The following is a 113,312-nucleotide window of genomic DNA, read 5'->3' on the forward strand; positions in this document are numbered from 1 at the left end:
CGGAGGCCGATGCCGAGGCCGAGGAGCGGGCGGCTTCCGGCGCGGGTGCGGGAGCGACGGTCCCCGCGCCGTAGACTCGCGGGATGCCCTTCATCCGTCCCTTCCGTCCCGGCGACGAAGCCGCGCTGTCCGAGATCTGCCTGAAGACGGCGGATGCCGGGGCCGACGCGACCGGGATCTTCGCCGACGACGACCTGTGGGGAGAGGTGTTCGTGTTGCCGTACGTCGCGCGCGACCCCGACCTCGCCTTCGTCGTCGAGACCGACGACGGCCGGGTTGCCGGCTATGTGGTCGGCACCGACGACACACACGCGTTCGAGGACTGGTTCCACGACGAGTGGTGGCCGCGCCACCACGACCGGTGGCCGGCGCCCGACCCCGACCTGCCCCTGGAACTGCGCACCCGACAGGACGGGACCGTGTCGTACGCCTACGGGCGCCGCGCGGGAGCCGAGCCCTTCGGCGACACCTACCCGGCGCACCTGCACATCGACCTCCTGCCCGAACTGCAGGGGCAGGGCTTCGGGCGCCGCCTCATCGACACGCTGATCGAGGCGCTGCGCGCGCGCGGCGTCACGGGCCTGCACCTCGCCGCCGACACCCGCAACGAGGGCGCGATCGCGTTCTACCCGCGCGTCGGGTTCACGCGCATCCCCTCGCACGAGGACGTCGCGGCCTTCGGCCGCGAGATCTGAGCTCGCGCTCCAGCTCCCTGCCCGCCCCTGCCGTTACGCGAGCAGGCGAGCTCGAGACACAGCCTGCTCGCCGCCCGTCTGGGCCGCCCCGCGTTCCGAAAGCCGTTACGAAAGCAGGGCAGAACCGCTCAGCGCGCCGCCACGCGTGCTCGACAGAGCGATTGACCCTGCTTTCGGAACACAACGACCCGACGACCCGACGACCCGACGACCCCACGACACAACGACTCGACGATTCGACCGACCCCACGATTCGGCCGGTCGCCCGCGGCCCGTCGGCCTCAGCCCAAGACGCGGCCGCCGGCGAGGTGCACCGTCCGGTCGACGAGGCCCTCGGGCACGGCGACGTGCGAGATGAGCAGGACAGCCTGGTCGTCGCCGACGGCGGTCAGCAGGTCGGTGAGCAGAGCGTCCGAGGCATCCGGGTCGACCCCCGCCGTCGGTTCGTCGAGCACGAGCACGGGGAAGCCGTGGAGGAGCGCCCGCGCGAGCGAGATCCGCTGCGCCTGGCCGCCCGAGACGAGCGCGCCGCGTTCGCCGACGCGTGCCGAGAGCCCGCCGCGTTCGCGGAGCCACGGGCCGAGGCCGACGCGGTCGAGGGCCGCTTCGAGCTCGGCATCCGTCGCCGTGTCGCGGGCGAAGAGGAGGTTCTGCCGGATGTCCTCGTCGAAGAGCATCGGCTGCTGCTCGCAGAGCCCCACGGTGCGGCGCACGTCGTCCGGTGCGAGGGTCGTGACGTCCGCGCCGCCGACGGCGTAGGTGCCCGCGGGGGTGTCGAGGAATCGCACGAGCACGTGCGCGAGGGTCGTCTTGCCGGCGCCGCTCGTTCCGACGACGAGCACGCGCTCGCCGGGACGCACGTCGAGGTCGACGCCGCGGAGGGCGTCATCGTCGTCGTGGGGCCAGTGCGCACGTGCGCCCCGCAGCGCGAGGCCGGCGCTCGGCCCCGAGCCGAGCGCGGGCGCGGTGCCCGTGGGCGGCGGGGTCTCCTCCGACGGGATGCCGTCCGGCACCGTATCGGGCAGGGCGGAGGCGATCCGCTCGGCCGCGGCCCGCACCTGGCGCCACGACGCCGCAGCGGCGGGGACGGTCGCGAACACCTCGAACACCGCCATCGGAACGAGCACGGCGATCGCGAACTCCGGCCCACGGAGGGCCCCCTCGCCGACCGCCGGGCCCGCGACGAGGAGCGCGAGGATCGATGCGGCGCCGGCGAGCAGCGACACGACGGCCGCGGTGCCGGCCTGCGCCCCGGCGCGGCGGACGGCGGCGCGGCGGAGCGCCGCATCGGCCGTGCGGATGCGCCGGGCGCTCTCGTCCTGTGCGCCGTACGCGACGAGGACGTCGAGGCTCGCCAGGTGGTCGAGGACGGCGTCGGCGAGGCGGGCGCGCAGCGGGGCGATCGCCCGCTCGGCGCGCGACCCCGACGCCCACCCCCACGCCGTCGCGACGATCGCGGCGACGACGAGGCAGGCGAGCAGTGTGAGGCCGGCCGGCCACCACACGATCGAGACGAGGACGACGGCGCCGAGCGCGACGGCGACCGACGAGACGAGCGGCAGCACGACGCGCAGCGGCAGGTTCTGCAGTTCGTCGACGTCGTCGACGAGGGCGGCGAGCACCGACCCGCGGCGCGTCCTGCCCAGACCGTCGGGGGCGAGGGGGATGAGCCTTCGCACGAGGTCGGTGCGGGTCACGGCGAGCTGCCGGAGGGCGGCGTCGTGCGACGCGAGCCGCTCGGTGTAGCGGAAGGTCGCGCGGCTCAGCGCGAACGCGCGCACGCCGACGACCGCGACCGAGAGGTACATGACCGCGGGCTGCTCGCTCGCGCGCACGATGAGCCACGCGCTGCAGGCGAGGAGGGCGACGGCGGATGCCTCGGACAGGAACCCCGATGCCGCGCCCGGCCAGAAGCGTCGCAGGGACGGCATCGCACGGCGGAGGATGTCGTTCGCGGTCGTCATGAGACCACCTCCGCGGTGCGGGCGGAGAGCGTCACGACGCGGTCGGCGATCTCGCGGGCGGAGCGCCGGTGCGAGACGAGGACGACGGTGGCCCCGGCATCCGCGAGAGCGCGGACATTCGCCCACAGTGCGGCCTCGGTCTCGGCATCCAGCGCCGAGCTCGGCTCGTCGAGGGCGAGCACGGGCGCGAGGCCGCGCAGGTGCCGGTGGAACGCACGGGCGACGGCGACGCGCTGCGCCTGCCCGCCGGAAAGGCCCGAGCCCTGCACGCCGAGCTCGGCGGCCGGATCGAGATCGCCCGCCTGCGCGAGCTCGAGGGCCTGGACTGTCAGCGGGTGCGGGTGAGTGCCGGCGTCGGGGTCGGGGTCACCGAGACGGACGTTCTGCCCGATCGTCCCCGCGATGAGCCCCGGGTTCTGACCCGCCCACGCCAGCCACGACGCGGGGGAGAGCGTCGCCGCCTCGACGCCGTCGACGAGTGCGTTCCCCTCGTAGTCGGCGGCGCCGCGGAGTGCGGCCAGAAGGCTCGACTTGCCCGATCCGCTCGGCCCCTCGACGAGGGTCACGGTGCCGGGCTCGGCGGCGAAGGTCACGGGGGGCAGCAGCAGGTCGCCGCGCCGCACGCGCAAGTCGCGCACCTCGAGCCGGCGCGTCACGGGGGCAGGAGAAATCGTGGAGGCAGGACCGTAACCGGCCGCACCGTCCTGTGTCGGTGATATCTCCTGCGTCGGCGACGCCGCCCCGGCGCCGGACCCCGACGCCGCCGCCTCATCGAGGACGGCGAACACGTCGTCGGTCGCGGCGACGCCCTCGGCGGCGGCGTGGAACTGCACGCCGACCTGACGCAGGGGCAGGTACGCCTCCGGCGCGAGGAGCAGGACGAACAGGCCCACGGTGAGCGTCAGCGACCCCTCGAGCAGGCGGAAGCCGATCGAGACGGCGACGATCGCCACGGAGATGGATGCCAGCAGCTCCAGCGCGAACCCGGAGAGGAACGAGACCCGCAGCACGCGCATCGTCTCGCGCCGGTAGCTACGGGTGACCCGGTCGATCGAGTCGGCGGCGCGGTGCTGGCGGCCGAAGACCTTGAGCGTCGACAGGCCCTGCACGGTGTCGGCGAAGCGCGCCGCGAGGTGGCCGAGCGTCTTCCACTGCTTCTGCTGGACGCTCCGCGTCGCGAGACCGATGAGGATCATGAAGACGGGGATGAGCGGGAGCGTGAGGAGCACGGTGAGGCCTGAGATCCAGTCCTGCCACCACATCACGGCGAGGAGGACCGGCGTCGTGATGACCGTGAGCACGAGCTGCGGCAGGTAGCGGCCGAAGTAGGCATCCAGCGCTTCGAGTCCCCGCCCCGCCGTGATCGCGAGCTGCGCCGTGTTGCGGGACGCGAGCCATGCGGGGCCGAGGGCGTCGACGGCATCCACGAGCCTTTCGCGCAGCTGCACCTGCACGCGCGCCGCCGCCCGCGCCGACAGGGCCTCGCGCGCCCAGAGCAGGAGCGCGCGAAGCACCACGACGACGGCGAGGGCGATGAGGGTCTGCTGCAGCCGCGCCCACGGGACGCCGTCGATGACGCCGGTGATCGCCTGGGTCAGGAACCACGCGAACGCGATCACGACGAGCGTCTGCGCCGCGCCGATGAGGGCGATCGCGACGAAGAAGCCGCGGGAGGCGCGCGCGTAGCGCAGCAGGCGCGGGTCGACCGGGCGCGAGCGCGCGGGAGCCGGGTCGGATGCCATGCTTCGATCCTGCCTTACGAACGCCCCGCGAGCCCCTCGGGCGACGCGTCAGTGCACCTCGGCGGCAGCCCTCTCGATCGACGAGCGGCTGACGCGCTTGCGGAACACCCAGTAGGTCCAGCCCTGGTAGAGGAGGACGAGCGGCAGGAAGATGACCGCCGCCCACGTCATGATCGTGAGCGTGTAGTCGGAGCTCGACGCGTTCTCGATCGTGAGGCTGTACGCCGGGTCGGTCGTGGAGGGCATGACGTACGGGAAGAGTGCGAGCCACAGTGTCAGCACCGCGAACACGATCGTCACGGCTCCGGCGGCGAACGCCTTTCCGTCGCGGTCGATCCAGTTGAGGTACACCGACAGCAGCAGCGCCACGGCGGCGATCACGCCGCACGCGATCACGGCCCACAGGAGCGGCGCCTCGCGCCCGGCCGCGATGACGACCGTCCAGACGACGCAGCCGGCGGCGAGCACGACCGTCGGGATCGCGAGCTTCTTCGCGAGCGCCTGCGCGTCGTGATGGACCTGCCCGTCGGTCTTCAGTCCGACGAAGTAGACGCCGTGGAGGAAGAACAGGAACAGGGTCGTGAGGCCCACCCACAGTCCGTAGGGGTTCAGGAGCGTGAGGAGCGAGCCGGTGAACTCCTTGTTCTCGTCGATCGGCACACCCTGCACGATGTTGCCGACGGCGACGCCCCACAGGAGCGCGGGGACGACCGAGCCGATGACGATCATGATGTCGTAGCGGCGACGGGCGGCCGGGTCCTCGGTGCGGTGGCGGTACTCGAACGAGACGCCGCGGAGGATGAGGGCCAGCAGGATCAGCAGCAGCGCGAGGTAGAACCCGCTGAAGAGCGTCGCATACCACTCCGGGAACGCGGCGAACAGGCACGCGCCGGCGACGATCAGCCATGTCTCATTGAGGTCCCAGACGGGCCCGATCGTGTTGATCACCTGGCGGCGTGAGACGTCGTTCTTGCCGAGGAAGGGGAGCGACATGCCGACACCGAAGTCGAAGCCGTCGAGGACGAAGTAGCCGACGAACAGCACGCCGACGATGAAGAACCAGAGGTAGGCGAGATCCATGACCGGGCTCCTTAGTAGACCGTCGCGAATTGGTCGTCGAGTTCGGATGCCGAGTCATCCGGCGGCTCGATTCCTCCGGGCCCCTTCTGGGCGGCCTTCTTGATGAGCTTGAACTCGACCACCGCCAGGGCGGCGTAGATCGCGGTGAACGCGATGAGGGAGATCAGCACGTTCCACGCCGGGACGCTCGGCGAGACGCCGTCCTCGGTGAGCATGAGACCGAACACGATCCAGGGCTGACGGCCCATCTCGGTGAAGATCCAGCCGACGAGGCTGCCGAGCATGGGAAGCGGGGCCGACCAGATCGCGACGCGCCACGCCCAGTCGGGGACCGGCTTCGTGGCGTTCTTGCGGGTGAGCCAGAGGCCGACGATCGCGATGAGCACCGCGATACCGCCGAAGCCCATCATCCAGCGGAACGACCAGTAGGTGATCCAGATCGTGGGGGCGAAGTTCAGGCCCTCCGCCCCGAGCTGCGCGGCCCAGGCAGGCCACTGCTCGGAGTACTGGGCGTTGAGATCGTTGAGGCCCTCGACGCAGCCGTCGAAGGTCTGCGTCGAAAGGAACGACAGAAGATAGGGAACGCGCAGCGACCAGACCTCGCCCGTGCCGTCGGGTGTGCCGATCGAGAAGATCGAGAACGAGGCATCCCGCCCGCACGCCGTATCCCACAGGGCCTCGGCGGCGGCCATCTTCATCGGCTGCGTCGCGACCATCTGGAGGCCCAGCTGGTCGCCGGCGATGACGACGCCGACGAACGAGGCGATCATGAACCAGAGACCGAACTTCAGCGCGGGGCGCATCGTGTCGACGTGCTGGTGGCGGCGCAGGTGCCAGGCCGCGGTCGCGATGACGACGGCCGCAGCGAACATGAACGACGCGAACATGGTGTGCGGGAAGGTCGCGAGGGCGACGCGGTTCGTGAGGACGGCGAAGAAGTCGTTGAGCTCCGCGCGGCTGCCGTCGGCGGCCATCTGGTAGCCGACCGGGTTCTGCATCCAGGCGTTGGCGGCGAGGATGATGTAGGCCGAAAGGCTCGCCCCGATCCACGCCATCCAGATCGTCGCGAGGTGGATGCGGCGGGGTAGGCGCGTCCAGCCGAAGATCCACAGGCCCAGGAACGTCGCCTCGAGGAAGAACGCGAGCAGGCCCTCGAAGGCGAGCGGCGCGCCGAAGATGTCACCGACGAAGCGGGAGTACGACGACCAGTTCATGCCGAACTGGAACTCCTGCACGATGCCGGTCACGACGCCCATCGCGAAGTTGATGAGGAACATCCCGCCGAACAAGCGCGTCAACTGGAACCATTTGACGTCGCCCGTGCGGTGCCAGACGGTCTGGAAGATCGCGACGACCAGGCCCATGCCGAGGGTGAGCGGCACGAAGATGAAGTGGTACAGCGTCGTCAGGCCGAACTGCCAGCGGGCGAGCAGCAGCGGGTCCAAGAAGTCCATCTCGGTCCTCTCTCAGGGCCGGGCGCGGCGGCCCGGTCTTCCTTGTGACTGAAGGTACACAGGTTGCGCTCAGCGGCGAAGAGACCGGGCCGTGAATAAACCTCGCGCGCCCTCCTCGCGGTCAGGGCGTCTGCGAGGCGTGCAGCAGCTGCACGATGCACTCCCGCGGATCGCACGACGAGCGCATGCCGTCGACGGAGAGCGGGCCGTCGGCGGCGCTCAGCACGCTCTGCATGATGCCGAGGTGCACGCTGCAGAGGACTTCGCGGTGGGATGCCTGGGCCGACGCGTGCGCGCAGGGCGTGAGTTCGACCGTGAGTTCGTCCTCGTCCACCAGCGGGTCGAAGCCGGCGTCGACGAGGTCTTCGACGAGAGCGTCGATCTGGTGGAGGGCGCTCTGTTCCAAATCGGGCGCGGCACCCGGGATGACGCGGCGCATGAGGTCGCCGCGTTCGGCGGCGGCGCGGACGCGGCGGTGCTGGACGGCGCTGCGGGCGACGACTCCGTCCGTCGCGCTGTAGAGGACGCGGGGTCGGCCACGCGTCGTGCGGTTCTCGGTCTTCGACACGACGTAGCCGTCGTCGATGAGCCGTTGGAGGTGTTCGCGCACCGTGTTGGGGTGGAGCTTGGTCGCCGAGACGAGTTCGGAGACGGTGCGCTCGGGGCGATCCTGCACGAGGTGGAGGATCTCGACGCGTGAGTAGTTGGAGATGGCGCTGTAGCCCGCCGGGCGACCTGTGGTCATACCACTATTATTCACGGCCTCGGCCCTCTCCGCCAGCGCCGCGCCGAATCTCTTCGGCGGAGGCACCGCGCGGGCGCGACGCGGTGCGGCGAGCGTGGCGCCGCAGATCGTTCCGCATCCGTTCACCCGGCGTGTGCCGCGCGTTCGCCCGGGCTCGGCACTCTCTCCGGGAACCCCCGCTCCGCCGCGCCGTCGGGCGCCGACCCCCCGGGAAACCACATGCTCTCCGTCGCTTCGCGCGCGCGCCTGCTCGCCGCCACCGCCCTCTCCATCGCCGTCGCCGCCGTCGCGGCCGCCGCCGTCGTCGTTCCCGCGCAGGCGGCGACCGAGACCGTCGTGATCAACGAGGTGGAAAGCAGCGGTCCGGACTGGATCGAACTCACTAACACCGGAACGGATGCCGTCGACATCTCCGGCTGGATCGTCAAGGACGACAAGGACGAGCGCACCGACGCGGTTCCCGCCGGAACGGTGCTCGCCCCGGGCGCGTACTACGTCTTCGGGGGGCCCGACATGACCTTCGGCCTTGGCAAGGCCGACGCCGCGCGCCTGTTCCGTCCAGGCGGGGGCCTCGTCGACACCTTCACGTGGACGACCGAGGCCGCGACGACCTACGGCCGCTGCGCGGACGGCGTCGGCGCATTCACGGTGACCGCCGCCCCGACGCCGGGCGCGAGCAACGCGTGCGCGACCCCGACGGCCACGCCGACCGCGACCTCGAGCCCTGCTCCGACGCCGAGCTCCTCGCCCGGGGTGCCGCTCCCGCCGGCGGGCGCGCTCGTCGTCAACGAGATCGAGTCGAACGGCGACGACACCGACTGGTTCGAGCTGTACAACACGACGGAGGCGCCGATCGACGTCTCGGGCTTCGTCGTCAAGGACGACGACGACAGTCGCACCGATCGGCTCCCGGAGGGATCGGTGGTACCTGCCCGCGGCATCCTGCTGGTCGATCAGAAGACCGCGACCCAGCCCGGGTTCGACTTCGGACTCGGCAACGCCGACCGGGTGCGCGTGTTCGCGCCCGAGGTGGCGACGCTCGTCGCCCAGGCCTCGTGGACCGAGCACGCGCCCGGGACGAGCTACGGGCTCTGCCCCGACGGCGTCGGTGAGCTCCGGATCACGAGCACGACGACGAAAGGCGCCCCCAACGACTGCTCACTGCCCGTGCGCATCAACGAGGTCGAATCGAACGGCGGCACGCCGGGCGACTGGATCGAGCTCGTCAACCGCTCGGCGTCGGAGGTCTCGGTCGCGGGCCTCGTCGTGACCGATTCGGAGGTTGCCGGTCACCGCTACACGATCCCCGCAGGTACGACGATCGCCGCGCAGGGCCGCCTCGTGCTCGACGAGTCCGCCTTCGGATTCGGCCTCGGCGGCACGGATGCCGTGCACCTCTTCGACGCGGACGGGGAGACCGAGCTCGACGCGACGTCGTGGGCGGGGCACGCCGCGACGACCTGGGGTCGGTGCCCCGACGGTACGGGAGCCTTCGCGGTCACCGCCGAGTCGACCAAGGGTGCGCCGAACCGTTGCGCCGGAGAGACGGTCGTCGAGGCGTGGCCGGGCGGCGCCGACGTCACGGTGCTCGATGAGGAGGGGACCTTCGCCGGCGATCTGTCGGGACTGGACTGGGCCGACGGGGGACTGTGGGCGGTCGAGAACGGCAACGGCATCCTGTATCGCCTCACGGGCGAACGGCTCGCGCCGTCGTCGTCCTGGACCCTCCGCTACCCCGACGGCACCGGGCGTGTCGACGCGGAGGGCGTGACCGCGGTCGGGTCCAACGTGTACGTCTCGAGTGAGCGGAACAACGCGCAGGGCTCCGTCAGCCGGCCGTCGGTGCTGCGGTACACGCCGGTCGCTTCCGGCGGTGACCCGCTCGCCGCCGATGCCGAGTGGAACCTCGCCGCCGACTTCCCGGGGCTTGGGGCGAACGCGGGGCTCGAGGGCATCACCTGGGTGCCGGATGCCTTCCTCACGGAGCAGGGGTTCCTCGACCAGCGGACGGCGACCGCGTACGACCCCGCCCGCTACCCGGGGCACGGCGACGGCCTCTTCTTCGTCGGCGTCGAGGGCACCGCGAAGGTCTACGCCTACGCGCTCCAGGAAAGCGGCGCCTTCGCGCGGGTCGCGACGGTCGACACTCCCTTCGCGCTCGTGGCCGACGTGCAGTTCGACCGCGGCCTGCTCTGGGTCGCGTGCGACGAGGCGTGCGACGGTCGCACCGCGACGTACGAGATCGGCCCCGACGGCGCCTTCGCCGCAACGCACGTGTACGCGCGGCCGGCGAACGCCCCGAACGTCGCGAACGAGGGCTTCGCGATCGGTGCCGCCTGCGCGGACGGGGTCGCGCGGACGTTCTACGCCGACGATGCCGACACCGACGGGTTCTCGCTCCGGTCGGGAACGCTCGCGTGCACGGCGGGCGCGGAGCCGGAGCCCGAGCCGACCGTTTCGCCGGAGCCGACCGTTTCGCCGGAGCCGACCGTTTCGCCGGAGCCGACCGTTTCGCCGACTCTTCCCGCGACGGGCGGTGCGCCGTCCGCAGCGGAGCTGGTCGATGATGTCCGCGGCGGGCTCGTCGGGCCGGCTTCGGTCGCGGCGGGCGGCACGGTGACCCTCACCGTCCCGCGCGCGGCACCCGGACAGGCAGTGCACGGCTGGCTGTTCTCGACGCCCACCGACCTCGGCGCCGCGACCGCATCGGACTCGGGGACGGTGGCGCTCATGATCCCCGCGTCCACTCCCGCCGGGCTGCACCGCATCGCCGTGACGGATGCCGCCGGTGCGGTGCTCGGGTGGACCGAGCTCGAGGTCACGGCACCGCACGGCGCCGCATCCACGGGTTCGGCTGGTTCGACGGGTCTCGCGGCCACGGGTGGCGACGGTCACGTGGCGGGCATCCTCGCGATCGCCGGGGTGCTGCTGCTGGCGGTGGGCGCGGGATTCGCGCGCCGAGCGCGGCGCGGCTGAGCGGTGGGGCACCGGCCGGCGGCGGCAGAGAACCGTCGTCGGGCCGGCGCGCGCCTCAGCCGGTGACGGTATAGCGGCGCTGGATGCCGGCGGTCCCGCGCCCCCAGGCGCTCGCCGCCGCGCGCTCTTGATGCGCGGCGAGAGCGTCGCGATCGCGGAATCGCTCGTTCACCGTCCACTCGAACGGGCTCGCGGGCAGGACGTCGAAGGCCAGGCATCCCGGCTCGGCGCGGGTGAGCGCGATGTGCTCGGGCAGGAGCTCGCGCACCCGCGCCGCCTCGGCGTCATCGGCGCACACGAGAACACCCTCCAGCGAGACCGCGGCGACATCACCCATGGCTCCAGCGTGGCACGCCCCGCATGCCATGGTCACGCGATCCGCGTGTTCCGTGTTCAGTCTCCGCGCCATTCAGTCTCAGCGCCGTGCCCGCACGCCGCGGCGTCACGCCTCGGTGTTCGGCTTCCACCCGAGCGCGGGTGCGACGTGCTGCGCGAACGACTCCACGATGTGCAGATTGAAGGCGACCCCGAGCTGCGAGGGGATCGTCAGCATGAGCGTGTCGGCGCTCATGACCGCGGCATCCTGCTGCAGCTGCTCGATGAGGACGTCGGGCGACGCCGCATAGGTCTTGCCGAAGGTGGAGCGGAGGCCGTCGATGTAGCCGATGCCGTCGCCCTCCTGGCTGTGCCCGAAGTACAGCTCGTCCTGGGCGGTCGTGATCGGGAAGACCGAACGGCTCACCGAGACGCGCGGGGTGCCGGGGTGCCCAGCCTCCTTCCACGCGGCGCGGAAGCGGTCGATCTGCTCGGCCTGCAGGATGTCGAAGGGGCGGCCGTCGGCCTCGGTGACGAGGGTCGACGACATGAGGTTGAGACCTGTGCGTCCGGCCCATTCGGCGGTGTCGCGGGAGCCGGCGCCCCACCAGATGCGGTCGCGGAGGCCCGGCGACTGGGGCTCGATGCGCTGCAGACCGGTGCCGCCGCCGAACGGCGAGTTCGGGTCGCGCTCGGCGATGCCCTCGCCGCCGATCGCGCGCCAGAAGAGATCGAAGTGCTCGCGGGCGAGATCCGCACCGCGCGGGTCGTTGCCGCCGGTGTAGCCGAACTTCTCGTAGCCGCGCACGACCGTCTCGGGTGAGCCGCGGCTCACGCCGAGAGCGAGCCGGCCGTCGGAGATGAGGTCGACAGCGGCGGCCTCTTCGGCGAGGTAGAGCGGGTTCTCGTAGCGCATGTCGATGACGCCGGTGCCCATCTCGATGCGCTTCGTCGTCGCGGCGATCGCGGCGAGCAGCGGCATGGGGGATGCCTGCTGGCGCGCGAAGTGGTGCACGCGGTAGAAGATGCCGTTGGCGCCCAGGTCGTCCATGCCCTGCGCGAGGTCGATCGCCTGCTTCAGCGAGTCGCCCGCCGTGAGCTGCTGCCCGTTGCCGAGCGGTCCGTAGTGTCCGAACGAGAGGGTTCCGAAGCGTTGCATGATGGCTGCAACGCTACGCCGTCGGAGTGTATTCCGCTGAATGGATGCCGGGATGCGCGCTCCTCCCTCTGCCCGCGCCGCACCTCCCGCCCCCGCCCCTTCTCCCGCGCCTCCCTACCGCCGCACCTCCCGCCCCCGCCCCTTCTCCCGCGCCTCTTCTCCCGCGAGACCGCGTGTTCGCGACGAGACCGCTGGAACTTTCGCGGGGTCTCGTCGCGAAAAGCGGGTCTCGCGGGAAGGAAGAGGGGGTCGGGGGAGGGAGGAGGAGGGAGGAGGAGGGGGCCGGGGTGTCTCGCAGCGGGTCAGAGGCCGTCGCGGACGGAGCGGACGAAACCCTCGACCGACTCGCGCATCGCGGTGATGCGCGCCGCGCGGGCGGCCTCGCGATCGAAGCCGGTGTAGGCGAGCGGCGGGAGCTTGCGGGCGTTGACGTTGCACTGGAACCGGTCGCAGACGAGCGTGCCGACGGTGTCGCCGCGGCGCCCGGCATCGCCCGTGCGCTTCGCAGTGAACAGGAGCACGTCGTTCGGCAGCTGGACGTCGTTGCACCACGAGCACTGCGCGCGCGTGCGCGGCTTCGACTCGGCCTGGCGGAGGAGAAGTCCCGTCGGTTCGCCGTCGAGTTCGACGACGACGTAGCCCACGAGGGCGAGCTTGCGGTCGCGGGCGCCGTAGAAGTCCACGGCATCCCACGCCGTGTCGGCGAAATCCTCGGGGAGGGTGAGGTGCGAGCGTTCGGACTTGGTGACGTTGATGAGGCTGGCGCGGATCTGCGCCTCGGTGAGAGCGTGCATGAGGTCCCTTTCGGGGAATCGTGAGGGTGAGGATGCCGCGGAGTCCGGGTCGGTGACGGCCGCGGCTCAGAGGGGCGCCCGGTCTGCGGGCGCGACGAGCGGGGCGCCGTCCACCTGTGTGCTGCGGTCGCGGCGCCGGGGCGGCGTCATCTCTCGACGGCGGAGGATCCGCCGACGACCTCCCCTCGGCCACGCGGGCTGCTCACGATGTTCACGCCTCCAGGGTACGCCCGCCGCCCCGAGTGTCGGCGGGGCGTGCTTGGATCGGAGCATGACCCGCATCGGACACAGTGAGCTCGACGTCTTCCCCCTCGCCCTCGGTGGCAACGTGTTCGGCTGGACGGCCGACCGCGACGAATCGTTCGCGATCCTCGACGCGTTCCACGCCGGCGGCGGCAACTTCATCGACACGGCGGACTCCTACAGTGCGTGGGTCGACGGCCACGAAGGCGGGGAGAGCGAGCGCATCATCGGCGCGTGGCTCGCCGACCGGAGGCCCGACGGCGTCGTCGTCGCGACGAAGGTGAGCCAGCACCCGCAGTTCCGCGGTCTCGGAGCGGCGAACGTGCGCGCGGCCGCCGAGGCATCGCTCGAGCGCCTCGGCGTCGAGTCGATCGACCTCTACTACGCGCACTTCGACGATCCCGAGACGCCGCTCGAAGAGACCGTCGCCGCGTTCGGCCAGCTGGTCTCCGACGGGCTCGTGCGGGACACGGCGGTGTCGAACTACTCGGCCGACCGCATTCGCGAGTGGGTGCGCATCGCGCGCGAGCTGGGCGTGCCCGAGCCTGTCGCGATCCAGCCGCACTACAACCTCGTGCACCGCGAGACCGAGACCGACATCGTGCCCGTCGCCGAGGAATACGGCATGAGCCTCGTGCCGTACTTCGCGCTCGCCAAGGGGTTCCTGACGGGCAAGTACCGCTCGACGGATGCCGATGCCGACGGCCACACCTCGCCGCGGGCCGAGGCGGCGGCGAGGTACGCGACGCCGCAGGGGCTGCAGATTCTCGAGGTGCTTGAGCGTGTGGGCGACGCGCATGGCGTGTCGATGGCCTCGGCGGCGCTCGCGTGGCTGCGCGCGAAGCCGACCGTTGCGGCTCCCATCGCGTCGGCGTCGAAGGTCTCGCAGGTCGCCGACCTGCTCGCCGGGGCGACCACCGACCTCACCGCCGACGAGGTCGCCGAGCTCGACGCCGTCTCGGAGTGGACGCCCGCCGACATGTGACACCGCACGGGCGCGGCGATCAGACGCAGCAGGACAGGATGGACGCATGCCCGACGCCTACACCCACGGCCACCACGACAGCGTCCTGCGCTCGCACCGATGGCGCACGGCCGAGAACTCCGCCGCCTACCTGCTGCCCGAGCTCGCCCCGGGGACGTCCGTGCTCGACGTCGGCGCCGGCCCCGGCACGATCACGCTCGACATCGCGGCGCGGGTCGCGCCGGGCGCGGTCCTCGGGGTGGATGCCTCCGCCGATGTCATCGCGCAGGCGGATGCCGACCGCGTCGCCGCCGCGGTGAAGAACCCCGCGCTGGAGAACCTGACCTATGCGGTCGACGACGCGTACGCGCTGGACTCTCCCGACGACACGTGGGACGTCGTGCACGCTCATCAGGTGCTCCAGCACCTCGCGCGACCCGTCGATGCGCTGCGGGAGTTTCGCCGCGTCGTGAAGCCGGGCGGCGTCGTTGCGGCGCGCGACGTCGACTACGAGGGCGTCATCTGGTGGCCGCGCCTCCCCGCGCTCGACGAGTGGATCACCGTGTACCTCGCCGCGCATCGCGCGACGAGCGGCGAACCCGCCGCGGGCCGCGAGCTGAAGGCGTGGGCGCGGGCGGCCGGCTTCACCGACGTGCGCTCATCGGCATCCCTCTGGCTCTACGAGACCCCCGAGGACCGGGCGTGGTGGGGCGGCATGTGGGCCGATCGCGCGCTGCACTCGTCCTTCGCCGAGACCGTCGTCTCCCGCGGCATCGCCGACCGTCCGGCGCTCGAGCGGATCAGCGCGGGGTGGCGCGAGTGGGCCGAGAACCCCGACGGGTGGATCCTCCTGCCGCACGGAGAAATTCTCGCCCGCGGCTGAGCCGCGAGGGGAAATTCTCGCCCGCGGCTGAGCCGCGAGGGGAGATTCTCGCCCGCGGCTGACGCGTCGCCCGTCAGGACTCGCGCGGCGCGAGTCGTTCGATGCCCGCGAGGAACGTGTCGAGATCGAACGCGAACTGGGCCGCGCCGAAGTTGTCGACGCGCGCGTCGACGAGGCTCCGCAGGGCCGGGTATCCCGCGCGCTCGACGGCGAGCGCGGCGCGCAGGTCCTCGATCTGCGGATGCCCTCCCGACCGGCTGCCGGTGACGGCATCCTGCGCGAAGCCGCGGCAGATCGTGACGAGCAGGTGCATCGCGCGGCTGACGGTGACGGTGTCGAATCCTGCGGCGAGCATCCGCTCGGCGATCACCTCCGCGGGCTCCGCGATGACGAGGTCGCGGGGATTCGTGAAGCGGAAGTAGGGGAGCCACTGCCCGATGTCGACGAGGCTCCGCCACAGGCTCTCGGCGTAGGCGCGGCAGGCATCCTGCCACGTCGTGCCGAGGTCCCGGTCGTCGAGGTCGACGCGGCGGCGGAACGCGTCGATGGCGAGCAACTCGAGGAGGCTCTCGCGGTCGGTGACGTGGTGGTTCAGCGCCTTGCGGTCGACGCCGAGCGCCGTGGCGACGCCCTGCATCGTGAGGGCGTCGGGATCGATTCCGCGGGCCGCCCCGAGGATCACCTCGAGGTCGAGGCCGGCCCGTGCGCCGCGGCCGCGACGGGAGGGAGCCTTCGGAGTGGACACGTCTCGACTCTAGTCTCGCGCGTGCGTTATTTCCCGCAGGGGAATAAGATTTCCCTAGCGGGAATTGCACCGGACGAACGATCCGGGTGCACCCCGCGCCCGCTCACGAAGGAGATCGAGACATGTCGGAGAAGACACCCCTCACCGCGTCCAGCACCATCGGCGCCTGGCTCGACAGCGAGAACGGCGGTCCGCTCGTCCGCGGACTGCTGGCCGCGTCCGGCGCCTCGGAGGAGATCCTCGCGCCGCTGCGCGGTCTGCCTCTGCAGCAGCTCGTCGCGCTCAGCCAGGGCCAGACGCCCCAGTCGGTCGTCGACGACCTCGTCCTGAAGGCGAACGACGGCGTCATGCCCACTGACACCGGCGACGCGGGCTGGGTCGAACAGGTCACCCCCGGCCGCTTCACCGGAAAGACCGTCATCGTCACCGGAGCTGCGAGCGGCATCGGTCGCGCCACCGCGGCGCGCATCGCCCGAGAGGGCGGCCGCGTCATCGCCGTCGACGTGTCGGCCGAGAAGCTCGGCAGTCTCGAGGAGGCGCTCCCGGACGCCGACATCGTGACGGTCACCGGTGACATCACGAGCCAGGAGTCGGTCGACGCGATCGCCGCCGCCGCGGGGGAGCGCATCGACGGTCTGGCCAACGTCGCCGGGATCAACGACGACTTCTCGCCGCTCCACGAGACGACGGATGCCATGTGGGAGCGCGTCATGGCGGTGAACGTCACCGGGGCGTTCAAGCTCACCCGAGCCGTGCTCCCGGCCATGATGGCGGCCGGTCGCGGATCGATCGTCAACATCACATCCGAGGCGGGTCTGCGCGGCTCGGCGTCGGGCAACGCCTACACGACGTCGAAGCACGCCGTCATCGGTATGACCCGCTCGGCGGCGTTCATGTACGGACCGCAGGGCATCCGCGTCAACGCCGTCGCGCCCGGAGGGGTCGCCACCGGCATCCCCTTCCCGCCGCACGTGTCGGAGGCAGGGCAGGCGCGCCTGCAGCCGTTCCAGGCGTCGATCCCGACGCTCGCGACGGCGGAGCAGCTGGCGGCATCCATCACATTCCTGCTCTCCGACGACGGGGTCAACCTCAACGGCGTCATCCTGCCGAGCGACGGCGGGTGGTCGGTGCAGTAACCGCTGCGGTGGCCGCAGCCGCCGGGTCGCCGAGGTCGCCGACACGCACCATCTCGTGCGTGTCGGCGGCCCGGCGTAGCCTTCGGTCATGACCGACGACGCCGTCCACGACCTCAGCCGTGACGAGGCCCGGCGGCTCGTCGTGCGCGCGCAGCTGCTCGATGCGGAGCGCCCGGGCGACGTCGTCGAAGTGGCCGAGCAGCTCGGCTCGATCAAGATCGACCCCACCGCGGTCATCGCCCCCTCGGAGCAGACGATCGCGTGGAGCCGGATCGGCTGGGCCTACGAGCCGGGGCAGCTGCGGAAGGCCGTGGAGCAGGACCGGCTGCTGTTCGAGTACGACGGGCACTTCCATGCGGCATCCCTCCTGCCCGCGCTCCTCGCGCGCATGCGCGGGCGGGTCTTCCGCGCGCGGGCCGCGGGGTGGATGGAGGCGAACGCCCGCTTTCGCGCCGACGTGCTCGCGCGCCTGCGCGCGGAGGGACCGATGCTCGCGGCGCAGATCCCCGACACCAGTCAGGTCGCGCATGGTGACGAGGGCGGCTGGTACGGCTCGAATCAGGTGCCGATGATGCTCGATCTCCTCTCGTATCTCGGCGAGGTCGGGATCGTCGGGCGTGAGGGTCGTCAGCGCATCTGGGACATCGGCGAGCGCGTCTTCGCGGGCGTGCCCGAGCGCGACTACGACGAGGCCGGTGCCGAGCTCGACGCGCGGCGCCTGCAAGCGGCGGGCCTCGCGCGGCAGAAGTCGCCGTGGACGCCCATCGGCGACGCCGGGGAGCCCGCGCGGGTGGAAGGATCGGACTGGAAGTGGCGCGTCGACCCCGCCGCGCTCGAGACGCTCCACGACGATCCCGGCGGTCGCGTCGCGATCCTGAACCCCTACGACGGCATGCTGTTCGATCGACCGCGGCTGAAGGAGCTGTTCGACTTCGAGTACATCCTCGAGCAGTTCAAACCCAAAGCGCAGCGCGTCTACGGCTACTTCGCGCATCCGATCCTGGTCGGCGACCGGTTCGTGGGCCTTCTCGACGCGGCGCTCGACAAAAAGAAGGAGAATCTCGTCGTCACCGCGGTGCACGAACTCGACCTGACCGCGCCCCTCGACCCCGAGGAACGCGAGATGGTGGATGCCGAACTCCGCGATCTCGCCGAGTGGGTGGGGGTGCCGCTCGTCTTCGCGGGCGAGCGGTGACCGGGCCAGCGGTGCGGGCGGTGACCGGGCCAGCGGTGACGCGGGCGAGCGGTGACCGGGCCGCCGGTGCCGCTCAGTTGCGTTCGTCGCCCTGTGGGGCGAGAGCGAGTTCCACCTGTTCGGCGGTCGTGAGGCGCGCGCGCGTGATGATCTCGTGGATGAACGCGAGCTTGCGCTGCACCGGCGGGGTGATCGTGAAGGGGTACAGGTCGGCGAGCCCCATCGACCGGTTCACCCGGTTGAACGCCTGCGAGAGCGCAGCCCAATCGCTGAGTGTCCGTCCGACCGACTGATCGCCGTAGTCCTCGCGCGGTTCGACATCGGTGTCGCGGAGGGTCGACGCGCCCGCCTCGAGGTGGATGCCGATCGCCGCCGCCGTCTGCAGCGTCCCGACGATGTGCAGGTAGTGGGCGAAGGTCTCGGCGAAGTCCTCCCACGGGTGCATCGTCGCGTACTCCGAGATGAACGCGTCCGACCAGTTCTGCGGCGCGCCGAACTCGTAGTGCCGGTTCAGGGCGTCGCGGTAGCTCTCGCGCTCGTCGCCGAACAGCTCGCGGCAGCGCGACCACGTGGCGTCGTCGGTGATGAGCACGTTCTGGAAGTAGTGCCCCGCCTCGTGGCGGAGGTGCCCGAGGACGGTGCGGTACGGCTCACCGAGCTTGACGCGCACCGCCTCGCGGACATCGTCGAGGCTCTCGGCCAGATCGGTCGTGATGATGCCGTTCGCGTGCCCGATCGTCACCTTCTCACCGTCGGAGCGGCTCGACAGCAGATCGAACCCCAGGCCGCCCGGCTTCTGGTACCAGCCCTCGATCGGCGGACCCAGGTCCCCGATCTGCAGGACGAGCCGGCGCTTGGCCTCTTCGACCGTGGCGAGCTTCTCGAGCGCGATGGTGTCGTCCGCGTCGGGGCGCCGCCGTGTCAGCCGGCACGAGGAGCAGCGCCCCGCGGGCGCGTCTTCACGCACGAGCCAGTTGCACCCCCAGTCGCGTTCCGAGCAGGTGAACCACGTCACGCCGTCGACGACCGTGCGGCCCGCGTGCACCGCCTCGAAGACGCGCTCGATCACCTGGAGCCCCATCTCCGTCCCGCACGCGGGGCAGACGAGGGTGTCGAGGTAGACGAAGCGGCGGCACGAGGGGCAGCGCGGGGTGGTGCTCACCTGATCACCGTACTGCGGCGGTGCACGTCCGCCGCGCGCGTAATACGACGACACGCGATCCGCGTCGGGGTGCCTCCGGGCGCGACGATGGAACCCACAGGCGCGGAAGGGGCGACGATGGCACGGCGGGGATTCACGACACGGCAGGTGCACGAGCGTGCGGCATCCGCCTCTCCGAGCGCGCGGGCGACGCCGATCTACCTCACCGCGGGGTTCGAGTTCGACGAGTACGACGACGCCGCCGCGCACTTCGGCGAGGGCCGCGGCTACGCGTACACCCGTGTCGCGAACCCCACGATCGACGCCGTCGAGCACACCCTCGCCGCCCTCGAAGGCGGCTCGCAGGCGCTCCTGCTCGCGAGCGGCCAGGCGGCGACGGCCGTCGTGCTCCTCGCCCTCGTCGAGACGGGCGGACACATCGTGTCCTCGACCCACGTGTACGAGGGCACACGCGGGCTCTTCCGCGACAATCTCGCGCGCCTGGGCATCGAGACGACGTTCGTCGACGACATCGACGATGCGGATGCCTGGGAGGCGGCGATCCGGCCCGAGACGCGCGCCGTGTTCGCCGAATCGATCTCGAACGCCGCCAACCGGCTCATCGACATCGGCGCGGTCGCCGAGGTCGCGCACCGCCACGGCATCCCGCTCGTGATCGACAACACGTTCGCGACGCCCTACCTCGTGCGCCCGCTCGAGCACGGGGCGGATGTCGTCGTGCATTCGGCGAGCAAGTTCCTCGCCGGCCACGGGTCGGTGCTCGGCGGCGCGATCGTGGACAACGGCCGCTTCGATGCCGAGAGGTCGGGTGCGCTCTTCCCGCACCTCGTCGCGCCGGGGCGCCTCGGCGAGCCGAGCATCGCCGAACGCGTCGGCGGTGACGCGCGCATCGCCTACGCCCGTGAGAGCGTCGCTCTGCGGTTCGGGACGACACCGTCGCCGCTCAACGCCTTCCTCATCGGGCAGGGGATCGAGACCCTGAGCCTGCGCGTCGCGCGCCAGAGCGCCAACGCGCTCGCCGTCGCCCAGTGGCTCGACGATAGGCCCGAGATCGCGTCGGTCGACTACGTCGGACTGCCGTCCCACCCCGACCACGCGCTCGGTGCGGCGCTGCTGCCCGACGGCTTCGGCTCGGTGTTCACGTTCACCGTCCGTGGCGGGGCCGAGGCCGCGCGGCGGCTCATCGAGTCCGTCGACGTGTTCACGCACATGACGCACCTCGGGGACGTCCGGTCGCTGATCCTGCACCCGGCATCCACGTCGCACGTCGCGCTCACGGGCGCCGAGCGACGCGCGGTCGGGGTGGAGCCGGGCACGATCCGCATCTCGGTGGGCATCGAGGACGCTCCGGACCTCATCGACGATCTCGCCCGCGCGCTCGCCGTCGCCGCCGAGCCGGTCGACGAGGTCGACGTCGCGGTGGTCGCGTGAGCGGGGCCGCCCGGCCCCAGCATTTCGGATGGTTCCTCGCGCGGGGCTTCGGGCCGCACGGGTGGGGGCATCCGTACCTCGACTGGGACTACGACTGGACGCGCCCCGACCTGTATCAGCAGTCGGCGCGTGAGCTCGAACAGGCCGGGTTCGACTTCGTCCTGATCGAGGATGCCCCCTCCCTCGGCTCGGCCGAGACGATCGATCTGCGGGTGCGGCACGCGTTCGGCGGACCCAAGCACGACCCGCTGCTGCTCGCGCCCTACCTCTTCCAGGCGACGCGGCACCTCGGCGTCATCCCGACCGTGAACCCGGCGGCCTTCCTGCCGTACACGGCGGCACGGCAGTTCGCGACACTGCAGCACCTGAGCGCCGACCGCCTGGGCCTCAACGTCGTCACCGACGCGGGGAGCGCGCGGCACTTCTCCGCCGAGAGCCCGCTCGGACACGACGCCGCCTACGACCGGGCCGAGGAGTGGCTGGGCGCCCTTCGCTCCCTCTGGCACTCCTGGGGCGAGGGTGCGCTCGTCCGCGACGCAGAGGCCGGCGTGTACGCCGACGGCACGAGGCTGGATGCCGTGCACCACCGCGGCGAGCACTACGCGTTCGACGGGCCGTTGAACGCGATCCCGTTCGACCGCGGCGACCCGGTGATCGCATCGCCGGGCGGATCGGGGAGGGGGCTCGCGTTCGCGGGCACCAACTCCGACATCCAGCTCGCCCTGTCGCCTCTCGACGAGGCGAGCGTCCGAGCGTACCGGGCGAAGATCCACGCGGCGGCGATCGCGCGCGGACGCACGCCCGACGACGTCACGATCATGTTCGCGATCCAGCCGGTGATCGTGTCGTCGCTGGAGGAGGCCGACCGGCTGGTCGCGGCATCCGCCCGCCCCTCGGACGACGTTCTGCGGACGATCGCGCAGCGGCAATCGAGCGACCTCGAGACCGACCTGACGACGCTCGACCTCGATGCCCCGCTTCCCGAGGGGCTCTTCGCCGAGCATGTGTCGCAGGGGTCGCTGCGCCGCCTCGTCGGAGACCGCGACGCGGCGACCGCACCCCTGCGCGCCCACCTGACCGCGCTCGCGCGGCTCGGTCGGATCACCGACCGGTCGGGCTTCGTGGGCACGGCGGAGGAGTTCGCCGACCTCATCGAAGAGCTCGGAACGTGGGGGAACGACGGGGTGCTCCTCTGGGGCGACCTGCACCCGGTCACGGTGCACCGGACGCTCGACGAGCTCGTGCCGGTGCTGCGACGCCGCGGCATCCTGCGCCGCGACTACACCGGGCAGGGCCTGCGCGCCGACCTCCGCGCCTTCTGAGCCTCGCGCTCGCGCCGTCTCCGGCTCTGCTCGCGAATCACCGCCGCTTTCCCGTGTCACCGCCGCTTTCGCGCGCATTCGGTGGTGATTCGAGAATCGGGCGGTGATTCGCGAGGGGTGCGCGGGGGAGGGCGGACGCGACGCGGCCCCGACGCGTGAGCGCCGGGGCCGCGGGGGTCGCAGGAGAGCGAGAAGAAGGTCAGCCGGCCAGGCCGTTGTCCTTCAGCCACTGCGTCGCGAGGGCCTTCGCGGACTTCTGGTCCTCGGTCGACTGGACGTTGAGGGCGACAAGACCCTCGGGCGTCAGCTTCGCGCTGACCTCGTTCAGAACTCCCGAGACCTTGTCGGCGACGTCGGAGCTGACGATCGGGACGACGTTGGATGCCAGGAACAGGCTCTCCGGGTCTTCGAGGGTGACGAGGCCCTGCGTCTGGATGCGCGGGTCGGCGGAGTAGACGTTCGCGACCTGGATGTTGCCTGCGACGAGCTCGTCGACGGTCGTGTCCGCGGTGGCCGAGAAGGTCACGTCGACCCCGTACTTCTCCTTCAGACCCTTGGGGCCGTAGGGGCGCTCCTCGAGCTCCGTTGCGCCGCCGAGGACGAGCGGCGAGATGCCCTTGAGGTCGCCGATGCTCTTCAGGTCGTGCTCGTCGGCGAATGCCTTGGTCACGTTGTACGAGTCCTGATCGGTCGCCGACGCGAAGTCGAGGGCCGTGAGACCGTCGGGGAGTGCGTCCTGGAGCGCCGCGAACACGTCGTCGGGAGAGGTCGCGGTCGTGTCGGGCTCGAAGAACTGCAGCAGGTTGCCGGTGTACTCGGGGAACACCTGGATCGAGCCGTCTTCGAGCGACGGGATGTACGCGTCGCGCTGGCCGATGCGGAACTGGCGGTCGACGGTGAACCCGTCGGCTTCGAGCGCCTGCGCGTAGAGCTCGGCGATGATCTCGTTCGAGTAGTAGTCCTGGCTGCCGACGACGATCGTGTCGGATGCCGGGGACTCGCTCGACCCCCCGTCGTCCAGGGGATCGCCGCCCGACGAGCAGCCGGCGAGGGCGAGCGCGGAGACGGTGACGGCGCCGAGCGCGAGCGCGAGGCGGGTGCGGGCGGTGCCGCGGGTTCGTGTGCGGGACATGACGTGCCTTTCGTGGATGCTGTGCGGAAATGGTTCGGAACGGAACGGGTGGCGGATGGGTCAGGAGGACGGCAACGCGGACGCGCCGGCGGCGGTGCGGATGGGGGCGGTGCGCGTCCGGCGGAGGCCGGCGCGTTCGTCGGGCTCCGACGTCCCTCTCGACCGGGCGCGCACGCCGCGCGGTACGACGAGCCGTTGCACGAGGGCGAACAGCCCGTCGAGGAGGAGTGCCAGCACGACGACGACGATCGAGGCGCCGAGCACCTGGTCGAAGCGGCGCAACGGAATGCCCTGCAGGATGAAGAAGCCGACGCCGCCCAGGCCGATGTACGCCGCGATCGTCACGGTCGCGACGACCTGGATCGCGGCGGAGCGCAGGCCCGCGATCAGGAGGGGGAGCCCGAGCGGCACCTCGATGCGCCAGAGGATCTGCCACTCCGTCATCCCGACCGCGCGGCCCGCGCCGATGACGGATCGGTCGATCGCCTCGAACCCGGCGTAGGCCCCCGCGAGGATCGACGGGATCGCGAGGACGACGAAGGCGACCATCGCAGCTTCCGTCTTGTAGAGAACGCCGATGATCAGATACAGCAGGATGACGAGGCCGAGGGTGGGGATCGCGCGCGCGGCACCGGAGAGCGCGACGGCGAACTCGCGGCCGCGGCCGGTGTGGCCGATCGCCCACCCCGCCGGGATGGCGATGATCGCGGCGATCGCGACGGCGGCGAACGTGAAGGCGAGGTGTTGGCCGATCGCGGCGGGCAGGGGCAGCGATCCGGTGAGCCGGTCAGGGGAGAAGATCCACGCGAGCGCGTCGAGGAAGAGGTTCATGCGGCACCCTCCGTGACGAGGCGGCGGACGGCCCGGCGCTCCGCGCGACGGCTCGAGCGGCGCTCCTGCCAGGGCATGAGCAGACGCCCGGCGACGACGAGGAGGACGTCCACGATCAGCGCGATGAGGACCACGGCGATGACGCCCGAGAACACCTCGGGGAGGATCCGCCGCTGGAACCCGTCGGTGAACAGATAGCCGAGGTTCTGCACGCCGATCAGGGCGCCGACCGTGACGAGCGAGATGGTCGAGGTCGCGGTCACCCGGAGGCCGGCGAGCAGCACGGGGCCGGCGAGAGGGAGATCGACCATCCAGAACCGTCGCCACGGGCCGTAGCCGATCGCGACGGCGGCTTCGCGCGTCGCGGGTTCGACCGAGCCGAGCCCGTCGGTGACCGAGCGGGTCATGATCGCGACGGCGTAGATCGTGAGGGCGACGATCAGGGTCGTCTCCGATTGGAACTTCAGCCCGAAGGCGGCCGCGACGATCGCGAACAGCCCGAACGAGGGGATCGTGTACAACAGGCCCACGGTCGTGAGGATCGTGCCGCGCAGCTTCGTGTAGCGGAACGCGACCCACCCGATCGGCAACGCGATGAGGAAGCCCAGCGCGATCGGGATGACGCTCTGTCGGACGTGGGGGATCGTCAGCCGCCAGATGAGGTCGAGGTTGTCGAGCACCCAGCTCACGGCGCCGCTCCCTCCCGAGCCGCATCCGAACCGGCATCCGCACGACCGGTACCCGCACGAGCCGCGTCGGCATCCAGGGCCCCGGCATCCGCGAGCACGCCCTGCGTGCGCCCCGCGGCGTCGACGAGCACCGTGCCGCGGGCCGTCCGCTTCGTGTGCAGCTCGCGCGCGCCGCGCTCGACGCCGATGAAGTCGGCGACGAACGCGCTCGCGGGGTTCTCGATGATCTCGCTCGGCGACCCGACCTGCGCGATCTTCGCGCCCTTCTCGAGGATGACGACCTGGTCGCCGAGCAGGAACGCCTCGTCGATGTCATGGGTGACGAAGACGACCGTCTTGTCGAGGTCGCGCTGGAGGCGGATCGTCTCGGTCTGCAGCTCGCGCCGGACGATCGGGTCGACCGCGCCGAACGGCTCGTCCATGAGGAGGATGTTGGGGTCGGCGGCGAGCCCACGCGCCACGCCGACGCGCTGCTGCTGGCCCCCCGAGAGCTGGCGCGGGTAGCGGTCGGCCAGCGAGCGGTCGAGCCCGACGACGTCGAGGAGCTCGAGCGCGCGCTCACGCGCCTTCTTCTTCGGCGTCCCGTTCAGGATCGGCACGGTGGCGACGTTGTCGACGACGCTCACGTGGGGGAGGAGGCCCGCGCTCTGCATGACGTAGCCGATGCCGCGGCGGAGCTTCACCGGGTCGCGCTCCTGGATGTTCTCGTCGTCGATCGTGATCTCGCCGCTCGTCGGGTCGATGAGTCGGTTGATCATCCGGAGGAGCGTCGTCTTGCCGCACCCCGACGAGCCCGCGAAGACCGTGGTCTTGTGGGCGGGCAGCACGAGGCTGAAGTCGTTCACGGCGACGGTGCCGTCGGGGAAGCGCTTCGTGACGGAGCGGAATTCGATCGCCATGCATCCTCCGGGTCGGGTGACCTACACAATCACATGGATCCGACATCCGTGCAGGGGGGTGGCACGAACCGTCACACTCGGGTAGACGTGGCACATGGCCGAACCACAGCAGACGCACCCGCAGCAGGCGCAGGCGGATGCCGCCGACTACGACCTCATCGTCATCGGCGCGGGCCCCGTGGGTGAGAATCTCGCCGACCGAGCCGTGCGCGGCGGGCTGACCGCCGCGATCGTCGAGAGCGAGCTCGTCGGAGGCGAATGCTCGTATTGGGCCTGCATGCCGTCCAAGACCCTCCTGCGCCCCGGGTCGGTCCTGCGCGCAGCGCGCGTCGTCCCGGGCGCGGCGGCGGCGGTCGGCGGGGGCGTCGACGTCGGTGCGACGCTCGCCTCGCGCGACGCGATCGTCCACGAGTGGAACGACGACGGTCAGATCGACTGGCTGCGCGACGCCGGCATCGACCTCGTGCGGGGGCACGGGCGCCTCGACGGCGAGAAGACGGTGCGCGTCGAGGCATCCGACGGCACCGAGCGCGTGCTCCGGGCGCGGCACGCGGTGGCGATCTGCACCGGGTCGGCAGCGCTTCTGCCCGACGTGCCGGGCCTTGCCGACGTCGATCCGTGGACGAGTCGGGAGGCCACCTCTGTCCATGAGGTGCCGTCGTCGCTCGCGATCCTCGGCGGGGGCGTCGTCGCGTCCGAGATGGCGACGGCGTTCGCCTCGCTCGGCTCGAGCGTGACGATGATCGTCCGCTCGCACCTGCTCGGGACGGTCGAGCCGTTCGCGGCCGACGCCGTCGCGCAGTCGCTCGAAGACGCGGGGGTGGACCTCCGCCGCGGCGTCGAGATCGCGCAGGCGACGCGCGACGGGGCGCTGGTGACCCTCACGCTGACCGATGGATCGACGGTGCAGGCGGTCGAGCTGCTCATCGCGACGGGGCGCGTGCCGCGCACCGGCGACGTGGGGCTGTCGAGCATCGGCCTCGAGGACGGGGCGTGGCTCGACGTCGACGACACCCTGCGGGTCGCGGGCACCGATTGGCTCTACGCCGCGGGCGACGTGACGCACCGCGCTCTTCTCACCCACCAGGGCAAGTACCAGGCACGAGCCGCGGGCGACGTCATCGCGGCGCGGGCGACGGGAGCCCCCGTCGACGACGCCCCCTGGGGCGCACACGTCGCGACCGCCGACCACCGGGCCGTGCCGCAGGTGGTCTTCACCGAGCCGCAGGTCGCCGCGGTCGGCCTGACCGCGCAGAAGGCGAAGGATGCCGGACTCCGCACGCGCACCCTCGAGGTCGACCTCGGTCAGCTCGCCGGCGCGGCGACGCGTGCCCGGGGCTACCGCGGGACGGCCCAGGCGATCGTCGACGAAGACCGCGGCGTGATCGTCGGCGCGACGCTCGTCGGGGACGACGTCGGCGAGCTGCTCCACGCGGTGACGATCGCCGTCGTCGGGGAGGTGCCGATCGATCGGCTCTGGCATGCGGTGCCGTCGTATCCGACGCTCAGCGAACTGTGGCTGCGCTGGCTCGAGGACTACGGGAGGCCGACGCCGTGATCTGCCCGTGGATGCGGTCGACGGTCGGCATCATGACGGGTCCCGCTCCGGGTGCGCTCTGGGCGAACTCACGGACACGGCATCCCCTGAACGATATATCGTTATGTATCGTTCGGAAGACAAGGGAGGCTCTCATGAGCAATGGATACGGACAGGGATTCGGCGGCTTCGGCTTCGGGGGCAGAGGCGCCTCGGGCGGACAGGGCGGCTTCGGCGGTCAGGGTTTCGGGGGCCAGGGATTCGGAGGCCAGGGGCTCAACGACCTCTTCGATCAGCTCGGTCAGCTCGGGCAGCGCTTCGAGGAGAGCGTCGGCCAGAAGGTCGGCTCCCGCATGGGCCGCGGCGACGTGCGCGTCGCGATCATCGCCCTGCTCGACGAGCAGCCGATGCACGGCTACCAGATCATCCAGCAGATCGAGGAGCGCAGCCGCGGCGCGTGGAAGCCGAGCCCCGGCTCGGTCTACCCCACGCTGCAGCTGCTCACCGACGAGGGCATCGTCGAGGTCGAAGAGGGCGACGGGCGCAAGACCTACTCGCTCACCGAGGCGGGGCGCGCGGAGGCTGCCGACAAGCCGGCTCCGTGGCGCACCTCGGCGGCATCCGGCTCGGCGTCGGGCTCGCAGGACAAGGCCGACGGACCCGGGTTCGGGGCACTGCCCAAGGCGGGCGCGAACCTCGCGCAGGCGGCCATGCAGGTCGGTCGGATGGGATCGCCCGAGCAGGTGCAGCAGGCGATCGACATCATCGACGAGGCGCGGCGCAAGATCTACGCCATCCTCGCCGAGGGCTGACGCTCCGTGCCGAGGTCTGGGGTGCCGGCGTCGGGGGCGACCGCCCCCGGGCGCGCCCGGTACAACCGGATCATCCGGTTCGCCACCGGCGTCATGCTCCAGACGTGGTGGTTCGAGTTGCTGCTTCCGCGCATCGGGCTCGCCCGGTGGGCGGAGCGCGGCCGCTCGGCCCGCCTGCAGAAGATCGCGCGGCGCTTCCGCGTGCTCGCCGTCGAACTCGGCGGCCTCATGATCAAGGTCGGGCAGTTCATGTCCTCACGCCTCGACGTGCTGCCGCCCGAGGTCACGAGTGAACTCGAGCAGCTGCAGGACGAGGTGCCGCCAGTCGAATTCGACGAGATCCGCGCGCTCGCCGAGCGGGAACTCGGCGTGCCGCTTGCGCGTGCGTACGCGTGGGTCGACGAGACGCCGCTGGCTGCGGCATCCCTCGGTCAAGCGCACCGGACCCGCCTCGCCGCCGACGACGCCGCGATCGCCGGGTTCACCGACGTCGTCGTGAAGGTACAGCGCCCCGGCGTCGACGAGCTCGTCGAGATCGACCTCGCGGCGCTCCGGACGATCGGCGAGCGCCTCAGCCGCATCCGGTTCGTCGCCTCGCGGGTCGACGCGCCGGCGCTCGTCGAGGAGTTCGCCGTCACGAGCCGCGAAGAGGTCGACTACCTCCATGAAGGCGCGAACGCGGAGCGCTTCGCCGCGATGTACGCCGACGGCAGCCGCATCACGACCCCCGACGTCGCCTGGGAGCGGACGACGCGCCGCGTCCTCACCCTCTCGGACGTCACCGCCATCAAGATCGGCGATGTTGCGGCGTTGCGGGCTGCGGGCATCGATCCGCGTGCCGTCGCGCGCGCGTTCGCCGAGGCGATGTTCGATCAGCTGTTCGGCGGCGGGTTCTTCCACGCCGACCCGCACCCCGGGAACGTCTTCGTCACGCCCCACGCGGCGGATGCCGACGGGCGCGCGTGGTCGCTCACCTTCATCGATTTCGGGATGATGGGCGAGGTGCCGCCCGACCTCCGTTCGGGCCTGCGGCAGATCGTCATCGCCGTCTCCGCACGCGACGGGAAGGGGCTCGTCGACGGCATCCAGGAGATCGGCGTCCTCCTTCCGGGCGCCGACACGGCGGAGCTCGAGCGCGCGCTCACCGAGCTGTTCGCGCGGTTCGGCGGCATGGCGTTCGGCGACCTGCAGAACATCGACCCGCGCGAATACCGCGTGTTCGCCGACGAGTTCGGCGAGACCATCCGCGACCTCCCGGTGCAGCTGCCCGAGAACTTCCTCCTCATCACGCGGGCCGTCTCTCTCACGTCGGGAGTGTGCACGGCGCTCGACCCGGCGTTCAACGTGTGGGAGTCGGTCGAGCCTTTCGCGCAGAAGCTCCTGCGCGAAGAGAGCCGGAACGTCGTGGCGGATGCCGGACGCGGCGCCCTCTCGTACGCCCGGACGGTCGCGGCGCTGCCGACGCGGATCGACCACCTCATCGCCAAGATCGACCGCGGCGACCTCGCCGTCGAGACCCCGCAGATCGATCGGCGCCTGGAGAGCCTCGAGGGGATGCTCCGCCGCACGATCGCGACGGTCGCGTTCGCGGCGCTCCTCATCGCCGGCGCGCTGCTCTTCGCTTCGGCCCCGGCGCTCGCGGTCATCCTCATGATCGCGAGCGCCGTGCCGCTCGGCGCCGCGCTCTTCGGCGGCCGCCGCTCGCGCCGCCGGCGCCGTATCCCCCGCCGCTGACCGGGCGCCGCTGAGCAGCCGCACCCCCCGATGGGTGGGGTGCGGGCGTCAGCGGCCGAGCGCGGTGCGCAGCCCGTCGACGAACGGCGTCGTCGGGCGGCCGATGAGGCGGGCGAGGGTGCCGTCGGTGTCGGCGAGGACGCCGCCGCGGATGCCGTCGTCCATGCTCGCGACGAACTCCGCCGTCCCGGCGTCGAGACCGGCCCCGGCGAGCCCTGCGAGCAGGTCGTCGCGGGAGATCCGCACGTACGACACCTCACGCCCGAGGACCTCGCCTGCGGCCGCGGCGATGTCGTCGTACGAGACGGCGACGTCGCCGCCGAGCTCGTACACCTCGCCGATGTGGCCGTCGCCGAGGAGCACGACCGCCGCGGCATCCGCATAGTCCTTCCGTGCGGCGGCCGCGACGCGCGCATCGCCGACGGATGAGGTGATCACGCCGGACTGCTCCGCGCGCTGCACGTCGGCGGTGTAGTTCTCGATGTACCAGTCGTTCCGGAGGATGACCGCCGGCAGGCCGCTTTCGGCGATCGCCTCTTCGGTCGCCTTGTGCTCGGCGCCGAGCGGCCAGTCGAACGTCGTCGCCTTCGAGACGCTCGTGTAGACGAACTTCGAGACGCCGGCCGCAGCCGCCGCGTCGATGACGTTCTTGTGCCCCGCGTAGCGCTTGCCGGGCTCGGATGCCGAGATCAGCAGCACGCTGTCGACGCCGTCGAGCGCCGCCGCGATGGTCTCCGGGTCGTTGTAGTCGAGGGCGACCGTGCGGACGCCGCGCTCGGCGAGGTCGGCGAGCTTGTCGACGCTGCGTCCGCCCGCGACGATGTCGGATGCGGGGGCGCTGCGCTCGAGGAGGGCGTCGACGACGAGGTGTCCGAGGTGGCCCGAGGCTCCGGTGACGAGGATGGTCATGATGGTTCCTTCCGATCGGTGATCCGATGAAGGCAACCTCGGGCAGGGCGCGCGGCATTCCGGCCGCCGCACAGCTTCTGCGTCAGCGCGCGCTGGATGTCGAGCGGACGCCCCGTCAGCGCTCGGCGCGCGCGAGGTTCTCGCGCAGCTCGTCGGCATCCTGCCGCACGACGTACGCGGGGCGGTCGCGCTCCACCCGCCAGCTCTCGGCGACCGAGCCGATGTCGACGGTGTCGAATCCGAACTGATCGTAGACCTCGGCGGCGAGCGCCGCCGCGTCGGCGTGGTCGCTCGCGATCGCGAGGGCGCGACGCCCCGGCGTGCCGGCGGGGGAGCCGGTCGTGAGGATGTCGCCGGCCATGATGTGGTTGAACGCCTTCACCACGCGGCTCGTGCGCAGGTGCTCCTGCACGAGCCCCGTCGTCGTCGCCCGATTCTCGTCGAGCGCGGCGATGTGCCCATCGCGCTCCCAGTAGTAGTTGTTGGTGTCGAGCACGATCTTGCCGGCGAGGGGCTCGACCGGCACTTCCTCGAGCGCCTTCAGCGGCACGGTGACGATCGCCCAGTCGGCGGCGTCGGCCGCCTCGTGCGCGGTCGCGGCACGGACGTGATCGCCGAGGCGCGCGACGAGGTCCGCGAGCGTCTCCGGCCCGCGGGAGTTCGCGATCACGACGTCGTAGCCGCGGTCTGCGAGACCCTCCGCGAGGGTGCTGCCGATGTGTCCTGCTCCGATGATTCCCACAGTCGTCATGGGGTCTGCGAACGACGCCGAGGCGCAGGACATTCCCACCCGGCGCATTCCCGCCCGCCTCTTGCGCCGTGCCGATCGCGGGTGGCGACGCCTACGCTGGAAGGGTGACCGCCACCGCCGACATCGCCCCCGACAACCTCGCTCACGCCGACGACCTCGCCGACGTCGTCGCCGCTTCGCCGTCGAGCTTCCACGCGGCATCCACCGTCGCCGCGCGGTTGGCGGATGCCGGATTCACGCCGCTCGACGAGACCGAGCCCTGGTCGGTCACCCCCGGGGCGAAGCAGCTCGTCGTCCGCGACGGTGCGGTGATCGCGTGGATCGTGCCGACGTCGGCGACGGCCGAGACCGCCTTCCACATCTTCGGCGCGCACAGCGACTCGCCGGCGTTCAAGCTGAAGCCCAAGCCCACCACCGGGCGCCTCGGCTGGCTGCAGGCGGGCGTCGAGATCTACGGCGGGCCGCTCCTGAACTCCTGGCTCGACCGCGAGCTGCGCCTCGCCGGCCGCCTCGCGCTCGACGACGGCACCGAGGTGCTCGCGGCGACCGGCGCCCTCCTGCGGCTGCCGCAGCTCGCGATCCACCTCGACCGCGAGGCGAACGACCGTCTCGCTCTCGACAAGCAGGCGCAGACGCAGCCGGTGTGGGGTCTGGGCGACGCGGCATCCGCCGATCTCCTCGCCGAGGTGGCGGCCTCCGCCGGCGTGGATGCCGCCCGCATCCGCGGGTACGACCTCGTGACAGCCGATGCGGCGCGAGGCGTCGTGTTCGGCAAGGACGATGCGTTCTTCGCGTCGGGGCGCCTCGACGACCTCGCCTCGGTGCACGCCGGGCTCGTCGCCCTCGAAGCCGCCGGCACGGATGCCCCGCACATCGCGATGCTCGCCGTGTTCGACCACGAGGAGGTCGGGTCGGGCACCCGGTCGGGCGCGGCGGGGCCGTTCCTCTCCGATGTGGTGGAGCGCATCCAGCTCGGCCTCGGCGCCGATCGCGACCAGCAGCTGCGCGCGCTGGCGGCGTCGTGGTGCGTCTCGAGCGACGTGGGCCACTCGGTGCATCCGAACTACCCGCAGAAGCACGACCCCGTCGTCCGGCCGGTGCTCGGCTCGGGCCCCATCCTCAAGATCAACGCGAATCAGCGCTACGCGACGGATGCCGCCGGCGCCGCCGCCTGGCACGGCTGGTGCGACACCGCCGGCGTCGTGTCGCAGGAGTTCGTCTCGAACAACGCCGTGCCGTGCGGGTCGACGATCGGCCCCATCACCGCGACGCGGATCGGGATCCGGACCGTCGACGTCGGCATCCCGATCCTGTCGATGCACTCGGCGCGCGAGCTCGCCGGCACCGCCGACCTCGTCGCGCTGACGCGCGTCGCCGCGGCGTTCTTCGCCGACTGAGCCGTTCGCGGTCGCTGGGCGAGTCGCGACCCGCTCAGACCTCGGCGCGCTTGGGCAGCACCCACCCGGCCCGAGGGAAGTGGCACGTGTAGCCGTTCGGGATTCGCTGCAGGTAGTCCTGGTGCTCGGGCTCGGCCTCCCAGAAGGGGCCGGCGGGCTCGATCGTCGTGACGGCCGGGCCGGGCCACAGGCCCGAGGCATCCACATCGGCGATCGTGTCGCGCGCGACGCGCTCCTGCTCCTCGCTGAGCGGGAAGATCGCCGAACGGTAGCTCGTGCCGATGTCGTTGCCCTGGCGGTTCAGCGTCGACGGGTCGTGGATCTGGAAGAAGAACGCCAGGAGGTCGCGGTACGTCGTCTGGGTGGGGTCGAAGACGATCTCGACCGCCTCGGCGTGACCCGGGTGGTTCCGGTACGTCGCGTGCGCGTTGGTGCCTCCGGTATAGCCGACGCGCGTGTCGAGCACGCCCGGCTGGCGGCGGATGAGGTCCTCCATGCCCCAGAAGCATCCGCCGGCGAGGACCGCGGTCTCGGTCCCGGGGGTCTGCGTGATGGTGCCGTCGTCGCTCATGATGTCTCCTTCGTGTCGAACGGTGAAGCCGTCGTGCGGGCCGTGGGTACGCCCTCACACACACCCAACACCCGCACCCCCGATTCTGGTCCCTCGTGAACCTCACAGGACGCTGAGAGCCGGTCCGCGGTAGAATGGATGCCTCCGCAGCGCCCCTCCGCGACCCGCTCTTCGATGATCGCGGCGAGAACCACCGGCCCTGCGAGGTGCATCTACCGGCTCGATTCCCGAGATACGGCGGCACGTGAACAACGAGCCGAATCTCGGAGGAGTACGTGGACACCACCCGCACCGCCACCATCGACGTGCCGCCGCACGACACCCGCACCCGTGACGCGCGGCCCCGCCGGCGCACCCTGATCCAGCACACGGGCTGGGCATACTGGCCGATCGCCTTCATCGCGCGGCTGCCGTTCGCGATGATGACCGTCGGCGTCCTCATGCTCGTCGTCGCCGAGACGCGCTCCGTCGGCCTCGGCGGACTCACCTCCGCCGCCGTCGGGGTCGGTGTCGTCGTCGCGGGCCCGGTCATCGGCGACCTCGTCGACCGGCACGGACAGCGGCGCGTGCTCGTGCCGGTCGGTCTCGCCAACGGCATCCTCCTGGCCCTCTTCCCGCTGATCGTGATGGGAGGGATGCCGGAAGGTGCGGTCCTCGGCGCGGCCCTCGCCATCGGGCTGACCGCCCCGCAGGCCGCCGCGATGAGCCGCAGCCGGCTGCTCACGATCATCGGCTCGCGTCTTGATCCCGAGCGCCGCGGCGTCACGACGACCCGCATCATGTCGTACGAGTCGGCCGCCGACGAGACCGCGTTCGTCATCGGTCCGTTCCTCGTCGGCATCCTGGCCGCCGTCATCGCGCCGTGGGCGCCGATCGCCATCGCCGCGGTGCTCAGCTTCGGATTCGTGACGGCGTTCGCCCTGCACCCGACCGCGCGCGTGCGGCCGATCGTCGGCGATGCCGCCGCCGAGCGCGCCCCGATCCGCGCCGTCTTCTCGACGCGGATCCTCATTCTCGTTGGCGCGACGTTCGGCGTCGGCATGTTCTTCGGCGGCACGCTCACCTCGCTCACCGCGTTCGCGCAGGCGCAGGGTGACGAGGCGCGCGCCGGGCTCCTCTACGGACTCATGGGGATCGGGTCGGCCGTCCTCGCGCTCGGCGTCGTGCTGCTGCCGGCGCGCTTCGCGGCGCGGTGGCGGTGGATCCTCTTCTCGCTCGTGTTGACCCTCGCCGCCGTCGGATACACGAGTGCGCACGACTTCTCGTCGGTCATGGTGTGGTTGCTGGTCATGGGTCTCGGCGTCGGGCCGAACCTCGTGACGCTCTTCTCGCTCGCCGGCGAGCGCGCTCCCGCGGGCCGCGCCGCGACGACGATGACGCTCCTCGGGTCGGCGCTCACCCTCGCGCAGGCGCTGACGTCGGCCGTCGTCGGCTGGGTCGCCGAGGAGGTCTCGCTCGCCGCCGCGATGGCCGTGCCCGCCCTCGCCGGCGTCATCGTGCTGTGCCTCGGCATCCTGAACGCCGCCGCCTCGCGCCGCGCTCCCGCCGCCTCGGTCCCCCCTACCTCCCGCGAGACCGCGCAGATGTCACGATAAACGCGCGGGAAGCGTACATCTGCGCGGTCTCGCGGGCGGTGACGGCGCGGCAGCGCGCCGCGCGTCGCGCGCAGCGCGCCGCGCATCGGCGTCAGACGAAGCGCACCCAGTTCGCGCCGCGGCCGGTCTCGGCGCGCTGGAGCAGCGTCAGGCCCTCGTCGCCGACGGCGTAGAGGGAGACCGTCGTCGTCTTCTCGCCCGCCGCGACGAGGAAGCGTCCGTCGGCGCTCAGCGCGAACCCGCGCGGCTGCTGCTCGGTGACGGTGAAGACCTCGGCGTGTCGCAGTTCGCCGTCCGCGGCGATGTCGAGCGAGGCCAGAGTGGACTCCGTCCGCTCGGATGCCCAGAGCCGGTCGCCGGAACGGTGCAGGTCCGCGCCCCAGATGTAGTGGTGGGCGAGCGGATCGGCGCCGAACCGGCTGTGGCCGAGCCCGGCCGAGGTGTCGAACGCGGTCGCCGCGTCGAGATAGGTCAACGCACCCTCGATCGGGTCGCGCCGGTAGCGGAGCACCTCGCCCGAGAACTCGGTCAGCACGTACACGCAGCCGTGATCGTCGTCGATCACGAGGTGGCGCGGGCCGCTGCCCTGCGGCGCGGAGACGGTCGGCTCGGCAAGCGGGACCAGCTCGAGATCGTCGCCGAGCGTGTACTGCGCGACGAGGTCGGCGCCGAGCGAGACGAAGTACGCGAAGCGCCCGTCGGGGCTCGGGAGCACGGAGTGCAGGTTCGGGTACGAGATGCGTGAGACGGGTCCTCCGACCGAGCCGTCCGCGACGCGGCAGCTGATGCCGTACCCTCCGCCGTAGCTCGCACCCAGCAGCGCCGTGCCGCCGCGCGCGAGCGCGAGGTAGTTCATGCCTCCGGCGGGCAGATCGAGGCGCGACGACGGCGTCAGTTCGCCGCTCTCGCGGTCGAGCGAGAGCGTCACGATGCCCGCCGGCTCACCCTTCACGGCGGCGTAGACGAGGTTCCGCTCGGCATCCACCGCGAACGTCGAGCACCCCGTCAGCCCGTCGGTCACCGCGATCCGCTCCAGCCCGGAGCCGTCGAATCGGAAGGTCGAGATCGACCCGTCGCCGGCGTTGGCCACGAGCACGAGGGAGGAGGCGGGAGAGGCGGTCATTCCTCCAGCGTAGGCCGGGGAGCCGTGGGCGGGGGAGGATGGGGGCATGCCTCGGGAATCGACCGCCACCGGCTCCACCCGTTCCGCCCCGATCCCGATCGTGTCCGTCGCGATCGTGGTCGACGCGCTCCTCGTCGTCGCGTTCGCGGCGACGGGCCGGGCGAGCCACGATTCCGACGTCCTGTCGGGGCTCGCGGGGACGGCGTGGCCATTCCTCACGGGGCTCGCCGTCGGCTGGCTCATGACGCGTGCCTGGCGCGCCCCGCTCGCCCCCGTCCGGTCGGGGATCCCGATCTGGCTGTGGACGCTCGTGATCGGCATGCTGCTGCGCGCGGCGTCGGGGCAGGGCACGGCGCTGCCGTTCGTGCTGGTCGCTGCGGGCGTGCTCTTCGCCCTTCTCGTCGGCTGGCGGGCGATCGTCGCGCTCGTCCGCACGCTGCGGGGGCGCCGGGCCGGGACCTCCCCACGTGCCCGCCCGCAGCCGTAGGCTCGGGGAAACGAAAGGGGACCCCCATGGCCCGCATCCTGATCATCGGAGGACACGGCAAGGTGGCCCTGCTCCTCGAGCCGCTCCTGGTCGCCGCGGGGCACGAGGTCTCCGCCGTCATCCGGAGGCCCGAGCAGGCCGCCGAGGTCGCCGACACCGGTGCGACCCCGCTCGTCGCCGACATCACGGCCGGCGATGTCGAAGCGCTCGCCGAGCTGTTCGACGGGCAGGAGGTCATCGTGTGGTCGGCGGGCGCGGGCGGCGGAAGCGCCGAGCGCACGTACGCCGTCGACCGCGATGCCGCGATCCGGTCGATGGATGCCGCGGCCGCCGCCGGTGCGCGCCGGTACGTCATGGTCTCGTACTTCGGCGCCGGGCCCGATCACGGCGTCGACCCGAGCGACGCGTTCTACGCGTACGCCGAGGCGAAGACCGCCGCCGATGCGCACCTGCGCGAGACCGCGCTCGACTGGACGATCCTCCAGCCCTCCTCCCTCACCCTCGATCCGCCGACCGGCCTCATCAACGTCGACGACGAGCGCGGCTCGCACGTGCCGCGCGCCGACGTGGCGGCCGTCATCGCGGCATCCATCGCCGAACCGACGACCATCGGCAAGACGATCCGGTTCAACACCGGCGACCTCCCGATCGCGCAGGCGCTGAGAGCCGCAGGTGGAGCCGACGGTGGGGCCGCGAGCGGGGCGGAGCGCGCGTGACCGGCACCACCTGGGTGCTCGTCGACGGCGAGAACATCGACGCGACGCTCGGCAGCTCGATCCTCGGGCGCCGCCCGCAGCCCGATGAGCGCCCCCGCTGGGACCGTGTGCTCTCGTTCATCGCGGGCCGCTGGAACCAGGACGCGCAGGGGCTCTTCTTCCTGAACGCGTCGACGAACCTGCCGATGCCGTTCATCCAGGCGCTTCTCGCCCTCGGCTACCAGCCGATCCCGCTGTCGGGCGAGACCGACGAGAAGGTCGTCGACATCGCGATCCAGCGGACGCTCCGTGCGCTCCGCGACCGCGGCGGCGACGTCGTGCTCGTGAGCCACGACGGCGACTTCGTCGATGACGTCGGAGCACTCCTCGACGGGCGACGCGTCGGAGTCATGGGGTTCGCCGAGTTTCGCAACGCGGCGTTCTCGGAGCTTCCCGGCATCCAGTTCTTCGATCTGGAGTACGACGTGCACGCGTTCGATACGCCGCTGCCGCGCGTGCGGGTCATCCCGATCGACGAGTTCGACCCGACGCAGTTCCTGCGCTGACGGGCCTGCCGTGCCCGGGGACCGGACGACGCCGTCGACGTCGCTGCAGCGGACGTACCGGTACCTGCGGCTCGCGATCGCGGGGGCGGTCGTCGTCGTCTTCACGGCGGTCGGGGTCGCGATGCCCGCGGTGGGAATCCTGCCGTCGCTCAGCCACTACTACTACACGTCGGCGAACACGATGTTCGTCGGGGCGCTGCTGACGGTGTCGGTGTGCTTCTTCGCGCTGTCGGGTCGCGGTGTGGAGCGAGCGTTGCTGGATGCCGCGGCGGTCGTCGCCCCGCTCGTCGCGATCGTGCCGACGGTCATCGCGCCGGGCTCGGTGCCCGGCATCTCGGAAGGGTGCCCGGACGGGGCCGAGGTGTGCATCCCCGTCGCGTTCGACGCGGGCGTCGACAACGGCGTCGTGACCTACCTCGTCGTGGCGTCGGTCGTCGTCGTGATCGCTCTCGCGCTCCTCGCCGCGGGGGAGGTGGAGCGGGCGGGGACGGCGCTGTCGCTCGGCGTCGCGGTCGTCGTGCTCGCGGCGGTGTGGCTGACATGGTGGCTCGCTCGTGACGCGTTCCTCCGCTGGGCGCACGTCGCGGCGGCGGTCGGGTTCTTCGCGCTCATCGGCGCGGTTGCGGTCGTCAACGCGATCGCGCCCGAGGTGCGCTCGGGCCCGCCGTGGCTGCGCGCGTCGTACGTCGCGATCGCCGTGGCGCTCGCGCTCGTCGTCGTCGGGATGCCGCTGTACGGCAGCCTGCACGTCCGCGCCCCGGGTGGCGACGTCTACGGGGTGTTCGTCGGCGAGGTGCTCGCGCTGCTCCTCTTTGCGGCATTCTGGGTGCTGCAGTCGGTGCAGTACTGGCGGGCCGACGACCCCGCGATCATCGCGCGGGGCTGAGTCGCGCGCTGACGAGCGGCTCTCCCGGCCGCCCCGCGAGCGCAGCGAGTCGACACGCCCGACGGAACCGTGACCCCGGTGCATCGCCACCGTCGGCGGGGTAGTCTCGCCCGATGGCGAAGACGATCATCATCACGGGCGCGAGCGACGGCATCGGGGCGGCCGCGGCACGGCAGCTGCACGCGGCGGGGGAGCGGGTGGTGGTCGTCGGGCGCAACCCCGACAAGACCGCCGTCGCCGCCGAACCCCTCGGCCTCGACTGGCACCTCGCCGACTACACCCATCTCGATCAGGTGCGCGAGCTCGCCGCAACGCTCCTCGACCGATACGAACGGATCGATGTGCTGGCCAACAACGCCGGCGGCATCTTCGGCGAACGCGAGGTCACGGCCGACGGCTTCGAGAAGACCTTCCAGGTGAACCACCTCGGCGGATTCCTCCTGACGAACCTCCTCCGCGAGAGGTTGATCGCGAGCGAGGCATCCGTCATCCAGACCTCCTCCATCGCGGCACAGCGCTTCTCGAAGTTCGACATCGACGATCTGCAGGGCGAGCGGCACTTCTCGGCCTCGAACGCTTACGGCAACGCGAAGCTCGAGAACATCCTCTTCACGAAGGAGCTCGCCCGCCGCTACGACGGCGACGGTCTCTCCGCCGTCGCGTTCCACCCCGGCGCGATCGCGTCGAGCTTCGCGTCTGGCTCGAGCGGCGCGTGGCACTGGCTGTACACGAATCCGCTGGCCTCGAAGCTCCTCACGAGCGTCGAGGTGGGCGGCGCGCGCCTCGGCTGGCTCGCGCTCGGCACGCCCGGCGTCGACTGGCAGCAGGGCGGCTACTACGCGCGGAACCGCCCGGCCCGCACGAGCCCTCTCGCCGCCGACCCGCTCCTCGCCCGGCGGCTGTGGGAGCGCAGCGCCGAGATGGTCGGGCTCTCGGACTGAGGCCCGCGAGGGCGGGGATGAGCGGGGAGCGGCTCGCATAATGTGCATGCATAATGCATGCATCGGCGTTAGGATGCCGGGATGGCGGTGACGATCACAGTACGCAACGTGCCCGACGACGTGCGGGACGAACTCGCAGCACGCGCCGCGCGGTCAGGCCGGTCACTGCAGGAGTACCTCTCGGCAGAGCTGCACCGGCTCGCCACGACCCCCAGCGCGGCCGAGGCGATCGCGCGTGCCCGGCTCAACGCGCAGTCGTACCCCTCGATCCCGATGATCGACATCGTGGATGCCGCGCGTGTCGACCGGCCCTGAACCGGCCGAACTCGTCGTCGTCGACGCGTCGATCGTCGTGGCGCTCGTCGCGACGCGCGCCGGTGATACGCGAGCGCTCGCCGAGCGACTCGACGGGTGCCTCCTGCACGCGCCCACGCACCTCGCGGTCGAGGTCGACAGCGCGCTGCGCGGGCTCGAGCGCGGGAGACGCCTCACTCAGGCTCAGGCGGAGGCCGCGCGCGCCCAGGCCGCAGGGCTGCCGATCGACCTGTGGTCGTGGTCGCTCGTCGCGGACCGGGCGTGGGACCTGCGCCACGTCTTGACGTCCTACGACGCGGGATACGTGGCGCTCGCCGAGCGCCTGGGCGCCACGCTCCTCACCGGCGACGCGCGTCTCGCGCGGTCCGGCGTCGTCCGGTGCCCTATCGAGGTCGCGCCGCAGTAGCTCGGGCCGGCGCGGTCGCCGCCGCGGCGAGGATCCCGCGCACCACGGCATCCGTCGCCTCGGGGGCGACGTGCAGGTTGAGCGCGGGCTCCGCGAGCTCGACTTCGAGCAGGCACAGTCCGTGCACGGCGGAATCGATCGTGTCGACGCGGGCGTAGAGGGGCATGTCGCCACCCGTCACCTCGCGGACGGCGCGCAGCACGTCCGACGCGAACGCGCGCTCGACGGCGGACGCCGTGACCGGATCGGGATTCTCGATGTAGACCCCGCCGCGGAAGCCCCCGCCGTGGGCGAGGAGCGCGCCCTTCGCGATCGCGTGCGTGAAGGCTCCGTCGATCGCGTAGAGCGCCTTCTCGTGGCCCGCCGACAGCTCGGCGATCTCCGGCTGGACCATCGCGACGCCGCCGCTGTCGACGATCCGCGCCGCGAGGGCGAGCGCCGCCGGGTCGTCGGCGTCGAAGAGGCCCGTGTCGCGGGCTCCCGCGGAGACGGCGGGCTTCACGACGACGCGCTCGTGGCGCGAGATCGCGCGGGCGGCGGCATCCTGCGTCGTCGCATAGTCCGTCGGGACGATGCGGATGCCGGCGGATTCGAGCTCGGCGAGGTAGTGCTTGTCGAGGTTCCAGCGCATGGTCGCGGGGTCGTTCACGACGCGGGTCGCCGCCTCGGCGCGGCCGAGCCACGCGTGGAACTCGTCGGTGCGTTCCGGATAGTCCCACGGCGAGCGGAGGACAAGGAGATCGAACGCCGCGAGATCGACGTCCGCGTCGTGCCAGACGACGGCCTCGGCGTCCGCGCCGGCACCGCGGAGCGCGTCGACGAGGATCGGGGTGTCGTGGTCGGGGTCGTCGTCGGCGTAGACGTCGGTCACGACGATGCCGATGCGCGGCGGGGCTGCGGTGGTCACGGCATCCACGCTACCGAGCACCACCGACACGGGCCGCCGCGGCCGCGTGGTGACCCACCCCATCCGGCTTGACACGGCGCAAGACGGGCGGCGAAGGTGAGGGGACAGGTCGACACGCGAGGAGGACGGATGCCGCAGGAGAGTCTCCCGAGGTCGACGCAGCGGCGCGGTCGGGTGACCCGCACACCGTGAGCGGCGCCCGCGAAGAACTCGCCGCGCTCGCCGCCTCGCCCGACCCGTGGGACGAGCGGCTCCGCGCCCTCCCGGTCGGTGAGGATCCGCGCGCGGCGGCGGTGCTCATGCTGTTCGGGACGCTCGACCGCGTGCCGAGCGAGCGTGAGGCGCAGGATGCCGCGGTCTCCCGCGACCTCGACGTGCTGCTCCTCGCCCGGGCCACGACCCTCCGCGCGCACCCCGGGCAGATCGCCTTCCCCGGCGGACGGCTCGACCCGGGCGACGACGGTCCTGTCGACGCAGCCCTCCGCGAGGCGGTGGAGGAGACGGGGCTCGACCCGCGCGGCGTCGAGGTGCTCGGCGCCCTGCCCGACGTTCCGCTCGAGCGCTCGGGCCACCTCGTGACCCCGGTGCTCGCGTGGTGGCGGCATCCCTCGCCCGTCCGGGTCGTCGACGTCGCCGAGTCGGCCGAGGTGTTCCGCGTGCCGGTCGCCGATCTCCTCGACCCGCGTCATCGCGGCGTGACCGTGATCCGCGACCGCGGGCGCGAGTTCCGTGGCCCCGCGTTCGAGATCGGCGACCGCCTGCTGTGGGGGTTCACCGCGATTCTCCTCGACGGCCTGTTCACGCGTCTCGGCTGGACCGAGCCGTGGGACGACACCCGCGAGCTCGCCCTCGCCTGGCAGCCCCGCTGACTGCGCCGGGGGATGCCAGGGGAGGAGGTGACGACGACGGCGCCCGCACGGGCGCGCACGCGGCCGATGATAGGATCGTCGGCGGAAGTGTGTCCGAGCGGCCTAAGGAGCATGGCTGGAATCCATGTAGGCGGGGTAACTCGCCTCGCAGGTTCAAATCCTGTCACTTCCGCCACGAAGGGCCCCCGCTGCGGCGGGGGCCCTTTTCGTTTTCGTCGGCGCAGATCGCGGTCTCGACCGGGATAGTCGGCGCATATCGCGGCATCCCATCACGGACACGACGATTCGCGCCGACATTCCCCTGCCGCCTTCGACCGCTTCTCGCACTCAGGTTTCTCCCGCAGGTTTTCTCCCGCGCCGGGAATGGTGCCCGCGCATCGCGGGTTGTCATTCCCCGTCACATGCGCCTGGCGCGCGTGTGACGCGACGTAGCGTCGAAGGACGCCCGCCCCCGCGGGTGGCCCCCATCGCGGCATCCGCCGCACGCCCCACCACCGGCACGGCCCTCACCGCCGCCGCACAGGAGACACCCCCTCATGAGTTCCACCCCCACCGCCGCGCCCGCGCGCGGACCGAAGAGCACGACAGCGAAGAGTGCGACGCCGAAGAAGAAGCCGTTCTACCGGTCGTTCGGGTTCCAGATCACGGTCGCGCTCATCGCCGGCATCCTGCTCGGTATCCTCGCGCTGAACCTCGGACCGGATGCCGAGGGCAACCCGAACGGTCTCACCGCGACGCTGAGCACCATCGGCAACGGCTACGTCACGCTGCTGAAGGCCGCGGTCGTGCCGCTCATCTTCCTCGCGATCGTCGCGAGCATCACGCAGCTGCGGAACGTCACCAACGCTGCCCGTCTCGCCGGTCAGACACTCCTGTGGTTCGGGATCACGGCGCTCATCGCGGTGACGATCGGCATCGCGCTCGGCGTCACGATCCAGCCCGGCAACCGCGTCGGGCAGGGCGAGCTCGCCCCGGACGACCCGTACGCCGTCGGCACCTGGTGGAACTTCCTCAAGGGCCTCATCCCGCAGAACTTCCTCGGTCTCACCGTGTCCAGCTCGCAGGATGCCGCGACCGGCGCGATCTCCTCGACGGTCGGGTTCAACATCCTGCAGGTCATCGTCGTCTCGGTGGCCGTCGGCATCGCGGCGCTCAAGCTCGGCCGCCGCGCCGAGCCGTTCGTCGCGTTCACGCAGTCGAGCCTCAAGATCGTCCAGCGCGTGCTGTGGTGGATCATCCGCATCGCCCCGATCGGGACGCTGGGCCTCATCGGCGCGGCGATCGTGAACTACGGCACCGACAAGCTGCTGACCCTCATTTGGTTCGCCGTCGCCGTGTACATCGGCCTCGCGCTCGTGATCTTCGTCGTCTACCCCACGCTCGTGAAGGTGCACGGCCTCTCGATCCGCCAGTACTTCTCGGGCGTGTGGCCCGCGGTGCAGCTCGCGTTCGTCTCGCGCTCGTCGATCGGCACGCTCCCCCTCACCCAGCGCGTCACGGAGCGGAACCTCGGCGTGCCGCGCGAGTACGCCTCGTTCGCCGTGCCGCTCGGTGCGACGACGAAGATGGACGGCTGCGCCGCGATCTACCCCGCGATCGCCGCGATCTTCGTCGCGCAGTTCTATGGCGTCGAGCTGAACATCGTGTCGTACCTGCTGATCGCGCTCGTCTCGGTCGTCGGCTCGGCCGCGACCGCCGGCACCACCGGCGCGGTCGTCATGCTGACGCTCACCCTCTCGACCCTCGGCTTGCCCCTTGAGGGCGTGGGCCTGCTCCTCGCGATCGACCCGATCCTCGACATGGGCCGCACGGCGGTCAACGTCGCGGGCCAGGCGCTCGTGCCCGCGATCGTCGCGAAGCGCGAAGGAATCCTGAACCTGGACCTCTACAACGCGCCGCGCGACGGCGAGCCGTTCGCCGACGACTCCGGCGACGACGAGGCCGAGGTGCTCGCGACGGTCCCGGTGGCGGAGCGCGCAGAGATCCGCGCGGAGATCGCGGCCGCGGCCCAGGATGCCGTGGACGACGGCATCCGCACGGAGTCCGTCCGCCCCTGACCGGGGGCGGTCTGTCTTTCCTCTCGCGACGGCGGGGGTGTCCCTCCGGGGTCGCCCCCGCCGTCGGCGTTCCCCTGTTCGCCGGCCGCGCCGCAGCGATTGTCGGCGGACCTCGTCGTCACCTCAGGAGACGGGGGCGCAAACTGCGGCATCCCGGGGGTGGATGCCGCCGTTCGCGCCCACTATTCGCCGCCCGGCGCCGCACCACCCGCAACCCCCGCACCCCCACTCCCGGAGCTCAGGCCGTCGCGTCGCGGTCGGCGAGCGCCGACCCGGGCCGCACCACGAGCGACCGGGGCGCGAGGCGCGCGCGCACGCGCCCCGCGGTGTCGAGCTGGGCGAACATCGCCCGGCGGATCGTCTCGGCGTCCGCGATCGCCTGAGCGGCGCGCGCCCGGGCGCCCTCGTCCGTGCGCCGCGTCTCACCCGCCGCGCGGGCGTAGTTGACGTGCTCCATGGCAGCGACCAGGCGCGACGTCTCGGCGGCGGGCGCCCCCCACTGCCCGGTGAGCAGAGCGCCGAAGACACGGGGCGACGCCGCGGCACCCACCGGAGCGCCGAGGTCGATCGCGGCGTCCTGCACGATCCGCCACGCCGCCCCGACCGTGCCGCGCCGCCGCAGCACACGGCGCCGCGCGAGGCCTACGAGCCCGGGAACGCTCACGATCAGCACGATCGCGGCGGCGAGCGCGAGCTGCGGGCGCGGGTCGACGCGCTGGGCTGTCGCGCCCGCGGCGTCGTTCGGGCGGTCTTCGGGTGCGTCGGCGGGCCGCGACGCCTCCGACGTCGGCACGGGCGCCGTGGGGGTCGGGGTCGCCGCCTCGCCCGGGGCGTCCTCCGACGCGGTCGCGGCGCTCGAGAACCGCGTCGCGAAGCCGAGGCTCTTCGTCGGCTCGAACGCGACCCAGCCGATCCCGGCGAAGTTCACCTCGGGCCAGGCGTGCAGCTGAGAGGTCGTCACCTGGGCGACCTGCTGCCCGTCGACCGTGTCGCCGGTGCGCTCGCCGGGGAGGAAGCCGACGACGATGCGCGAGGGCATCCCGAGGGTCCGCGCCATGAGGGCGAACGCGCCGGCGTAGTGGATGCAGTACCCCTCCTTCTCCTGGAGGAACGCGGCGACGGCATCCACGCCGGTGTCGTCGAATCCCTCCTCGACGGGGGCGGTGAGCGAGTACGTGAACTCCGACCCGCGGAACCAGCTCTGCAGCGCGATGAGCTTGTCGTAGTCGGTCGCGGCGTCGGCGGTCACCTCGCGCGCGAGGTCGCCGATGATCGCGGGGGTCCCCTCCGGCACGGCGTACACGTCGATCCGGTCTTCGTCGATCGTCGCCGACGACGCGCGGATCTGCTCCAGCGTGGGCTGGGCGACCTGCGCGGTGACGGCGTACTCCTGCCCTTCCGAGCTGGTGTTCGCGCTGAGGATCGTGCGGCTGTACGGCACCGACCGCCACATCCCCTCGAGCCCGTCGACCGCGACGGCAGGGTACGGGATCGGCAGGTACATCGAGGAGAGCTGCGACACCGCGACCGTCGTCCGGTACTCCTCGAGACGGATGCCGTCGCCCACCGCGACCGGCTCGAGCGTGGAGTCATCGAGGGGCACCGACCGCATCCGGTCCGGCATCCACACCTCTCCGTCGAACATCGACAGCGTCGTGACGCGCAGGTAGGGCAGCTGGGGCGCATCGCTGCGCATGGTGAGGACGGGCAGGTCCTCGCGCCGGCGCAGGTCGTTTCCGAGGTCGAGGGAGGGGTCGATGCGCGCGGCGACGCCGGGGCCGATCGCCGCGACGGTGGGAGCGGGCAGGGTCGGGGCGATCACGAGCGCTCCGACGATCGCGACCGCCCCGATAGCGGTCGCGACCGCGCCGACGCCCGCCCTGCCCGGTCCGGCGGTGGGAGTCTCGCGCGTGCGGTTCTCGGCACGGATGAGGAAGAGGAGGGATGCCGCGAGCAGCGCGAACAGAGCGACGTCGACGCCGGCGGGGACGGAGATCGCGGGGATCAGCCAGACGGCGATGAGGGCTGCGCCCGCAAGGAGCGGCATCCGCGCCGTCAGGACGACGTGGTCGAGGGCGACGGCGAGAAGGCCCACACCCGCGACGATGACGAAGGAGATGGCGTCCGTCGCCGCGATCGGTGCGATGCCCTGGAGGATTTCGTCCGAGGCCGTCTGCACGGCGAGCGGCACCTGCGCGAGGACGCCGCCGGTGGGAAGGAATCCGAAGAGCGCCTGGCCGGAGAAGAAGCCCACTGTCACGCCGATCGCCCAGACGGCCACCTGCACGAGGGTCACCGCGACCGCCGGCATCCGTCGCCGCCGCAGGACGAAGCCCACGGCGAGGGTCACCGCGGTGAGGGCGGCGACGCCGGGAATCCACGCGCCCGGCTCGACGACGCGCAGCAGCGGGGGGAGCGTGACCATGATCGCGAGCCACAGCGCGAACGTCAGGCGGGCCTCGCCGCGGGCGCGACCGACCGCGGCGGACGGAGGCGTCGACCGAGGCGTCGAGCGAGGCGTCGACCGAGGCGTCGACTCAGGCTTCGACACGGTGGGCCCCCCGATCCACGAGCACGCTCCACACGGCGCCCGAATCGTCCTCGCCGCTCAGGGCGACAGCGCGCCACCCCGCGCCCGTCAGTCGCTCGAGTGACCGGTGCTCCGGGGCGAGCGCGATGAGGAGGGGCAGGGCGCTGTGGTGCGCGAGCGGCGCCAGCACCGCCGCGTCGGCGTCGCCCAGGGCGCCGGTGATCACGACGACCGGACCGGCAGACACCCCCGCGAACAGCGCGACGAGCGCGTTCGGCGCCGCGTCGCCGTGGGCCGTGACGGTCGCGAGGTCGATGGCGAGCTGCTCCACGGCGACGGCGTCGCCGCCGGCGATCGGGTCGGCGAGAGGCATCCCGTCGCCGCTGCGCACCGTGACGACGTAACCCTCCTGGACGAGACGCGCCGCCGCCGAGACGCACAGCGACACGGCCGTCTCGAAGTCGGGGTCCGCGCCGGGGCTCCGCGACGCGTCGTCGTCCCAGCGGGCGCGGGCGGTGTCGAGGATCACCGTCGCCTCGGGGGTCGTCTCCTGCTCTTCCTGCCGCACCATGAGCTGGTCCCGGTGCGCGCTCGCCCGCCAGTGGATGCGGCGCATGGAGTCGCCGGGCACGTAGACGCGGGGGATGAGATTGTCGGATCCCTGGCCGAGCTGGTCGGTCGCCGTGTGCATCGAGCCGCCCGCCTCGCCCGGCTGTTCGACGAGGGGCCCGAGGTCGATGATCTGGGGGGTGATCGTGAGCGGGAGGGGGCGTCCGATCGTGTGCCGACGCCGGGCGAAGCCGAACGGGTCGGACGCGACGACCGACAGTGGCCCGATCAGGCGGACACCGCGCCGCTCTGCCGTCACCGTGTAACCGAGCTCGACCGCCTCGCCGCCCGAGCGCATGCTCGACCCTGTCGCCGGGAACACCCCGAACGCGTCCCCGCTCACCCCGTCGGGCACGGCGTCGTGCCACCGACCCTGCGCGGCGGGGATCGGTGAGCGCGTCTTCACGCGCAGCCGCACATCGACCTCGCTGCCGGCCGACGCGACGTCGGGGTGGAAGGCGCGCGCGACGGTCTCCGTGCGCCGCGCGAGCGCGAGCGCGATGAGGCTCGCGGCGACCGCCGAGAGCAGCAGCACGCCGATGAAGATCAGCTCGATGATGCGGAACGCGTGCGCCGCGACGAAGCACCCGATCGCGAGCGCGACCGCCCCCGTTCCTCGGGGGGTCAGCGGCCAGCGGGACATCGTCGTTCTCTCAGCGGGTCGCGAGGGGAACCCGCACCGAGCCGACGATACTCCGCAGCACCGTCGAGATCGCGTCGGCGCTCGAGCGCGCGCGGGTGGTGGCGGCGCTGCGCGCGGCGATCAGGCGGTGCGCGAAGACCGGTTCGACGAGAGTGGCGACGTCGTCGGGGATGACGAACTCGCGCCCGTCGAGGGCGGCCCACACCTTCGCGGCGCGGATGAGCTGGAGGGTCGCGCGCGGGCTCGCGCCCAGGCGCAGGTCGGGATGTTCGCGCGTGGCACGGGCGAGCGCGACGGTGTACTCCTCGACGGCGGGGGAGACGTGGACGCCCCGAGCCCAGGCGATCAGGCCGCGCACGCCGTCGGCGTCGATCACGGGGGCGAGCGCGTCGAGCGGGTTGACCACGTCGCGCTGGCGCAGCATGAGCGCTTCGTTCTGGGCATCCGGGTAGCCCATGGAGATGCGGATCATGAAACGGTCGCGCTGCGCCTCGGGAAGCGCATAGGTGCCCTCCATCTCGAGGGGGTTCTGCGTCGCGACGACGAGGAAGGGGTCCTCCAGCAGGTGCGACGTGCCGTCGACGGTCACCTGGCGCTCCTCCATCGCCTCGAGAAGCGCCGACTGGGTCTTGGGGGAGGAGCGGTTGATCTCGTCGGCGATGACGATGTGCGCGAAGATCGCGCCGGGTTTGAACTCGAACTCGCGGTCGACCGGGTTGTAGACGCTCATCCCTGTGACGTCGCCCGGCAGCAGGTCGGGCGTGAACTGGATGCGGCGGACGGTCGCATGGACGGATGCCGCGAGCGCCCGCGCCAGCATCGTCTTTCCGACCCCGGGGACGTCCTCGATGAGCAGGTGCCCCTCGGCGAGGAGGCACACGAGGGCTGCGCGGACGGCCGCGGGCTTTCCGTCGATCACCCGCGCGACCGACGCGATCACGGCGTCGGTGGAGCGGGCGAACTCTTCGGCGGTGGTCGGCTCCGGCATGCGGGGGTCGTCTCCCGAGGTAGAGGGCGATGCCGCGTCGTCGCGGCGCTGGTGCGTCGATGCTAACCCCGGGCGGCACGGGGCGGCTCGGATGTCGGGTAAACTCCTAGAAGCTCTCCGCGAGGCGGCATCCAGGCCAACTCCCCCAGGACGGAAACGTAGCAAGGGTAACCAGGCTCTGCCGGGTTCGCGGAGAGTCTTACTTTTCTCCGGGTCCTTCCCCGGAGTGCTTCCCCGGAGTCCTTCCTGGAGCGGCCCCGCGTCGGCCGCGATTACTCCCGGTGCATGCCTGGCCGCACCGCGCACCGCGCCCGTAGGCTGGCGGGGTGGCACGCAGCATCTACATCACCTCGACCGAGGGCTTGTCGGGCAAGTCCACCATCGTGCTGGGCGTCATCGACGCCCTGACCCGCTCGATCCCGCGGGTCGGCGTCTTCCGCTCCATCGCGCGCTCGACCGACGAGCGCGACTACGTCCTCGAGATGCTCCTCGACCACGTCGGCGTCGACCTGACATACGAGGAGTGCGTCGGCGTCACATACGACGAGGTGCGGCGCGATGCGGATGCCGCGATGTCGAAGATCGTGGAGCGGTTCAAAGCCGTCGAGGCCAAGTGCGACGCGGTCGTCATCGTCGGCAGCGACTTCACCGACGTCGGCACGACGAGCGAGCTCGGCTACAACGCCAGGATCGCCGCGAACCTCGGCGCCCCCGTCCTCGTCGTCCTGAACGGCCGCGCGGGGGAGGGCGACCGGCTGGGCGTGAGCGTCGCGCGGACCCCCGAGCAGCTCGGCCAGGTGATGGAGCTCGCCCTCACCGACATCACCGGCCAGCGCGCGGAGCTGTTCGCGGTCATCACGAACCGCGCCGACCCCGAGCGCCTTGACGAGATCAACGCGGCGGTCGGCGAGGTCGTCGCCACGGCCCCCGCCGTCGACGGCACGCGCGAGGCCCCCGTCGGGGTCTGGGCGATCCCCGAGGACGTCTTCCTCATGGCGCCGTCGGTGCGCGACCTCATGCTGAGCCTCGACGGCCGGCTGCTGCGGGGGGACGAGAGCCTCCTGAACCGCGAGGTCCTCGACGTCGTCGTCGCGGGGATGTCGCTCAACAACATCCTCCCGCGCCTGGCCGAGGGAGCGATCGTGATCGTCCCCGCCGACCGCACCGAAGTGCTGCTGGGCCTCCTCCTCGCCAACTCCTCGGGCACGTTCCCGTCGATCTCGGGCATCATCCTCAACGGACCCTTCCCGCTGCCGTCGGTCGTCGAGACGCTCATGGTCGGGCTCGACTCGCCGCTGCCGATCGTGCAGACCGATCTCGACACGTACGACACCGCGGTACGCGTGATGGGCACCCGCGGCCGCCTCACCGCCTCGTCGCAGCGCCGTCAGGACACGGCGGTCACCCTCTTCGAGCAGAACGTCGACACCGACGAGCTCACGCGCTCGCTGGGCCTCGCCCACTCGGCCGTCGTGACGCCGCTGATGTTCGAGTATCAGCTGCTCGAGCGTGCCCGCACGTCGCGCAAGCGCATCGTCCTGCCCGAAGGGAACGACGACCGCGTGCTGAAGGCGGCGGCCACCGTCCTCGCCCGCGGCATCGCCGACCTCACGATCCTCGGCGAGGAGAGCGAGGTGCGCGGCCGCGCCGTCGAACTGGGCCTCGATCTGTCCGCCGCGACAGTCATGAGCCCCTTCGACCCGAAGACGGTCGACCGGTTCGCGCGCGAGTACGCCGAGCTCCGCAAGCACAAGGGCGTCACGTACGAGAAGGCCGCCGACACCGTGACCGACGTGTCGTACTTCGGCACGATGATGGTGCACCTGGGCCTCGCCGACGGCATGGTCTCGGGCGCCGCGCACACGACGGCCCACACGATCCGTCCGGCGTTCGAGATCATCAAGACCCGTCCGGGCGTCTCCGTCGTCTCGAGCGTCTTCCTCATGGCGCTCGCCGACCGCGTGCTCGTCTACGGCGACTGCGCCGTCATCCCCGACCCGACCGCGGGCCAGCTCTCCGACATCGCGATCTCGTCCGCAGCGACGGCGCAGCAGTTCGGCATCCAGCCCCGCATCGCGATGCTGTCGTACTCGACGGGCGAGTCGGGCACCGGCGAAGACGTCGACAAGGTGCGCGAGGCGACGGCGCTCGTGCGCGAGCGGGCGCCGGAGCTCCTCGTCGAGGGACCGATCCAGTACGACGCGGCGGCGGATGCCGCGGTCGCGCGCACCAAGATGCCCGATTCCCAGGTCGCGGGCCGCGCGACGGTCTTCGTCTTCCCCGACCTCAACACCGGCAACAACACCTACAAGGCGGTGCAGCGCTCCGCGGGGGCGATCGCGATGGGGCCGGTCCTCCAGGGCCTCAACAAGCCCATCAACGACCTGTCGCGCGGCGCGCTCGTCGACGACATCGTCAACACGATCGCGATCACTGCGATCCAAGCGCAGTCGACGGGAACCGAGGGAGCCTCCGCATGAGCGTCGTCCTGGTCATCAACAGCGGCTCTTCGTCATTCAAGTACCAGCTGATCGAGGTGGAGACCGCCGAGGCCCTGGCCTCCGGTCTCGTCGAGCGCATCGGCGAGCCGATCGGCGCCTCGAAGCACAAGACGGCGGAGGGCTCCTTCACGGCCGAGGTCCCGATCCCCGACCACACGGCGGGATTCCAGGTGATGCTCGACGCGTTCGCCGAGCACGGGCCGTCGCTCGAGGCCCTCGCCCCCGTCGCGGTCGGCCACCGCGTCGTCCAGGGCGGCGCGCGCTTCTTCGAGCCGACGCTCATCACGCCGCTCGTCGAGATCAACATCGACGAGCTGTCGCTGCTCGCGCCGCTCCACAACCCCGGCGCGCTGCAGGGCATCAAGGCGGCGCGGGCGGCCTTCCCCGACGTGCCGCACGTCGCCGTGTTCGACAGCGCGTTCCACCAGAGCATGCCCCCCGCGGCATACACCTACGCGATCGATCGCGACGTCGCCGAGAAGCACCGCATCCGCCGCTACGGCTTCCACGGAACGAGCCACAAGTACGTCAGCGAAGAGGCCGCACGCTTCCTCGGACGTCCGCTCGCCGGGCTCAGACAGATCGTGCTGCACCTCGGCAACGGCGCGTCGGCGACCGCGATCGACGGCGGCAGATCCGTCGACACCTCGATGGGCCTGACCCCGCTCCAGGGCCTCGTCATGGGAACGCGCTCGGGCGATCTCGATCCGTCGGTGCTCCTCGTCCTCGCGCAGCGCGAGGGATGGTCGCCCGTGGAGCTCGACCGGTTCCTCAACACGCGCAGCGGCATGCTCGGTCTCGCGGGGGCGAGCGACATGCGCGACGTCGAGGAGCGCCACGAGGCGGGGGATGCCGACGCCACGCTCGCCTTCGACGTGTACATCCACCGGCTGCGGGCGTACATCGGCGCGTACCTGGCACAGCTGGGCGGCGTCGACGTGATCTCGTTCACGGCGGGCGTCGGCGAGAACTCGCCGCTCGTGCGCCGGGCGGCCACCGAGACGCTCGGGTTCGCCGGCATCCACCTCGACCCCGCTCGGAACGAGGCCCGCGAGCGCGGCACGCGCGTCATCTCGACGGATGACTCGCCCGTGACGGTCCTCGTCGTCCCGACGAACGAAGAGCTCGAGATCGCCCGCCAGACCCTCGAGGTGGCGCGCACGCAGTGACGGGGGCGCGCACGCCGTGACGCGGGCGTGCACGCCGTGACGGGGGCCGGGCGATACACGCCGGACACACCTCGCGACTACGCTTGCAGGGTGACCGCTGAGCTTCCCGACCTCACGACCTACGACGGTGTGCTCTTCGACCTCGACGGAGTGCTGACGCCGACCGCCGAGGTGCACATGCACGCCTGGCGGACGATGTTCACCGAACTGTTCGCACAGTGGGACATCCCCCCGCCCTACACCGACGACGACTACTACCGGTACCTCGACGGCAAACAGCGCTACGAGGGCGTCGCGAGCCTCCTGCGCTCGCGCGACGTCGAGGTACCGTGGGGTGATCCGTCCGATCCGCCGACTGCCGACACGGTATGCGGCATCGGCAACCGCAAGAACGAGGTGTTCTCGTCTGTCCTGCGGACCGAGGGCATCGCCCCGTACCCGGGCTCCCTCGCGCTCATCCAGCAGCTGCACGGCGCCGGCACCCCGATCGGCGTCGTCTCGAGCTCCAAGAACGCCGAAGAGGTGCTGACCGCCGCCGGCATCCGCGCCTACTTCCCCGTCGTCATGGACGGCGTCGTCGCCGCCCGCGAGCAGCTCCGCTCCAAGCCCGCGCCGGACATGTTCCTCGAGGGTGCCCGCATGCTGGGCGTCGACCCGACCCGCGGTGCGGCATTCGAAGACGCCCACTCCGGTGTCGCCTCGGCGGCCGCGGCGGGCTACGCGCTCGTCGTCGGCGTCGACCGCGGCGCCGGCGCGCAGGCCCTCCTCGATCTCGGCGCGAACATCGTCGTCAACGACCTCGGCGCGTTCGTCGCATGATCCGGGCACTGACCGAAGGGATGGACCCGATGGACCGCCAGCGCTTCCCCGTCGATCCGTGGCGCCTCGTCGAGACGCGCCCGTCGCTCGACGACACCGGCGTCACCGAGACGCTCTTCGCCCTCGGCAACGGCTACCTGGGCCTGCGCGGCAACCAGCCCGAAGGCCGCGACGCGCACGAGCACGGCACCTTCATCAACGGGTTCCACGAGGTCTTCCCGATCCGCCACGCCGAGCAGGCGTACGGCTTCGCCGAGGTCGGCCAGACGATCATCAATGCGCCCGATGCCAAGGTCATGCGCGTCTACGTCGACGACGAGCCGCTCTCGTTCGACATCGCCGACATCCGCGAGTACGAGCGCGTCCTCGACATGCGCTCGGGCATCCTGTCCCGCCACGTCCGATGGGTCACCCCGAGCGGCAAGGACGTCGTCCTCGACTTCGACCGGATGGTGTCGTTCGAAGAGAAGCACCTCGCGATCATGCGGGTCACCGTGACGGTGCTCAACGCCGACGCGCCCGTGACGATCAGCTGCCAGCTCATCAACCGGCAGGACGGCGAAGACGTCTACGGCGGTCGTGCCCCGCACAAGCCGCGCTCGGGCTTCGATCCGCGCAAGGCCGAGAAGATCCAGGAGCGCGTCCTCCAGCCGCAGGAGTACTGGCAGGACGGCGAGCGTTCCGCGCTGTCGTACAAGGCCACCGAGTCGGGCATGACGATGGCGCTCGTCGCCGACCACCTCATCGAGACCGAGAACGAGTACTCGGCGCGCACCCTCATCGAGCCCGACATCGCCAAGAACGTCTTCCGCGTGCAGGCGAAGGCAGGCGTGCCGATCACGGTCACGAAGCTCGTCAGCTACCACACGTCGCGCGGCGTGCCCGCCCGCGAGCTCGTCGACCGCGCCCGCCGCACCCTCGACCGCGTCGAAGCCGAGGGCGTGCAGCGCCAGTACGACCGGCAAAGCGCGTTCCTCGCCGACTTCTGGGAGCGCTCCGACGTCGTCATCGGCGGCCACGACGACCTGCAGCAGGCGACCCGCTGGTGTCTGTTCCAGCTCGCGCAGGCCGCGGCCCGCGCCGACGGCCACGGCGTGCCGGCCAAGGGCGTGTCGGGATCGGGCTACAGCGGTCACTACTTCTGGGACACCGAGATCTACGTCTTGCCGTTCCTCATCTATACGACCCCGCAGTGGGCGCGGAACGCCCTTCGGATGCGGTATCTCATGCTTCCCGCGGCGCGCAAGCGCGCGGCCCAGCTGAACGAAGCCGGCGCCCTCTTCCCGTGGCGGACGATCAACGGCGAAGAGGCATCCGCCTACTACGCCGCCGGCACGGCGCAGTACCACATCAACGCCGACGTGAGCTTCGCGCTCGGCAAGTATGTCCGTGCGACCGGCGACGACGAGTTCCTCTACCGCGAGGGCGTCGACATCGCCGTCGAGACGGCGCGCATGTGGTCGACGCTCGGCTTCTGGCGCTACAACGAAGACGGCGCTCCCGAGGTCTTCCACATCCACGGCGTCACCGGTCCCGACGAGTACACGACGGTCGTCAACGACAACCTCTTCACGAACGTCATGGCCCGCTACAACCTGCGCTTCGCGGCGCGGGTCGTCCGCGAGATGGCCGAGGAGGCACCCGAGGAGTACGCCCTCATGGCGCAGCGCCTCGGCCTCGGAGACGGTGAGGCGGATGCCTGGGATGCCGCCGCGACCGCGATGCACATCCCGTACAGCGAGGCCCTCGGCATCCATCCGCAGGACGCGGTCTTCCTCGAGCGCGAGGTCTGGGACCTCGAGTCCACCCCGCCCGAGCAGCGTCCGCTGCTCCTGAACTTCCACCCGCTCGTGATCTACCGCTACCAGGTGCTCAAGCAGGCCGACGTCGTGCTCGCGCTGTATCTGCAGGGCAACCACTTCACCGACGAGGAGAAGCTCGCCGACTTCGAGTACTACGATCCGCTCACGACGGGCGACTCGACGCTGTCCGCCGTCGTGCAGTCGATCCTCGCGGCGGAGGTCGGCTACCAGGGGCTCGCCCTCGAGTACTTCGCGCAGTCGATCTACGTCGACCTCGGCGACCTCCATCACAACGCGGCCGACGGCGTGCACGTCGCCTCGGCGGGCGGTGTGTGGACGGCGCTCGTCGCCGGCTTCGGCGGCATGCGCGACCACTACGGCCTGCTGTCGTTCGACCCGCGCCTGCCGAAGGACTGGCCGTCGCTGTCGTACCCGATCGGCTGGCGCGGCACGCGCCTGCAGGTGACCATCACGCGCGACGCGCTCACGGTCGAGGCGGGCGAGGGCGAGCCGGTGGAGTTCTCGGTGCGCGGCCGCGAGTACGAGGTCACCGGCGGCGGAATGGTCACCGTGCCGCTCGCCGGTCAGGGGCCGGTGCTGCGGGGGCGCCCGACGCTCGACGACATCGGCGAGTCGCTCCGCGAGGACGGCACGCTGCTGTCGGCATCCGTCCCCATCTCGACCAACACGACGGCGATCCCGGTGATCACCGGCTCGATCTCGGTCGTCGAGGGCGGCCGCGAGGAAGGCAACCTCGGCGTCGACAGCTGACGCGCTCCCCTCTGCTGATCGCTCTCCCTCCGCTCGCGAGATCAGGGCGCGCGCTCAGTCGCCGTCGGCCACGATCGCGCGCACTGCGTCGCGGCCGGCGCGGTTGGCCCCGACGGTCGACTGCGACGGGCCGTAGCCGATGAGGAAGAGGCGCGGCTCGTCGAGGGCGCGCCCGTTCGCGACGCGGATGCCGCCGGCTTCGGTCCGAAGGCCGAGAGGCGCGAGGTGGCGGATGTCGGCGCGGAACCCCGTCGCCCAGAGGATCACGTCGGCCTGTTCGAGCGAGCCGTCCGGCATCCGGACGCCGTCCGGCTCGATCGCGGTGAACATCGGATGCCGCACCAGCACGCCCCGCTCGCGCGCCGCCTCGGACCACGCCGTGCGGTGCTGGCCGGTGACGGAGATGACGCTCCCGGGCGGCTCGCCGCGCCGGACGCGCTCCTCGACGCCCGCGATCGCGGCGATCCGCGCCGCGGTGTCGAACTCCGTGGCATCCCACCGCACTTCTCGCCGGGTCACCCAGAAGGTATCGGCGACGCGGGAGATCTCGTCGAGCAGCTGCACCGCGGAGATCCCCGCCCCCACGATCACGACGCGCTGACCGGCGAACTCCTGTGCCGACACGTAGTCGTGGACGTGCAGCTGCCGACCGCGGAACGTCTCGGCGCCCGGGACGTGCGGCCAGAACGGGCGCCGCCACGTGCCGGTCGCGTTGATGACGTAACGCGCCGACCAGGTGTCCGTGTCGGTCTCGACGAGCAGACGCCCGTGCGGTTCGTCTTGCGCGTCGTCCCTGCGCCGGACGGCGCGTACCTCGACGGGCCGGCGCACCCGCAGGTCGAACCTCTCCTCGTACGCGGCGAAGTAGGCGGGCAGCACGTCGCGCGCGGATGCCTCGGGATCGGCCGGCGGCACGGGGAACCCCGGCAGCTCGTGGATGCCGTTGACCGTCGCCATCTTCAGCGACGCCCACCGGTGCTGCCACGCGCCGCCGGGCGCGGCGTCGGCGTCGAGCGCGACGTAGGTCGGCGCGTCGGAGTCTGCCGGCGACGTGGTTCCGGCGGGGATGAAGCCGCGGCGGCGCAGGTGGTAGGCGGCCGAGAGCCCCGCCTGCCCGGCGCCGATGACGGCGACGTCGACGGGGTGCGGGCTCACGTCGGGTCCAACCGGGCGGGGTTCCCGGGTGTTCCCGGCATCCGTCCCCACCCTTCCCGCCGCGATGTCGGAGGTACGCCGTAGGCTGGATCTCGTGACCACAGCCCTGTACCGCCGCTACCGGCCCGAGAGCTTCGGCGAGATGATCGGGCAGTCCCAGGTCACCGATCCGCTCATGACCGCGCTCCGCGGCGACCGGGTCGGTCACGCGTACCTGTTCAGCGGTCCGCGCGGGTGCGGCAAGACGACCTCGGCGCGCATCCTCGCGCGGTGCCTGAACTGCGCCGAAGGCCCCACCGACACCCCGTGCGGCGTCTGCGACAGCTGCGTCGAGCTCGGGCGCGGCGGCGGCGGGTCGCTCGATGTCGTCGAGATCGACGCGGCCTCCCACAACGGCGTCGACGACGCCCGCGACCTGCGCGAGCGTGCGATATTCGCGCCCGCGCGCGACCGCTTCAAGATCTTCATCCTCGATGAGGCGCACATGGTCACGCCGCAGGGCTTCAACGCCCTGCTGAAGCTCGTCGAAGAGCCGCCCGACCACGTCAAGTTCATCTTCGCGACGACCGAGCCCGAGAAGGTCATCGGCACGATCCGCTCGCGCACCCACCATTACCCGTTCCGCCTCGTCGCACCCGCCGCCATGCTCGCGTACGTCGAAGAGCTGTGCGCGCAGGAGGGCGTGCAGGTCGAGGCGGGGGTGCTGCCGCTCGTCGTCCGCGCCGGCGGCGGGTCGCCCCGTGACACCCTGTCGCTCCTCGACCAGCTGATCGCCGGGTCCGAGGACGGCGCTGTCACGTACGAGCGCGCCGTCGCCCTCCTCGGCTACACGCACGCCGAGCTTCTCGACGAGGTCGTCGAGGCGTTCGCGGCCCACGACCCGGCCGCGGCCTTCGCCGCCGTCGACCGTGTCGTGCAGACCGGCCAGGACCCGCGCCGGTTCGTCGACGACCTGCTCGAGCGGCTCCGCGACCTCATCGTCATCGCCGCGACGGGGGAGGGGGCCGCGTCCGTTCTGCGCGGGATGCCTGCCGACGAACTCGAACGGATGATGCGGCAGGCCGCCGCCTTCGGCGCCGACCGGCTCTCGCGCATCGCCGACCTCGTCGTCGGCACCCTCGACGACATGTCGGGCGCGACCTCGCCGCGCCTGCAGCTCGAGCTCCTCGTCGCGCGCGTGCTCGCGTCGGCTTCCGCCGCCCCCGCCACCCCGGTCGTCGAGCGAGCGCAGCGAGTCGAAACGCCCGCCGCCCTCGCCGCCCCCGTCGCTACCCCGCCCACCCCGGTCGTTGAGCGAGCGCAGCGAGTCGAGACGCCCGCAACACCGCCCGTCCCGCGAGCGCAGCACATCGAGACGCCCCCCACATCTCCGAGCCCCGCCATATCTCCGAGCCCCGCCGCACCCGAGCCCACTCCTCCCGCGGGGCCGCTCACCGTCGCGCAGGTGCGCGACGCATGGCCGGCCGTCCTCCAGCAGCTCGAAGCCGTCAGCCGCACCTCGTGGCTCCTCGCCTCGACGGCGACCCCGCTCGCCTACGCCGACGACGTCCTCACACTCGGCTTCCCGAGTCAGGCCGACGTCGCCGCGTTCAAGAAGCTCGCCGCAGGCAAGGGGCCGAGCGAAGACCTCCGCGGCGCGATCCTCGCCGTGCTCGGCGTGCGCGTGAAGTACGTCGCCCGTCACGAGCCCGACGCCGGCCGTTCCGCGGGTGGGGAGGGCGACGGGCACGCCTCCGCCGACTCGGAAGACCCTGATCCGCGCGGCACGGCACCGGCCGAGCCCGCAGTGCACGCCGAGGCCGCCCGCCCCGGAAACGACCGGGGCCCCGCGTCGGGCGGCGCCACCCGCGGCGGGAGCGCGGCCGCGCCCGCAACCGGCTCGCCGGGCGGACCTCCGGCATCCTCCGCTCGCCCCTCCTCCCCGGGCCCCGCGCAGGCCGCGGCGGCGCCCGTGACCGAATGGGCCGTCGCGGCCATCCCCGCCGGCGACGGTCCCGCCCCGCAGTTCGCGGTCGACGACGAGCCCGAGGACGCGGCCGCCCCCGCGGGCACCCTGACCCTCACCCGCACGGCTCTTCCCGATCGCGACGGCGAGATCATCCCCGACGCCGACGTCCCGCCCGACGAGGACGACGCGCCTCCGCCGCCCGACGACGACGCCCCCGTGCCGCCGCGCGCCCCCGTCGCGCGCGAGAATGCCGCTCCCGTCGCGCCGGCGGCGCGCGCCCCGCGCACGAACGGCATCGAGAGGGTCGGCGAGTCCGTCGTCCGCCAGGTCCTCGGCGCGACGTTCGTGCGCGAAGAGCCGCACGCGACCCCCACGAGGTTCAACTAGTCCATGTACGACGGCATCGTCCAAGACCTGATCGACGAGTTCGGCCGCCTTCCCGGCATCGGCCCGAAGTCGGCGCAGCGCATCGCGTTCCACATCCTGCAGACCCCGACCTTCGACGTGACGCGCCTGTCGCAGCTGCTCGGCGAACTCCGCGAGCGCGTGCGCTTCTGCGAGATCTGCGGCAACGTCAGCGAGCAGGAGCGGTGCGCCATCTGCCGTGACCCCCGCCGCGACCAGACCTTCATCTGCGTCGTCGAGGATGCGAAGGACGTCTCCGCGATCGAGCGCACGCGCGAGTTCCGGGGCCTCTACCACGTGCTCGGCGGCGCGATCAGCCCGATCGCGGGCGTCGGTCCCGACGACCTCCGCATCACCCAGCTCATGCAGCGCCTCGCCGACGGCACCGTGCAGGAAGTCATCCTCGCGACCAACCCGAATCTCGAGGGCGAGGCGACGGCGACCTACCTCAGCCGACTGCTGCACTCGCTCGAGATCCGGGTGACCCGCCTCGCCTCGGGCCTGCCCGTCGGCGGCGACCTCGAGTACGCCGACGAGGTCACGCTCGGCCGGGCCTTCGAGGGGCGACGGAGCATCTGAGGCGCGACCCGCGCGATCCGAGGCCTCAGCGATCCGAGACCTCAGCGCAGCACTTCGACCAGCACGACCCACGAGATGATGAGCGCCGCGATGATCGCGAGGATCGACCCGGCTGCGAAGAGCACGTAACCGGACGGCGCTCCGGCGATGAGCAGCACCGCGCCGACGAGATATGCCAGCGGCGCGACGAAACCCACGCCCGCCTTCACCGGTCGCGCCCTATGCGTGTGATCCGGATTCTGGTACACCCGCCGGGTCGCCTCGACCGGGAAGACCAGCGCGAGCACCGCGGCGACGGCGACGGTCACGCCGTAGGCGAGCGACGAGATGCCCGGGAAGAGGCCCACCGCCGAGGCCGTGAGCGCCAGGACCAGACCGGCGATGCCGGAACCCAGTCGAGACGTGAGCGAGGGAACCTTGACGATGTAACCGATGTTCACGCTCGCGGCGACGATGACGAGACCTGCGAGAGCGGAAGTCGCCCCCACCATCGCGACATCGAAGTCGTGCCAGCCCTCCGCGGCATCCATTCTCGGATCGTAGCGGGACCCACCTGCGCCGGCGAGCGTCACATGGTCGGGTGCGAATGCGCGCGTCCCTAGAATGGTGCGCGGAGCGCCCGATCGCGCTCGGCGCGGCATCCCGCCGCCCCCTCTCCTCCCGCCTTCATCGGAGTTCCACACGTGGCGCTGATCGTCCAGAAGTACGGCGGCTCGTCCGTCGCCGACGCCGAGAGTATCAAGCGCGTCGCCAAGCGCATCGTCGACACCCGTCGCGCCGGACACGACGTCGTCGTCGCCGTGTCGGCGATGGGCGACACGACCGACGAGCTCCTCGACCTCGCCCACCAGGTGGCGCCCATCTCCGCCCCGCGCGAGCTCGACATGCTGCTGAGCTCGGGGGAGCGCATCTCGATGGCGCTCCTCGCGATGGCCATCCACTCGATGGGCTTCGAGGCGCGCTCGTTCACCGGCAGCCAGGCGGGCATGATCACCGACGCCACTCACGGCGCGGCGCGGATCGTCGATGTCACTCCGGTGCGTCTGCGCGAGGCGCTCGACGAGGGCGCGATCGTCATCGTCGCGGGGTTCCAGGGCTTCAACCGCGACACGCGGGACGTGACCACCCTCGGCCGCGGCGGGTCGGACACGACCGCCGTCGCCCTCGCGGCGGCGCTGGATGCCGACGTGTGCGAGATCTACAGCGACGTCGACGGCATCTTCACGGCCGATCCGCGGGTCGTCCCGCGGGCCCGCAAACTGAGCGTGATCTCCGCCGAGGAGATGCTCGAACTCGCCGCGAACGGCGCCAAGGTCCTCTACATCCGCGCCGTCGAGTACGCGCGCCGCCACGGCGTCATGATCAACGCCCGCTCCACCTTCAGCCTCAGCCAGGGCACCTTCGTGCTCGGCGCCGGGATGTCCGTTCCGGCCGCGATCGCGGCCACGTCAGAGGAGACCGCCATGGAAGAACCCATCGTCGCCGGTGTCGCCACCGACCTGGGGCAGGCGAAGATCACGGTCATCGGTGTGCCGGACGTGCCCGGCAAGGCCGCCGAGATCTTCTCCGTCGTCGCCAAGAGCGGCGCGAACGTCGACATGATCGTGCAGAACGTCTCGGCCGCAGCGACCGGGCGCACCGACATCTCGTTCACGTTGCCGAAGTCGGATGCCTCGACGGCCCTGCGCGCCCTGGCCGGCGAGCAGCCCTCGATCGGATTCGAGAGCCTCGTCCACGACGACCAGATCGGCAAGCTGTCGGTCGTTGGTGCGGGCATGCGCACCCACTCGGGGGTCTCGGCGACGCTCTTCGAGGCGCTGTCGACGGCGGGCGTGAACATCGAGATGATCTCGACCTCCGAGATCCGCATCTCGGTCGTCGTCCGCGGCGACGACCTCGCCGAGGCGGCGCGCGTCGTGCACAGTGCGTTCGGCCTCGACGGCGAGATCGAGGCGACCGTGTACGCCGGCACCGGCCGCTGAGGCATCCTTCACCCTTTCGCGGGGCTCCGCGCCGCGCGCGTTCTTCGGAGATCGGGCGTTCTTCGGACGTTCCGGCGCGAAAACCTCCGAAGAACCGAGGATCTCCGAAGATCTCGCGCCAGCCCCTCCCGCCGCGCACGCCAGTAGACTCACCGACAACCCGCGCACCACACCGCCCGCACCCACCCGACCCCACTTCGAGGACCCGCCATGACCCGCATCTCCGATTCAGGACTCACTGTCGCCGTCGTCGGCGCGACCGGACAGGTCGGCACCGTGATGCGCGAGATCCTCGCCGAGCGGTCGTTCCCGATCCGCGAGCTGCGCCTGTTCGCCACGGCTCGCAGCGCCGGCCAGGCGATCGAGTTCGGCGGCGAGACCGTGATCGTCGAAGACGTCGCGACCGCCGACCCGCGCGGCATCGACATCGCCCTCTTCTCCGCGGGAGCGACCGGCTCGCGCGCGCACGCCCCGCGCTTCGCGGAGGCGGGCGCCGTCGTCATCGACAACTCCTCCGCCTGGCGCATGGACCCCGAGGTCCCCCTCGTCGTCAGCGAGGTCAACCCGCATGCGATCGACGACCTCCCGAAGGGCATCATCGCGAACCCGAACTGCACGACGATGGCCGCGATGCCCGTCATCAAGCCGCTGCACGACGCCGCGGGCCTCGAGCGCCTCATCGTGAGCACCTACCAGGCGGTCTCGGGCTCCGGCCTCGCCGGTGCGCAGGAGCTCCTCGGCCAGGTCGAGGGCGTCCTCGCGCAGAACCACACGCTCGACCTCGTCCACGACGGATCGGCGGTGGACTTCCCCCAGCCCGAGAAGTACATCGCGCCGATCGCGTTCGATGTGATCCCGTTCGCCGGCAACCTCGTCGACGACGGTCTGAACGAGACCGACGAGGAGAAGAAGCTCCGGAACGAGTCGCGGAAGATCCTCGAGCTCCCGGACCTCCGGGTCGCCGGCACCTGCGTGCGCGTTCCGGTCTTCACTGGTCACTCGCTGTCGATCCACGCCGAGTTCGCGGGCGACATCACGCCCGACCAGGCGCGCGAGATCCTGGCGTCCGCCCCCGGCGTCGCCCTCGAAGAGGTGCCGACGCCCCTGCAGGCCGCCGGTGCGGACCCGAGCTTCGTGGGCCGCATCCGCGTCGACCAGTCGGCACCCGAGGGCAAGGGCCTCGTGCTGTTCCTCTCGAACGACAATCTCCGCAAGGGCGCTGCGCTCAACGCCGTGCAGATCGCCGAGCTCGTCGCAGCCCGCCTCGGCGCACACGCCGCCTGAGGATCCCGGCGGACTCGGTCCTCACGGGGCCAAGCTTCACGGAGGGGCAAGAAGTTCGATCCTTGACGCGCGTGGATGCCGCGGACGTCGATCCTCTCCGGAAACGCGGCCTAGACTGGGACATCGTGAGTGAACCCGTAGACGTCGTCCTGATCGGCGGTGGCATCATGAGTGCCACCCTCGGAACCCTGCTCAAGCACCTCCAGCCGGACTGGAAGATCGTGGTGCTGGAGCGTCTCAGCGAGGTCGCCGAGGAGTCCTCCAACGCGTGGAACAACGCCGGCACCGGCCACTCGGCCCTGTGCGAGCTCAACTACATGCCCGACCCGTCCGACCCGGCGAAGGCCGTCGGCATCAACGAGCAGTTCCAGGAGAGCCGGGAGCTGTGGACCTCGCTCGTCGAGCGGGGTGTCCTCGACGCGCCGAAGACGTTCATCAACCCGACGCCGCACATGACGTTCGTCCGGGGCGAGAAGGACGTCGCCTACCTGAAGGCCCGCTACGAGACGCTCAAGAAGCAGCCGCTCTTCTCGACGATCGAGTACTCCGAGGACTCGCGCGTCATCAACGAGTGGGCACCGCTGCTCATGGACAAGCGCCGCAAGGCGGACGAGCCGTTCGCGGCGACCCGTGTGACGGCGGGCACCGACGTCGACTTCGGCTCGCTCACCCGTCAGCTCCTCGCGCACCTCGGTGAGCAGGGCGTCGATGTCCTCACGAACATCGAGGCCAAGAAGCTCCGCAAGCAGAAGGACGGCACCTGGAAGGTGTCGTACCGGCACTCCCTCGGCCGCACGCCGGGCGAGCTGAACGCGCGGTTCGTCTTCGTCGGCGCGGGCGGCTGGGCCATCAAGCTGCTGCAGTCGTCGGGCATCGACGAGATCAAGGGCTACGGCGTCTTCCCGATCGGCGGCCAGTGGCTGAAGACGTCCAACCCGGCGATCGTCGCCCGCCACAAGGCGAAGGTGTACTCGCAGGCCGCGGTCGGCGCCCCGCCGATGTCGGTGCCGCACCTCGACACGCGCGTCGTCGACGGCGAGACCTCGCTGCTGTTCGGCCCGTTCGCGACGTTCAGCCCCAAGTTCCTGAAGAACGGGCACTGGTGGGACATCATCGCGCAGGTGCGTCCGTCGAACCTCTTCAGCATGCTGAAGGTCGGGGCCACGAACCTCGACCTGGTGAAGTACCTCGTCTCCGAGCTCGCCAAGACCCACAAGCGCAAGGTCGACAGCCTGCGCGAGTTCATGCCCACGGCGAAGGATGCCGATTGGGAGCTCCTCAACGCGGGCCAGCGCGCCCAGGTCATGCACGGGGGGCAGCTCAAGTTCGGCACCGAGGTCGTCGCGGCAGCCGACGGCTCGATCGCGGGGCTGCTCGGCGCGTCGCCCGGCGCGTCGACCGCGGCATCCATCATGCTCGGTCTCCTGAAGACGTGCTTCCCCGACCGCACCGCGGAGTGGGAGCCGAAGCTGCGTGAGCTGATCCCGAGCTACGGCGAGACGCTGAACGATCGCCCCGAGGTCGCGAAGAAGGAGATGGCGATCACCGCCGACGCGCTCTCCATCGCGCTCTGAGGCTCTCGTGGCGAAGCTCTACTTCCGCTACGGGGCGATGAACTCCGGCAAGTCGACGGCGCTTCTGCAAGCCGCGTTCAACTACGAGGAGCGAGGGCAGCACGTGCTGCTGGCCAAGCCCGCCATCGACACCAAGGGCGCCGAGAAGATCTCGAGCCGCCTCGGCGTCGAGCGCGACGTCGACTTCCTCATCGGCGCGGGTGACGACGTGCGCTCGCTCGTCGCCCAGCACGGTGCGCGGTACATCGGCTCGGTCGCCTGCCTGCTGATCGACGAGGCGCAGTTCCTCTCGCCGTCGCAGGTCGACGATCTCCTGCGCCTCGTCGTCGAGGACGGCATCCCGGTGCTCGCCTACGGCATCCGCACCGACTTCCAGACCCACGCGTTCCCCGGCTCCGCGCGCCTGCTGGAGATCGCGCACAGCCTCGAGGAACTGAAGACGATCTGCCGCTGCGGACGCAAGGCGCTCTTCAACGCCCGGCTGGTCGGAGGCCGGTTCGTCTTCGACGGCGACCAGGTCGCCATCGACGACCTCGACCACGATCAGGTCACCTACGAGTCGCTCTGCGCGCAGGACTACCTGCTCGCCTCCGGCGGCCGCCTCAGCTGAGCGCGCTGCCCGCCTCTTCTCGGCGGCGAGGGGGGAGCGGTACGAGCATCGACGTCGTGCGCTGATACTGCGCGTAGGCGGGGTACTTCGCCGCGGAGAGCGACTCGGTGAAGATGGTCGAACCGATGAACAGCACCGTCAGGAGCACCGCCCCGACGATCGACGGATTCACGACGCCGCCCCAGAAACCGAGCCCGTCGCCGACGGCGGCGCTCGCGCCGAGCGCGTAGAACATCCACCACTGCGCCTGCTCGCAGAAGAAGTTGGGATGCCTGCTGTACGCGAACAGGCCCGAGGAGAGGAAACCCTCGGCCTCGCCGCGCTTCTTCGCCTGGTGGAAGTCCCACTGCTGCTGGTCGGCGATCGTCTCGCCGACGAGGAACGTCAGGAACAGGGCCGCGAAGAGGACATCCCATCCAGTCAGCGGCGAGGGGTGCAGGAACGCGACGTAGGCGGGGAGGGTGATGAGCACGAGGAGCGCCATTTGATACAGGACGATGAAGAGCAGATTGAAGATCTGGAACTGCCAGGGCTTCATCCGCCCGCGCAGGACCGCCCAGCGGTAGTCCTCGACGCCGGTGTAGCCGCCCTTGCGCGCGAAGTTGAACGTCAGTCGTGCACCCCAGAGGGTCACGAGCACCGCCATGATGAGCAGCCGGGCGGCATCCTCGCTCCGCACGATGCCGGCGATCGCGAAGATCCACACGTAGACGACCGGGACGACCGACCACAGCCGATCGACCCACGACGTGTCCTTCGTCACGAGAGAGGCGATCCACGCGCACACGGACGCGACCGCAGCGACGATGAGCACGATGACGAGCGGATCCATGCGTTCAGCGTAGAGTGCTGTATCGTTTCAACATCGTATCGCGCACCTCCGGCGCGGTCGGCGGTCGGACCACAGGTGCTAGCGTGGTCGGACCATCGAGAGGACAAAGATGACGGACGTGACGATCACGGAGACCGGCGACGCCGAGAAGCCGGCGCCGACGCCCGCGCGCGCCTGGCGCGTCGTGCTCGAGAAGATCGAGAACGACCTCCTCGAAGGGACGCTCGGTCCGGGGGACCGCCTGCCTCCCGAACGCGAACTCGCCGCGACCCTCGGTGTGGGCCGGTCGAGCGTCCGCGAGGCGCTGCGCGTGCTCGAGGTCATGGGCCTCATCCGTACGGCCACCGGATCCGGACCGACGGCGGGCGCCATCGTCACCGCGACCCCGCAGGGCGGTCTCGCCCAACTGCTGCGCCTCCAGGTCGCCGCGCAGGGCTTTCCGATCCCCGACGTCTACGAGACGCGGCTCCTGCTCGAAGAGTGGGCGGTCGCCCACCTCGCCGGCCTCTCCGACACCGACCTCGCCGACGCGCGCGCGACCCTCGCCGCGATGGACCACCCCGACGTGACCATCGAGGAGTTCCTCTCCCTCGACTCGCAGTTCCACCTGCGACTCACCGAGGCGGCGGGCAACGTCGTCGTCTCGGCGACGATGGCGGGCCTGCGCACCACGATCGAGAGCTACATCCGCTCGGGCGCCGACCGCATCCCCGACTGGGGCACGACCGGTGAGCGCCTGCGCCACGAGCACGCCGACATCCTCGCCGCGATCGATCGCGGGGATGCCGAGGCAGCGCGCAGCCTCGTGCGCTCGCACATCACCGGGTACTACGCCGACGCGGGGCTGCCGATGCCCACCGACGCCTGACCCCCACCCTCCACCGAATCGCCACCGAACCGCCACCGAAGGACGACACCGCATGGTCCAGCGTCAGCTGCCGAAGATCCCCGAACTGCTCGAGCTCATGCAGTTCAAGAAGCCCGAGCTGGATGCCGTGAAGCGACGCCTCGACGGTGCCCTCACGATCGCGGACCTCCGGAAGATCGCGAAGCGCCGCACACCCAAGGCCGCGTTCGACTACACCGACGGCGCGGCCGAGGGTGAGATCTCGATCGAGCGGGCACGGCAGGCCTTCGAGGATGTCGAGTTCCACCCCGACATCCTGCGCCCCGCGACGAGCGTGAACACCTCGCTGGAGATCCTGAGCGGCCGCTCCGCGCTGCCCTTCGGCATCGCGCCCACGGGGTTCACCCGCCTCATGCAGACCGAGGGCGAGGTCGCCGGCGCAGGCGCGGCGGGAGCCGCCGGCATCCCCTTCACCCTGTCGACCCTCGGCACGACGTCGATCGAGAACGTCCGTGCCGCGAATCCGCACGGGCGCAACTGGTTCCAGCTGTACGTCATGCGCGATCGCGACATCTCGTACGGTCTCGTGGGGCGCGCCGCCGCGGCAGGCTTCGACACCCTCATGTTCACCGTCGACACGCCGGTCGCCGGTGCGCGCCTGCGCGACAAGCGCAACGGCTTCTCGATTCCGCCGCAGCTCACCGTCGGCACGATCGTCAACGCGATCCCGCGGCCGTGGTGGTGGATCGACTTCCTCACGACGCCGAAGCTCGAGTTCGCGTCTCTCACGACGACCGGCGGCACCGTCGGCGAGCTCATCGACGGGGCGATGGACCCGACGATCAGCTACGAGGACCTCGACGTCATCCGCTCGATGTGGCCGGGGAAGATCGTCGTGAAGGGCGTGCAGAACCTCGAGGACTCGAAGCGGCTGATCGACCTCGGCGTCGACGGGATCGTGCTGTCGAACCACGGCGGGCGACAGCTCGACCGCGCGCCCATCCCGTTCCGGCTGCTCCCGGAGGTCGTCCGCGAGGTCGGGAAGGATGCCACGGTCATGATCGACACGGGCATCATGAACGGGGCCGACATCGTCGCCGCCGTCGCCCTCGGGGCGAAGTTCACCCTCATCGGCCGCGCCTACCTGTACGGGCTCATGGCGGGCGGACGGCGCGGCGTCGACCGGACGATCGAGATCCTGCGGTCGGAAGTCGAGCGGACCATGAAGCTCCTCGGCGTCTCGACGCTCGACGAGCTCGAACCGCGCCACGTGACGCAGCTGCAGCGCCTCACCCCGGTGCCCGGCGTCGGCGCCGCGGCGCGCACCGAGAGCTGACGACCAGGCGCGGCGTCAGCGCGCCGGAAGCGTCGGGATGAGTCGCTCGAGGAACTCCGCCGTGTCGGGCCAGCCCTCGACAGCCTGGCACGCGACCCCCATCGCGAGCACGGGGTAGTCGTTGCCGTGCTCGTCGAGGCGGTCGCCGACGAACAGCATGTCGTCGAGCGCGATGCCGGTCTGCTCCGCGAGCTGTCGCATGCCGTACGCCTTGTCGATCCCGCGCTCGGTGATGTCCACCGACGTCGACCCGCCCGAGCGGACTTCGAGGTCGGGGACGCGGGCCGCGACGGCATCCCGCAGGGCGTTCTTCTTCTCACCGGTCGGGTCCCAGGCGCTCTTGGCGTCGACGGGCGCGGACTGACCGAGCGCCGAGAAGGTGATCTGCGAGCCGCGGTCCTCGAGGATCTCGCCCCACGTCTCCGACTCCCACAGGCCCAGCCGCCGGGCTTCCTCCTCCACGGCCGCCAGCGCGCGCTGCTTCTGGTCGTCCGTAAGCGACCGGGCGTAGACGGTCTCGATGCCGGCGGGGGTCAGGCGGTAGTACTGCGTGCCGCACGTGGGCAGCAGGTGCATGCGGGCCAAGACCTCGTCGCTCGCCTGCGGCAGGCGGTCGACGACCTGCGCCGTGAACTGGCCGAGCTGTCCACCGGAGATGATCGCGACCTCGACCCGCGCCGCGAGGGCGACTAGCAACTCGCCGATCCGCGGGTCGATCGCGCTCTTCGACGGCGCGAGGGTGTCGTCGAGGTCGAAGGCGACGAGGCGGGGAGTGGACATCGGTCTCCGTTCGGGGATCGCGGCGCGACTATGCCGAGAAGAAGGGCTCCGCCCGATCTCTCCGGCGGAGCCCTTCTGCTGTCGGGGTGACAGGATTTGAACCTGCGGCCTCGTCGTCCCGAACGACGCGCGCTACCAAGCTGCGCCACACCCCGTGGCAACCCTCCGAGTCTACCCCGTCACGGCGCACATACCGAATCGAGTCACGCCGATTCGCGCGCGCGCAGGACGAGGACGGATGCCTCGGGGCGGCACCCGAAGCGCACGGGCGCATAGATCGAGTGGCCGAGTCCGGCCGAGACGTTGAGAGGGACGGTGCGTCCGCCGTGCGACCAGGTGCTGAGCCCGCGCGCCTGATCGAGCGGGATGTCGCAGTTCGCGACGAGCGCCGAGGGGGAGAAGGGGATCCGCACCTGGCCGCCATGCGTGTGGCCGCCGAAGATCATGTCGGCTCCGAGGTCGACGAAGCCGTCGAGGATGCGGCGGTAGGGCGCATGCGTGACGCCGAGCGTGACGGCCGCTGCATCCGCGCGGCCGAACATCGGACGCCGACGGAGGGCGGCGAGGCGGTCGGGCAGCGCGGCGAGGTCATCCCAGTCGCGGTGCGCGTCGTCGACGCCGAAGCCGTCGACGCGCAGACCCGCTGCCGTCACCGACGCCGCCGTGTTGTCGAGGTCCGTCCAACCGAGGTCGTCGGTGAAGTAGGCATCCATCGCCGCCGTGTCGAGCAGGTCGACGTCGGCGTGGCGCTGGGAGGGGCCGCGGAAGTACTTCAGCGGGTTCCGGGCCGACGGGCCGACGACGTCGTTCGAGCCGTGCACGAAGAAGCCCGGCACACCGCGAAGCGGCGCGAAGGCACGACGGATGCCGTGGAGTCCGTCGGCGTGGCCGAGATTGTCGCCCGTGTTGATCACCAGGTCGGGCTGGACCGTCTCGGCGACGCGGGCGATCCACGTCTGCTTCGCGTGCTGCCAGGGCGCCATGTGCGCATCGGAGAGGTGCAGCACCGTCAGCGGCGCCGACCCCGGCGGCAGGATCGCGACCTCGTGCTCACGCACGGTGAACAGGAACCGCTCGATGCACGTGCCCCAGACGGCCGCGGAGAGACCTGCCGCCCCCACCGCGGCGGCGGTGGTGAGGGCGGCGTGTGAGCCTCGACTCACGGGCACTTCTTCGCTTGGAACTCGACCGTGATGGCGGATCCACGGCCGACGATGGCGCCTGCGGCGGGGTTCGTGCCGGTCACCACGCCCTTGTCGGGCGCATCGTCCTTCTGGGTGCACTGACCGCTCACGTCACCGAATCCGGCCGACTTCAGCTGGGCGACGGCTGCGACGGGGTCGCCGCTGACGGCGGGCACGGCGACGCCCTGACCGTTGCTCGGGCGGATCGTGACGTTCGTGCTTCCCGCCACGCGACCGGCCCCCGGGTCCTGCTGGACGATCGTCCCCGGCGCCTCGACGCCGTCGACCGCGTCGCCGACCGTGACGGAGAACCCGGCGGTCGTGAGCGTCTGCGTCGCCTGGTCGACCGACATACCGATGACCGAGGGGAGATCGACGAGGACCTGCTTGGTCAGGCTGGTGTCGGGCTTGGGGAACGCGTCGCCGCCGTAGATCTTGTTCGCGGCGCCCTGCATCTTGGGCCAGATGCTGTTGCGGATGCGCGAGAGCGGGTACCCGCTCTCGCGGTACTTGTCGATCTTGACGTTCTGCCACTTGCCGTTGATCTGGATGGAGTTCACGTTGCCGACCCAGACGACCGTGGTGACCTTCGTGGACGAGCCATCCATCCACGTCTGCTCGTACTCGTGGATGCCGGTCTTGCCGAACACCGGCACCCCGTCGCCGATCCGCGCGCCGACACCGGTGCCCGACATGACGCCCTCGAGGGTGTAGGCCGCGGTCGACGCGACGGCTTCGGTCATCACGCGCTCGCACGTCGTCTGCGGGGTGATGTCGTTGCCCTGTGCGTCGACGGCGCGGTCGATGGCCTTCGGCTTGCAGAGCATGCCGTTCGCGGCGATCGACGCATACGCGGCGGCCATGTCGATCGGCGCAACCGCCGCGTCACCGAGCACGTTGTATGCCTGGTTGGGCGAGATCGACGAGCCCGGCGGCACCTCGTCCAGCGGCGTTCCGTCGTCGCGCATGACGCCGAGCTTCATCGCGACGCGGTTCGTGCTGCAGACGGAGATCTTCTCCGCCATGGCGATGAAGCCGGAGTTCAGCGAGTCGCGGGTGAAGTTGTACACCGAGCCGTTGTAGCCGGGGTTGTTCTCGAAGTTGCCGACCGCGCCGTCCGTGTTGTTGGCGGTCTTGACGGTCTGGGTCTGACCGTCGCAGTTGATGACCTTCTTGGTCCCGATGCGGCCGTTGAGGGTCTCGTTGACGGAGTGCCCCTGCTCCAGCCAGTTGATGAGGCTGAACACCTTGTAGGTCGAGCCGGCCGAGTGGCCGCCGCCGCCGTTGGCTTTGCGCACGTTGTAGTTGAGCTGCGTCGTCGGGCCGTTGTCGCCGACGTTGTCGGTCGAGTAGGGGCGGTTCTGGACCATCGAGAGGACGCGTCCCGTGCCGACCTCGATCTGGACGCCGGAGGCGCCCAGATTCATGTAGGGCACGCTGCCGGGGACGACCGAGATCGCGTCGAGCGCGTTCTGCTGCAGGTCGGCGTTGAGGGTGGTGTAGATCTTCATGCCGCCGCGGCGAAGGTTCGCCGCCCGCTGGTCCGTGTCCTCACCGAACGCGGGGTCGCTCTTGACGATGCTCACGACGTACTCGCAGAAGAACTCCGCGCCGGTCGCCATCTGGCAGCCCTGCGGGCGGGGTTGGATGTTCGGGGTGATCGGCGTGGCCTTGGCCTCGTCGTACTCCGCCTGCGAGATCTTGCCGTCCTCGAGCATGCGTCCCAGCACGTAATTACGGCGGTCGAGCGTGAGCGAGTAACCGTCCGCCTCGCCGTTGACGGGGTTGCCCGCCTTGTCCGTCGTGGTGCCGCCCGGCCGGTCGATGCGGAGGGTGTTCGGTTCTTGCACCATGCCGGCGATCGTGGCGGCCTGCGCGATCGAGAGGTCGGAGGCGTTCACACCGAAGTACGTCTGGGCGGCGGCGCCGATGCCGTAGACCACCCCGCCGAAGTTCGTGATGTTGAGGTAGCCGACGAGGATGTCCTCCTTCGGGTACTCCTTCTCCAGCTGGATCGCGTAGCGCATCTCCTGGATCTTGCGCTGGTACCCGGCCGAGCCCTTGTTCACCGTCGTCGAAGTGAAGCAGGCATCCACCTTCTCCTGGTCGCCCGCCGCCTCGGACTCGCAGTTCTGCTGCAGGATGTTCTTCACGTACTGCTGCGTGAGCGAGGAGCCTCCGCGGTTCGAGCCGCTCGAGGCGTTACCCGCGAGCGCGCTGATCGTACCGACGAGGTCGACGCCGCCGTGCGTGTAGAAGTTCTTGTCCTCACTGGAGATGATCGCGTCGTACATGACGGGGGCGACCTGGTCGTACGTCACCGGAATGCGGTTCTGGTCGTAGAACTGCGCCATGAGAACGTCGTTGCCCGCGCTGTCCTTGCGGTAGATCTCCGTCGGCAACATCAGCGGGTCGATCTCGAGGAAGCCCGGCAGCTTGTTGAACGTGTCGACAGCGCTGGATGCCGCGTACCCCGTCACAGCGATCGCGGGGGTGACCGTGGCGCTGATCAGCACGCCGGCGACGGCGCTGAGACCGACGAGACCGAGCACGCCGCCGAGCACGCCGGTGGCCGTCCTTTTCACATGAGGCATAGGCTTGATCGTAGGGGAGAACCCTGGGGGAACCCTCGGTGCACCGGGGCGCGCCCCCCACGCCGAGACCATACCGGGAGTTCCGTATGACCACGTGGGAATACCTCACCACGCCGCTGCTAATCCACAACACCGCCGCGATCCTCAACAACTGGGGTAAGCAGGGTTGGGAGCTCGTGCAGGTGGTGACCGGCCCCGAGGGCGGCCTCGTCGCCTACTTCAAGCGGCCCGTCGGCGGCGGCTCGGCCAACGCCGGCCTGGATGCCGCAGCGCAGGCATCCCGCCAGTTCGAGGGCCAGGCATGAGCGTCTCGGCGCGGCTCGCAGAGCTCGGCATCGAGCTGCCCCCGGTCGTTCCGCCGGTGGCGGCGTACGTTCCCGCCGTGGTCCACGGCGACCTCGTCTACACGTCGGGGCAGCTCCCGATGATCGCGGGGGCGCTCCCGGCGACCGGCAAGGTGGGCGAAGGGCATGCGCTGGTCCCGGCATCCGACGCGAAGGACTATGCCCGGCAGTGCGCGCTCAACGCGATCGCCGCCGCGGCGGATGCCGTCGGCGGCGTCGACCGGCTCGTGAGAGTCGTCAAGGTGACCGGCTTCGTGGCCTCGGTGCCGGAGTTCACCGGTCAGCCCGGTGTCGTCAACGGCGCGAGCGAGGTCCTCGGCGAGATCTTCGGCGAGCAGGGCCGGCACGCCCGCTCGGCGGTCGGGGTGCCGGTCCTGCCGCTCGACTCTCCCGTCGAGGTCGAGGTCGTCTTCGCCTGGGAGTGAGCCCTCCCTCACCTGCACCGACGGCCTCGATGCATGCCGCAGGATCAGACGCTCACGTTGCGCCGCGCCCGGAGCGACGAGCCGATCAGCGCGCCCGCTCCCAGCACGATCAGCGCTGCCCCGACCCAGAGCGCCGCACTCAGCTCACCTCCGGTCGCGGCTAGTTCACCGCGCCTCACGGTCACCTCGGCGATGACCGTGAGGCCGATGTCGTCGAACGTAAGGATGAGGTGGTGCGCGCCGTCCGCGACGCCCGCGAGGTCGAAGGCGCCGGTGACGGCTCCACGGTCCCATTGCACAGTGCCGATCGAGACGGGAGTCGATCGCATGTTGCCGATGATCGATGACCGCGAGTCCTGCATCTTCTTGAAGAGGGAGGACATGCCATCGAATGCTTCACGGCGTTCGTCGGTCAGGCCGGCCAGTCGCAGCATGTCCATCTGTTGAGCGTTGGTGATGCTGTCGAGTTCGGCGCGCAGCGATGCGAGGAGCTCGACAGCGGCCGTTCTCGCCTCGGTGGAGTTCGACGTCGCCGAAAGGAAAGCATGCGACTGCTCGGCCGTGCCTGCGGCCGCGATCGCGGCCGCCAGCGACGCGTCGGTCGGCGCGGCGACGTATGCGTTCAGCGGCGTGACGGCCGCGTTGAGTGTGGCCACGCGGGCGTTACGCTTCTGCACATCCGCGATCTGTGAGGAGATCTGCTGGTCGAGCAGCTGTGCGCGCTGGTCCTGCACGGCGAGCAGAGCCCCTTCGAGATCGAACGCGGTGAGCGAGATCTGGTTCACGGTCACCCCCGGCAGGTGGGAGATCACCGGTGACAGCAGCTGGGATGTGGCGGCCGCCGTCTCCCGAGCCGGGGTCTGCGCGAGGCCGAGAGCCTGTCCCGAGCCGTTGAGGAGAGGTAACGTGCTGTTCGGTGTGCTCGCCGCGGTCTTCAGTAGAGCGGCAAGCTCGGACTCCGATATACCGCTGAAGACGTTGGTGAGATCGGTGTTGTCGGGGCGCTGAAAGATCGCGATGCGGGGCTGCTGAACTGGGTCGATGGACGGCTGAGTCGGTGTCGGTGCAGGTGTATCCGTTGGTGTGGGTGTCGGGGCGCTCGTGGGTGTCGGTGTCGGTGTCGGTGCGGGTGTGTCCGTCGGCGTGGGCGTCGGCGTCGCACTGTCTGAGATGAGTGCGAAGGAGCGGGTCAAATCGATGAGGCTGGGACTCACCTCGCCCCGAGGGAGCGAGAAAGCAGGGTTGGCCGACGGCTGCGCATCCGCGAGCGTGAATCCCGTGGGCGGGTCAAGGCGGATGCTGTAGTCGTCGGTGGACGTCGTCGGCAACGAGCCTGATCGGAAAGTACCGTCTGCGGCGACGGCGACGCGCTGCACAGCCGTCCCACCGCTGAGAATGGTGACGCTCGAGCCCGACAGGTCGGCGAGCGGGCGGCTATCCGACGTCGCGGTGACAGCCCCGTCGATCGCGCCGAATGAGCCCTCGAGCGCGATGGTGACGGAGTTCCCGAGCGCGGGGTTGAACTCGCTCCTCGCCGCGGAGTCGAGGAGATCGCCGACAGCTCCGGGCCAGGATGCCTCGGCGATGAAGCTGGTGTCCGTCGCGGGTACGCGGACGGACACGGTCCCGTCTGCCGAGGTGGTGCCGGTGGCAATGACCTGATCGAGGCCGTCGGCGGAGAGCACCGTCACGGCAGCACCGCCGAGCGGTGCGGATGCGGTCCCGTGGGAGAGGGTCGTCGTGATGAGCACGTCGTCTGCTTCTGTTTCTGCCGCGCTGGCGATCGCCGGCAGACCCATCAGGATCAGGCCGGTGACGGCGGACAGCACGCCCACAGCGCCGAGGGGTGAGATCAGATCCCGACGTCGTGATGTGGCGGTGGGGGGCATGGGGGTCCTTCCTGACGATTCATTCCTGACTCTTGAGTATGGACTTAGTCCAAACTTGTATGCAAGCCAAGAAGGTTGACCTACAATTGCCTCGAGGGCGAGGAGGGACGGCGATGACGGAAGGACTCCGAGAGAAGAAGATGCGCATCGCGCGTCGCACCATGGAGGATGCCGCGGTCGGAATCGCCTACGACGAAGGCGTTGGCGCCGTGACGGTCGACCGCGTCTGCGAGGTGGCGATGGTCTCGCGCAGCACGTTCTTCAACTACTTCCCCTCTCTCGACCATGCGATCTTCGGATCCCCTCTGGTCTACGACCCGGCGCTCACCGAACGCATTCTGCGGGCGAACGGAGACGACCTCGTGATCGCCGCCTCGCGGATCGTGATGGAGTCCGTCCGTGGGCAGGGCGACGATGAGCTCCTACGCAAGCGGTTCGCGCTCTTCGCCCGGGAGCCGGGCACGACGACGACGGTATCGTGGTCGGCCGGGACAAGCCGCACCGGACTGGTGGACGTGATCGAGGCCTGGCTCGATGCACATCCGGCATCGGCTCGCCTCGTGGACGCCGATCACGCCACCGAAGCGCGGATGATCGTGAATTTCTCCATCACCCTCGGCGACGAGGTCATGCGGCTGGTGGGTGAAGACGGCGGGGACTTTCCGTTCGAGCCCGCGGTGTTTCGCACGGTGCGTGAGCGGATGCTGGCGCTGAGTGCACCCGCACGCTGAGTGCCCCGCACCGCGATCAGCGGCGCGGGGCACTCAGCGACCGCCGCTACTTGACCTGCGCTGAGATCACGCTCATGACCGCGGTGTCGGCGAGGGTCGTCGTGTCGCCGACCTCGCGGCCCTCGGCGACGTCGCGCAGCAGGCGCCGCATGATCTTGCCCGAGCGCGTCTTCGGCAGCTCACCCACGATGTACACGTCGCGCGGGCGGGCGATCGGGCCGATCTGCTCGCCGACCCAGCGGCGCAGCCCGTCGGCAAGGCCCTCGGGGGAGTGGGCGTCGAGGTAGCTCTGCTTGATGATGACGAATGCGACGACCGCCTGACCGGTCGTCTCGTCCGAGGCTCCGACCACGGCTGCCTCGGCGGTCGCCTCGTGCCCGACGAGGGCGGACTCGATCTCGGTCGTCGAGAGGCGGTGCCCGGAGACGTTCATGACATCGTCCACGCGCCCGAGGAACCACACGTCGCCGTCGTCGTCGAGGCGCGCGCCGTCGCCGGCGAAGTAGTAGCCCTTGTCGCGGAACTTCTCCCAGTAGGTCTCGACGAACCGCTCCGGGTCGCCCCAGATGCCGCGGAGCATCGAGGGCCACGGCTTCGTGATGACGAGCAGTCCTCCGTTGCCGTTGCCGACGTGGTTCCCCTCCTCGTCGACGACGTCGACCGAGATGCCGGGGATCGGCACCTGAGCGCTGCCGGGCTTGGTCTCGGTGACGCCGGGGAGAGCGGAGATCATGATCGACCCGGTCTCGGTCTGCCACCACGTGTCGACGATGGGGGCGACGCCCGCGCCGATGATCTCGCGGTACCACATCCACGCCTCGGGGTTGATGGGTTCGCCCACCGAACCGAGCAGGCGGATCGAGGAGAGATCGAACTGCTGGGGGATCTGGCGCCCGAGCTTCATGAACGAGCGGATCGCCGTCGGCGCGGTGTACAGGATCGTCACGCCGTACTTCTCCACGATCTCCCACCACCGTCCGGGGTGCGGCGTCTCCGGCGTGCCCTCGTAGAGCACCTGGGTCGCGCCGTTGGCCAGCGGGCCGTACGTCACGTACGAGTGGCCCGTGATCCACCCGATGTCGGCCGTGCACCAGAAGACGTCTGTCTCGGGGTGGAGGTCGTGGACCACCTTGTTGGTGAAGGTCGCCTGCGTCAGGTATCCGCCGGAGGTGTGCAGGATCCCCTTGGGCTTACCCGTGGTCCCCGAGGTGTAGAGGATGAAGAGAGGGTTTTCGGCGGGGAAGCGCTGGGCCTCGTGCTCGGCGGATGCTGCGGGCACCGCGTCGTGCCACCAGAGGTCGCGACCTTCCGTCCACGACACCTCGTTGCCGGTGCGCTTCACGACGAGCACGTGCTCGACGGTCGCCTGGGGCCCGGCGCCCCGGTCGGCGAGCGCCTGGTCGACGGCGGGCTTGAGCGGCGAGACGCGGCCCTTGCGGTAGCCGCCGTCGGCGGTGATGACGAGCTTCGCGCCGGCGTCATCGATGCGGGTGCGCAGGCTGTCGGCCGAGAAGCCGCCGAAGATGACGGAGTGCACGGCGCCCAGGCGCGCGACGGCGAGCATCGCGGCGATGGCCTCGGGGATCATCGGCATGTAGATCGCGACGCGGTCGCCGGCCTCGACGCCGAGATCGGTCAGGACATTCGCGAGGCGCTTGACCTCGTCGGTGAGCTCCGCGTACGTGATCGCGCGCGCGTCGCCCGGCTCGCCCTCCCAGAGCAGCGCCGTACGGTCGCCGTTGCCTGCCTCGACATGACGGTCGAGGCAGTTGTAGGCGACGTTGAGCTCTCCGTCGGCGAACCACTGCGCGAACGGCGGGTTCGACCAGTCGAGTACCTGTGTGAAGGGCGTGTGCCAGTGCAGGTCGCGGGCCTTGTCGGCCCAGAAGGCCTCACGATCGGCATCCGCCTCTTCGTACAGCGCGGCGGTCGCGACGGCGTGGGCGGTGAAGTCCTCCGACGGGGCGAAGCGACGGTCCTCCGTGAAGAGGTGGTCGATCTGGCTGCTCATGATGCGCGCTCCTTTGCGGCGGTCCTCCACGGGGGAGGGGTGGGGCGGGTCGGACCGATCTCCCGCGGAGCCGGGCTCTCGGAGGATCCAGGCCATTGACCCACAGCGTCCGAAATCCGCACTACCGCCGATAGTAGGGGGTGGGTCCGACACGCCCGGGACCGATATATCGGACCGATGCGCGGGTTTTGTCCACCGCCCTCACAATCGCCCCCTATGATCGATCCCGGCCGAACTCTTGATTCTGGCGTCGCGATGCACCGCACCCCCCGGCGGGTATCGCGTGAGGCGGCATCCCATTCCCCCCAATGGGATGCCGCCCTTCTCTTTTTCATCGTCCTCTCCACAGGCCGCCGATTTCGGAATCTGTCCACCGATTGTGCATCGCGCTCGCCGCCGGCGCCGGCGGACGCCTACCGTCGTGGCCATGTCCGAGCCGTTCATCGTCCGTCGTCGCAGTCCCGAGGCCGTCCGCCGACCGGTCACGACCGCGGAGACTGCGCCTGCGCGCGAACGAGCGGATGCCGCGTCGCGCGCGCCCTCGGCCGCGTTCACCCCGACGGCCCCGACGCGGACGCTCCCCACCGCGCGGGAGCGCCGAGAGCTCCCCGATCACCCCGCCCTCGATCCGCTCCGGGAGGTGCTCGCCGATCCGGCGGTCACCGACGTCTTCGTCAACGGCACCGACGGCCTCTTCGTCGACCGCGGCGCGGGCGTCGAGCAGGTCACCGGGTGGCAGGCGGGGGCCGACGAACTGCGGCGCCTCGCCGTCGCGCTCATCGGCATCGGCGGGCGGCACCTCGACGACGGCGCGCCCCTCGTCGACGTCCGCTGGGAGCACGGCGCGCGCGTGCACGCCGTGCTCCCGCCGGTCGCGTGCTCGGGCGCCGCGATCTCGATCCGCCTCCCCTCGACCGACCTGCCCGATCTCGATGACCTGGGGCGGCGCGGGATGTTCGATCCCGTCACGGCCGCCCGACTCGAAGCCCTCGTCGCCGCTCGCACCAACCTTCTCGTCACCGGCGCGACCGGGGCGGGCAAGACGACGCTGCTCGCCGCCCTCCTCGGCCGAGTTCCGCCCTCGGAGCGGATCGTGACGATCGAGGACGTCGCGGAGCTCCGACTCGCCCACCCCCACCATGTGCGACTCGAGGCCCGGCAGCCGAACCTCGAGGGTGCCGGGGCGGTGCCGCTGGCCCGTCTCGTGCGTGAGGCGCTGCGGATGCGGCCCGACCGGCTCGTCGTCGGTGAATGCCGCGGCGAGGAGGTGCGCGAACTGCTGACGGCGCTCAACACGGGCCACGCGGGCGGCGCGGGCACCGTGCACGCCGGGAGCATCCGCGACCTGCCGGCGCGATTGGAGGCGCTCGGAGCGCTCGCGGGTCTGAACGATCAGGCGATCGCGCGGCAGGTCGTGAGCGCGATCGGCGCCGTCGTCCACGTCGAGCGCGCGGCCGACGGCATCCGCCGCATCGCCGGGCTCGCGCGCCCGACGCTCGCCGAGGGGCGGCTCGCGATGGAGGCGCTCACATGACCACCGTGCGCATGGTCCCCGGACGCGCCGCCGCCGCAGGGAAGGCCGGCGCGCAGGACGTGTCTGCGGTAGCCGCGGTGGTACAGCGGCTCGCGGTGCTCCTCGAAGCGGGGATCGCGCCCCCGCGCGCGTGGGCGCTGCTCGCCGAATCGGGCGAGGAGACGGCCGCGGCCATCGTCGCGGCGCCTCCCGGTGCCGACACCGGCGACCTCCTCGCCGCGCGCGGGGGAGCTTGGGCGGAGGTCGCCGTCGCATGGCGCGTCGCGGCGACCGTCGGTGCCCCTCTCGCTCCCAGTCTGCGTCGATTCGCCGACGCCCTGCGCGAGGCGCAGGAGACCCGTGACGACGTCGCCGTCGCGCTGGCCGACCCCGCCGCGACGGCGCGGCTCGTGGGGTGGCTTCCGCTCGTCGCGATCGGCCTCGGATTCGTCCTCGGGTTCGACGTCCTGACGACCCTCACCCAGCCTGCCGGCATCGCGTGCGCGCTCGCCGGCCTCGGCCTCATGTTCGTGGCGCGACGCTGGAGCCGTCGGCTCGTCGCGCGTGCGCAGCCCGCTCCGGGCCTGCCCGGTGTCCAGGGTGACACCGTCGCGATCGCGCTGTCGGGCGGTGTGTCGGTCGACCGCGCGCTCGAGGTCGTCCAGGCCTCCGGAGGTGGGGACACCGAGCCGGAGACCGGCGACGTGCTCGACCTGTCCGAACGCGCCGGCGCGCCCGCCGCCGACCTCCTCCGGGCGACCTCGTCCGACGCGCGACGCCGCGCTCGCACCGAGGGGCGCCTCGGAGCCGCGCGCCTCGGCGCGAGGCTCCTGCTGCCCATGGGGCTGTGCACTCTGCCCGCCTTCCTCCTGCTCGGTGTCGGGCCCATGCTCCTCTCGGTGCTCGCCGGCTCGGGCTCGCTCCTGCCCCTCGCCGGTCCGCCCGGTGCCCTCCCGTGACCGCGCCTCCCATGAGTGCGCGCTGGCCTCGACGTGCCCACCCATCCATCACAGAAACGAAGGAGTCACCCATGACCGTCATCCCCCTCTTCCCCTCCGTGCCCTACCACACAGCGCCGCCGCGCGGCGCGCACGCGTTCCCTCCCCTTCCGCCCCTCACGCGTCGTCGCGCCGCATCGCTCTACGGCGAAGAAACCGGTGCCGCGACGGCCGAGTACGCCGTCGCCACGATGGCGGCCGTCGCGTTCGCGGGGCTGCTGGTGGTCATCATGCGCTCAGATGAGGTGCGCGGCATCCTCACCGATCTCGTCCGGCGTGCGCTGACGGTGGCGTGAGCGTGCGCGGCGACGAGCGCGGGTCGGCGACGGCGGAGTTCGCCGTCGTCGTGCCCGCCGTCGTCCTCCTCATCGCCCTGACGGTCGGCGGCCTCTCCGCCGCCGGCCGTCAGGTGCGGCTCGAGCAGGGCGCCGCACAGGCAGCGCGTCTGGTCGCCCGCGGCGAAGACGCGGGCCGCGCCACGGGGATCGTCGCCGCCGTCGCCGGAGGGGGAGTGGATGCCGTGACCACCGAGGGCGACCTCGTGTGCGTCACTGCGAGCGCCCCCGCCGGCGTCCCCCTGCCGCTTCCTCCGCTGCGTGCGCGGTCGTGCGCGCTCTCGGAGGGCCGCTGATGGCGGGCCTGTCCGCCGCGGTCGGCGCGCTCGCCGTCGCGACGGCCCTCGCGGTCGGCGTGAGCGCCGTCGGTGCCGCCTCGGTCCGCTCGGCACGCGCGGCGGGCGCCGCCGATGCCGCCGCGCTCGCCGCCGCCGATGCGGCGAGCGGGGCGGTCTCGGGGGTGCCGTGCGAGCGGGCCGACCAGGTCGCCCGCGCCGCGGGCGCCGACCTCGCCGCGTGCGAGCTCGACGAACTGATCGTCACCGTCCGCGTGCGTGTCGGCGCCGGGCCGTTCGCCGCCGAGGCGCGGGCGCGCGCGGGGCCGCCGCCGGGGTCCTGACGGCCGGCCGCTCGGACATCGCGTCGCCCGCGTCGCCTCCTACCTCCCCGCCGCCCGTTCTCCCGCCGCCCCCGTCGCGCGCCGGCGCTCACACGGCGAGGAACCGGCGGAGGTGTCCGATCGCTTCGGCGAAACCCGCACGCAGGAACATGTGGCGTGCGCCGGGGATCAGGTGGAGCTCCGCCTGCGCGTAGCGCGAGGCTGCTTCGGCCGAGTAGCGCGAATCGACGATCCGGTCGGCCGTCCCGTGGCACAGGAGCACCGGGCCGACGTACGGCGTCATCTCGCGCCACGGTTCGAGCGATTGGGCGTCGCGGACGTAGCGTCGCCCCAGCCGGACGTACAGCGCGCGGAAGGATGCCGGCGGATCGCTCGGATCGATGCGCACCCCGAGGATCGTTCCCCGGCGCGCATCGTCGGGGATCGACAGGGCGGGGTACAGGAGGAAGAGCTTCGCGACGTCGCCGGGACGCTCGGCCGCGACAAGGGCCGACACCAGGCCGCCTTGCGAGCACCAACCGAGGATGACGTGGTCCGCGTCGACCTCGGGCCGCGCGCGGACGGCATCCAGCACGGCGTTCAGGTCGTCCTTCTCGGTCAGCACCGACATGTCCACCGACGTGCGGCCGCGGCTGCGCCCCGAACCGGAACCGGCGAAGTCGAAGAGCACGACGTGGTATCCGAGGTCCACGATCCGACGGGCGTAGCGCGCGGTGGAGAGCATGTTCAAGCCGAACTCGTGACTGATCACGACGGCCGGGAGCACGTCGCGCTCGCGACCGGACGGCGAATACACGCGCCCGGCGAGCGACACGTCTCCATACGAGATGCGCATGCGGCGTGGCATGCGCTCATCCTGACACTCACAGCCTCCTCATGTGCGGCACGTGTGTATGGTGTGCATCGAAGAAAGGAGCCACTGTGGCTCAGAGCACACGGCCGTCGACCGCGAAAGCGGCGGCATCCAGCGCCTCCAAGGGCAAGAAGCTCGTCATCGTCGAATCGCCGACGAAGATGAAGTCGATCCAGGGATACCTGGGCGACGGCTACGAGGTGCTCAGCTCCGTCGGACACATTCGCGACCTCGCCGACAAGAAGGACATCCCGGCCGAGCTGAAGAAGACCTCCGTCGGCAAGTACTCCATCGACATCGAGAACGACTTCACTCCTCTTTATGCGGAGAGCGACCGGAGCAAGAAGACGGTCGCCGAACTCAAGCGCGCACTCAAGACCGCCGACGAACTCATCCTCGCGACCGATGGCGACCGCGAGGGCGAGGCCATCGCGTGGCACCTGTACGAGACGCTGAAGCCGAAGGTCCCGGTCAAGCGCATGGTGTTCCGCGAGATCACCCGCGACGCGATCCAGGCGGCCGTCGAGCACCCCCGCGAGCTGGACCTCGCGCAGGTGGATGCCCAGGAGACCCGCCGCATCGTCGACCGCCTCTACGGCTGGGACGTTTCGGACGTCACGCGTCGCAAGGTCGGTCAGGGGACGAGCGCCGGCCGCGTGCAGTCGGCCGCGACCCGTCTCGTCGTCGACCGCGAGCGCGAGCGGATGGCCTTCGTCTCCGCGTCGTACTGGGATGTCGAGGCCAGGGCGTCCGCCCCCGCCGCGCCCGCCGACGCCTTCGGTGCCCGCCTCACCCGCATCGACGGCGCCCCGCTCGCCCGCGGCACCGACTTCGACGATGCCGGGCAGCTGAAGAAGGCCGTCGTCGTCCTCAGCGAGGACGAGGCACGGGAACTCGCCGCCGCCCTCGAAGCGGCCGGCGAGATCACGGTCGTCGGCGTGGAGGCGAAGCCCGGCACGCGCAGCCCGAAGCCGCCCTTCACGACCTCCACGATGCAGCAGGAGGCGGGGCGCAAGCTCTCGATGAGCGCCAAGCACGCCATGGGCGTCGCGCAGCGGCTCTACGAGAAGGGCTACATCACCTATATGCGCACCGACTCGACGGCGCTGTCGACGCAGGCCGTCGCCGCCGCGCGGGCTCAGGCCGTCGCGCTGTACGGCGACCGGGCGGTGCCGCCGAACCCGCGCAGCTACCGCAACACCTCGAAGAACGCCCAGGAGGCGCACGAGGCCATCCGGCCCTCAGGTGAGGAGTTCCGCCGTCCGTCATCGGTGGCCGCGCTCCTCGATCGCGACGAGGCGCGGCTCTACGAGCTCATCTGGATGCGTACGATCGCCTCGCAGATGTCCGACGCAAAGTATGAGACGACCACGGTCACCCTCGACGCCGAAGCGGGCGGCAGGACGGCGACGTTCACGGCATCCGGCACCGTCTACACCTTCAAGGGCTTCCTCGAGGCGTACGAGGAGGGCCGCGACGAAAAGCGCAACGACGCCGACAAGGCCGATGACCAGTCGCTGCCGCAGTTGGCGGTGGGTGACGTGCTCGACCTCCGCGACGTCGAGCCGAAGGGTCACGCGACGAGCCCCAAGCCCCGCTACACCGAGGCGAGCCTCGTCAAGGCGCTGGAGGAGAAGGGGATCGGGCGGCCGTCCACGTTCGCGTCGATCATCGACGTCATCCTGAACCGCGAGTACGTCACCAAGCGCGGTCAGGCGCTCGTCCCCAGCTGGCTCGCGTTCAGCATCGTGCGCCTGCTCGAGCAGCACTTCTCGGACCTCGTGGACTACGACTTCACGGCCGCGATGGAGGACGACCTCGATGCCATTGCGCGTGGCGAGCAGCAGCGTGTCGCCTGGCTGAACGAGTTCTACTTCGGCTCCGACGGCCACGTGGGTCTCCGCAACATCATCGACAACCTCGGCGAGATCGACGCGCGCGAGATCAACACGACACCGATCGGCGACGTCGCCGCCCTCCGCTTCGGTCGCTACGGACCGTACCTCGACGTCCCGAACGGCGACGGCACCTCGCGGATCGTGAACGTCCCCTCCGACCTGGCGCCCGACGAACTCACGCCGGAGAAGGCGCGCGAGCTCATCGACGCGCCCGTCGCGGGCGATCGCGTGCTGGGGCAGAATCCCGAGAACGGCCGCGACATCGTCGTGAAGGATGGCCGGTTCGGTCCGTACCTCGAAGAGGTGCTGCCCGCCGAGCCCGAGCCGGAGCCCGTGCCAGAGGCGGCGGATGCCCCGAAGAAGCGCACCGCGAAGAAGAAGGTCGAGGCCCCCAAGCCCCGCCGCGCCTCGCTGTTCAAGAGCATGTCGCCCGAGACGATCGACCTCGAAACCGCGCTCAAGCTCTTCTCGCTGCCGCGTACCGTCGGTGTCGACCCCGAGACCGACACCCCGATCACGGCGCAGAACGGTCCGTACGGCCCGTACCTCAAGAAGGGCACCGACTCGCGCTCGCTCTCGGGCGAGGAGCAGATCTTCGACATCACCCTCGAGCAGGCTCTCGAGATCTACGCGCAGCCGAAGTACGCCAACCGTGCCGCGACCTCGCTCAAGGAGTTCGAGGCCGACCCGGAGAGCGGCAAGCCGATCCGCATCAAGGACGGCCGGTTCGGCGCCTACGTCACCGACGGCACGACCAACGTGACGATCCCGAAGGGCCAGACGCCCGACGACATCACGTTCGAGGTGGCCGTTCAGATGCTCGCCGACAAGCGCGCGAAGGGCCCGGCGCCCAAGCGCACGACCCGGCGTACGTCGACGGCGCGCAAGCCCGCCGCCAAGAAGAAGTGATGGCGGCCGCGGCGCGGCCCGGCGTCTGGATCACCTTCGAAGGCGGCGACGGCGCGGGCAAGACGACGCAGGCGACGCTCCTCGAGGAGTGGGTGCGCGCGCAGGGCCGCGAGACGCTCCGCACGCGCGAGCCGGGCGGCACCGAGGTCGGGGTGCTCGTCCGCGACATCGTCCTGTACCACCGCGGCGAGGTCGCGCCGCGCGCCGAGGCGCTCCTCTACGCCGCCGACCGAGCCCAGCACGTCGCGACCCTCGTCCGCCCGGCACTCGCCCGCGGCGAGGTCGTGATCCAGGATCGCTATCTCGATTCGTCGGTCGCCTATCAGGGGGCGGGGCGTGTGCTGGATGCCGGGGAGATCCGCGACCTGTCGCTCTGGGCGACCGAGGGCGCCCTCCCCGACCTGACGGTGCTGCTCGACCTCGACCCGGCGGCGGCGCGCGAGCGTCTCGACGCCGACGACAAGCCCTTCGACCGCCTCGAGGCCGAAGAGGCCGACTTCCACGCTCGCGTCCGCGAGTCGTTCCTCGGGCTCGCCGCCGCGGAGCCGGAGCGCTTCCTCGTGCTGGACGCGGCCCGGCCCGCCGCCGACCTCGCCGCCGCCGTCCAGGCCCGGCTCGCCGCCCTCCTCTGACCCCCGGCCCCGCGCCCCGGCGTGTCGCACCCACCCCTTAGGCTGGTCGGCATGACCGACGTCGCCCCCTCCCCGCTCCCGTGGAGCGATGTCTGGGGGCAGGACGATGCGCTCACCCAGCTGCAGGCGGCGGCATCCGACCCCGCGCAGCTCGCGCATGCGTGGCTCATCACGGGACCCGCCGGCTCGGGGCGCTCGACGCTCGCGGCGGCGTTCGCGGCGGCGCTCATCGCCGAGCCGGGTGACGAGGCGGCGATGCGCCAGGTGCTCGCGGGCACGCATCCCGACCTCACGACTCTCCGCACCGAGGGCGTCATCATCACGATCAAAGACGCGCGGGCCCTCGTCGAGCGCTCGTACTTCTCGCCGTCGCTCGGCCGCTATCGCGTCATGCTGATGGAAGACGCCGACCGCATGGTCGAGCGCACCTCGAACGTGCTCCTGAAGGCCCTCGAAGAACCTCCGGAGCGGACGGTCTGGATCCTCTGCGCCCCGAGCGAGGCGGACCTGCTGCCGACGATCCGCTCGCGCGTGCGGACGCTCCGCCTGCGCGAACCGGACGTCGCGGACGTCGCGCGCCTCATCGTGGCGCGCACCGGCGTCGATGCCGCCGTCGCCGAGCAGTCGGCCCGCCTCGCGCAGCGTCACATCGGCATGGCGGTGCGCCTCGCGACGGATGCCGACGCCCGCGCCCGCCGGGAGGAGACGCTCCGCGGCGTGCTCGCCGTCCGCGGGGTCGGAACCGCCGTCGAGACCGCCGCCCGCATCGTCCAACTCGCGACCGAAGACGCCAAAGCCCTCACCGCAGAGCGCGATGAGGCCGAGCGCGAGGCGCTCCTGCGGACTCTCGGCGTCGCCCCCGGCGCCGCCGTGCCGCCCGCCGTCCGCGGCCAGCTGAACGCCCTCGAAGACGACCAGAAGCGTCGCGCGACGCGGAGCCTCCGCGACGGCCTCGACCGTGTGCTGACCGACCTCGAGTCGATGTTCCGCGACACGCTCATGATCCAGTTCGGTCAGTCGGGCGACCTCATCAACCGCGAGCTCGCGCCCGACCTCGAAGGACTTGCCGCCGCCTGGACGCCCGAACGCACGCTCACCGTGCTCGACCGGATCTCAGCGACCCGCACGAACCTCGAAGGCAACGCGGCCCCGGCCCTCGCCCTCGAGAGCCTGCTCATCACCGTCGCCAGCGGAAGGACCCCGTGAACACTCTCCGACGCTCCCCCCTCCGACGTGTCGCGGTCGCCGCGGCCGGCCTCGTGCTGGCTGCGACGATGCTCTCCGGATGCCTGTATGCCGCGATCCCGCCGGACGGGTCGCCGACTCCGGCGCCGAGCCGAGAGCCCGACGTCGACGGCGCCCCCGCCGGCTTCGAGGACTTCTACGCGCAGCCGCTCGACTGGTCGGCGTGCGACGGCTCCGACGCCGGCAGCTACGACTGCACGAGCGTCACGGCGCCGCTGGACTGGTCCGATCCCCGCGGCGAGACGATCCAGCTCGCCGTCATCCGTCGAGCCGCCTCCTCCGGCGACGCGATCGGCTCCCTCCTCACCAACCCCGGCGGCCCGGGGGCCAGTGGTTACGATCTCATCGCCGACTCCGCGTCGTTCGCCGTCGGACAGCCGCTCCTCGATGCGTACGACGTCATCGGGTTCGACCCGCGCGGTGTCGGGCGGTCGACAGCGGTGAGCTGTCTCGACGGTACGCAGATGGATGCCTACCTCTACGACATCCCCGCCGACCCGCGCGGGTCGGACGGCTGGCGCGCCGAGCTGACCGAGCGTAACGAGGAGTTCGTCGCCGCGTGCGAAACCAACTCCGACGGCATCCTGGGCGACATCACCACGGACAACGCGGCGCGCGACATGGACCTGCTCCGGGCCGTGCTGGGGGACCGCGAGCTGCACTATCTCGGCTACTCGTATGGCACCTTCCTCGGGGCGACGTACGCGAAGCTCTTCCCCGAGCGTGTCGGGCGTCTCGTGCTCGACGGCGCGATCGACCCGTCGGTGTCTGGGCTCGAGGTCGGCACGACGCAGGCCGTCGGGTTCGAGTCGGCGCTCCGCGCCTACATGGCCGACTGCCTCGACGGGCGCGGGTGCCCCTTCACGGGCTCGGTGGACGACGCGATGGACGACCTTGCGACACTGCTGGCGAGCGTCGACGCGAAGCCGCTGAAGGCATCCGACGGACGGATGCTCGGCGCCGACTCGCTCATGACGGGCATCATCGCCGCGCTCTACTCCGAAGACAGCTGGAGCTACCTCAGCCAGGCGCTCTCCGACGCCCTCACCGGAGACCCGGACGTCGCCTTCCAGCTCGCCGACTTCTACAACGGGCGCATCGGGAAGGGCCTGTACCAGGACAACTCGACCGAGGCCTTCCGTGCATACAACTGCATGGACTACCCGGTGGACACCTCGCAGGCCGACAAGGATGCCTCCGACGCGCTCATCGCGGAGAAGGCCCCGACGATCGCGCCGTACTGGGACGGCGTCGACGTATGCGAATCGTGGCCCTTCCCGCCGACGGGCGTGCGGGAGAAGATCGCCGCCGAGGGCGCTGCGCCGATCGTGGTCGTCGGTACGACGAACGACCCGGCGACGCCGTACGCGTGGTCGGTGTCGCTCGCCGAGCAGCTCTCGTCCGGCGTGCTCGTCACCCGCGAGGGCGAGGGTCACACCGGCTACAACAAGGGCAACCGGTGCGTCGACGACGCGGTCGAGCAGTACCTGCTCGAAGGCACCGTTCCTCAGGACGGTCTCACCTGCGCGCGCTGATCGATGCGTGCGCAGGGCGAGGCTCGCTCCGGTGCTCCGTCAGCGGCGGAGCACCCGGCGGGCCAGTGCGTTCCCGGCGAACTGCACGGCCTGCACGATGACGACGATCACGAGGACGGCCGCCCACGTCACCCACGGGTTGAACTGCTTGAAGCCGTAGTTGATCGCGAACTCTCCCAGTCCTCCGGCGGCGACGGCGCCCGCCATCGCGGTCATGTCGACGAGGGCGACGACGACGAACGTGTAGCCGAGGATGAGGGGACCGAGCGCTTCGCGGGGGATGAGACGGAAGAGGATGCGTGAGCGGCTCGCCCCCGCAGCGCGCGCGGCTTCGATCACGCCCGGCCGCACGGTCAGGAGGTTCTGCTCCACGATGCGGCTGATCGCGAAAAGCGACGCGATGGTGATGGCGAAGATCGCGAACGGCGCTCCGATGCCGGGAAGTCCCAGCCCGCGCGCGAGCGGCTGCACCGCCGCAAGCAGGATGATGAACGGAATCGGACGGAACGTGTTCACGATCACGTTGAGGACCCCGAAGACGGTCCGATTCGGAAAGAGACTCCCCGGGCGCGTCGCATAGAGCGCCATGCCGAGGGCGAGTCCGGCGAACCCGCCCAGGATGAGCCCGGTGGTCGCGACGTACAGCGTCTCGACGGTCGCGTCCCAGAGCTCGGGCAACAGGTCGACGAGCCTATCCATGGGTGACCTCCTCGGTCAGGTCGGCGTAGGCGGAGGCGCCCGCGATCGCGCGCGCCACGGCATCCGCCTCACCGGTCACGGCGAGGGTGAGGTGACCGAACACTCGCCCGCGGATGTCGTTGATGCCGCCGTGCACGACTTCGAACCGCACGCTGTGGGCGGCGAGCTCGGCGAACACGTCAGCCTGGGTGGTCGTGCCTTCACGGACATCGAGGGTGATGAGGCGGCCGGGGTGACGGGCGTGGAGCGTCGCCAGGTCGTCGCCGGAGGGGACGTCTTCGATGATGCTCGAGACGAACCGCGCCGTGGCGGGGTGGGCGGGGGCGGAGAGGATGTCGAACACGGTGCCGCTTTCGATGACCCGTCCGTCCTCCATCACGACGACGCGATCGGCGAGCGTGCGGATGACATCCATCTCGTGGGTGATCACGAGGATCGTCACGCCCAGCTCCGTATTCACGCGGCGCAGCAGCGCGAGCACGTCGGCGGTGGTGTCGGGGTCGAGCGCACTCGTCGCCTCGTCGGCGAGGAGGATGCGGGGGTTCGTCGCGAGCGCGCGGGCGATGCCGACGCGCTGCTTCTGTCCTCCCGAGAGCTGCTCGGGACGATTTCGTGCTTTGTCGGCGAGGCCGACGAACGCGAGCAGCTCGTCGACACGCGCGCGGATCTCGGCGCGGGGACGCCCGGCGACCTCCAGCGGGTACGCCACGTTGCCGGCGACCGTCCGCGAGTCGAACAGGTTGAACTGCTGGAAGATCATCCCGATGTCCCCGCGGAGCGCCCCGGAGGTCGCGCTCGCCCAGGCGCGTGATGTCGACACCGTCGATCTCGACGCTGCCCGATGTGGGGACTTCGAGGGCGTTGACGAGGCGCAGCACGGTCGACTTGCCGGCGCCGGAGTAGCCGATGATGCCGCAGATCTCCCCGGCGGCGATCTCGAGGGTGACGTCGTCGACGGCCGTCACGGGGGCCGAGCTGCGATCTGCGGCGGGAAAGGTCTTGGTCACGCCGTGCAGGCGGATGAGGGTCATGAAGAGTCCTTATGGAGAGCATCGGTGGGTCGGTCCGGACGCGTGGGGACATCCGGGCACGCGTACGCGGCCCGCCCCGCGGGTGACCGGGGACGGGCCGCACGCACCGGTGTCACTGCTGGGAGCGGATGCTCTCTTCGGTCTTCTTCAGCGACGCGACGAGGTCGGCGACCGGAGTCTTCACGAGCACGCCCGTGCCGCCGGATGCCTCGAGCACGCCGTCCTGGACGGCCTTCGTGTCCTGGTAGATCTCGACAAGCTTCAGGTACGTCGGGTTCTCGGCATCCTCGGCCTTCGCGGCGAAGATGTTGATGTAGGGGAACGCCGACTCGTCGGCGGGGTCGTCCTGCGCGAGCAGCTCGTCGCTGGTGAGACCGGATTTGGCGACGAAGTCGTTGTTGACGACGGCGCCGGCGAAGTCGGGGAGGGACGAGGCGGTGAAGTCGGCCGCGACCGCTTCGACCTTCACCTTCGACGAGTCCTCGATGTCGGCGACGGTGGAGAAGATCGACCCCCGTCTTTCAGTTCGATGAGGCCGGCCGATTGCAGGACGAGCAGGGCGCGCGCCTGGTTCGACTCGTCATTGGGCACCGCGATCGTCTCGCCGGCGGGGATGTCGGCGACGTCGTCGTACTTCGTCGAGTAGAGGCCGAGCGGGTAGATCGCGGTGGCACCGATGGGCTGCAGGTCTTCGCCCGCGGCGACGTTGTAGGTTGCGAGGTAGATGATGTGCTGGAACTGATTGAGGTCCAGCTCGCCTGCCGCGAGGGCCGGGTTGGGCTGGTCGTAGGAGTCGAAGTTCACGATCTCGACGTCGATGCCCTCGTCGGCCGCGGCTTCGGTGAAGGTCTCCCAGTACGGGTCGCCGGCGCCGACGACGCCGATCTTGACGGTCTCGGTCGTCGCACCGTCGTCGGAGCTCCCGGCGGTGTCGCCGCCGCCCGACGCGCACGCGCCGAGCAGGAGGGCGAGGGGCAGGGCCGCCGCGACGGCGATGAGGGATTTCTTGCTGGGCATGGTGGTGCGCTCCTTGTGTCGGGCCTCTTGGGTCGGACACTGCGCTCGCATGATCACCGCGGTCGGGTCTCACGCTCGCCTCGTCGCAGTGCCTCTCCGACCGTACGAGCGGCTCACAGTCCGCCGAAATCTGCGCGTAACACGCGGACACCTTGTCGCGAGGGTGGGGCGAGGGGACGCCGCCGCGCGCCGGGCTCCGCGCCGGCGACCGTGACGGTTCGCGGGACCTCTCCCGGTCCTGTAGGATCGATGATCGTGCACGGCGCGTCGCGTCATGCGCCGCCCTAGCTCAGTCGGCAGAGCATTTCACTCGTAATGAAAAGGTCAAGGGTTCGATTCCCTTGGGCGGCTCCACGAAAGAACCACGACGAAACGGCCCCGGATCACCGGGGCCGTTTCGCGTTCGTGCGGTGTCGGTGCGGCGTCAGAAGACGATCACCTGGCGGAGGGCAGAGCCGTCCGCGAGGGCATCCATTGCGGTGTTGATGTCGTCGAGCGCGATGCGGGCGGAGATCAGGCGCTCGACCGGCAGGCGCCCCTCGCGCCAGAGCTGCGCGTAGCCGGGGATGTCGCGGGACGGGACCGCCGAACCGAGGTACGACCCCACGATCGTCCGCGCCTCGGCGGTGACGGTGAGAGGGGAGATCTCGGAGCGTGCCGATGGCGCCGGCAGCCCGACCGTGACGGTGCGCCCGCCGGGGGCGGTCAGCGCGAACGCGGTCTCGAACGCCCGGGGGTGCCCGGCCGCCTCGACGACCAGGGGCACCCGGATGCCTGCTTCGGCCGCCTCGTCGGGGGTGTAGACCTCGTCCGCGCCGAGCGCGCGTGCGATGTCGAGCTTGGAGCGGACGGCATCGATGCCGGTGACACGTCCGTGCCCGAGGGATGCGGCGGTCAGCAGCGCGGCCATGCCGACGCCGCCGAGGCCGACGATCGCGATGTCGTCACCCGGCTTCGCGGCGCCGGCATTGACGACGGCGCCGCCCCCGGTGAGGACCGCGCACCCGAGGATCGCCGCCACCTCCGGCGGCACGTCCGAGCCGACGACGACGGCCGAGCGACGGTCGACGACGGCGTGGGTCGCGAAGCCGGACACGCCGAGATGATGCGAAACGCGTTCGCCGTCCGGCCGGTGCAGGCGCGTACCGCCGGAGAGGAGCAAGCCCGCGTTGTTCGCCGCCGTGCCGGGGGTGCAGGGCATGATGCCGCCGGTGCGGCATCCGTCGCACTCGCCGCAGCGCGGCAGGAACGCCATCACGACGCGGTCGCCGACGGAGAAGCCGTCGGCGGCGGCCCGCTCGCCGACCTGCTCGACGATGCCGGAAGCTTCGTGGCCGAGGAGCATCGGCACCGGCCGCACTCGATTGCCGTCGACCACGGAGAGGTCGGAGTGACAGACGCCGGCCGCCTCGATGCGCACGAGCAGTTCGTCGGCGTGCGGGTCATCGAGTTCGAGCTCCTCGATCCGGAGCGGCGCCGACCCGGCGTACGGCGGTTCGGCGCCGATGCGCGTGAGGACGGCGCCGCGGATGGTCCTCGTCATTGCTTCGCACCCTTCGATGTGGCGTCGGCCGGAAGGCGAGGGCGCGATGAGCTGCCGGCCCTGAGCCTCCATCACGGTACCGTTCTTCCGAGTGCGCCGCGTATGCGAGACTCGCTTGACAACGCTGCTGGGGCTCTCGACGGTGCAGGCGGTGACGCGACGGCTCCGCGGGAACAGGATGAGGATTCACCCATGACTTCCGACGCAGGAATGCGCTCGACCGTCGCCCGCCGCGCGGGGGACGCATGAACGCGTCCGCCCCCGCGAGCGTCGACATCCTGCTCGAGATCTTCACCTGGATCGGCCTCGGCGGCGCGGTCGCGCTGATCGTCGTCCTCGTCGCGCTGTGGGCGGCGGATGGAACCTGGCTCTCCGCGACGGCGTTCGTCGACCGCGAGGGCGATGACACCGTCGTCCGGTGGTACGACGCCGACGGCGACGCAAACCGCGCGGTCGCGACCCCGGCGGAGGCCGAGGCGCTGTCGGGGCGCGACGAGGCGACGATCTGGTACCGGCACGGGTGGAGCGGACGGATGCGGCTCACCCATCGCCCTCCGGGCTTCCGCCGGATCGTCTGGGCGGCAGCGGGGATGGCGGCTCTGGGCATCCTGAGTCTCGTCGCGAGCTGGGTCCTGTACTTCGCGCGGGGCTGACCCTGCTGGCGGCGGATCCTCAGCCGACGGCGAGGAGCACGCCGGCGACGAGCGCGAGCGCGAGTCCCACCCACTGCGCAGGGACGAGTCGTTCGTGCAGCACGAGCGCCGCGAGGATGACCGTGCCGGCCGGATAGAGCGCGGTGAGCGCCGCGACGACCGACAGGCTCTCTCCGGCTCGCAGCGCCGCGAACAGCAGAGCGTTGGCAGATGCAACGGCGAGCCCGCAGGCGACCGTGAGGACGACGGCGGTGCGCAGTGGCCCTGGATCAGGTTCGACGCCCTCGACCGGGGGCCGCAGGGCACCCGATCGCGTCTGGCCGGCGCGAACGGCGAGGGCGACGATGACGAGCGCGACGGAGCCGGTGAGGATGGCGCTGAGTGCCCGCCCTGCCGCGAGGGGCGCAAGCCCTGCAGCCGGTGAGATCTGGTCGAGGAGGATGACGAAGGCTCCGATGCCGAGCCCCGCCCCGACGGCCATCGCGAGAGCCCGGAACGAGGGACGCGGGCGCGCTCGGCCCGGCAGGAACGCGACGAGCACGATCGCGACGACCGCGAGGGCGAGCCCCGCGAGCGCCCCGGCGCCGAGGGGTGCGCCGCCGGTCGCCGCGTCCCACGCGACGGGGGCGAGGGCGGACACGACCGCGGTGATCGGGGAGAGCACGCTCATCGGCCCGAGGGCGAGGCAGCCGTAAAGCAACGAGATGGCGATCGCGGCCGCGACGCCGGAGAGGGCGCCCCACACGAGGTCCGCGGACGTGGGCGTCCCGCCGGCGACGAGCAGGAGCGCGGCGAGAAGCGCCGTGCCGGCGGCGGCCGAGATCGATGTCACGACCACCGCGCGGAGCCGTTGTGCGGCCAGTCCCCCGAGGAAGTCCGCGGAGCCGTAGACGAGCGCGCCGACGAACGCGAGAGCGGCGGGGACCATGGCGTGAGCCTATCCGGCGGGCGGACTCATGACTTCCAGATGCGCATCGCGCAAATTGCTAGCTAAGCTAGCGATATGACCTCTCGCGTTCGCTCGTCGTCCACGCCCTCGCGGTGGCTTCGCATCGGCATCCCGGTGCTCCTCATCCTCATCTGGCTGGTCGGCGGGTCGATCGGCGGGCCGTACTTCGGCAAGGTCGACGAGGTCGCCACGAACGACCAGTCGAGCTTCCTGCCGTCCTCGGCGGAGTCGACGCAGGTGCAGGAGCGGCTGGCCGACTTCACCGGCGGCGACACGATCCCCGCCGTCGTCGTGATTACGGGAGACGGCGCGCTCACGGAGGCACAGCTCGCCGACGTCACCGACCTCGCCGACACGATCGGCGCCGTCGAGGGGGTGGGGGAGATCTCGCCCGCGCTGCCGTCCGACGACGGAGAGGCCGTGCAGCTGTTCGTCCCGATCGAGTCGTCGGGCGACGTCGGGGAGACGGTCGAGGCGGTGCGCGGGAGCATCGCCGAGAACCTGCCGGACGGCCTGGATGCCTGGGTCACGGGCCCCGCCGGCTTCACCGCCGACCTCGTCGCCGGATTCCTCGGCATCGACGGGCTGCTCCTCGCCGTCGCCCTCGGCGCGGTGTTCGTAATCCTGGTGATCGTCTACCGCTCGCCGCTCCTGCCGATCCTCGTGCTCATGACCTCGACGTTCGCGCTCTGCGTCGCGCTCCTCACCGTGTGGTGGCTCGCGAAGGCGGGGGTGTTCGTCCTCAACGGGCAGGTGCAGGGCATCCTCTTCATCCTCGTGATCGGCGCCGCGACCGACTACGCGCTCCTCTACGTCGCACGCTACCGCGAGGCGATCGCGCGCGGGAAGACGAGGTGGGACTCGACGCTGAGCGCCTGGCGCGGCGCGTTCGAGCCGATCGTCGCGGCAGGCGGTACCGTCATCGCCGGGCTCCTGTGCCTGTTGCTGAGCGACCTCGCGACGAACCGGGCGCTCGGCCCCATCGCCTCGATCGGCATCGTCTTCGCCGTGCTCTCGGCCCTCACCTTCCTTCCGGCGCTCCTCGCGATCTTCGGGCGCGCGGCCTTCTGGCCGTTCATTCCGGAAGCCGCGGACTTCCGCGACACGGGGGATGCCGCAGAGGCGCTGGTCGAGAACCCGGATGCCCCGGTGAAGGGTTTCTGGGCGCGTCAGGCGCGCCTCATCGCCCGGCACGCGCGCCCGGTGTGGATCATCACGACGGTCGTGCTGCTCGCGGCATCCGCGGGTGTTCTGCAACTGAAGGCCGACGGCGTGCCGCAGAGCGACCTCGTGCTCGGCGCGTCGGAGGCGCGCGACGGGCAGGACGTCCTCGCCGATCACTTCCCGGCGGGCTCCGGAAGCCCCGCCTACGTCATCGTGCCCGAGGACCGGGTCGCGGATGCCGTGGGCGTGCTCGACGAGGCCGACGGTATCGACAGCGTCGCGGCGGTCTCGCAGGATGCGCTCTCGGGCCAGCTGGAGGTGACCGTCGAGGACGGGGCCCCGGTCTACACGCAGGCCGGCCCTCCCGGAACCCCGGCGGCCGAGCCCACGGTCTCTGACGGCGACGTGCTGCTCGTGGCGACCCTGAGCGACGAGGCCGACTCGCTTGCCGCCGAGGACACGATCCGCGACCTCCGCACGAGGTTCTCCGACGAGCTCGGTGAGGGCACGGCGCTCGTGGGCGGGCCGACCGCGATCGACGTCGACACCAACGACACCTCGATCCGCGATCGGACCGTGATCATCCCGGTGATCCTGGCCGTGATCCTCGTGATCCTCATGCTGCTGCTGCGCTCGATCCTCGCGCCGGTGCTGCTGACCGCGAGCGTCATCCTCTCGTTCGGGGCGGCGCTGGGAGTCAGCGCCCTGGTCTTCGACCACGTTCTCGATTTCCCGGGCGCAGACCCCGCGGTGCCGCTTTACGGATTCGTCTTCCTCGTCGCGCTCGGCGTCGACTACAACATCTTCCTGATGTCGCGCGTGCGGGAGGAGTCGCTGCGTCACGGCACGCGCCCCGGCATCCTGCGCGGACTCGTCGCCACCGGCGGCGTCATCACGTCGGCGGGGCTCGTCCTCGCCGCGACGTTCGCGGCGCTCGGGGTCATCCCGATCCTGTTCCTCGCGCAGCTGGCGTTCATCGTCGCCTTCGGGGTGCTGCTCGACACGTTCGTCGTGCGTTCTCTGCTCGTGCCGGCGCTGTCGTACGACATCGGGCGTGCGATCTGGTGGCCGTCGCGCCTGTCGAAGCCGGGGATCCCGACGGTGGAGGCGCACGCCGCGCTGCACGCGCCTGTGCACGCCTCTTCGACGCCGGACGTTCAGAACTCCGGAGATGCGGCTCCCGAGAAGGCGACACGCCGGTCCCTGCGCCGCGCACGCACCGGATCTCCGGAGGTGTGAACACCGCGCGCCGCGCACGGGAGCCGATAGCCTCGGAGCATGACCAGAGCCCTCTTCATCGTCGACGTGCAGAACGACTTCACCGAGGGCGGCGCACTCGGCGTCGCGGGAGGTGACGCGGTCGCCGCGGGCATCACCGCTCACCTCGCCGCGCACGCGGGGGAGTACGACCTCATCGTCGCATCGCGTGACTGGCACGACCCGGACTCCGACAACGGCGGGCACATCGCCCTCGAGGGAACCCCCGACTTCGTGGACACCTGGCCCGTGCACTGCATCGCCGGCACCGAGGGGGCCGCCTACGACCCGGAGCTCGACACCTCCGCCGTCACCGCCGAGGTCAAGAAGGGGCAAGGGAAGCCCGCCTACTCCCTGTTCGAGGGCACGACCGAGGAGGGGAAGACGGTCGCCGAGCTCCTCGCCGAGCACGCCGTCACCGACGTCGACGTGACCGGCATCGCGACCGACTACTGCGTCCGCGCGTCGGCGCTGGATGCCGTGGCCGCAGGTCTGCAGGTGCGGGTTCTCACCGATCTCATCGCGGGGGTGGCGCCCGAATCGTCCGAGGCTGCGCTCGCCGAACTCGCCGCCGCCGGCGCGGACGTGGAGGCATCCGCATGAGCGCTCAGGCCGGTTGGTACCCCGACCCGTCCGATCCGGCACGCCAGCGCTGGTGGGACGGCGCCCAGTGGACGGCGCATGCCTGCCCCGTCCCTCCCGCGACCGAGTCCGTGCCCGCTGCGCCACCGTCGCCTCTGGTCACGGCTCCCGAGCCGACACCCGACGTGCGGCCGGCGCCCCGGTACGGCGAGTACGCCCCAGCGGCCCCGGCACCCGCGCCCCCTGCGGCACCCGCGCCCCCTGCGGCACCCGCGCCCCCTGCGGCCACCGTCCCGGGGGCCGTCGCCCATCCCGGCGGGGCGGGATATCCCGCAGCCCCGTCTTATCCCGTGGCACCGTCCTATCCCGTGGCACCGGCCTATGCGCCCGCGGCGCCGAAGGCCGATGTCGACACCAACACCGTGTGGGTGTGGCTCGCGATCGCGGCGAGCATCGTGCCGTTCTTCAGCATCTTCCTGATCGACTGGAACGAGTACATCGACATCCTCGTCCGCTCGGCGAGCGATCCGAGGGCGACCTCCGACGTTCTGCAGTGGCAGGTGGCCTCGCTCTGGATCTCGTTCATCAGCTGGGGAGCGATCGCCGCGTTCATCGTGTTCTCCTGGCTCGACTGGCGAGAGCTCCGCCGGCGCGGCGTCGTGCAGCCCTTCCACTGGGCGTGGTCGTTCTTCGCGCTCGCGAGCCCCGGCGCCGCCGTCTACATGATCGGCCGCGCCGTCGTGCTCCGCCGTCGCACCGTGGCGGGAGGCTGGACGCCGCTATGGGTCTGGATCGGGGGAACCGTCATCGGCACCGTCGTGGTCGTCATCTGGGCCGTCAACCTCGCCGGAACGATCATCACGCGCATCGGCGGACTGTACGCGTGACGCAGGTGCTCCGGTACGCGGCCTTCGCGACGTCGGCGGGCGGCGGGAACCCGGCCGGCGTGGTGCTCGATGCGGGGGCGATGACGGATGCCGAGATGCAGCGCGTCGCCGCCGACGTCGATTTCGCCGAGACCGCGTTCGTCACGGGGGAGACCGCTGACGGGGCGGTGGCGATCCGCTACTTCTCGCCGATCGCCGAGGTCCCCTTCTGCGGACACGCGACCATCGCGACCGCCGTGGCGCTCGCCGAGCGGGGACGAGCGGATGCCGCCGGTGCGATCCGCTTCGCGACGCCGGTCGGGCCTGTGGACATCGCCGTGTCGACGGATGCCGGGGGCGTCCGGGCCGCGTTCACGAGCGTCGCTCCGCGGGTGAGCGACCTGCCCGGCGCCGACCTCGACGGCATCCTCACGCTCGTGGGGCTGGATCAGGACGCGCTCGATGATGCATTGCCACCTCGCCTCGCGGATGCTGGAAACCCGCACCCCGTGATCGTCCTCGAGGATCGCGACGTGTTCGACGGGTTCACGTTCGACCCCGATGCCGTCCGCGCTCTGATGGATGAGCGGGGCTGGCCCGCGACGATCACCCTCGCGCACCGCCTCGCGCGAGGTCGCTTCGCCGCCCGGAACCTCTTCCCCGTGGGCCGTATCACGGAGGATCCCGCAACCGGCTCCGCAGCGGCCGCCTTCGGCGCCTATCTGCGCGACCTCGGCGCGGTGCCGGTGCCCGGCCGCATCATCATCGAGCAGGGTGCCCACGTCGGACGACCGGGTGAGCTGACGGTCGACATCCCCGCGGAGGGCGGCATCGTCGTGTCGGGCTACGCCGTGGCGATGGAGTGACCCTGCGGCACTGATCCCCTTTCTCACGTCGCAGCGTGAGTCACGCGCACCTTGTGTCGACACCAGGGAGCATCTATCGTTTATCGATATCTGAACAACGATAAACGAGAGGAACGCGCATGGGGTCTTCGCTCATCGGGGTGACGAAAGCACTGATCGTTCTCCTGTTCGCCGCACTGGTGGGGTGTCAGACGCTGCTGGTCCCGATGATCGCTGCGGGCCTCGCGCGGACGGCGCCGGAGTTCTCCGAGCTCCAGGTCCCCGGCATCCTGCTCGTCGCCGCGCTGCTGGCGAGCGGCCAGGTCATCCTCGTGTGCGTCTGGAGGCTTCTGACGTTCGTCTTCCACGACACCGTCTTCGCCCCGCAGTCGTTCCGCTGGGTCGACGCGATCATCGCCTCCCTCGTCGTCGCCGGGGTCATCGTCGTCGTCGGGATGACGGTGATCAGCGACGCGCAAGCCGGCAGCCCGTTCCTTGCCCTCATGGGGATGCTGGCGCTCATCACCCTCGCCGGCCTCGCCCTCGTGGTGTTCGTCATGCGCGGGCTTCTCGTGCAGGCGACGTCGCTCCGTCAGGAGATGGCGGAGGTGGTGTGATGCCGATCATCGTCGACCTCGACGTCGAACTCGCCCGCAAGAAGATGAGTGTCTCCGACCTCGCCGTCGCCATCGGCATCACGCCCGTCAACGTCTCGGTGCTCAAGAACGGGCGTGCGAAGGCGGTGCGGTTCACGACGCTCGACGCGATCTGTCGCGTCTTGGGCTGCCAGCCCGGCGACATCCTCCGGTGGGAACCGGACGTCGTTGAGGCGCCGGCAGGCTCACGGGCGTGACGCCGGAGCCGGTGCGATCGCGATTTCTGCGCCGTCGTCGCTGGTCTCCGGCGGCCGGACATCGCCACCACAGGGTAGGAGGTGCGCCTCCGTCCGGAACGCGGGCGCGACAACGCCTGTACGTGACTTGGTAGGCTGGTGGAGCCCCTATAGCTCAGTTGGTTAGAGCAACGGACTTCAACACAATAAAGATGGAGCGCCGGCGTCGAAATACGTCGGATGACCGCCGCTATATGCTGGGACGCCCTGAGAGCCCGAGGTACTCGCCGGATTCATTCCGGCAGTGACAATCCGAGGGATTGGGTAATCAGCAGGTAACCGCCAGGGAACCTCAGAGACTACACGCGGCGCACCTGACCGGCTCGGCCGAAGGTGAAGATATAGTCCAGACTGCAAGCCGTATCGGTGGCTGGGGAAAGCCCAGTGCAGCAGGTTAATCCGTGGGTCCAGGGTTCGAGCCCCTGTGGGGGCACCACCGCGAGTGTCGGTAGGTCCTGATAGTCAGGAGCTATGCCGACCGCACCCAGCGACAGCGTGACGCCGTCGACGACTGTTTCGCCACAGACTTCCAAACGATGCTCCATGTGCAAAATCCAGAAGCCGTGCGCAGCATTCAACCGAAAGCGCGCCCGCACCGACGGTTTGCAGGAAGCATGTCGCGACTGCAATCGCGAAGCCTCGCGACGCTACTACGCGGAAAACCGTGAGAAGCACGTGCGCACAATCGTCGAACGGACAGCCAGACGTCGACGGGAGCTCAAGGCGTTCCTTGCGGAGTATCTCTTCCGGCATCCGTGCGTCGATTGTGGCACCGACGACATCCGAGTGCTTGACTTCGATCATCGTCCTGCCCTGAAGAAGCGGAAGGATGTCATGCGGATGGTCAAGGAAGGCTTCAGCCGCGTGGCCCCGGAAGCCGAGGTGGCGAAGTGCGACGTCCGATGTCGAAACTGCCACGCGATCGTGACGCTGGAGCGCGCGCCGGAGAACTAGCGGGTGCGCGCAAGGCTCGGCTCCATATGACGGACTGAAGTACGCCAGCGGCCGTCGGCATCGCGAGCCTAGCGCGCGCACGCGACAGCGGCCGCCGGCACCCCCGCGCCGACGGCCGCCCTACCCGCGTGATCGATCAGGCCGAAGGATCGATCAGCTCGCGGGCATCAACACCGTGTCGATGAGGTACACGGTGGCGTTCGCGGTCTGCACGCCGCCGCAGATGACCTTGGCGTCGTTCACCATCCAGTCATCCCCGGAGCCGGTGACGTTCACGTCGCCGCCCTGGAGGGTGGTGTGCATTCCGGCGATGTCGGACGGCTCGATCTGACCTTCGACGACGTGGTACGTGAGGATGTTCGTCAGCGTCGTGCTGTCGGTCTTGAGCGAGTCGATCGTGGCCGAGTCGATCTTCTTGAAGGCGTCGTCGACCGGCGCGAAGACGGTGTACTCGCCGCTGTTGAGCGTGTCGACGAGGTTCACGTCAGGGTTCAGCTGGCCGCTGACGGCCGCCGTGAGGGTCGTGAGCATGGGGTTGTTGGATGCCGCTACGGCGACAGGCTCCTGCGACATGCCCTCGATCGAGCCGGCGCCCGAGGGGACCGCCTCGGCGTAGTCGGCGCAGCCGGGGCCGACGAGGTTCGCCATCGCGTCGTCCGTCATGCCCTCGGGCGTCGCCGACGGACTGGACTCCTCGGTCATAGCGGGAGTGGTCGCCTCGGGCTCCGCAGACCCCGAGGAACACGCCGAGAGGGCGAAGGCTCCCGCGAGGGTCAGAGTGAGAGCGGCGGTGATCTTCTTCTTGCTGCTGAGCATGATTGCCTCCGATTGGTCGGAAGCCGCGGAGCGCGGCCTCGAGGGTTCTTCGGAGACCGGTCGGAATCGGATGGGGGAATTCTCGGATCGATCCGAAAACCCGCCCGCCTCGAACGACCCCTGACATCGACCCCCGACAGGGCGGGGCCAGGAACGGGGCGTCATGGAACTCATCATCATCGGCCTGCTGGGCGGACTCATCACCGGGATCTCGCCGTGCATCCTGCCGGTGCTGCCGGTCATCTTCCTCACCGGCGGCGCCCAGTCAGCGCGCTTCGAGAGTGCGGATGCCGGGGCTCCCGCGCCCGCCCGCCGCAGCCGCCCGTACCTCGTGATCGCCGGTCTCGTCGTGAGCTTCACCCTCGTGACGCTCGTCGGCTCGCTCCTCCTCGGGCTCCTCAACCTCCCGCAGGACGTCATCCGCTGGGTCGGCATCGCGGTGCTCGTCCTCATCGGCGTGGGCCTGCTGATCCCGAAGGTCGAGGAGCTCCTCGAGAAGCCCTTCCAGTGGATCCCGCGCAAAGAGGTCGCCAACGGCGGCAGCGGGTTCGGTGTCGGCCTCGCCCTCGGGGCGGTGTTCGTGCCGTGCGCCGGGCCTGTCCTCGCGGCGATCATCGTCGCGGGCGCGACCGGACGGATCGGACTCGACACGGTGCTGCTGACGGCATCCTTCGCAATCGGCGTCGCGATCCCGCTCCTCGTGTTCGCCCTCGCCGGGCGCGGCGTCGTCGAGCGCATCCGTGCGTTCCGCACGCGCGAGCGGGGTCTGCGCATCGCTGCGGGCGTCGCGATGCTCGCGCTCGCCGTCGGGCTGCTCTTCAACGTCCCGCAGCAGCTCCAGCGCCTTCTGCCCGACTACACCGCGCAGCTGCAGCAGGACCTCACCGACAACGAGCAGGCCGCGAAGGCTCTGAATCTCGGCGGCATCGTCACCGACGAGAACCGCGAGCTCGACAACTGCACGAACGGTGCCGAACAGCTCGAATCATGCGGCACCGCCCCCGAGATCCGCGGCATCGAGAGCTGGCTGAACACGCCGGACGGCGCGGGCGTGCAACTCGCCGACCTCCGCGGCAAGGTCGTGCTCATCGACTTCTGGGCGTACTCCTGCATCAACTGCCAGCGCTCGATCCCGCACGTCGTCGCGTGGGACGAGGCGTACCGCGACGCGGGGCTGGACGTCATCGGCATCCACTCGCCCGAGTACGCGTTCGAGAAGGATGCCGGGAACGTCGCCGCGGGAGCGGAGGACTTCGGCATCACCTATCCCGTCGCGCTCGACAACGCGCTTTCCACGTGGACCGCCTACCGCAACCGCTACTGGCCGGCGTACTACCTGATCGACGCGTCCGGCACCGTGCGGCACATCTCCTTCGGCGAGGGCAACTACGCCGCGACCGAGAAGATGATCCGCGAGCTCCTCGAAGACGCGAACCCCAGTGTCGCCCTTCCTCCCGCGACCGACGTCGCCGACGAGACCCCGCAGAACGGTTCGACGACGCCCGAGACCTTCCTTGGATCGGGCAAAGACGTCAACTTCGCCGGGCCGGACGCCTACCGTGCGGGCGAGCGCACCTACGCCTTTCCCGCCGAACAGGCCGGGGACACGTTCGCGCTCGAGGGCCCGTGGCGGGTCGAAACCCAGTTCGCGACGCCCTCCGGCGAGAGCCCTGCCGGCATCCGCCTGCACTACCGGGCGGGCGAGGTGCGCATGGTGATGGCCGGGAGCGGCCAGGTGCAGGTGACGGATGCCGACGGTGCCCGCACGCGCATCGAGGTCTCCGGCACGCCGCGGTCGTACGAGGTCGTGGCGCCGGGCGGCAATCGCGACGGCACCCTCACGGTCGAGGTCGCACCGGGCGTGGAGGTCTACTCGTTCACCTTCGGATGACGGATGCCGAGGCGCCGCCGGTCGAGCGCTGCGCGACAATGATCGGGGGATGAGGCATGCTGGGGGAGATGGTCATCGATGGCGTGGATGTGACGGAAGATCCGGACGGGGACTCGCCGCCGCGCGACCACGCCGCGGAGTTGCTCGCCCGCATCGCCGCGCACGACCACGGCGCGTTCGCCGAGCTCTACGACATGCTCTCGGCGCGCGTCTTCGGCCTCATCCTGCGTGTCGTCGTCAACCGCGCCCAGAGCGAGGAGGTGCTGCAGGAGGTGTTCCTCGACGTGTGGCAATCCGCTGCGTCGTTCGCTCCGAACAAGGGGCAGGGGAGGACGTGGGTCATGACGATCGCGTATCGGCGGTCCGTCGACCGGGTGCGGTCGGCGCAGTCGAGCGCCGACCGTGACGAGCGGGCAGGGCTGCGAGAGCTGAACACACCGCAGGACGGGGTCGCCGAGCAGGTCGAACTGCGCGTCGAGAGCCGACGCGTCGCACGGGCGCTCGAGGCGCTGTCCGGCCCGCAGCGCGAAGCGCTGACCCTCGCCTACTTCGGCGGTTACAGTCAGAGCGAAATCGCGGCGCTCACCGCGACGCCGGTGGGAACGATCAAGACGAGAATGCGAGACGGACTCTCGCGACTGCGCCAGGAAATGGGGGTGACGCCGTGAACCACGACGAGTTCGCCGAGCTCTCGGCCGGGCACGCCCTCGGGGCGCTGTCGCCCGACGACGAGAAGGCCTACCGCGACGCCCTCGCGGCGCACCCTGAGTGGGAGCACATCGCGGGGATGGATGCCGAGACCGCGGCATCCCTCGCCGACGTCGTCGCGCCGGTCGCTCCCCCGCCCGAGCTGCGCGGGCGCCTGCGGGAGATGGTCGGCGCGCCTGTGGAGCCTGCCGCGCCTGTGGAGCCTGCAGAGGAGACACCCGACCCCGCCGGCGAGACCGCTCCCGAGACGGCCGAGCCGGCGCCGAACACGGAGATGATCCAGACGATCGAGCGCCGCAACTGGAGCCGAGGGCTGTTCGCGCTCGCGGCGTCCATCGTTCTGCTCGTGGGCATCGGCTGGGGCGCGGGGGCGCTGTCGCACCTGTGGCAGACGCCGGCGTCGGTCGTCGCGCTCGAAGAGATCCAACGTGCGCCGGATGCCTCGATCGCCGCCGCGACCTTCGACGGTGGCAGCGCCACGCTGCACTGGTCGGAGAGCGTCGGCAAGGTCGTGCTCGTCGCTGACGGGCTGCCCGCGATCGATGACGACCAGACGTTCGAGCTCTGGTACGTGCGCGATGACACGCCCATCCCGGCGGGGACCTTCGACGCGTCGGACGGCGCGAGCACGGCGGAACTCGCCGGCAGGATGGAGCCGGGCGACACGATCGCCGTCACGGTCGAGCAGGCCGGGGGGGCGCCCAGCGGTGTGCCCACGACGACGCCGATCGTGGCCGTCCCGACCGCCTGATCGGTCGCGGCACCGGGCCGCCCACGGCGCCCGCGGGTACCCTGGATGGATGACTGACGACCGCCGGGACTACCACAGGCCCGTCCAGCGGCCCGCGTCGACGTTCGACCGCCGCTTCGGATCGACCGACCCGGCGGAGGTGTCGCGCGCGGCGCACGCGACGGCCGCCGCGCTCCTCACCCGCGTGCGCGACGAACCCGAGGACGATGTCGTCGACCGACTCGTGACCTTCACCGACACGCACGGCATCGACACCCTCGCGGAGCTGTGGTCGCACTCGGCGGCCCTCTCGCTTCCGGGCGCTCTGTGGCGCCTGTACCTGTTGCAGCTCATGGTGCGCGACGATCCCGAGACCGCGGCGTACCTCTACGAGCGCGGCCGCGCGGCGCGCAACACGGTCGACGACGTCGTCGCGGGCGCTCCGACACCCGCCGGGCCCGAAGAGCTCATGGAGCTCGTCGACGTGATCCTCCGGGGCGTCTTCGTGGGCGATTTCGCCGTCGCGCTCGAGCGTGCGGCATCCTTCTGCCGGGTCGTCGCCGCCGGGGCCGCCGACCTCGCCGACGACTACGACGCGACCGAGCCCGAGCGGGCCGCCGTTTTCACGACCCGCGCCCTGCGCCTCGACACCTACGCCGGCGATCTCACGGCGAGTGCGGGGCTGTGGCGACGGGATCAGCTGCGCTGACGCGCGGATGCGGTGGCTGCAGAACGCCCGGAGTCTGCGGCCGCTGCGCGGCAGAGGCGTTCCGAGTCCCCGCACGAAAGTGCCGGGCCGCAGAACGCCTCTCGGCGCGAGGCCGCTCGGAGCGGCGAAAGATGGAGCCCGGGGTTACTGCGGCCCGGCTGAATCAGTGTAACAAGCGGTGCGGCCAGGTTCATTCCCGGGCGTAGGCTCGGCACATGGTCTGGTACGGCGCGCTCATGATCGATCCGGCGGACGACGGCGAGCAGCGCGCCGACTGGACCGACACCTTCACGTCGCTCGACCCGGCTGCGCCCGCCCTCACCGTGGGAGAGCTGAGCACCCAGCGGGGCGACGGCATCTTCGAGTCGATCGGCGTCGTCGACGCCCACCCGCAAGAGGTCACGGCCCACCTCGAACGCCTCGCGCACTCGGCGCGCCTCTGCGAACTCCCCGCCCCCAACCTCGACCAGTGGCGCGCGGCGATCGAGGCTGCTGCCGCGCACTGCGGGCCGGGGGAGGCGGTGATCAAGCTCATCCTCAGCCGCGGCGTCGAGCACGGCCCCGCACCGACCGCCTGGGTGACGGCGGCTGCGGCATCCGACTTCCATCGTGCGCGTACCGAGGGCGTCCGCGCCGTGACGCTCGACCGCGGGTACGCCATCGACGTACCCGCCCGGGCTCCGTGGCTGCTCCTCGGCGCCAAGACGCTGTCGTACGCCGTCAACATGGCGGCCCTGCGTGAAGCGAAGCGCCGCGGCGCCGACGACGCGATCTTCCTCTCGAGCGACGGGTACGTCCTCGAGGCGCCGACCGCGTCGCTCATCGTCCGCCGCGGCGACACGTTCCTGACGCCCGCGCCGAACGGCGGCATCCTGCACGGCACGACGCAGCTCAGCCTGTTCGAGCACCTGTCGGAACGAGGGTTCGTCGTGGGCTACGACACGATCCCCGCCGCGGCCCTCGCGGACGTCGACGCGGCGTGGCTCGTCTCGAGCATCCGGCTCGCCGCTCCGCTCACCGCGATCGACGACACGTCACTCCCGACGGATGCCGAGTTCACGGCATCCCTCAACGCCTACCTCCTGAGCCCGCGCGACTGACCTCACCCGCCCGCCCGGGCTCGCCCCGTCTCCTGACGTAACTGCAAGGCTTCGTGGCCGACACGCCGGTGTCGAGCGGCACCCCGCGGCGTGTCGCCCCTGATCCCTTGCACTTCGGTTCGCACTCACGGCCGCGCGCCTCCCAACGTGCGGAGCGCCCCGAGGATCGCCGCCTCCACGAGTTCCCAGTCGTGCACGACCATCGCGTAGTCGAAGCGCAGTGTCATGTATCCCCACAGTGCGGCGTGAGCGTCGCGGACGAGGTCCTTATGCCGGTGGGGTGCGGAGTTGTGGCCTTCGACACCGTCGGTCTCGACGAGCAGCCGGTCGCCGATCAACGCGTCGACGACACCGACGCTCGCGATGCTCCGCTGTGTCCGCACACGCAGCCCGTGACGCCTCAGACGCCAGCGCAGCAATGATTCGAGACCGCTGTCGGCGTCGTCCCGCGCGAGCGTCAGAGCCTCGCGCATCACCGCGTTTGATCGCTTCCGCAGCCACCGCAACCCCTCCTCGGTGATCATGCGCTGCCGGAGCGCTGACTCCAGAACGACGAAGAACTCCTCGACGCCGACGCAGCGGAAGATCTGGCAGAGAATGCGGGGCACGCTCGGTGTCGCGCCGGCATCGCCGCGCGGGCCGTCATCCCAGTGCTCGACGCATCCGCATCCGGTGTCGTGGTAGCGGCGTTGCCCGTCGCACATCCACACGTGGGGCGCACCCGGAGGGGAGAGCGTCCACAGCCCGAGGTGCCGTGCAGCGGTGAGGCATCCGACACGTCCGCCGTGTGCGGCGACCGCCCGGATCGCCGGGCACGTCGCGGGTGTCGTGTAGACACCGCGCCGGGCCCGATGGATCGTTCCGGCATCCACCATCTGTCGCAACGCCTGTCCACTCACCCCGCTCCGGCGCAGACGCGCCGTCGTCACGATCTCTCCGCGTTCGCACATGCCCATACCGTGCCCGCACCGCACACATGGCGGGCGGCGCGAGGTGGCATCCGTGGACAAATCCGCCGATTCGCCGCCTGTGGAGGAGTCGATGGCGCGAGGGCGGGTCGGACCGAACTGCAAGGTCAGGCGCGCGACACGCCGGGGCATGCCGAGACACACCCGGCGTGTCGACCACGAAGCCTTGCAGTTACGACTTCCGCCCGCCGGCCGCCGCCGGCCGCCCCCGCCTCACCCGAAGCGGCCGGAGACGTAGTCCTCGGTGGCCTGCACGGACGGCGTCGTGAAGATCGTGTTGGTGTCGTCGTACTCGATGAGCTTGCCGGGCTTGCCGGTGCCGGCGATGTTGAAGAACGCGGTCTTGTCCGAGACGCGGGATGCCTGCTGCATGTTGTGCGTCACGATGACGATCGTGTACTCCTGCTTGAGCTCCTGGATGAGCTCCTCGATCGCGAACGTCGAGATCGGGTCGAGGGCCGAACAGGGCTCGTCCATGAGGAGCACGTCGGGGGAGACCGCGATCGCGCGCGCGATGCACAGGCGCTGCTGCTGGCCGCCGGAGAGGCCCGAGCCCGGCTTGTCGAGGCGGTCCTTGACCTCGTTCCAGAGGTTCGCACCCTTCAGTGACTTCTCGACGAGCGTGTCGGCGTCGCTCTTCGAGATGCGCTTGTTGTTGAGCTTCACCCCCGCGAGGACGTTCTCCTTGATCGACATCGTCGGGAACGGGTTCGGGCGCTGGAAGACCATCCCCACCTGGCGGCGCACGAGCACAGGGTCGACGCCCTGGCCGTACAGGTCGTCGCCGTCGAGGAGCACCTCGCCCTCGACGCGGGCGCCGGGGATGACCTCGTGCATGCGGTTGAGGGTGCGCAGGAAGGTCGACTTGCCGCAGCCGGACGGCCCGATGAAGGCTGTGACGCTCCGGGGCTGGATCTCGAGGGACACGCCCTCGACGGCGAGGAAGTCGCCGTAGTACACGTTGAGGTCGTTGACTTCGATGCTCTTGGACACGAGGTTCCTTCGGGGTGTTCCGGGTTCGGGCGGGCGCGGGCTCAGCGGCCGGTCTTCGGGGCGAACAGCTTCGCGACCAGGCGTGCGATGAGGTTGAGCGCCATGACGATGAGGATGAGGGTGAGGGCGGCGGCCCACGCGCGCTCGACGTACGCCTCGGGAGGGATGCCCTTGTAGGCGTACTGCGAGTAGATGAACACCGGCAGGGTCTGCATGCGCCCGTCGAAGAGGTTCATGTTCATCGCGTCGGTGAACCCCGCGGTCACCAGCAGCGGGGCCGTCTCGCCGATGACGCGGGCGATCGCGAGCATGACGCCGGTCGTGATGCCGGCGATCGAGGTCGGCAGCACGACCTTCGCGATCGTCAGCCACTTGGGGACGCCCAGTGCATAGGATGCCTCGCGCAGCTCGTTCGGGACCAGTCGCAGCATCTCTTCGCTCGAACGGACGACGACGGGGGTCATGAGCACCGACAGCGCGATCGCGCCCGCGAGCCCCATGCGCACGCCCGGTCCGAAGATGAGCGCGAACAGCGCGTAGGCGAACAGACCCGCGACGATCGAGGGGATGCCGGTCATCACGTCGACGAGGAAGGTGATCGCCCGGGCCAGGCGCGAGTTCTGTCCGTACTCGATGAGGTAGATCGCCGTCATGAGCCCGATGGGGATCGAGATGATCGCGGCGGCCCCGGTGACCAGGACGGTGCCCCAGATCGCATGGACGGCGCCGCCGCCCTCGCCGAGGACGCCGCGCATCGAGCTCGAGAAGAACGTGCCGTCGAAGCGCGCGAGACCGTTGGAGATGACCGTCCACGCGACGGAGACGAGCGGCACCATCGCGATCGCGAAGGCACTCGACACGATGCCGGTGATGAGCCGGTCGAACGCGCGGCGGCTTCCTTCCACGATGCGAGAGACGACGTAGATCAGCACGAGGAATGCGATCACCGAGACGACGATCCAGCCGGCGATCGAGAACTCACTGCCCGAGGCGGCGGAGAGGACACCGAAGACGGCGCCGAACACGGCGAGCGAGCCGACCAGGAGCGCCCACGGCGCCCAGCGCGCGAGGTGGCCGCTGGTGAGCGAGACGTGCGTGCGCGTCGCGGAGGGTCGCGTCGGGGCGGGTGCGGTGGTCATGTCAGTTCGCTCCCGAGAATTCCTTGCGGCGGTTGACGATCCACCGCGCGACCGCGTTGACGGCGAAGGTGACGACGAAGAGGATCAGGCCCGTCGCGATGAGGACGTTGATGTTGAGTGCGTACGCCTCGGGGAAGGTGAGGGCGATGTTCGCCGCGATCGTCGACGGGTTCTGCGACGTCAGCAGGCGGAGGGTCACGACGTTCGTCGCGGAGAGGACCATGGCGACCGCCATCGTCTCGCCGAGCGCGCGGCCGAGGCCGAGCATGGATGCCGACACGATGCCCGACCGGCCGAAGGGGAGCACCGCCATGCGGATCATCTCCCAGCGGGTCGCACCGAGGGCGAGCGCCGCCTCTTCGTGGAGGACGGGCGTCTGCAGGAAGATCTCGCGGCAGATCGCGGTGATGATCGGCACGACCATGACGGCGAGGACGAGGGCGGCGGTGAGGATCGTGCGGCCGGAGTTGAGCACCTGACCGGAGAAGAGCGGGATCCAGCCGAGGTTCTCGTTCAGCCACTTGTAGGTCGGGACGACCGAAGGGGCGAAGACGAGGATGCCCCACAGGCCGTAGACGACGGAGGGGACGGCGGCGAGGAGGTCGACGATGTAGCCGAGGGTCTGCGCGAGCCGGCGCGGCGCATAGTGCGTGATGAACAGGGCGATGCCGAGCGAGAGCGGCACCGCGACGATCAGCGCGAGGAAGGCGGCCCAGATCGTGCCGAACAGAAGCGGCATGACGTAGGACCAGAAGTTGGAGGTCAGCAGGGATGCCGTCTCGTTCGTCGCCCCGAAGGCAGGCAGCGACTGGACGATGAGGAAGATCGCGACCGCCGCGAGCGTCACGACGATCATCGACCCCGCGAACACAGCGGTGCCCGAGAACCAGAGGTCCCCGGCGCGTTGCTTCGCCGCACCCCGCCGGGGAGCGGTGGCGGTGGTTGCTGTCATCGGGGTCTCTCTCGTCGGGCGCGGAGGGGGTGTGGTGCGTGGCGACCGGACGGCCTCCCGGGGCGATGCGCTCCGGGAGGCCGTCCGTCGGCTCACTTGATGAGGTCGATCGCAGCGAGCGACTTCGTGCGGAGGTCCTCCGAGATGGGAGCGCTGCCCGCGTTGTCGGCGGCCAGCTTCTGGCCGTCTTCGCTGACCGCGGTCTGGAAGAACGCCTTGGTGAGGGCGGCGACGTTCTCATCCTCGTACTGCTCGCAGCCGATGAGGTAGCTGACCAGGAGCACGGGGTAGGCGCCCGCCTCGGTCGTCGTGCGGTCGATTGTGAAGGCGAGGTCGCCCTCGGTGCGGCCCGACTCGATCTCCGATGCGTCGAGCGTCTTCGAGGCGCCCTCCGGGGAGTGCGCGACGAACTCGTCGCCCACCTTGACGGCGACCGACGAGATGTCGCCGGCCTGCGACGAGTCGGCGTAGCCGATCGAGCCCTCGCCCGCCTTGACGGCCTCGACGACGCCCGACGTCTTCTCGGCGGCTTCGCCGACGACGCCGGCGGGCCACTCCTCGACGGAGCCCCACGTCCAGATGTTCTCCGCGTTCGCCGACAGGTAGTCGGTGAAGTTGCCGGTCGTGCCCGACTTGTCGGAGCGGTGGACGGGGTTGATCGGCAGGTCGGGAAGAGTGGCGTCGGCGTTGTCGCGGGCGATCGCCGGGTCGTTCCAGTTCGTGATCGTGCCGGCGAAGATGCCTGCGACGGTCTCCGCGTCGAGGTTGAGCGAATCGACGCCGGGAACGTTGAAGATGATCGCGATGGGCGAGATGTAGGCGGGGATCTCGACGATGCCCGAGTCCGCGGCGCACGCGCCGAAGCCGCCCGCGGCGATCTCGTCCGTCTTGAACGCGCGGTCCGAGCCCGCGAAGTTCACGGCACCGGCGAGGAACGACTCGCGGCCCGTCCCCGAACCGGCGGGGTCGTAGTTGATGACCGCGTCGGGGTTGGCCTGGTTGAAGGCGGACGTCCACGCCTGGACGGCGACCTGCTGCGACGACGCGCCCTGTCCGTTGAGCGTTCCGCTGAGAGCGGCGGCGGCGGACTCGGTGTCGGTCGGGGCGGTCGTGCCGCCCTCGTTGGCCGCGCAGGCGGTGAGAGTGAGTGCCGCGACGGCGGCGACAGCGCCCAGCTGGGCGATGCGGGTGAGCTTCACTGTGAATCCTTCACATGTCAGGGATGATCGGCCCGGTGCGGGGCACGTCCGTGACGGTAGACATCGACTCTTACGAGAGTGCGCTGTCTCGGTGAACGACAGGTGAACGGGATTCAGACGGTCGGCTCGTGCGTTTCTATCGACACGATGCCGGAGCCGGGGTGATCGGCCGACAGATGGACGACGGAGAACCCCCCGACCTCGAGCGAGGACGCACTGCCGAGGTAGGAGCCGCGGAGCGTGCCGGTCGCGAGGGCGAGCTCGGCGAGGATGCCGGGGATCACCGGACCGTGACTGCACAGCACCGCGGGCTTGCGGGCCCGCACGCGCTTGCCCACGACGGCGCGGACGTCGGAGGTGCCGTCGGCCCAGGCATCCTGCGACACGAGCGGCGTCCGGGTGATCTGGCGTCCCAGTGCCTTCGACAGCGGCGTGACCGTCGACACGCACCGCACGGCATCGCTCGAGACGATCTTGCGCACGCCGTAGGAGCGGATCGGTCCGACGATCGCCTTCGACTGGCGGGTGCCGCGCGCGGTCAGCGGTCGTGCGGCATCCTGCCCCTTCCACTCCTCCCGGGGGAGGGCCTTCGCATGCCGCAGCACGACGACGGGGAAGGTCGAGAGGATGCCGTCGTCGACATAGGTCAGGAACTGCTCGAG

The 113,312-nt window shown here is 70.9% G+C and carries 101 protein-coding genes, 3 tRNA genes, 1 other RNA gene and 3 pseudogenes (2 of these 108 running past the window's edge); 64 read left to right on the plus strand and 44 right to left on the minus strand.

What is annotated here, in order from left to right; all coding sequences use genetic code 11:
- Nucleotides 1–74: the end of an SDR family oxidoreductase gene (locus AC3ENQ_RS07175; RefSeq protein WP_431803091.1), read on the plus strand. The gene continues 1,594 nt to the left of window position 1, outside the view; the window shows 74 of its 1,668 coding nt (coding positions 1,595–1,668); its start codon lies beyond the left edge, outside the window; the stop codon is at nt 72–74.
- Between the two features lie 9 nt (nt 75–83).
- Nucleotides 84–695, plus strand: a complete 612-nt coding sequence (locus AC3ENQ_RS07180; protein ID WP_431803093.1) for a GNAT family N-acetyltransferase — start codon at nt 84–86, stop codon at nt 693–695.
- A gap of 281 nt (nt 696–976) precedes the next feature.
- Here the strand turns inward: AC3ENQ_RS07180 and cydC are convergent, their stop codons facing one another.
- The 5 genes from cydC to AC3ENQ_RS07205 form a co-directional block, all read right to left on the minus strand.
- Nucleotides 977–2,659: a thiol reductant ABC exporter subunit CydC gene (cydC, locus tag AC3ENQ_RS07185; RefSeq protein WP_431803095.1), complete on the minus strand. Its 1,683-nt coding sequence runs from the start codon at nt 2,657–2,659 to the stop codon at nt 977–979.
- Nucleotides 2,656–4,401, minus strand: coding sequence for a thiol reductant ABC exporter subunit CydD (gene cydD, locus AC3ENQ_RS07190; RefSeq protein ID WP_431803097.1), 1,746 nt, complete (start codon nt 4,399–4,401; stop codon nt 2,656–2,658). The genes cydC and cydD overlap by 4 nt, the downstream gene beginning before the upstream one ends.
- 48 nt (nt 4,402–4,449) lie before the next feature.
- Nucleotides 4,450–5,481, minus strand: coding sequence for a cytochrome d ubiquinol oxidase subunit II (cydB, locus tag AC3ENQ_RS07195; protein WP_431803099.1), 1,032 nt, complete (start codon nt 5,479–5,481; stop codon nt 4,450–4,452).
- A gap of 11 nt (nt 5,482–5,492) precedes the next feature.
- Entirely contained in the window at nt 5,493–6,935 is a 1,443-nt protein-coding gene (locus tag AC3ENQ_RS07200) for a cytochrome ubiquinol oxidase subunit I (RefSeq protein ID WP_431803101.1), read from the minus strand.
- Nucleotides 6,936–7,056: 121 nt separating this feature from the next.
- Nucleotides 7,057–7,680, minus strand: coding sequence for a helix-turn-helix transcriptional regulator (locus AC3ENQ_RS07205; RefSeq protein ID WP_431803103.1), 624 nt, complete (start codon nt 7,678–7,680; stop codon nt 7,057–7,059).
- A 219-nt stretch (nt 7,681–7,899) separates the two neighbouring features.
- Between AC3ENQ_RS07205 and AC3ENQ_RS07210 the strand changes: the two genes are divergently transcribed.
- Nucleotides 7,900–10,656, plus strand: coding sequence for a lamin tail domain-containing protein (locus AC3ENQ_RS07210; RefSeq protein WP_431803105.1), 2,757 nt, complete (start codon nt 7,900–7,902; stop codon nt 10,654–10,656).
- A gap of 55 nt (nt 10,657–10,711) precedes the next feature.
- Here the strand turns inward: AC3ENQ_RS07210 and AC3ENQ_RS07215 are convergent, their stop codons facing one another.
- The 3 genes from AC3ENQ_RS07215 to AC3ENQ_RS07225 all read right to left on the minus strand — a co-directional run bounded on the left by AC3ENQ_RS07215 (nt 10,712) and on the right by AC3ENQ_RS07225 (nt 12,924).
- Nucleotides 10,712–10,993 (minus strand): putative quinol monooxygenase, encoded by a 282-nt coding sequence (locus tag AC3ENQ_RS07215; protein ID WP_431803107.1) that lies wholly within the window; start codon nt 10,991–10,993, stop codon nt 10,712–10,714.
- A gap of 105 nt (nt 10,994–11,098) precedes the next feature.
- Nucleotides 11,099–12,130, minus strand: coding sequence for an LLM class flavin-dependent oxidoreductase (locus AC3ENQ_RS07220; RefSeq protein ID WP_431803109.1), 1,032 nt, complete (start codon nt 12,128–12,130; stop codon nt 11,099–11,101).
- A 302-nt stretch (nt 12,131–12,432) separates the two neighbouring features.
- Nucleotides 12,433–12,924: an FBP domain-containing protein gene (locus tag AC3ENQ_RS07225; protein WP_431803111.1), complete on the minus strand. Its 492-nt coding sequence runs from the start codon at nt 12,922–12,924 to the stop codon at nt 12,433–12,435.
- Nucleotides 12,925–13,195: 271 nt separating this feature from the next.
- Between AC3ENQ_RS07225 and AC3ENQ_RS07230 the strand changes: the two genes are divergently transcribed.
- Both AC3ENQ_RS07230 and AC3ENQ_RS07235 read left to right on the plus strand, forming a co-directional pair.
- Nucleotides 13,196–14,152, plus strand: a complete 957-nt coding sequence (locus AC3ENQ_RS07230) for an aldo/keto reductase (RefSeq protein WP_431803113.1) — start codon at nt 13,196–13,198, stop codon at nt 14,150–14,152.
- Nucleotides 14,153–14,198: 46 nt separating this feature from the next.
- Nucleotides 14,199–15,014, plus strand: a complete 816-nt coding sequence (locus tag AC3ENQ_RS07235; protein ID WP_431803115.1) for a methyltransferase domain-containing protein — start codon at nt 14,199–14,201, stop codon at nt 15,012–15,014.
- 73 nt (nt 15,015–15,087) lie between these two features.
- Here the strand turns inward: AC3ENQ_RS07235 and AC3ENQ_RS07240 are convergent, their stop codons facing one another.
- Nucleotides 15,088–15,759, minus strand: coding sequence for a TetR/AcrR family transcriptional regulator C-terminal domain-containing protein (locus tag AC3ENQ_RS07240; RefSeq protein WP_431803117.1), 672 nt, complete (start codon nt 15,757–15,759; stop codon nt 15,088–15,090).
- A 122-nt stretch (nt 15,760–15,881) separates the two neighbouring features.
- On the opposite strand from AC3ENQ_RS07240, the gene AC3ENQ_RS07245 reads away from it, so the two are divergent.
- A complete protein-coding gene (locus tag AC3ENQ_RS07245) occupies nt 15,882–16,895 on the plus strand; it encodes an SDR family NAD(P)-dependent oxidoreductase (RefSeq protein WP_431803119.1) in 1,014 nt (337 codons plus the stop codon).
- 88 nt (nt 16,896–16,983) lie between these two features.
- Nucleotides 16,984–18,090 (plus strand): DNA glycosylase AlkZ-like family protein, encoded by a 1,107-nt coding sequence (locus AC3ENQ_RS07250; RefSeq protein WP_431803121.1) that lies wholly within the window; start codon nt 16,984–16,986, stop codon nt 18,088–18,090.
- A gap of 73 nt (nt 18,091–18,163) precedes the next feature.
- On the opposite strand, the gene AC3ENQ_RS07255 is transcribed toward AC3ENQ_RS07250, so the two are convergent.
- Entirely contained in the window at nt 18,164–19,252 is a 1,089-nt protein-coding gene (locus tag AC3ENQ_RS07255) for a zinc-binding metallopeptidase family protein (RefSeq protein ID WP_431803123.1), read from the minus strand.
- A 117-nt stretch (nt 19,253–19,369) separates the two neighbouring features.
- On the opposite strand from AC3ENQ_RS07255, the gene AC3ENQ_RS07260 reads away from it, so the two are divergent.
- Together AC3ENQ_RS07260 and AC3ENQ_RS07265 are read left to right on the plus strand one after the other, a co-directional pair.
- A complete protein-coding gene (locus tag AC3ENQ_RS07260; protein WP_431803125.1) occupies nt 19,370–20,683 on the plus strand; it encodes an O-acetylhomoserine aminocarboxypropyltransferase/cysteine synthase family protein in 1,314 nt (437 codons plus the stop codon).
- Nucleotides 20,680–22,005, plus strand: coding sequence for an LLM class flavin-dependent oxidoreductase (locus AC3ENQ_RS07265; RefSeq protein ID WP_431803127.1), 1,326 nt, complete (start codon nt 20,680–20,682; stop codon nt 22,003–22,005). Before AC3ENQ_RS07260 ends, AC3ENQ_RS07265 begins: the two co-directional genes overlap by 4 nt.
- Before the next feature lie 199 nt (nt 22,006–22,204).
- On the opposite strand, the gene AC3ENQ_RS07270 is transcribed toward AC3ENQ_RS07265, so the two are convergent.
- Genes AC3ENQ_RS07270 through AC3ENQ_RS07285 form a run of 4 tightly spaced genes read right to left on the minus strand, consistent with a single transcriptional unit; the run spans nt 22,205 to nt 25,556 of the window.
- On the minus strand, nt 22,205–23,137 hold the full coding sequence (locus AC3ENQ_RS07270; protein WP_431803129.1) for an ABC transporter substrate-binding protein: 933 nt from the start codon (nt 23,135–23,137) through the stop codon (nt 22,205–22,207).
- A gap of 60 nt (nt 23,138–23,197) precedes the next feature.
- The gene (locus AC3ENQ_RS07275; RefSeq protein WP_431803131.1) at nt 23,198–23,968 is read right to left on the minus strand and encodes an ABC transporter permease; all 771 of its coding nucleotides are present in this window, start codon (nt 23,966–23,968) and stop codon (nt 23,198–23,200) included.
- On the minus strand, nt 23,965–24,657 hold the full coding sequence (locus AC3ENQ_RS07280; protein WP_431803133.1) for an ABC transporter permease: 693 nt from the start codon (nt 24,655–24,657) through the stop codon (nt 23,965–23,967). Before AC3ENQ_RS07280 ends, AC3ENQ_RS07275 begins: the two co-directional genes overlap by 4 nt.
- On the minus strand, nt 24,654–25,556 hold the full coding sequence (locus AC3ENQ_RS07285) for an ABC transporter ATP-binding protein (RefSeq protein ID WP_431803135.1): 903 nt from the start codon (nt 25,554–25,556) through the stop codon (nt 24,654–24,656). The genes AC3ENQ_RS07280 and AC3ENQ_RS07285 overlap by 4 nt, the downstream gene beginning before the upstream one ends.
- 94 nt (nt 25,557–25,650) lie before the next feature.
- Between AC3ENQ_RS07285 and AC3ENQ_RS07290 the strand changes: the two genes are divergently transcribed.
- The 3 genes from AC3ENQ_RS07290 (at nt 25,651) to AC3ENQ_RS07300 (ending at nt 29,639) form a co-directional block, all read left to right on the plus strand.
- Nucleotides 25,651–27,114: a dihydrolipoyl dehydrogenase family protein gene (locus tag AC3ENQ_RS07290; RefSeq protein WP_431803137.1), complete on the plus strand. Its 1,464-nt coding sequence runs from the start codon at nt 25,651–25,653 to the stop codon at nt 27,112–27,114.
- A 134-nt stretch (nt 27,115–27,248) separates the two neighbouring features.
- The gene (locus AC3ENQ_RS07295; protein ID WP_431803139.1) at nt 27,249–27,905 is read left to right on the plus strand and encodes a PadR family transcriptional regulator; all 657 of its coding nucleotides are present in this window, start codon (nt 27,249–27,251) and stop codon (nt 27,903–27,905) included.
- Nucleotides 27,906–27,998: 93 nt separating this feature from the next.
- On the plus strand, nt 27,999–29,639 hold the full coding sequence (locus AC3ENQ_RS07300) for an ABC1 kinase family protein (protein WP_431803337.1): 1,641 nt from the start codon (nt 27,999–28,001) through the stop codon (nt 29,637–29,639).
- Nucleotides 29,640–29,687: 48 nt separating this feature from the next.
- On the opposite strand, the gene AC3ENQ_RS07305 is transcribed toward AC3ENQ_RS07300, so the two are convergent.
- Nucleotides 29,688–30,548 carry an SDR family oxidoreductase gene (locus AC3ENQ_RS07305; RefSeq protein ID WP_431803141.1) on the minus strand — a complete coding sequence of 287 codons (861 nt, stop codon included), beginning with the start codon at nt 30,546–30,548 and terminating at the stop codon, nt 29,688–29,690.
- Nucleotides 30,549–30,663: 115 nt separating this feature from the next.
- The gene (locus AC3ENQ_RS07310) at nt 30,664–31,332 is read right to left on the minus strand and encodes an NADPH-dependent F420 reductase (RefSeq protein WP_431803339.1); all 669 of its coding nucleotides are present in this window, start codon (nt 31,330–31,332) and stop codon (nt 30,664–30,666) included.
- Nucleotides 31,333–31,403: 71 nt separating this feature from the next.
- On the opposite strand from AC3ENQ_RS07310, the gene AC3ENQ_RS07315 reads away from it, so the two are divergent.
- Complete coding sequence (locus AC3ENQ_RS07315) at nt 31,404–32,696, plus strand: M18 family aminopeptidase (RefSeq protein ID WP_431803143.1); 1,293 nt, start codon at nt 31,404–31,406, stop codon at nt 32,694–32,696.
- A gap of 34 nt (nt 32,697–32,730) precedes the next feature.
- Here AC3ENQ_RS07315 and msrA read toward each other — a convergent pair whose 3' ends face one another.
- Complete coding sequence (gene msrA / locus AC3ENQ_RS07320) at nt 32,731–33,267, minus strand: peptide-methionine (S)-S-oxide reductase MsrA (RefSeq protein ID WP_431803145.1); 537 nt, start codon at nt 33,265–33,267, stop codon at nt 32,731–32,733.
- 275 nt (nt 33,268–33,542) lie between these two features.
- Here msrA and AC3ENQ_RS07325 point away from each other — a divergent pair, with 275 nt between their 5' ends.
- Entirely contained in the window at nt 33,543–34,862 is a 1,320-nt protein-coding gene (locus AC3ENQ_RS07325) for an MFS transporter (RefSeq protein ID WP_431803147.1), read from the plus strand.
- 91 nt (nt 34,863–34,953) lie between these two features.
- Here AC3ENQ_RS07325 and AC3ENQ_RS07330 read toward each other — a convergent pair whose 3' ends face one another.
- Entirely contained in the window at nt 34,954–35,985 is a 1,032-nt protein-coding gene (locus AC3ENQ_RS07330; RefSeq protein WP_431803149.1) for a lactonase family protein, read from the minus strand.
- 46 nt (nt 35,986–36,031) lie between these two features.
- On the opposite strand from AC3ENQ_RS07330, the gene AC3ENQ_RS07335 reads away from it, so the two are divergent.
- From AC3ENQ_RS07335 to AC3ENQ_RS07365, 7 genes are all read left to right on the plus strand, one after another.
- Nucleotides 36,032–36,472, plus strand: coding sequence for a DUF3054 domain-containing protein (locus AC3ENQ_RS07335; protein ID WP_431803151.1), 441 nt, complete (start codon nt 36,032–36,034; stop codon nt 36,470–36,472).
- A 26-nt stretch (nt 36,473–36,498) separates the two neighbouring features.
- Nucleotides 36,499–37,188, plus strand: coding sequence for an SDR family oxidoreductase (locus AC3ENQ_RS07340; RefSeq protein WP_431803153.1), 690 nt, complete (start codon nt 36,499–36,501; stop codon nt 37,186–37,188).
- Entirely contained in the window at nt 37,185–37,733 is a 549-nt protein-coding gene (locus AC3ENQ_RS07345) for an NYN domain-containing protein (RefSeq protein WP_431803155.1), read from the plus strand. Before AC3ENQ_RS07340 ends, AC3ENQ_RS07345 begins: the two co-directional genes overlap by 4 nt.
- A 10-nt stretch (nt 37,734–37,743) precedes the next feature.
- Entirely contained in the window at nt 37,744–38,619 is an 876-nt protein-coding gene (locus AC3ENQ_RS07350) for a hypothetical protein (RefSeq protein ID WP_431803157.1), read from the plus strand.
- Nucleotides 38,620–38,732: 113 nt separating this feature from the next.
- On the plus strand, nt 38,733–39,560 hold the full coding sequence (locus AC3ENQ_RS07355; RefSeq protein ID WP_431803159.1) for an SDR family NAD(P)-dependent oxidoreductase: 828 nt from the start codon (nt 38,733–38,735) through the stop codon (nt 39,558–39,560).
- An 81-nt stretch (nt 39,561–39,641) separates the two neighbouring features.
- Complete coding sequence (locus tag AC3ENQ_RS07360; RefSeq protein WP_431803161.1) at nt 39,642–39,875, plus strand: FitA-like ribbon-helix-helix domain-containing protein; 234 nt, start codon at nt 39,642–39,644, stop codon at nt 39,873–39,875.
- On the plus strand, nt 39,859–40,281 hold the full coding sequence (locus tag AC3ENQ_RS07365; RefSeq protein WP_431803163.1) for a type II toxin-antitoxin system VapC family toxin: 423 nt from the start codon (nt 39,859–39,861) through the stop codon (nt 40,279–40,281). The genes AC3ENQ_RS07360 and AC3ENQ_RS07365 overlap by 17 nt, the downstream gene beginning before the upstream one ends.
- Here the strand turns inward: AC3ENQ_RS07365 and AC3ENQ_RS07370 are convergent.
- Nucleotides 40,259–41,188: an ATP-grasp domain-containing protein gene (locus AC3ENQ_RS07370; protein WP_431803165.1), complete on the minus strand. Its 930-nt coding sequence runs from the start codon at nt 41,186–41,188 to the stop codon at nt 40,259–40,261. The two genes, AC3ENQ_RS07365 and AC3ENQ_RS07370, sit on opposite strands and share 23 nt — an antisense overlap.
- A 188-nt stretch (nt 41,189–41,376) precedes the next feature.
- Between AC3ENQ_RS07370 and AC3ENQ_RS07375 the strand changes: the two genes are divergently transcribed.
- The 3 genes from AC3ENQ_RS07375 to AC3ENQ_RS07385 all read left to right on the plus strand — a co-directional run bounded on the left by AC3ENQ_RS07375 (nt 41,377) and on the right by AC3ENQ_RS07385 (nt 44,114).
- Nucleotides 41,377–42,057, plus strand: a complete 681-nt coding sequence (locus tag AC3ENQ_RS07375; protein WP_431803167.1) for an NUDIX hydrolase — start codon at nt 41,377–41,379, stop codon at nt 42,055–42,057.
- 83 nt (nt 42,058–42,140) lie between these two features.
- Nucleotides 42,141–42,232: transfer RNA gene (locus tag AC3ENQ_RS07380), tRNA-Ser, on the plus strand.
- Nucleotides 42,233–42,593: 361 nt separating this feature from the next.
- The gene (locus tag AC3ENQ_RS07385) at nt 42,594–44,114 is read left to right on the plus strand and encodes a dicarboxylate/amino acid:cation symporter (protein WP_431803169.1); all 1,521 of its coding nucleotides are present in this window, start codon (nt 42,594–42,596) and stop codon (nt 44,112–44,114) included.
- Between the two features lie 238 nt (nt 44,115–44,352).
- On the opposite strand, the gene AC3ENQ_RS07390 is transcribed toward AC3ENQ_RS07385, so the two are convergent.
- The 3 genes from AC3ENQ_RS07390 to AC3ENQ_RS07400 are packed head-to-tail and all read right to left on the minus strand — an operon-like array spanning nt 44,353 to nt 48,884.
- Nucleotides 44,353–46,665, minus strand: coding sequence for a transglutaminase TgpA family protein (locus AC3ENQ_RS07390; protein WP_431803171.1), 2,313 nt, complete (start codon nt 46,663–46,665; stop codon nt 44,353–44,355).
- On the minus strand, nt 46,652–47,896 hold the full coding sequence (locus tag AC3ENQ_RS07395; protein ID WP_431803173.1) for a DUF58 domain-containing protein: 1,245 nt from the start codon (nt 47,894–47,896) through the stop codon (nt 46,652–46,654). The genes AC3ENQ_RS07390 and AC3ENQ_RS07395 overlap by 14 nt, the downstream gene beginning before the upstream one ends.
- Before the next feature lie 10 nt (nt 47,897–47,906).
- On the minus strand, nt 47,907–48,884 hold the full coding sequence (locus AC3ENQ_RS07400; protein WP_431803175.1) for an AAA family ATPase: 978 nt from the start codon (nt 48,882–48,884) through the stop codon (nt 47,907–47,909).
- Between the two features lie 108 nt (nt 48,885–48,992).
- Here AC3ENQ_RS07400 and ffs point away from each other — a divergent pair.
- The 5 genes from ffs to AC3ENQ_RS07425 all read left to right on the plus strand — a co-directional run bounded on the left by ffs (nt 48,993) and on the right by AC3ENQ_RS07425 (nt 55,946).
- Nucleotides 48,993–49,089, plus strand: an RNA gene (gene ffs / locus AC3ENQ_RS07405) — signal recognition particle sRNA small type.
- Between the two features lie 121 nt (nt 49,090–49,210).
- Nucleotides 49,211–51,364, plus strand: coding sequence for a phosphate acetyltransferase (gene pta / locus AC3ENQ_RS07410; protein ID WP_431803177.1), 2,154 nt, complete (start codon nt 49,211–49,213; stop codon nt 51,362–51,364).
- Complete coding sequence (locus tag AC3ENQ_RS07415; RefSeq protein WP_431803179.1) at nt 51,361–52,554, plus strand: acetate/propionate family kinase; 1,194 nt, start codon at nt 51,361–51,363, stop codon at nt 52,552–52,554. Before pta ends, AC3ENQ_RS07415 begins: the two co-directional genes overlap by 4 nt.
- Before the next feature lie 90 nt (nt 52,555–52,644).
- Entirely contained in the window at nt 52,645–53,373 is a 729-nt protein-coding gene (locus AC3ENQ_RS07420) for an HAD family hydrolase (protein ID WP_431803182.1), read from the plus strand.
- A 29-nt stretch (nt 53,374–53,402) separates the two neighbouring features.
- Nucleotides 53,403–55,946 (plus strand): glycoside hydrolase family 65 protein, encoded by a 2,544-nt coding sequence (locus tag AC3ENQ_RS07425; RefSeq protein ID WP_431803341.1) that lies wholly within the window; start codon nt 53,403–53,405, stop codon nt 55,944–55,946.
- Nucleotides 55,947–56,000: 54 nt separating this feature from the next.
- On the opposite strand, the gene AC3ENQ_RS07430 is transcribed toward AC3ENQ_RS07425, so the two are convergent.
- Nucleotides 56,001–57,101: an NAD(P)-binding domain-containing protein gene (locus AC3ENQ_RS07430; RefSeq protein WP_431803184.1), complete on the minus strand. Its 1,101-nt coding sequence runs from the start codon at nt 57,099–57,101 to the stop codon at nt 56,001–56,003.
- A 94-nt stretch (nt 57,102–57,195) separates the two neighbouring features.
- On the opposite strand from AC3ENQ_RS07430, the gene AC3ENQ_RS07435 reads away from it, so the two are divergent.
- A complete protein-coding gene (locus AC3ENQ_RS07435) occupies nt 57,196–59,436 on the plus strand; it encodes a DNA polymerase III subunit gamma and tau (protein WP_431803186.1) in 2,241 nt (746 codons plus the stop codon).
- A gap of 3 nt (nt 59,437–59,439) precedes the next feature.
- On the plus strand, nt 59,440–60,033 hold the full coding sequence (gene recR / locus AC3ENQ_RS07440) for a recombination mediator RecR (protein WP_431803188.1): 594 nt from the start codon (nt 59,440–59,442) through the stop codon (nt 60,031–60,033).
- A gap of 41 nt (nt 60,034–60,074) precedes the next feature.
- On the opposite strand, the gene AC3ENQ_RS07445 is transcribed toward recR, so the two are convergent.
- Nucleotides 60,075–60,563: a hypothetical protein gene (locus AC3ENQ_RS07445; protein ID WP_431803190.1), complete on the minus strand. Its 489-nt coding sequence runs from the start codon at nt 60,561–60,563 to the stop codon at nt 60,075–60,077.
- A 153-nt stretch (nt 60,564–60,716) separates the two neighbouring features.
- On the opposite strand from AC3ENQ_RS07445, the gene AC3ENQ_RS07450 reads away from it, so the two are divergent.
- From AC3ENQ_RS07450 to AC3ENQ_RS07465, 4 genes are all read left to right on the plus strand, one after another.
- Nucleotides 60,717–62,015, plus strand: coding sequence for an aspartate kinase (locus AC3ENQ_RS07450; protein WP_431803192.1), 1,299 nt, complete (start codon nt 60,717–60,719; stop codon nt 62,013–62,015).
- Nucleotides 62,016–62,225: 210 nt separating this feature from the next.
- Nucleotides 62,226–63,299 (plus strand): aspartate-semialdehyde dehydrogenase, encoded by a 1,074-nt coding sequence (locus AC3ENQ_RS07455; RefSeq protein WP_431803194.1) that lies wholly within the window; start codon nt 62,226–62,228, stop codon nt 63,297–63,299.
- A gap of 125 nt (nt 63,300–63,424) precedes the next feature.
- On the plus strand, nt 63,425–64,873 hold the full coding sequence (mqo, locus tag AC3ENQ_RS07460) for a malate dehydrogenase (quinone) (RefSeq protein ID WP_431803196.1): 1,449 nt from the start codon (nt 63,425–63,427) through the stop codon (nt 64,871–64,873).
- Between the two features lie 7 nt (nt 64,874–64,880).
- Nucleotides 64,881–65,483, plus strand: a complete 603-nt coding sequence (locus AC3ENQ_RS07465) for a thymidine kinase (RefSeq protein ID WP_431803198.1) — start codon at nt 64,881–64,883, stop codon at nt 65,481–65,483.
- Here AC3ENQ_RS07465 and AC3ENQ_RS07470 read toward each other — a convergent pair.
- Nucleotides 65,476–66,315 (minus strand): DUF1295 domain-containing protein, encoded by an 840-nt coding sequence (locus tag AC3ENQ_RS07470; RefSeq protein ID WP_431803200.1) that lies wholly within the window; start codon nt 66,313–66,315, stop codon nt 65,476–65,478. The two genes, AC3ENQ_RS07465 and AC3ENQ_RS07470, sit on opposite strands and share 8 nt — an antisense overlap.
- Nucleotides 66,316–66,439: 124 nt before the next feature.
- Here AC3ENQ_RS07470 and AC3ENQ_RS07475 point away from each other — a divergent pair, with 124 nt between their 5' ends.
- Together AC3ENQ_RS07475 and AC3ENQ_RS07480 are read left to right on the plus strand one after the other, a co-directional pair.
- Complete coding sequence (locus tag AC3ENQ_RS07475; RefSeq protein WP_431803343.1) at nt 66,440–67,183, plus strand: FadR/GntR family transcriptional regulator; 744 nt, start codon at nt 66,440–66,442, stop codon at nt 67,181–67,183.
- Nucleotides 67,184–67,235: 52 nt separating this feature from the next.
- Nucleotides 67,236–68,498, plus strand: a complete 1,263-nt coding sequence (locus AC3ENQ_RS07480) for an alpha-hydroxy acid oxidase (RefSeq protein ID WP_431803202.1) — start codon at nt 67,236–67,238, stop codon at nt 68,496–68,498.
- 15 nt (nt 68,499–68,513) lie between these two features.
- Here AC3ENQ_RS07480 and AC3ENQ_RS07485 read toward each other — a convergent pair whose 3' ends face one another.
- The 4 genes from AC3ENQ_RS07485 to AC3ENQ_RS07500 form a co-directional block, all read right to left on the minus strand.
- Nucleotides 68,514–69,278 (minus strand): HAD-IIB family hydrolase, encoded by a 765-nt coding sequence (locus AC3ENQ_RS07485; protein ID WP_431803204.1) that lies wholly within the window; start codon nt 69,276–69,278, stop codon nt 68,514–68,516.
- Between the two features lie 81 nt (nt 69,279–69,359).
- Nucleotides 69,360–69,433, minus strand: a tRNA-Pro gene (locus tag AC3ENQ_RS07490).
- A gap of 48 nt (nt 69,434–69,481) precedes the next feature.
- Complete coding sequence (locus tag AC3ENQ_RS07495; protein ID WP_431803206.1) at nt 69,482–70,441, minus strand: metallophosphoesterase; 960 nt, start codon at nt 70,439–70,441, stop codon at nt 69,482–69,484.
- Nucleotides 70,438–73,056: a transglycosylase domain-containing protein gene (locus AC3ENQ_RS07500; RefSeq protein WP_431803208.1), complete on the minus strand. Its 2,619-nt coding sequence runs from the start codon at nt 73,054–73,056 to the stop codon at nt 70,438–70,440. The genes AC3ENQ_RS07495 and AC3ENQ_RS07500 overlap by 4 nt, the downstream gene beginning before the upstream one ends.
- Nucleotides 73,057–73,142: 86 nt before the next feature.
- Here AC3ENQ_RS07500 and sp36 point away from each other — a divergent pair, with 86 nt between their 5' ends.
- On the plus strand, nt 73,143–73,361 hold the full coding sequence (gene sp36, locus AC3ENQ_RS07505) for a Sp36 family protein (RefSeq protein WP_431803210.1): 219 nt from the start codon (nt 73,143–73,145) through the stop codon (nt 73,359–73,361).
- Nucleotides 73,358–73,825 carry a RidA family protein gene (locus tag AC3ENQ_RS07510; RefSeq protein WP_431803212.1) on the plus strand — a complete coding sequence of 156 codons (468 nt, stop codon included), beginning with the start codon at nt 73,358–73,360 and terminating at the stop codon, nt 73,823–73,825. The genes sp36 and AC3ENQ_RS07510 overlap by 4 nt, the downstream gene beginning before the upstream one ends.
- A gap of 44 nt (nt 73,826–73,869) precedes the next feature.
- On the opposite strand, the gene AC3ENQ_RS07515 is transcribed toward AC3ENQ_RS07510, so the two are convergent.
- The gene (locus AC3ENQ_RS07515) at nt 73,870–75,714 is read right to left on the minus strand and encodes a hypothetical protein (RefSeq protein ID WP_431803214.1); all 1,845 of its coding nucleotides are present in this window, start codon (nt 75,712–75,714) and stop codon (nt 73,870–73,872) included.
- Nucleotides 75,715–75,854: 140 nt separating this feature from the next.
- Here AC3ENQ_RS07515 and AC3ENQ_RS07520 point away from each other — a divergent pair, with 140 nt between their 5' ends.
- The gene (locus tag AC3ENQ_RS07520) at nt 75,855–76,445 is read left to right on the plus strand and encodes a TetR family transcriptional regulator (RefSeq protein WP_431803216.1); all 591 of its coding nucleotides are present in this window, start codon (nt 75,855–75,857) and stop codon (nt 76,443–76,445) included.
- A gap of 46 nt (nt 76,446–76,491) precedes the next feature.
- Here AC3ENQ_RS07520 and acs read toward each other — a convergent pair whose 3' ends face one another.
- Nucleotides 76,492–78,456 (minus strand): acetate--CoA ligase, encoded by a 1,965-nt coding sequence (gene acs, locus AC3ENQ_RS07525; protein WP_431803218.1) that lies wholly within the window; start codon nt 78,454–78,456, stop codon nt 76,492–76,494.
- 427 nt (nt 78,457–78,883) lie between these two features.
- Between acs and AC3ENQ_RS07530 the strand changes: the two genes are divergently transcribed.
- The 5 genes from AC3ENQ_RS07530 to AC3ENQ_RS07550 all read left to right on the plus strand — a co-directional run bounded on the left by AC3ENQ_RS07530 (nt 78,884) and on the right by AC3ENQ_RS07550 (nt 81,921).
- Entirely contained in the window at nt 78,884–79,990 is a 1,107-nt protein-coding gene (locus tag AC3ENQ_RS07530; protein WP_431803220.1) for a TadA family conjugal transfer-associated ATPase, read from the plus strand.
- A complete protein-coding gene (locus tag AC3ENQ_RS07535; protein ID WP_431803222.1) occupies nt 79,987–80,928 on the plus strand; it encodes a type II secretion system F family protein in 942 nt (313 codons plus the stop codon). Before AC3ENQ_RS07530 ends, AC3ENQ_RS07535 begins: the two co-directional genes overlap by 4 nt.
- A 98-nt stretch (nt 80,929–81,026) precedes the next feature.
- Complete coding sequence (locus tag AC3ENQ_RS07540; RefSeq protein ID WP_431803345.1) at nt 81,027–81,263, plus strand: DUF4244 domain-containing protein; 237 nt, start codon at nt 81,027–81,029, stop codon at nt 81,261–81,263.
- The gene (locus AC3ENQ_RS07545) at nt 81,260–81,598 is read left to right on the plus strand and encodes a TadE family type IV pilus minor pilin (protein ID WP_431803224.1); all 339 of its coding nucleotides are present in this window, start codon (nt 81,260–81,262) and stop codon (nt 81,596–81,598) included. The genes AC3ENQ_RS07540 and AC3ENQ_RS07545 overlap by 4 nt, the downstream gene beginning before the upstream one ends.
- Nucleotides 81,598–81,921 carry an Rv3654c family TadE-like protein gene (locus AC3ENQ_RS07550; protein WP_431803226.1) on the plus strand — a complete coding sequence of 108 codons (324 nt, stop codon included), beginning with the start codon at nt 81,598–81,600 and terminating at the stop codon, nt 81,919–81,921. Before AC3ENQ_RS07545 ends, AC3ENQ_RS07550 begins: the two co-directional genes overlap by 1 nt.
- 88 nt (nt 81,922–82,009) lie before the next feature.
- Here AC3ENQ_RS07550 and AC3ENQ_RS07555 read toward each other — a convergent pair whose 3' ends face one another.
- Nucleotides 82,010–82,768, minus strand: coding sequence for an alpha/beta hydrolase (locus AC3ENQ_RS07555; RefSeq protein ID WP_431803228.1), 759 nt, complete (start codon nt 82,766–82,768; stop codon nt 82,010–82,012).
- 74 nt (nt 82,769–82,842) lie between these two features.
- On the opposite strand from AC3ENQ_RS07555, the gene topA reads away from it, so the two are divergent.
- The 4 genes from topA (at nt 82,843) to AC3ENQ_RS07575 (ending at nt 88,993) form a co-directional block, all read left to right on the plus strand.
- Entirely contained in the window at nt 82,843–85,581 is a 2,739-nt protein-coding gene (gene topA / locus AC3ENQ_RS07560) for a type I DNA topoisomerase (RefSeq protein ID WP_431803230.1), read from the plus strand.
- Entirely contained in the window at nt 85,581–86,213 is a 633-nt protein-coding gene (gene tmk / locus AC3ENQ_RS07565) for a dTMP kinase (protein ID WP_431803232.1), read from the plus strand. Before topA ends, tmk begins: the two co-directional genes overlap by 1 nt.
- Before the next feature lie 51 nt (nt 86,214–86,264).
- Nucleotides 86,265–87,419, plus strand: a complete 1,155-nt coding sequence (locus AC3ENQ_RS07570; RefSeq protein ID WP_431803234.1) for a DNA polymerase III subunit delta' — start codon at nt 86,265–86,267, stop codon at nt 87,417–87,419.
- Between the two features lie 68 nt (nt 87,420–87,487).
- Complete coding sequence (locus AC3ENQ_RS07575; RefSeq protein WP_431803347.1) at nt 87,488–88,993, plus strand: alpha/beta hydrolase; 1,506 nt, start codon at nt 87,488–87,490, stop codon at nt 88,991–88,993.
- A gap of 39 nt (nt 88,994–89,032) precedes the next feature.
- On the opposite strand, the gene AC3ENQ_RS07580 is transcribed toward AC3ENQ_RS07575, so the two are convergent.
- The 3 genes and pseudogenes from AC3ENQ_RS07580 to AC3ENQ_RS07590 all read right to left on the minus strand — a co-directional run bounded on the left by AC3ENQ_RS07580 (nt 89,033) and on the right by AC3ENQ_RS07590 (nt 91,740).
- Nucleotides 89,033–89,692 carry a methionine ABC transporter permease gene (locus AC3ENQ_RS07580; RefSeq protein ID WP_431803236.1) on the minus strand — a complete coding sequence of 220 codons (660 nt, stop codon included), beginning with the start codon at nt 89,690–89,692 and terminating at the stop codon, nt 89,033–89,035.
- Nucleotides 89,685–90,723: pseudogene (locus AC3ENQ_RS07585) on the minus strand (methionine ABC transporter ATP-binding protein). The gene AC3ENQ_RS07580 and the pseudogene AC3ENQ_RS07585 overlap by 8 nt, the downstream one beginning before the upstream one ends.
- A 112-nt stretch (nt 90,724–90,835) precedes the next feature.
- Nucleotides 90,836–91,740, minus strand: a pseudogene (locus AC3ENQ_RS07590) (MetQ/NlpA family ABC transporter substrate-binding protein).
- 278 nt (nt 91,741–92,018) lie between these two features.
- Between AC3ENQ_RS07590 and AC3ENQ_RS07595 the strand changes: the two are divergent.
- Nucleotides 92,019–92,094, plus strand: a tRNA-Thr gene (locus AC3ENQ_RS07595).
- Nucleotides 92,095–92,164: 70 nt separating this feature from the next.
- On the opposite strand, the gene AC3ENQ_RS07600 is transcribed toward AC3ENQ_RS07595, so the two are convergent.
- The gene (locus tag AC3ENQ_RS07600) at nt 92,165–93,283 is read right to left on the minus strand and encodes an alcohol dehydrogenase catalytic domain-containing protein (protein ID WP_431803238.1); all 1,119 of its coding nucleotides are present in this window, start codon (nt 93,281–93,283) and stop codon (nt 92,165–92,167) included.
- A 245-nt stretch (nt 93,284–93,528) separates the two neighbouring features.
- Here AC3ENQ_RS07600 and AC3ENQ_RS07605 point away from each other — a divergent pair, with 245 nt between their 5' ends.
- Entirely contained in the window at nt 93,529–93,936 is a 408-nt protein-coding gene (locus tag AC3ENQ_RS07605; protein WP_431803240.1) for a hypothetical protein, read from the plus strand.
- Nucleotides 93,937–93,955: 19 nt separating this feature from the next.
- Here the strand turns inward: AC3ENQ_RS07605 and AC3ENQ_RS07610 are convergent, their stop codons facing one another.
- A complete protein-coding gene (locus AC3ENQ_RS07610) occupies nt 93,956–94,864 on the minus strand; it encodes an EamA/RhaT family transporter (RefSeq protein WP_431803242.1) in 909 nt (302 codons plus the stop codon).
- A gap of 75 nt (nt 94,865–94,939) precedes the next feature.
- Between AC3ENQ_RS07610 and AC3ENQ_RS07615 the strand changes: the two genes are divergently transcribed.
- From AC3ENQ_RS07615 to AC3ENQ_RS07650, 8 genes and pseudogenes are all read left to right on the plus strand, one after another.
- Nucleotides 94,940–97,288, plus strand: a complete 2,349-nt coding sequence (locus AC3ENQ_RS07615; RefSeq protein ID WP_431803244.1) for an MMPL family transporter — start codon at nt 94,940–94,942, stop codon at nt 97,286–97,288.
- 39 nt (nt 97,289–97,327) lie between these two features.
- Nucleotides 97,328–97,909, plus strand: coding sequence for an isochorismatase family protein (locus tag AC3ENQ_RS07620; RefSeq protein WP_431803246.1), 582 nt, complete (start codon nt 97,328–97,330; stop codon nt 97,907–97,909).
- Nucleotides 97,906–98,001: pseudogene (locus AC3ENQ_RS07625) on the plus strand (DUF2510 domain-containing protein); the annotation flags it as partial. The gene AC3ENQ_RS07620 and the pseudogene AC3ENQ_RS07625, both read left to right, overlap by 4 nt.
- Nucleotides 98,002–98,238: 237 nt before the next feature.
- Complete coding sequence (locus AC3ENQ_RS07630; RefSeq protein WP_488185849.1) at nt 98,239–98,775, plus strand: hypothetical protein; 537 nt, start codon at nt 98,239–98,241, stop codon at nt 98,773–98,775.
- Nucleotides 98,772–99,620, plus strand: coding sequence for a PhzF family phenazine biosynthesis protein (locus tag AC3ENQ_RS07635; RefSeq protein ID WP_431803248.1), 849 nt, complete (start codon nt 98,772–98,774; stop codon nt 99,618–99,620). The genes AC3ENQ_RS07630 and AC3ENQ_RS07635 overlap by 4 nt, the downstream gene beginning before the upstream one ends.
- Before the next feature lie 119 nt (nt 99,621–99,739).
- Nucleotides 99,740–100,216 carry a DUF2975 domain-containing protein gene (locus tag AC3ENQ_RS07640; RefSeq protein ID WP_431803250.1) on the plus strand — a complete coding sequence of 159 codons (477 nt, stop codon included), beginning with the start codon at nt 99,740–99,742 and terminating at the stop codon, nt 100,214–100,216.
- Nucleotides 100,216–100,452 (plus strand): helix-turn-helix domain-containing protein, encoded by a 237-nt coding sequence (locus tag AC3ENQ_RS07645; protein ID WP_431803252.1) that lies wholly within the window; start codon nt 100,216–100,218, stop codon nt 100,450–100,452. Before AC3ENQ_RS07640 ends, AC3ENQ_RS07645 begins: the two co-directional genes overlap by 1 nt.
- Nucleotides 100,453–100,962: 510 nt before the next feature.
- Complete coding sequence (locus tag AC3ENQ_RS07650; RefSeq protein WP_431803254.1) at nt 100,963–101,445, plus strand: hypothetical protein; 483 nt, start codon at nt 100,963–100,965, stop codon at nt 101,443–101,445.
- Nucleotides 101,446–101,598: 153 nt separating this feature from the next.
- Here AC3ENQ_RS07650 and AC3ENQ_RS07655 read toward each other — a convergent pair whose 3' ends face one another.
- Complete coding sequence (locus tag AC3ENQ_RS07655; RefSeq protein ID WP_431803256.1) at nt 101,599–102,261, minus strand: fasciclin domain-containing protein; 663 nt, start codon at nt 102,259–102,261, stop codon at nt 101,599–101,601.
- A gap of 163 nt (nt 102,262–102,424) precedes the next feature.
- Between AC3ENQ_RS07655 and AC3ENQ_RS07660 the strand changes: the two genes are divergently transcribed.
- From AC3ENQ_RS07660 to AC3ENQ_RS07680, 5 genes are all read left to right on the plus strand, one after another.
- Entirely contained in the window at nt 102,425–104,152 is a 1,728-nt protein-coding gene (locus tag AC3ENQ_RS07660) for a cytochrome c biogenesis protein CcdA (protein ID WP_431803258.1), read from the plus strand.
- A gap of 56 nt (nt 104,153–104,208) precedes the next feature.
- Nucleotides 104,209–104,820: an ECF RNA polymerase sigma factor SigK gene (gene sigK, locus AC3ENQ_RS07665; protein ID WP_431803260.1), complete on the plus strand. Its 612-nt coding sequence runs from the start codon at nt 104,209–104,211 to the stop codon at nt 104,818–104,820.
- Nucleotides 104,817–105,611: an anti-sigma factor gene (locus AC3ENQ_RS07670; protein WP_431803262.1), complete on the plus strand. Its 795-nt coding sequence runs from the start codon at nt 104,817–104,819 to the stop codon at nt 105,609–105,611. Before sigK ends, AC3ENQ_RS07670 begins: the two co-directional genes overlap by 4 nt.
- 49 nt (nt 105,612–105,660) lie before the next feature.
- The gene (locus tag AC3ENQ_RS07675; RefSeq protein WP_431803264.1) at nt 105,661–106,299 is read left to right on the plus strand and encodes a DNA-directed RNA polymerase subunit beta; all 639 of its coding nucleotides are present in this window, start codon (nt 105,661–105,663) and stop codon (nt 106,297–106,299) included.
- Between the two features lie 215 nt (nt 106,300–106,514).
- Entirely contained in the window at nt 106,515–107,399 is an 885-nt protein-coding gene (locus AC3ENQ_RS07680; RefSeq protein ID WP_431803266.1) for an aminodeoxychorismate lyase, read from the plus strand.
- A gap of 125 nt (nt 107,400–107,524) precedes the next feature.
- Here the strand turns inward: AC3ENQ_RS07680 and AC3ENQ_RS07685 are convergent, their stop codons facing one another.
- The 6 genes from AC3ENQ_RS07685 to AC3ENQ_RS07710 form a co-directional block, all read right to left on the minus strand.
- Nucleotides 107,525–108,349, minus strand: coding sequence for a DUF559 domain-containing protein (locus tag AC3ENQ_RS07685; RefSeq protein ID WP_431803268.1), 825 nt, complete (start codon nt 108,347–108,349; stop codon nt 107,525–107,527).
- A 231-nt stretch (nt 108,350–108,580) separates the two neighbouring features.
- Nucleotides 108,581–109,360 (minus strand): phosphate ABC transporter ATP-binding protein PstB, encoded by a 780-nt coding sequence (pstB, locus tag AC3ENQ_RS07690; protein ID WP_431803270.1) that lies wholly within the window; start codon nt 109,358–109,360, stop codon nt 108,581–108,583.
- Nucleotides 109,361–109,401: 41 nt separating this feature from the next.
- A complete protein-coding gene (gene pstA / locus AC3ENQ_RS07695; RefSeq protein WP_431803272.1) occupies nt 109,402–110,499 on the minus strand; it encodes a phosphate ABC transporter permease PstA in 1,098 nt (365 codons plus the stop codon).
- A gap of 1 nt (nt 110,500) precedes the next feature.
- Complete coding sequence (gene pstC / locus AC3ENQ_RS07700; RefSeq protein ID WP_431803274.1) at nt 110,501–111,451, minus strand: phosphate ABC transporter permease subunit PstC; 951 nt, start codon at nt 111,449–111,451, stop codon at nt 110,501–110,503.
- A gap of 92 nt (nt 111,452–111,543) precedes the next feature.
- Complete coding sequence (pstS, locus tag AC3ENQ_RS07705; RefSeq protein ID WP_431803276.1) at nt 111,544–112,650, minus strand: phosphate ABC transporter substrate-binding protein PstS; 1,107 nt, start codon at nt 112,648–112,650, stop codon at nt 111,544–111,546.
- A gap of 113 nt (nt 112,651–112,763) precedes the next feature.
- Nucleotides 112,764–113,312, minus strand: partial view of an NUDIX hydrolase gene (locus tag AC3ENQ_RS07710; protein WP_431803278.1) — the 3' portion only. The gene runs 390 nt beyond the window's last position; 549 of the gene's 939 nt are visible here — the last part of the coding sequence; its start codon lies off the right edge, out of view; its stop codon occupies nt 112,764–112,766.

It is taken from the genome of Microbacterium sp. bgisy203, from assembly GCF_057706945.1.

Excerpts from the sequence above, each read along its gene's own strand:
- AC3ENQ_RS07200 (WP_431803101.1), bottom strand. The coding sequence starts at position 6,935 with ATGGACTTCTTGGACCCGCTGCTGCTCGCCCGCTGGCAGTTCGGCCTG.
- AC3ENQ_RS07270 (WP_431803129.1), bottom strand. The coding sequence starts at position 23,137 with ATGTCCCGCACACGAACCCGCGGCACCGCCCGCACCCGCCTCGCGCTC.
- AC3ENQ_RS07205 (WP_431803103.1), bottom strand. The coding sequence starts at position 7,680 with ATGACCACAGGTCGCCCGGCGGGCTACAGCGCCATCTCCAACTACTCA.
- AC3ENQ_RS07620 (WP_431803246.1), top strand. The coding sequence starts at position 97,328 with ATGACCAGAGCCCTCTTCATCGTCGACGTGCAGAACGACTTCACCGAG.
- AC3ENQ_RS07455 (WP_431803194.1), top strand. The coding sequence starts at position 62,226 with ATGACCCGCATCTCCGATTCAGGACTCACTGTCGCCGTCGTCGGCGCG.
- AC3ENQ_RS07685 (WP_431803268.1), bottom strand. The coding sequence starts at position 108,349 with ATGTGCGAACGCGGAGAGATCGTGACGACGGCGCGTCTGCGCCGGAGC.
- AC3ENQ_RS07485 (WP_431803204.1), bottom strand. The coding sequence starts at position 69,278 with ATGTCCACTCCCCGCCTCGTCGCCTTCGACCTCGACGACACCCTCGCG.
- AC3ENQ_RS07600 (WP_431803238.1), bottom strand. The coding sequence starts at position 93,283 with ATGACGAGGACCATCCGCGGCGCCGTCCTCACGCGCATCGGCGCCGAA.
- AC3ENQ_RS07355 (WP_431803159.1), top strand. The coding sequence starts at position 38,733 with ATGGCGAAGACGATCATCATCACGGGCGCGAGCGACGGCATCGGGGCG.
- acs (WP_431803218.1), bottom strand. The coding sequence starts at position 78,456 with ATGAGCAGCCAGATCGACCACCTCTTCACGGAGGACCGTCGCTTCGCC.
- AC3ENQ_RS07385 (WP_431803169.1), top strand. The coding sequence starts at position 42,594 with ATGAGTTCCACCCCCACCGCCGCGCCCGCGCGCGGACCGAAGAGCACG.
- AC3ENQ_RS07400 (WP_431803175.1), bottom strand. The coding sequence starts at position 48,884 with ATGCCGGAGCCGACCACCGCCGAAGAGTTCGCCCGCTCCACCGACGCC.
- recR (WP_431803188.1), top strand. The coding sequence starts at position 59,440 with ATGTACGACGGCATCGTCCAAGACCTGATCGACGAGTTCGGCCGCCTT.
- AC3ENQ_RS07395 (WP_431803173.1), bottom strand. The coding sequence starts at position 47,896 with ATGTCCCGCTGGCCGCTGACCCCCCGAGGAACGGGGGCGGTCGCGCTC.
- AC3ENQ_RS07480 (WP_431803202.1), top strand. The coding sequence starts at position 67,236 with ATGGTCCAGCGTCAGCTGCCGAAGATCCCCGAACTGCTCGAGCTCATG.
- AC3ENQ_RS07570 (WP_431803234.1), top strand. The coding sequence starts at position 86,265 with ATGACCGACGTCGCCCCCTCCCCGCTCCCGTGGAGCGATGTCTGGGGG.
- AC3ENQ_RS07535 (WP_431803222.1), top strand. The coding sequence starts at position 79,987 with ATGACCACCGTGCGCATGGTCCCCGGACGCGCCGCCGCCGCAGGGAAG.
- AC3ENQ_RS07675 (WP_431803264.1), top strand. The coding sequence starts at position 105,661 with ATGACTGACGACCGCCGGGACTACCACAGGCCCGTCCAGCGGCCCGCG.
- pstA (WP_431803272.1), bottom strand. The coding sequence starts at position 110,499 with ATGACCACCGCACCCGCCCCGACGCGACCCTCCGCGACGCGCACGCAC.
- AC3ENQ_RS07295 (WP_431803139.1), top strand. The coding sequence starts at position 27,249 with ATGAGCAATGGATACGGACAGGGATTCGGCGGCTTCGGCTTCGGGGGC.
- AC3ENQ_RS07680 (WP_431803266.1), top strand. The coding sequence starts at position 106,515 with ATGGTCTGGTACGGCGCGCTCATGATCGATCCGGCGGACGACGGCGAG.
- AC3ENQ_RS07470 (WP_431803200.1), bottom strand. The coding sequence starts at position 66,315 with ATGGATCCGCTCGTCATCGTGCTCATCGTCGCTGCGGTCGCGTCCGTG.
- cydC (WP_431803095.1), bottom strand. The coding sequence starts at position 2,659 with ATGACGACCGCGAACGACATCCTCCGCCGTGCGATGCCGTCCCTGCGA.
- AC3ENQ_RS07340 (WP_431803153.1), top strand. The coding sequence starts at position 36,499 with ATGGCCCGCATCCTGATCATCGGAGGACACGGCAAGGTGGCCCTGCTC.
- AC3ENQ_RS07650 (WP_431803254.1), top strand. The coding sequence starts at position 100,963 with ATGCCGACCGCACCCAGCGACAGCGTGACGCCGTCGACGACTGTTTCG.
- AC3ENQ_RS07580 (WP_431803236.1), bottom strand. The coding sequence starts at position 89,692 with ATGGATAGGCTCGTCGACCTGTTGCCCGAGCTCTGGGACGCGACCGTC.
- AC3ENQ_RS07215 (WP_431803107.1), bottom strand. The coding sequence starts at position 10,993 with ATGGGTGATGTCGCCGCGGTCTCGCTGGAGGGTGTTCTCGTGTGCGCC.
- AC3ENQ_RS07660 (WP_431803258.1), top strand. The coding sequence starts at position 102,425 with ATGGAACTCATCATCATCGGCCTGCTGGGCGGACTCATCACCGGGATC.
- AC3ENQ_RS07245 (WP_431803119.1), top strand. The coding sequence starts at position 15,882 with ATGTCGGAGAAGACACCCCTCACCGCGTCCAGCACCATCGGCGCCTGG.
- AC3ENQ_RS07310 (WP_431803339.1), bottom strand. The coding sequence starts at position 31,332 with ATGTCCTGCGCCTCGGCGTCGTTCGCAGACCCCATGACGACTGTGGGA.
- AC3ENQ_RS07290 (WP_431803137.1), top strand. The coding sequence starts at position 25,651 with ATGGCCGAACCACAGCAGACGCACCCGCAGCAGGCGCAGGCGGATGCC.
- AC3ENQ_RS07445 (WP_431803190.1), bottom strand. The coding sequence starts at position 60,563 with ATGGATGCCGCGGAGGGCTGGCACGACTTCGATGTCGCGATGGTGGGG.
- AC3ENQ_RS07330 (WP_431803149.1), bottom strand. The coding sequence starts at position 35,985 with ATGACCGCCTCTCCCGCCTCCTCCCTCGTGCTCGTGGCCAACGCCGGC.
- AC3ENQ_RS07360 (WP_431803161.1), top strand. The coding sequence starts at position 39,642 with ATGGCGGTGACGATCACAGTACGCAACGTGCCCGACGACGTGCGGGAC.
- AC3ENQ_RS07235 (WP_431803115.1), top strand. The coding sequence starts at position 14,199 with ATGCCCGACGCCTACACCCACGGCCACCACGACAGCGTCCTGCGCTCG.
- AC3ENQ_RS07500 (WP_431803208.1), bottom strand. The coding sequence starts at position 73,056 with ATGCCTCATGTGAAAAGGACGGCCACCGGCGTGCTCGGCGGCGTGCTC.
- AC3ENQ_RS07415 (WP_431803179.1), top strand. The coding sequence starts at position 51,361 with ATGAGCGTCGTCCTGGTCATCAACAGCGGCTCTTCGTCATTCAAGTAC.
- AC3ENQ_RS07575 (WP_431803347.1), top strand. The coding sequence starts at position 87,488 with ATGCTCTCCGGATGCCTGTATGCCGCGATCCCGCCGGACGGGTCGCCG.
- AC3ENQ_RS07425 (WP_431803341.1), top strand. The coding sequence starts at position 53,403 with ATGGACCGCCAGCGCTTCCCCGTCGATCCGTGGCGCCTCGTCGAGACG.
- pstC (WP_431803274.1), bottom strand. The coding sequence starts at position 111,451 with ATGACAGCAACCACCGCCACCGCTCCCCGGCGGGGTGCGGCGAAGCAA.
- AC3ENQ_RS07515 (WP_431803214.1), bottom strand. The coding sequence starts at position 75,714 with ATGCCCCCCACCGCCACATCACGACGTCGGGATCTGATCTCACCCCTC.
- AC3ENQ_RS07210 (WP_431803105.1), top strand. The coding sequence starts at position 7,900 with ATGCTCTCCGTCGCTTCGCGCGCGCGCCTGCTCGCCGCCACCGCCCTC.
- msrA (WP_431803145.1), bottom strand. The coding sequence starts at position 33,267 with ATGAGCGACGACGGCACCATCACGCAGACCCCCGGGACCGAGACCGCG.
- AC3ENQ_RS07300 (WP_431803337.1), top strand. The coding sequence starts at position 27,999 with ATGCTCCAGACGTGGTGGTTCGAGTTGCTGCTTCCGCGCATCGGGCTC.
- AC3ENQ_RS07550 (WP_431803226.1), top strand. The coding sequence starts at position 81,598 with ATGGCGGGCCTGTCCGCCGCGGTCGGCGCGCTCGCCGTCGCGACGGCC.
- AC3ENQ_RS07640 (WP_431803250.1), top strand. The coding sequence starts at position 99,740 with ATGGGGTCTTCGCTCATCGGGGTGACGAAAGCACTGATCGTTCTCCTG.
- AC3ENQ_RS07225 (WP_431803111.1), bottom strand. The coding sequence starts at position 12,924 with ATGCACGCTCTCACCGAGGCGCAGATCCGCGCCAGCCTCATCAACGTC.
- AC3ENQ_RS07250 (WP_431803121.1), top strand. The coding sequence starts at position 16,984 with ATGACCGACGACGCCGTCCACGACCTCAGCCGTGACGAGGCCCGGCGG.
- AC3ENQ_RS07510 (WP_431803212.1), top strand. The coding sequence starts at position 73,358 with ATGAGCGTCTCGGCGCGGCTCGCAGAGCTCGGCATCGAGCTGCCCCCG.
- AC3ENQ_RS07285 (WP_431803135.1), bottom strand. The coding sequence starts at position 25,556 with ATGGCGATCGAATTCCGCTCCGTCACGAAGCGCTTCCCCGACGGCACC.
- AC3ENQ_RS07305 (WP_431803141.1), bottom strand. The coding sequence starts at position 30,548 with ATGACCATCCTCGTCACCGGAGCCTCGGGCCACCTCGGACACCTCGTC.
- AC3ENQ_RS07180 (WP_431803093.1), top strand. The coding sequence starts at position 84 with ATGCCCTTCATCCGTCCCTTCCGTCCCGGCGACGAAGCCGCGCTGTCC.
- AC3ENQ_RS07520 (WP_431803216.1), top strand. The coding sequence starts at position 75,855 with ATGCGCATCGCGCGTCGCACCATGGAGGATGCCGCGGTCGGAATCGCC.
- tmk (WP_431803232.1), top strand. The coding sequence starts at position 85,581 with ATGGCGGCCGCGGCGCGGCCCGGCGTCTGGATCACCTTCGAAGGCGGC.
- AC3ENQ_RS07655 (WP_431803256.1), bottom strand. The coding sequence starts at position 102,261 with ATGCTCAGCAGCAAGAAGAAGATCACCGCCGCTCTCACTCTGACCCTC.
- cydB (WP_431803099.1), bottom strand. The coding sequence starts at position 5,481 with ATGGATCTCGCCTACCTCTGGTTCTTCATCGTCGGCGTGCTGTTCGTC.
- sigK (WP_431803260.1), top strand. The coding sequence starts at position 104,209 with ATGCTGGGGGAGATGGTCATCGATGGCGTGGATGTGACGGAAGATCCG.
- AC3ENQ_RS07555 (WP_431803228.1), bottom strand. The coding sequence starts at position 82,768 with ATGCCACGCCGCATGCGCATCTCGTATGGAGACGTGTCGCTCGCCGGG.
- AC3ENQ_RS07275 (WP_431803131.1), bottom strand. The coding sequence starts at position 23,968 with ATGAACCTCTTCCTCGACGCGCTCGCGTGGATCTTCTCCCCTGACCGG.
- sp36 (WP_431803210.1), top strand. The coding sequence starts at position 73,143 with ATGACCACGTGGGAATACCTCACCACGCCGCTGCTAATCCACAACACC.
- AC3ENQ_RS07610 (WP_431803242.1), bottom strand. The coding sequence starts at position 94,864 with ATGGTCCCCGCCGCTCTCGCGTTCGTCGGCGCGCTCGTCTACGGCTCC.
- AC3ENQ_RS07260 (WP_431803125.1), top strand. The coding sequence starts at position 19,370 with ATGGCACGGCGGGGATTCACGACACGGCAGGTGCACGAGCGTGCGGCA.
- AC3ENQ_RS07645 (WP_431803252.1), top strand. The coding sequence starts at position 100,216 with ATGCCGATCATCGTCGACCTCGACGTCGAACTCGCCCGCAAGAAGATG.
- AC3ENQ_RS07530 (WP_431803220.1), top strand. The coding sequence starts at position 78,884 with ATGTCCGAGCCGTTCATCGTCCGTCGTCGCAGTCCCGAGGCCGTCCGC.
- AC3ENQ_RS07335 (WP_431803151.1), top strand. The coding sequence starts at position 36,032 with ATGCCTCGGGAATCGACCGCCACCGGCTCCACCCGTTCCGCCCCGATC.
- AC3ENQ_RS07220 (WP_431803109.1), bottom strand. The coding sequence starts at position 12,130 with ATGCAACGCTTCGGAACCCTCTCGTTCGGACACTACGGACCGCTCGGC.
- cydD (WP_431803097.1), bottom strand. The coding sequence starts at position 4,401 with ATGGCATCCGACCCGGCTCCCGCGCGCTCGCGCCCGGTCGACCCGCGC.
- AC3ENQ_RS07605 (WP_431803240.1), top strand. The coding sequence starts at position 93,529 with ATGAACGCGTCCGCCCCCGCGAGCGTCGACATCCTGCTCGAGATCTTC.
- AC3ENQ_RS07230 (WP_431803113.1), top strand. The coding sequence starts at position 13,196 with ATGACCCGCATCGGACACAGTGAGCTCGACGTCTTCCCCCTCGCCCTC.
- AC3ENQ_RS07615 (WP_431803244.1), top strand. The coding sequence starts at position 94,940 with ATGACCTCTCGCGTTCGCTCGTCGTCCACGCCCTCGCGGTGGCTTCGC.